Annotated in this window: 96 protein-coding genes and 1 tRNA gene (1 of these 97 only partly in view); 47 read left to right on the top strand and 50 right to left on the bottom strand. The window is 46.3% G+C overall.

Annotated features, from left to right (window positions below; all coding sequences use genetic code 11):
* Together GO493_RS02935 and GO493_RS02930 are read left to right on the top strand one after the other, a co-directional pair.
* Positions 1-74, top strand: the final stretch of a protein-coding gene (locus GO493_RS02935; RefSeq protein WP_157304611.1) for a hypothetical protein. 1,285 nt of this gene lie to the left of the window's left edge; 74 of the gene's 1,359 nt are visible here — the last part of the coding sequence; the start codon falls outside the window, past its left edge; the stop codon is at positions 72-74.
* Between the two features lie 124 nt (positions 75-198).
* Complete coding sequence (locus GO493_RS02930; protein WP_157304610.1) at positions 199-843, top strand: hypothetical protein; 645 nt, start codon at positions 199-201, stop codon at positions 841-843.
* 65 nt (positions 844-908) lie between these two features.
* Here GO493_RS02930 and GO493_RS02925 read toward each other — a convergent pair whose 3' ends face one another.
* The 3 genes from GO493_RS02925 to GO493_RS02915 all read right to left on the bottom strand — a co-directional run bounded on the left by GO493_RS02925 (position 909) and on the right by GO493_RS02915 (position 4,666).
* Positions 909-2,231 carry a D-alanyl-D-alanine carboxypeptidase/D-alanyl-D-alanine-endopeptidase gene (locus GO493_RS02925; RefSeq protein WP_157304609.1) on the bottom strand — a complete coding sequence of 441 codons (1,323 nt, stop codon included), beginning with the start codon at positions 2,229-2,231 and terminating at the stop codon, positions 909-911.
* A gap of 70 nt (positions 2,232-2,301) precedes the next feature.
* On the bottom strand, positions 2,302-3,639 hold the full coding sequence (locus GO493_RS02920; protein ID WP_157304608.1) for a Gfo/Idh/MocA family protein: 1,338 nt from the start codon (positions 3,637-3,639) through the stop codon (positions 2,302-2,304).
* A 55-nt stretch (positions 3,640-3,694) separates the two neighbouring features.
* Positions 3,695-4,666 (bottom strand): formylglycine-generating enzyme family protein, encoded by a 972-nt coding sequence (locus tag GO493_RS02915; RefSeq protein ID WP_157304607.1) that lies wholly within the window; start codon positions 4,664-4,666, stop codon positions 3,695-3,697.
* Positions 4,667-4,847: 181 nt separating this feature from the next.
* On the opposite strand from GO493_RS02915, the gene GO493_RS02910 reads away from it, so the two are divergent.
* The 5 genes from GO493_RS02910 to GO493_RS02890 all read left to right on the top strand — a co-directional run bounded on the left by GO493_RS02910 (position 4,848) and on the right by GO493_RS02890 (position 9,768).
* Positions 4,848-5,768, top strand: coding sequence for a hydroxypyruvate isomerase family protein (locus tag GO493_RS02910; protein WP_157304606.1), 921 nt, complete (start codon positions 4,848-4,850; stop codon positions 5,766-5,768).
* Between the two features lie 136 nt (positions 5,769-5,904).
* Complete coding sequence (locus GO493_RS02905) at positions 5,905-6,255, top strand: phage holin family protein (RefSeq protein WP_157304605.1); 351 nt, start codon at positions 5,905-5,907, stop codon at positions 6,253-6,255.
* 11 nt (positions 6,256-6,266) lie between these two features.
* Complete coding sequence (locus GO493_RS02900) at positions 6,267-8,240, top strand: alpha-ketoacid dehydrogenase subunit alpha/beta (protein ID WP_157304604.1); 1,974 nt, start codon at positions 6,267-6,269, stop codon at positions 8,238-8,240.
* Between the two features lie 85 nt (positions 8,241-8,325).
* Complete coding sequence (locus GO493_RS02895; protein WP_157304603.1) at positions 8,326-8,469, top strand: hypothetical protein; 144 nt, start codon at positions 8,326-8,328, stop codon at positions 8,467-8,469.
* Positions 8,470-8,541: 72 nt separating this feature from the next.
* Positions 8,542-9,768, top strand: a complete 1,227-nt coding sequence (locus tag GO493_RS02890; RefSeq protein ID WP_157304602.1) for an MFS transporter — start codon at positions 8,542-8,544, stop codon at positions 9,766-9,768.
* Between the two features lie 133 nt (positions 9,769-9,901).
* Here GO493_RS02890 and GO493_RS02885 read toward each other — a convergent pair whose 3' ends face one another.
* The 3 genes from GO493_RS02885 to GO493_RS02875 are packed head-to-tail and all read right to left on the bottom strand — an operon-like array spanning position 9,902 to position 12,978.
* The gene (locus tag GO493_RS02885; protein WP_157304601.1) at positions 9,902-10,978 is read right to left on the bottom strand and encodes an iron-containing alcohol dehydrogenase family protein; all 1,077 of its coding nucleotides are present in this window, start codon (positions 10,976-10,978) and stop codon (positions 9,902-9,904) included.
* Between the two features lie 59 nt (positions 10,979-11,037).
* The gene (gene kdsB / locus GO493_RS02880) at positions 11,038-11,778 is read right to left on the bottom strand and encodes a 3-deoxy-manno-octulosonate cytidylyltransferase (protein WP_157304600.1); all 741 of its coding nucleotides are present in this window, start codon (positions 11,776-11,778) and stop codon (positions 11,038-11,040) included.
* A gap of 9 nt (positions 11,779-11,787) precedes the next feature.
* Positions 11,788-12,978 carry a DegT/DnrJ/EryC1/StrS family aminotransferase gene (locus GO493_RS02875; protein ID WP_157304599.1) on the bottom strand — a complete coding sequence of 397 codons (1,191 nt, stop codon included), beginning with the start codon at positions 12,976-12,978 and terminating at the stop codon, positions 11,788-11,790.
* A gap of 80 nt (positions 12,979-13,058) precedes the next feature.
* Here GO493_RS02875 and GO493_RS02870 point away from each other — a divergent pair, with 80 nt between their 5' ends.
* On the top strand, positions 13,059-13,481 hold the full coding sequence (locus GO493_RS02870) for a YybH family protein (protein ID WP_157304598.1): 423 nt from the start codon (positions 13,059-13,061) through the stop codon (positions 13,479-13,481).
* 119 nt (positions 13,482-13,600) lie between these two features.
* On the opposite strand, the gene GO493_RS02865 is transcribed toward GO493_RS02870, so the two are convergent.
* A complete protein-coding gene (locus GO493_RS02865) occupies positions 13,601-13,783 on the bottom strand; it encodes a hypothetical protein (RefSeq protein WP_157304597.1) in 183 nt (60 codons plus the stop codon).
* 514 nt (positions 13,784-14,297) lie between these two features.
* On the opposite strand from GO493_RS02865, the gene GO493_RS02860 reads away from it, so the two are divergent.
* Positions 14,298-14,510, top strand: a complete 213-nt coding sequence (locus GO493_RS02860; RefSeq protein WP_157304596.1) for a general stress protein CsbD — start codon at positions 14,298-14,300, stop codon at positions 14,508-14,510.
* Positions 14,511-14,557: 47 nt separating this feature from the next.
* Here GO493_RS02860 and GO493_RS02855 read toward each other — a convergent pair whose 3' ends face one another.
* Together GO493_RS02855 and GO493_RS02850 are read right to left on the bottom strand one after the other, a co-directional pair.
* Positions 14,558-14,836: a hypothetical protein gene (locus GO493_RS02855; protein ID WP_157304595.1), complete on the bottom strand. Its 279-nt coding sequence runs from the start codon at positions 14,834-14,836 to the stop codon at positions 14,558-14,560.
* 9 nt (positions 14,837-14,845) lie between these two features.
* The gene (locus GO493_RS02850; protein ID WP_317165397.1) at positions 14,846-15,628 is read right to left on the bottom strand and encodes a glycoside hydrolase family 25 protein; all 783 of its coding nucleotides are present in this window, start codon (positions 15,626-15,628) and stop codon (positions 14,846-14,848) included.
* Positions 15,629-15,750: 122 nt separating this feature from the next.
* Between GO493_RS02850 and GO493_RS02845 the strand changes: the two genes are divergently transcribed.
* A complete protein-coding gene (locus GO493_RS02845) occupies positions 15,751-16,776 on the top strand; it encodes an SPASM domain-containing protein (protein WP_157304594.1) in 1,026 nt (341 codons plus the stop codon).
* Positions 16,777-16,783: 7 nt separating this feature from the next.
* On the opposite strand, the gene GO493_RS02840 is transcribed toward GO493_RS02845, so the two are convergent.
* Genes GO493_RS02840 through GO493_RS02830 form a run of 3 tightly spaced genes read right to left on the bottom strand, consistent with a single transcriptional unit; the run spans position 16,784 to position 17,843 of the window.
* The gene (locus GO493_RS02840; protein ID WP_157304593.1) at positions 16,784-17,152 is read right to left on the bottom strand and encodes a hypothetical protein; all 369 of its coding nucleotides are present in this window, start codon (positions 17,150-17,152) and stop codon (positions 16,784-16,786) included.
* Positions 17,153-17,181: 29 nt separating this feature from the next.
* Complete coding sequence (locus GO493_RS02835) at positions 17,182-17,619, bottom strand: hypothetical protein (RefSeq protein WP_157304592.1); 438 nt, start codon at positions 17,617-17,619, stop codon at positions 17,182-17,184.
* Positions 17,620-17,645: 26 nt separating this feature from the next.
* Entirely contained in the window at positions 17,646-17,843 is a 198-nt protein-coding gene (locus GO493_RS02830) for a YtxH domain-containing protein (RefSeq protein WP_157304591.1), read from the bottom strand.
* Between the two features lie 249 nt (positions 17,844-18,092).
* Between GO493_RS02830 and GO493_RS02825 the strand changes: the two genes are divergently transcribed.
* On the top strand, positions 18,093-19,127 hold the full coding sequence (locus GO493_RS02825; protein WP_157304590.1) for an AI-2E family transporter: 1,035 nt from the start codon (positions 18,093-18,095) through the stop codon (positions 19,125-19,127).
* Between the two features lie 3 nt (positions 19,128-19,130).
* Here GO493_RS02825 and nadD read toward each other — a convergent pair whose 3' ends face one another.
* From nadD to paaA, 5 genes are all read right to left on the bottom strand, one after another.
* Positions 19,131-19,700 (bottom strand): nicotinate (nicotinamide) nucleotide adenylyltransferase, encoded by a 570-nt coding sequence (gene nadD, locus GO493_RS02820; protein WP_157304589.1) that lies wholly within the window; start codon positions 19,698-19,700, stop codon positions 19,131-19,133.
* A 175-nt stretch (positions 19,701-19,875) separates the two neighbouring features.
* Entirely contained in the window at positions 19,876-20,367 is a 492-nt protein-coding gene (gene paaD / locus GO493_RS02815; RefSeq protein ID WP_157304588.1) for a 1,2-phenylacetyl-CoA epoxidase subunit PaaD, read from the bottom strand.
* Positions 20,368-20,379: 12 nt separating this feature from the next.
* Positions 20,380-21,135: a 1,2-phenylacetyl-CoA epoxidase subunit PaaC gene (gene paaC, locus GO493_RS02810; RefSeq protein ID WP_157304587.1), complete on the bottom strand. Its 756-nt coding sequence runs from the start codon at positions 21,133-21,135 to the stop codon at positions 20,380-20,382.
* Between the two features lie 43 nt (positions 21,136-21,178).
* Positions 21,179-21,550, bottom strand: coding sequence for a 1,2-phenylacetyl-CoA epoxidase subunit PaaB (gene paaB, locus GO493_RS02805; RefSeq protein WP_157304586.1), 372 nt, complete (start codon positions 21,548-21,550; stop codon positions 21,179-21,181).
* A 46-nt stretch (positions 21,551-21,596) separates the two neighbouring features.
* Positions 21,597-22,601, bottom strand: a complete 1,005-nt coding sequence (gene paaA, locus GO493_RS02800; RefSeq protein ID WP_198315456.1) for a 1,2-phenylacetyl-CoA epoxidase subunit PaaA — start codon at positions 22,599-22,601, stop codon at positions 21,597-21,599.
* 66 nt (positions 22,602-22,667) lie between these two features.
* On the opposite strand from paaA, the gene GO493_RS02795 reads away from it, so the two are divergent.
* A complete protein-coding gene (locus tag GO493_RS02795; RefSeq protein WP_157304585.1) occupies positions 22,668-23,336 on the top strand; it encodes a hypothetical protein in 669 nt (222 codons plus the stop codon).
* An 8-nt stretch (positions 23,337-23,344) separates the two neighbouring features.
* Here GO493_RS02795 and GO493_RS02790 read toward each other — a convergent pair whose 3' ends face one another.
* From GO493_RS02790 to GO493_RS02775, 4 genes are all read right to left on the bottom strand, one after another.
* Positions 23,345-24,253 carry a M28 family peptidase gene (locus GO493_RS02790; RefSeq protein WP_157304584.1) on the bottom strand — a complete coding sequence of 303 codons (909 nt, stop codon included), beginning with the start codon at positions 24,251-24,253 and terminating at the stop codon, positions 23,345-23,347.
* Positions 24,254-24,444: 191 nt separating this feature from the next.
* Positions 24,445-26,580 carry a ferrous iron transport protein B gene (gene feoB / locus GO493_RS02785; RefSeq protein WP_157304583.1) on the bottom strand — a complete coding sequence of 712 codons (2,136 nt, stop codon included), beginning with the start codon at positions 26,578-26,580 and terminating at the stop codon, positions 24,445-24,447.
* A gap of 181 nt (positions 26,581-26,761) precedes the next feature.
* Complete coding sequence (locus tag GO493_RS02780) at positions 26,762-28,552, bottom strand: PspC domain-containing protein (protein WP_157304582.1); 1,791 nt, start codon at positions 28,550-28,552, stop codon at positions 26,762-26,764.
* 45 nt (positions 28,553-28,597) lie between these two features.
* Complete coding sequence (locus tag GO493_RS02775; protein ID WP_157304581.1) at positions 28,598-28,924, bottom strand: PadR family transcriptional regulator; 327 nt, start codon at positions 28,922-28,924, stop codon at positions 28,598-28,600.
* A 379-nt stretch (positions 28,925-29,303) separates the two neighbouring features.
* On the opposite strand from GO493_RS02775, the gene GO493_RS02770 reads away from it, so the two are divergent.
* From GO493_RS02770 to GO493_RS02760, 3 genes are all read left to right on the top strand, one after another.
* Entirely contained in the window at positions 29,304-29,588 is a 285-nt protein-coding gene (locus tag GO493_RS02770) for a hypothetical protein (RefSeq protein ID WP_157304580.1), read from the top strand.
* 264 nt (positions 29,589-29,852) lie between these two features.
* Positions 29,853-31,502 (top strand): SulP family inorganic anion transporter, encoded by a 1,650-nt coding sequence (locus tag GO493_RS02765; protein WP_157304579.1) that lies wholly within the window; start codon positions 29,853-29,855, stop codon positions 31,500-31,502.
* 48 nt (positions 31,503-31,550) lie between these two features.
* The gene (locus GO493_RS02760; RefSeq protein ID WP_157304578.1) at positions 31,551-32,231 is read left to right on the top strand and encodes a carbonic anhydrase family protein; all 681 of its coding nucleotides are present in this window, start codon (positions 31,551-31,553) and stop codon (positions 32,229-32,231) included.
* Positions 32,232-32,322: 91 nt separating this feature from the next.
* Here the strand turns inward: GO493_RS02760 and GO493_RS02755 are convergent, their stop codons facing one another.
* The 3 genes from GO493_RS02755 to GO493_RS02745 all read right to left on the bottom strand — a co-directional run bounded on the left by GO493_RS02755 (position 32,323) and on the right by GO493_RS02745 (position 35,716).
* On the bottom strand, positions 32,323-33,456 hold the full coding sequence (locus tag GO493_RS02755) for a methionine aminotransferase (RefSeq protein WP_157304577.1): 1,134 nt from the start codon (positions 33,454-33,456) through the stop codon (positions 32,323-32,325).
* Positions 33,457-33,645: 189 nt separating this feature from the next.
* Complete coding sequence (locus GO493_RS02750; RefSeq protein WP_157304576.1) at positions 33,646-34,737, bottom strand: mannose-1-phosphate guanylyltransferase; 1,092 nt, start codon at positions 34,735-34,737, stop codon at positions 33,646-33,648.
* A 4-nt stretch (positions 34,738-34,741) separates the two neighbouring features.
* Positions 34,742-35,716 carry a KpsF/GutQ family sugar-phosphate isomerase gene (locus GO493_RS02745; protein ID WP_157304575.1) on the bottom strand — a complete coding sequence of 325 codons (975 nt, stop codon included), beginning with the start codon at positions 35,714-35,716 and terminating at the stop codon, positions 34,742-34,744.
* Positions 35,717-36,047: 331 nt separating this feature from the next.
* On the opposite strand from GO493_RS02745, the gene recQ reads away from it, so the two are divergent.
* The 3 genes from recQ to GO493_RS02730 all read left to right on the top strand — a co-directional run bounded on the left by recQ (position 36,048) and on the right by GO493_RS02730 (position 39,163).
* The gene (recQ, locus tag GO493_RS02740) at positions 36,048-38,249 is read left to right on the top strand and encodes a DNA helicase RecQ (RefSeq protein WP_157304574.1); all 2,202 of its coding nucleotides are present in this window, start codon (positions 36,048-36,050) and stop codon (positions 38,247-38,249) included.
* Positions 38,249-39,019 (top strand): DUF3050 domain-containing protein, encoded by a 771-nt coding sequence (locus GO493_RS02735; protein WP_157304573.1) that lies wholly within the window; start codon positions 38,249-38,251, stop codon positions 39,017-39,019. Before recQ ends, GO493_RS02735 begins: the two co-directional genes overlap by 1 nt.
* A gap of 71 nt (positions 39,020-39,090) precedes the next feature.
* Positions 39,091-39,163, top strand: a tRNA-Phe gene (locus GO493_RS02730).
* Positions 39,164-39,478: 315 nt separating this feature from the next.
* Here GO493_RS02730 and GO493_RS02725 read toward each other — a convergent pair.
* Both GO493_RS02725 and GO493_RS02720 read right to left on the bottom strand, forming a co-directional pair.
* Positions 39,479-41,338 carry a helix-turn-helix transcriptional regulator gene (locus tag GO493_RS02725; RefSeq protein ID WP_157304572.1) on the bottom strand — a complete coding sequence of 620 codons (1,860 nt, stop codon included), beginning with the start codon at positions 41,336-41,338 and terminating at the stop codon, positions 39,479-39,481.
* Positions 41,339-41,392: 54 nt separating this feature from the next.
* On the bottom strand, positions 41,393-41,557 hold the full coding sequence (locus GO493_RS02720; RefSeq protein ID WP_157304571.1) for a hypothetical protein: 165 nt from the start codon (positions 41,555-41,557) through the stop codon (positions 41,393-41,395).
* 266 nt (positions 41,558-41,823) lie between these two features.
* Between GO493_RS02720 and GO493_RS02715 the strand changes: the two genes are divergently transcribed.
* Entirely contained in the window at positions 41,824-43,101 is a 1,278-nt protein-coding gene (locus GO493_RS02715) for an IPT/TIG domain-containing protein (RefSeq protein WP_198315454.1), read from the top strand.
* Positions 43,102-43,204: 103 nt separating this feature from the next.
* Positions 43,205-43,615: a hypothetical protein gene (locus tag GO493_RS02710; protein WP_157304569.1), complete on the top strand. Its 411-nt coding sequence runs from the start codon at positions 43,205-43,207 to the stop codon at positions 43,613-43,615.
* Positions 43,616-44,139: 524 nt separating this feature from the next.
* Here GO493_RS02710 and GO493_RS30960 read toward each other — a convergent pair.
* From GO493_RS30960 to GO493_RS02690, 4 genes are all read right to left on the bottom strand, one after another.
* Positions 44,140-44,610, bottom strand: a complete 471-nt coding sequence (locus GO493_RS30960) for a hypothetical protein (RefSeq protein WP_157304568.1) — start codon at positions 44,608-44,610, stop codon at positions 44,140-44,142.
* An 887-nt stretch (positions 44,611-45,497) separates the two neighbouring features.
* A complete protein-coding gene (locus GO493_RS02700) occupies positions 45,498-46,547 on the bottom strand; it encodes a hypothetical protein (RefSeq protein ID WP_157304567.1) in 1,050 nt (349 codons plus the stop codon).
* A gap of 87 nt (positions 46,548-46,634) precedes the next feature.
* The gene (locus GO493_RS02695; protein ID WP_157304566.1) at positions 46,635-47,336 is read right to left on the bottom strand and encodes a class I SAM-dependent methyltransferase; all 702 of its coding nucleotides are present in this window, start codon (positions 47,334-47,336) and stop codon (positions 46,635-46,637) included.
* A 241-nt stretch (positions 47,337-47,577) separates the two neighbouring features.
* Entirely contained in the window at positions 47,578-48,714 is a 1,137-nt protein-coding gene (locus GO493_RS02690; RefSeq protein ID WP_157304565.1) for an acyltransferase family protein, read from the bottom strand.
* A 243-nt stretch (positions 48,715-48,957) separates the two neighbouring features.
* Here GO493_RS02690 and GO493_RS02685 point away from each other — a divergent pair, with 243 nt between their 5' ends.
* The 4 genes from GO493_RS02685 (at position 48,958) to GO493_RS02670 (ending at position 54,357) form a co-directional block, all read left to right on the top strand.
* Positions 48,958-49,758 (top strand): helix-turn-helix transcriptional regulator, encoded by an 801-nt coding sequence (locus tag GO493_RS02685; protein ID WP_157304564.1) that lies wholly within the window; start codon positions 48,958-48,960, stop codon positions 49,756-49,758.
* Positions 49,759-49,835: 77 nt separating this feature from the next.
* A complete protein-coding gene (locus GO493_RS02680; RefSeq protein ID WP_157304563.1) occupies positions 49,836-50,036 on the top strand; it encodes a hypothetical protein in 201 nt (66 codons plus the stop codon).
* Entirely contained in the window at positions 50,033-51,799 is a 1,767-nt protein-coding gene (locus tag GO493_RS02675) for a DUF885 domain-containing protein (RefSeq protein WP_157304562.1), read from the top strand. The genes GO493_RS02680 and GO493_RS02675 overlap by 4 nt, the downstream gene beginning before the upstream one ends.
* Positions 51,800-52,023: 224 nt before the next feature.
* On the top strand, positions 52,024-54,357 hold the full coding sequence (locus GO493_RS02670) for a PAS domain-containing hybrid sensor histidine kinase/response regulator (RefSeq protein ID WP_157304561.1): 2,334 nt from the start codon (positions 52,024-52,026) through the stop codon (positions 54,355-54,357).
* Between the two features lie 2 nt (positions 54,358-54,359).
* Here the strand turns inward: GO493_RS02670 and GO493_RS02665 are convergent, their stop codons facing one another.
* Positions 54,360-55,199: a sulfurtransferase gene (locus tag GO493_RS02665; RefSeq protein WP_157304560.1), complete on the bottom strand. Its 840-nt coding sequence runs from the start codon at positions 55,197-55,199 to the stop codon at positions 54,360-54,362.
* 22 nt (positions 55,200-55,221) lie between these two features.
* A complete protein-coding gene (gene rpiA, locus GO493_RS02660) occupies positions 55,222-55,896 on the bottom strand; it encodes a ribose-5-phosphate isomerase RpiA (RefSeq protein WP_157304559.1) in 675 nt (224 codons plus the stop codon).
* Between the two features lie 214 nt (positions 55,897-56,110).
* On the opposite strand from rpiA, the gene GO493_RS02655 reads away from it, so the two are divergent.
* The 7 genes from GO493_RS02655 to GO493_RS02625 all read left to right on the top strand — a co-directional run bounded on the left by GO493_RS02655 (position 56,111) and on the right by GO493_RS02625 (position 65,145).
* Complete coding sequence (locus GO493_RS02655; RefSeq protein WP_157304558.1) at positions 56,111-57,403, top strand: MFS transporter; 1,293 nt, start codon at positions 56,111-56,113, stop codon at positions 57,401-57,403.
* A 91-nt stretch (positions 57,404-57,494) separates the two neighbouring features.
* Positions 57,495-57,833, top strand: coding sequence for a hypothetical protein (locus tag GO493_RS02650; protein ID WP_157304557.1), 339 nt, complete (start codon positions 57,495-57,497; stop codon positions 57,831-57,833).
* Positions 57,834-57,891: 58 nt separating this feature from the next.
* Complete coding sequence (locus GO493_RS02645) at positions 57,892-59,175, top strand: SWIM zinc finger family protein (RefSeq protein ID WP_317165396.1); 1,284 nt, start codon at positions 57,892-57,894, stop codon at positions 59,173-59,175.
* A gap of 12 nt (positions 59,176-59,187) precedes the next feature.
* Entirely contained in the window at positions 59,188-60,630 is a 1,443-nt protein-coding gene (locus GO493_RS02640; RefSeq protein WP_157304555.1) for a DUF5691 domain-containing protein, read from the top strand.
* A 36-nt stretch (positions 60,631-60,666) separates the two neighbouring features.
* Positions 60,667-61,743, top strand: coding sequence for an ATP-binding protein (locus GO493_RS02635; protein ID WP_157304554.1), 1,077 nt, complete (start codon positions 60,667-60,669; stop codon positions 61,741-61,743).
* Between the two features lie 10 nt (positions 61,744-61,753).
* Entirely contained in the window at positions 61,754-64,012 is a 2,259-nt protein-coding gene (locus GO493_RS02630; protein WP_157304553.1) for a DUF5682 family protein, read from the top strand.
* A 2-nt stretch (positions 64,013-64,014) separates the two neighbouring features.
* The gene (locus GO493_RS02625; protein ID WP_157304552.1) at positions 64,015-65,145 is read left to right on the top strand and encodes a vWA domain-containing protein; all 1,131 of its coding nucleotides are present in this window, start codon (positions 64,015-64,017) and stop codon (positions 65,143-65,145) included.
* Here GO493_RS02625 and GO493_RS02620 read toward each other — a convergent pair whose 3' ends face one another.
* Positions 65,146-69,795 (bottom strand): DUF3320 domain-containing protein, encoded by a 4,650-nt coding sequence (locus GO493_RS02620; RefSeq protein ID WP_157304551.1) that lies wholly within the window; start codon positions 69,793-69,795, stop codon positions 65,146-65,148.
* A 126-nt stretch (positions 69,796-69,921) separates the two neighbouring features.
* Here GO493_RS02620 and cls point away from each other — a divergent pair, with 126 nt between their 5' ends.
* On the top strand, positions 69,922-71,400 hold the full coding sequence (gene cls / locus GO493_RS02615) for a cardiolipin synthase (protein ID WP_157304549.1): 1,479 nt from the start codon (positions 69,922-69,924) through the stop codon (positions 71,398-71,400).
* Positions 71,401-71,409: 9 nt separating this feature from the next.
* On the opposite strand, the gene GO493_RS02610 is transcribed toward cls, so the two are convergent.
* From GO493_RS02610 to ybeY, 4 genes are all read right to left on the bottom strand, one after another.
* On the bottom strand, positions 71,410-71,778 hold the full coding sequence (locus tag GO493_RS02610; protein WP_157304547.1) for a hypothetical protein: 369 nt from the start codon (positions 71,776-71,778) through the stop codon (positions 71,410-71,412).
* Between the two features lie 64 nt (positions 71,779-71,842).
* A complete protein-coding gene (locus GO493_RS02605) occupies positions 71,843-72,979 on the bottom strand; it encodes a lactonase family protein (protein WP_157304546.1) in 1,137 nt (378 codons plus the stop codon).
* A gap of 748 nt (positions 72,980-73,727) precedes the next feature.
* Positions 73,728-75,596, bottom strand: coding sequence for a tRNA uridine-5-carboxymethylaminomethyl(34) synthesis enzyme MnmG (mnmG, locus tag GO493_RS02600; protein WP_157304545.1), 1,869 nt, complete (start codon positions 75,594-75,596; stop codon positions 73,728-73,730).
* Between the two features lie 1,722 nt (positions 75,597-77,318).
* The gene (gene ybeY / locus GO493_RS02595; RefSeq protein WP_157304543.1) at positions 77,319-77,741 is read right to left on the bottom strand and encodes an rRNA maturation RNase YbeY; all 423 of its coding nucleotides are present in this window, start codon (positions 77,739-77,741) and stop codon (positions 77,319-77,321) included.
* Between the two features lie 165 nt (positions 77,742-77,906).
* Between ybeY and GO493_RS02590 the strand changes: the two genes are divergently transcribed.
* The 3 genes from GO493_RS02590 to GO493_RS02580 all read left to right on the top strand — a co-directional run bounded on the left by GO493_RS02590 (position 77,907) and on the right by GO493_RS02580 (position 79,965).
* Positions 77,907-78,146 carry a FeoA family protein gene (locus GO493_RS02590; RefSeq protein ID WP_157304541.1) on the top strand — a complete coding sequence of 80 codons (240 nt, stop codon included), beginning with the start codon at positions 77,907-77,909 and terminating at the stop codon, positions 78,144-78,146.
* Between the two features lie 74 nt (positions 78,147-78,220).
* Entirely contained in the window at positions 78,221-79,171 is a 951-nt protein-coding gene (locus GO493_RS02585; RefSeq protein ID WP_157304540.1) for a helix-turn-helix domain-containing protein, read from the top strand.
* A 77-nt stretch (positions 79,172-79,248) separates the two neighbouring features.
* Entirely contained in the window at positions 79,249-79,965 is a 717-nt protein-coding gene (locus GO493_RS02580) for an SDR family oxidoreductase (protein ID WP_157304538.1), read from the top strand.
* 473 nt (positions 79,966-80,438) lie between these two features.
* On the opposite strand, the gene nadA is transcribed toward GO493_RS02580, so the two are convergent.
* Entirely contained in the window at positions 80,439-81,446 is a 1,008-nt protein-coding gene (gene nadA / locus GO493_RS02575; protein ID WP_157304536.1) for a quinolinate synthase NadA, read from the bottom strand.
* A gap of 764 nt (positions 81,447-82,210) precedes the next feature.
* On the opposite strand from nadA, the gene GO493_RS02570 reads away from it, so the two are divergent.
* Positions 82,211-84,319, top strand: coding sequence for a peptidylprolyl isomerase (locus GO493_RS02570; protein WP_157304534.1), 2,109 nt, complete (start codon positions 82,211-82,213; stop codon positions 84,317-84,319).
* 94 nt (positions 84,320-84,413) lie between these two features.
* Positions 84,414-84,917, top strand: a complete 504-nt coding sequence (locus GO493_RS02565) for a DUF2480 family protein (protein ID WP_157304533.1) — start codon at positions 84,414-84,416, stop codon at positions 84,915-84,917.
* Between the two features lie 4 nt (positions 84,918-84,921).
* Here GO493_RS02565 and corA read toward each other — a convergent pair whose 3' ends face one another.
* Positions 84,922-86,028, bottom strand: a complete 1,107-nt coding sequence (gene corA / locus GO493_RS02560; protein ID WP_157304531.1) for a magnesium/cobalt transporter CorA — start codon at positions 86,026-86,028, stop codon at positions 84,922-84,924.
* 587 nt (positions 86,029-86,615) lie between these two features.
* On the opposite strand from corA, the gene GO493_RS02555 reads away from it, so the two are divergent.
* Positions 86,616-87,167: a type 1 glutamine amidotransferase domain-containing protein gene (locus tag GO493_RS02555; protein ID WP_157304530.1), complete on the top strand. Its 552-nt coding sequence runs from the start codon at positions 86,616-86,618 to the stop codon at positions 87,165-87,167.
* Between the two features lie 45 nt (positions 87,168-87,212).
* Here the strand turns inward: GO493_RS02555 and GO493_RS02550 are convergent, their stop codons facing one another.
* The 8 genes from GO493_RS02550 to GO493_RS02515 all read right to left on the bottom strand — a co-directional run bounded on the left by GO493_RS02550 (position 87,213) and on the right by GO493_RS02515 (position 104,122).
* A complete protein-coding gene (locus GO493_RS02550) occupies positions 87,213-87,587 on the bottom strand; it encodes a septal ring lytic transglycosylase RlpA family protein (RefSeq protein ID WP_157304528.1) in 375 nt (124 codons plus the stop codon).
* A 47-nt stretch (positions 87,588-87,634) separates the two neighbouring features.
* Complete coding sequence (gene tamL, locus GO493_RS02545) at positions 87,635-89,932, bottom strand: translocation and assembly module lipoprotein TamL (protein WP_157304527.1); 2,298 nt, start codon at positions 89,930-89,932, stop codon at positions 87,635-87,637.
* 1 nt (position 89,933) lies between these two features.
* Positions 89,934-94,991 carry a translocation/assembly module TamB domain-containing protein gene (locus GO493_RS31310; RefSeq protein ID WP_157304525.1) on the bottom strand — a complete coding sequence of 1,686 codons (5,058 nt, stop codon included), beginning with the start codon at positions 94,989-94,991 and terminating at the stop codon, positions 89,934-89,936.
* 183 nt (positions 94,992-95,174) lie between these two features.
* Positions 95,175-95,789 (bottom strand): hypothetical protein, encoded by a 615-nt coding sequence (locus tag GO493_RS02535; RefSeq protein ID WP_157304524.1) that lies wholly within the window; start codon positions 95,787-95,789, stop codon positions 95,175-95,177.
* Between the two features lie 37 nt (positions 95,790-95,826).
* Positions 95,827-96,432: a hypothetical protein gene (locus tag GO493_RS02530; RefSeq protein WP_157304522.1), complete on the bottom strand. Its 606-nt coding sequence runs from the start codon at positions 96,430-96,432 to the stop codon at positions 95,827-95,829.
* A gap of 224 nt (positions 96,433-96,656) precedes the next feature.
* On the bottom strand, positions 96,657-98,132 hold the full coding sequence (locus GO493_RS02525) for a glutamate synthase subunit beta (protein ID WP_157304520.1): 1,476 nt from the start codon (positions 98,130-98,132) through the stop codon (positions 96,657-96,659).
* A 29-nt stretch (positions 98,133-98,161) separates the two neighbouring features.
* Positions 98,162-102,691 carry a glutamate synthase large subunit gene (gene gltB / locus GO493_RS02520; RefSeq protein WP_157304519.1) on the bottom strand — a complete coding sequence of 1,510 codons (4,530 nt, stop codon included), beginning with the start codon at positions 102,689-102,691 and terminating at the stop codon, positions 98,162-98,164.
* Positions 102,692-103,351: 660 nt separating this feature from the next.
* Positions 103,352-104,122: a DeoR/GlpR family DNA-binding transcription regulator gene (locus GO493_RS02515; RefSeq protein ID WP_157304518.1), complete on the bottom strand. Its 771-nt coding sequence runs from the start codon at positions 104,120-104,122 to the stop codon at positions 103,352-103,354.
* Between the two features lie 437 nt (positions 104,123-104,559).
* Here GO493_RS02515 and glpK point away from each other — a divergent pair, with 437 nt between their 5' ends.
* The 3 genes from glpK to GO493_RS02500 all read left to right on the top strand — a co-directional run bounded on the left by glpK (position 104,560) and on the right by GO493_RS02500 (position 107,797).
* Positions 104,560-106,092, top strand: coding sequence for a glycerol kinase GlpK (glpK, locus tag GO493_RS02510; protein WP_157304516.1), 1,533 nt, complete (start codon positions 104,560-104,562; stop codon positions 106,090-106,092).
* Between the two features lie 4 nt (positions 106,093-106,096).
* Positions 106,097-106,825 (top strand): MIP/aquaporin family protein, encoded by a 729-nt coding sequence (locus tag GO493_RS02505; RefSeq protein ID WP_157304515.1) that lies wholly within the window; start codon positions 106,097-106,099, stop codon positions 106,823-106,825.
* Between the two features lie 75 nt (positions 106,826-106,900).
* A complete protein-coding gene (locus tag GO493_RS02500; RefSeq protein ID WP_198315438.1) occupies positions 106,901-107,797 on the top strand; it encodes a glycerophosphodiester phosphodiesterase family protein in 897 nt (298 codons plus the stop codon).
* A 106-nt stretch (positions 107,798-107,903) separates the two neighbouring features.
* On the opposite strand, the gene GO493_RS02495 is transcribed toward GO493_RS02500, so the two are convergent.
* Positions 107,904-109,457 (bottom strand): glycoside hydrolase family 10 protein, encoded by a 1,554-nt coding sequence (locus tag GO493_RS02495; RefSeq protein ID WP_157304514.1) that lies wholly within the window; start codon positions 109,455-109,457, stop codon positions 107,904-107,906.
* Between the two features lie 94 nt (positions 109,458-109,551).
* Between GO493_RS02495 and GO493_RS02490 the strand changes: the two genes are divergently transcribed.
* Complete coding sequence (locus tag GO493_RS02490; protein WP_157304512.1) at positions 109,552-109,761, top strand: hypothetical protein; 210 nt, start codon at positions 109,552-109,554, stop codon at positions 109,759-109,761.
* Here the strand turns inward: GO493_RS02490 and GO493_RS02485 are convergent.
* Entirely contained in the window at positions 109,731-110,183 is a 453-nt protein-coding gene (locus tag GO493_RS02485; protein WP_157304511.1) for a methylglyoxal synthase, read from the bottom strand. The two genes, GO493_RS02490 and GO493_RS02485, sit on opposite strands and share 31 nt — an antisense overlap.
* A gap of 174 nt (positions 110,184-110,357) precedes the next feature.
* Here GO493_RS02485 and GO493_RS02480 point away from each other — a divergent pair, with 174 nt between their 5' ends.
* From GO493_RS02480 to GO493_RS02465, 4 genes are all read left to right on the top strand, one after another.
* Positions 110,358-110,951 carry a NifU family protein gene (locus GO493_RS02480; RefSeq protein WP_157304509.1) on the top strand — a complete coding sequence of 198 codons (594 nt, stop codon included), beginning with the start codon at positions 110,358-110,360 and terminating at the stop codon, positions 110,949-110,951.
* A 105-nt stretch (positions 110,952-111,056) separates the two neighbouring features.
* A complete protein-coding gene (locus tag GO493_RS02475) occupies positions 111,057-112,721 on the top strand; it encodes a PNGase F N-terminal domain-containing protein (RefSeq protein ID WP_232538720.1) in 1,665 nt (554 codons plus the stop codon).
* A gap of 18 nt (positions 112,722-112,739) precedes the next feature.
* On the top strand, positions 112,740-113,369 hold the full coding sequence (gene pnuC / locus GO493_RS02470; RefSeq protein WP_157304507.1) for a nicotinamide riboside transporter PnuC: 630 nt from the start codon (positions 112,740-112,742) through the stop codon (positions 113,367-113,369).
* Positions 113,363-113,884, top strand: a complete 522-nt coding sequence (locus tag GO493_RS02465) for an AAA family ATPase (protein ID WP_157304505.1) — start codon at positions 113,363-113,365, stop codon at positions 113,882-113,884. Before pnuC ends, GO493_RS02465 begins: the two co-directional genes overlap by 7 nt.
* Positions 113,885-113,906: 22 nt before the next feature.
* Here GO493_RS02465 and mtgA read toward each other — a convergent pair whose 3' ends face one another.
* Positions 113,907-114,620, bottom strand: coding sequence for a monofunctional biosynthetic peptidoglycan transglycosylase (gene mtgA, locus GO493_RS02460; protein ID WP_157304503.1), 714 nt, complete (start codon positions 114,618-114,620; stop codon positions 113,907-113,909).
* A 98-nt stretch (positions 114,621-114,718) separates the two neighbouring features.
* Between mtgA and GO493_RS02455 the strand changes: the two genes are divergently transcribed.
* Positions 114,719-115,336, top strand: a complete 618-nt coding sequence (locus GO493_RS02455; RefSeq protein WP_157304501.1) for an L-threonylcarbamoyladenylate synthase — start codon at positions 114,719-114,721, stop codon at positions 115,334-115,336.
* The last annotated feature ends 7 nt before the right edge of the window (positions 115,337-115,343 follow it).

Here is a 115,343-nt window from a genome sequence, read left to right as displayed (position 1 = left end):
TGTCCCAATCGGTTACGACCATTAATGTGAGCAGCGGTACAATAACGCCTGCTATCATTATATGTCCGCAGTAACAGTAGTGTATCAGTTTGAGTTTCTGGGACCTGCGGCCGGCCAGGAATTTAAACTACTTTTTCCTTACATTTACTCCCGTTTTACAGTCCTATAGGCCCTATATCATAAATGAGCAAATCAACTATGTTATATAGGATCCTGTTTTCTGTCGGAGCAATTGTTACCTTCCTATCGGCCTGCCGGAAAGAAAAGAGCATTGAATCGACACCTGAGCCACCTACTACCTGCGACTATGCGCCCTATACCCTGGGGTCTGCCTTCGAATACCTTTACATTAACAGCAATCATGACAGCGGTGCATACGTACTGAATGTTACCGGCGATACTGTATTGAACGGAGATCACTATTCCATTCTCAATGATGGTTCCGGGGAACAATATGTTCACTGCAGTAACGGCAATTATTTCCTGTATGAACCTGGTATGTCTGTTCCGGATTACGAACTGGAGGCAGGGGCAAGACTATACCTCAGAGATAATCAGCCTGTTGGTTCCAAATGGACGGATACCGTCAACTTTGTATTGTCAGGAGTGGAACAAAGAGGCTTGTTACAGTATGAGATAGAAGCAAAAAATCCTTCTATGACCGTGCTGGGCAAAGAATACAAGGATATTGTCCGTGTAAGGCAGGATGCTGCGGTCCTGGTGGGGGAAGTACCTTTTCCTGTGGGAACTATAGGGACTTACTATTATGCGAGGGGTATCGGGTATATAGAAACAGACTCTCCTACAGATACGATAAGATTGAGAGATTATGATATTAAATAAGTAGTTTTTGAGAGCGCTTTTTTGGCCTGCGGCCGGCTAAAAAATTAAAAACTGGTGCAGGAGCTTTAATACTGGTCCCATATTTTAGTCAGGAAGCTTTCTACTGTGCGTCTCACATTGGTTGCACTATTATTATGATTATTTACCAGTACACTGAATACCAGTGTTTTCTTCTTTTTTGTGATCAGATACCCACTTAATGCTACGCAGCCTGACAATGTTCCTGTTTTGGCATGTACGAACTGCTGCCGGTAATAGTTCTTCAGTGTGCCTTTACCACCTGTGGGGAATATGGCAAACAGCCTTTCCTGAGGATAGCTTTTATACATATCTGAGAGTACGCTCACAAAGTCACGGGGCGTAAAAAGATTGTAGCGCGACAAGCCTGAGCCATCTACCCAGCGTGGTGTATCAGGTAGTTTTGCCAGGTAGCTGCTTTCCATGAATTCAATGGTCTTCTTTGTGCTGATAGTGTCCCACAGGCGGGCAGCAACCATCATCAGTGTCTGTTCTGCAAAGAAGTTATCGCTTCGGTGCATCATGGTAACAAAGAGAGAATCTGCCGGGATGCCGGGAAGGATCTTAAAGTCTGTGGCATTCAGGGGAACAAAGTTATGTTCCACACTTACGGCTTTATGCAGGGTATCCTGCAGCCTTGCTGCCAGATCGTTTGTATTGCCGGTAATGAAGGGCACTTCTGCTTCCTGCAGGCTGGCATCTTTGCCGTTATATGCCAGGGAGAAGCGGTTGCTGTACTCTTCTCTTTCCGGCAGCAGCTCTTCCAGCTTATCATCCCTGCGGTAAGAGAAGTGGGCAGTATCGTTAAAGCGCCGGGGCGTAATGATAGTAGTATCTCCATGGTGCCGGATACGGGCTACATTGCCATATATGGGCCATTCATTTAATTCCGGCTGATAGTAATCCTGGTAATCATTCCATGCCCATCCATAACCGAAGCGTTTATTTTCTGTTGCTGCCGGCACAATGCTTATCTGTTTGCCGGTTGACTGCAATAGCTGCCAGGCTGGCTGGAAGGTATAGTCAGGATGCAGGAAAGACGGATCGGCGGTTCCTTTTACATATAATACAGAATCTGTCTGCAGGTAGCGCAGGGCCGGCAGGGAGTCTCCCAGCAGCCGTAACCCGGTGTAGAGGGTAAAGATCTTGGTGTTGGAGGCGGGGGTAAAATACCTGTCATCCTGGTAGCGGTACCAGTATTTTCCTGTTGCAGGCTCATAGATGCAGATGCCTGTATGCGCCTGTCTGAGTGCAGTGCTGTTCAGCAGTTCACTTTCCGCCCACCTGGTGATCTGGCCATGCTGGGCAAATACAACCTGTTGCAGTGTCAGCAACAGTCCACACAACAAAGCTACGCGTATTGATCTCATATTACCTATAAGCAGGAGGCCCCTTCCGGAGCCTCCTTTTTAAATGAACGATATCTCAATATACAGCGCATCAGCTAAAATATCTAGTAATGCCTGGTTTTGCGTAAGCATAGTTACCATCTGCATCGGGCACAACAGGAGGCTGTGCATCGAATGCGTAGGTGGCCGGCTGCAGGTTAATACCGGAGAGCAGTGCTTTGTCAAACGGAATGACCTGGCCGGAATAAGTGGCCATGCGGCCAATGATAGCTGTCAGCGTTGTTTTGGCAGCCCTTTCGGCATCCCAGAATTTATATTCGCCTTTTGAAATAGCGGCAAACAGTTCATCATGTTCTGCCTGGTAAGGCTGATTTTCTTTGGTCTTGTCAAACTGGTATAACACTTTTCCTTTATGGTTCTGGATCAGTCCACGGTCGCAGATGATCCTGCCCTTCAGTCCCACTATCTCTTCATCTACGCGGCTGGCGCTGTCTTTCCAGTGGCGGCATTGGCTGTTCATCACCACGCCGTTACCGTAGCGGTATTCCACATAGTGGTGGTCGAAGATCTCGCCGGTATCTTTCCCGGTGCGTACTGCGCGGCCCCCCATACCTGTAGCGGTTACGGGATAGTCGTTCATGAACCAGTTACCTACATCTATATTATGAATATGCTGTTCTACGATATGATCTCCGCAGAGCCAGTTGAAGTAATACCAGTTGCGCATCTGGTATTCCATTTCAGTATACTCCGGTTTGCGGGGTTTTATCCACAGGGATCCCTGGTTCCACCATACCTGCATGGAAACAACATCACCAATGATACCGTCTTTAAATCGTTTATACAGTTCGCGGTAAGAGGCCTGGTACCTGCGTTGCAGTCCTACTACTACGTTCAGCTTTTTACTTTTGGCTATTTCTGCAGCGTCAAGTACTTTTTTGATTCCCGCAGGGTCTGTTGCTACGGGTTTTTCCATGAAGACGTGTTTGCCCTGTTTCACGGCTTCTTCAAAGTGTATAGGTCTGAATCCGGGCGGTGTGGCCAGGATCACGACATCTGCCAGGGCTATAGCTTTCTGGTAGGCGTCAAACCCAACAAATTTATGTTCTGGTTTTACGTTAACGCGGGAGGCTTTATCTGCCAGCTCTTCCTTAATACCGTTATAGCTGTTTTCCAGCCTGTCAGCAAAAGCATCCGCCATTGCCACCAGCTGTACGTTGGCTTTGGTGTTGAGCGCCTGTACGGCAGCTCCGGTACCGCGGCCGCCACAGCCCACCAGCGCTATTTTTATTACGTTGTCTGCTCCGGAAAAGAAGTTGGCCTGAGAGAGTACCGGCATTGCCAGCATGCCGCCAGCCAGCATAGAGGACTGTTTAACAAAGTCCCTGCGGCTTTGTCCGTGGAAATCTTTTGATTCTTCCTGTTGCATGATAGAAGTTTTTTAATGTTAATTGTGTAGGGGGAATATTGAAACCTGGTTTTAATTATCTCGCTCCTTTATATTTATCTATTACTTCTTCAAAGAAAAGCGTTGCTTCTTCCTTTGTTGGTTGTTTCAGCGGCCGTACCAGCCGGAAGCCAACAAACGGCGCATCGGCGTTCCACCAGAAGCTTTTAGGGATCTGAGGATCTCTTTTGTTCCAGTTGATGTCTGATTTCAGGCGGCTGGCGCTGCGTAATGCTTCTGCTGCGTCCTGGTAATTGCCGCCTTTAATGGTGCGGGGTGTTTTTGCGGTTGGTTTGTTCCACGGATCGGTATCTGCTGCATGCTGCAGGTACTGATCGTCGTACTGGTCCAGCGTCCATTCCGCTACGTTGCCCAGCATGTCATACAGGCCCCAGGCATTGGGTTTCAGCTCTCCCACTTTGTGATATTTGTTATCACTGTTCCCGGCAAACCAGGCATAGTCTTTCAGCTGGGAGGCGTCATTTCCAAAGGGGTAAGCGGTGGTTGTTCCTGCGCGGCAGGCATACTCCCATTCCGCTTCTGTTGGCAGGCGGTAAAATACGCCGGTTTTGGCGTATAGCCAGCGGCAATACATCAGCGCTCCATACTGGCTCATACTGTTGGCGGGATATCCGCCCATTTTTCCCATGCCAAGGGTAAGGTCAATGTAGGGAGGGCTGGGACGGGTCATGCCATCGGGAACAGGGGTCTTGTCTTTTTCAGGATCGGAATAGACATCGTACTGTTCGAAGGTGACTTCATTCGCTCCCATCCAGAAAGCGGCGATCTTCACTTTTTTCTGAGGCCCTTCATTTTCTTTCCTGCCTTTTTCCCCGGCAGGGCTACCCAGGGTCACTTCTCCTGCGGGTATGGGTACCATTCTGAAGGTAAGGTCCGTTCCCGGCAGTTTTTCGGCATACGCAGTAAAGGGCGGGGAGGCAGATCCCTGTCCGAACGCTGTATCAGCCAGCATAGTTCCAAGCAGCAACGCCAATAGTCTGTTTTTCATAACAATAATTAATAGATTTTCCGGAAAGAGATTTTGATAATGTGGTGAATTTATTAAATCCAGTTTGGGAATGCAATGTTTTTAACACTTTTCATGCGTGTAATGCCTGAATTGAGCTTGCAATCCAATCAAAAACCTGCTACTTTTAATTATTCATGCACTCAACCCTTTAATTAACGTTATGGAAAGAAGACAATTTCTTCAGCAGGGTACCCTGGCGGGTCTCTCTACCCTGGCATTTGGCAGCGCAGCCGCTGCACAGCAAAACCCTTCTCCGGAACAGACAGGTAAGACTTTCAATCTGAACTATGCCCCACATGACGGTATGTTCAAAAACAACGGAGGCAATGATATTCTTGACCAGATAAAGTTCATGCATGACCAGGGCTTCCGCGCCATAGAAGATAATGGCATGATGAAGCGGGAACCGGCCATGCAGGAAAAGATAGGCAACCTGCTGAGCAAGCTGGGTATGCAGATGGGCGTATTTGTGATAGACGCCGGAGATAACTGGAAGGTATCTCTCGCCACCGGCAAACAGGAATTTAAAGACAACTTCGTTAACATATGCACAAAGGCGCTGGAAACGGCTAAACGCGTTAACGCCAGATGGGCTACGGTTGTACCCGGTTATTTTGAGCGCAACCTGCCTATAGGTATACAAACCGCCAATGTGATAGAAGCCCTACGCATGGGTTCTGCTATCCTGGAGAAACAGGGCCTGATCATGGTGCTGGAACCGCTGAGTGACAACCCTGATCTTTTCCTCCGCACGGCAGAACAGAGCTATATGGTCTGCAAGGCGGTGAACAGTCCCAGCTGTAAGATACTATATGATATCTACCACATGCAGCGTAATACCGGTAACCTTATACCGGTAATGGACATGTGCTGGGATGAAATTGCCTACATCCAGATAGGAGATAATCCCGGCCGTAAGGAACCGACTACGGGCGAGATCAATTATAAGAACATCTTCAAACATCTGCATAAAAAAGGATTCAAGGGAGTATTGGGTATGGAGCATGGGAATGCTTTTCCGGGGAAAGAGGGGGAAATGGCTTTGATTAAGGCGTATAGGGAGAGTGATGATTTCCTGTGATGCAGGGATGAAAGAATTGCTCAAAAAATTGCTTTCGCCTTCGGCGAAAGCAATTTTTTGAGACGGGTTTTAACCGGCCTCCGGCCGGTGGGATTGATTTTTATTATATTTATTACCTTCCCTGAAAATTATCGCTATGAATTTTCTCCTCCGGCTGCTTGTTACAGCACTGGCTGCAATGCTCACCGCATATGTTCTTCCTGGTGTACGGATCAAGGATTTTATTACTGCGCTTGTGCTTGCACTGGTATTGGCTATCTTAAACATGCTGGTAAAACCTGTTTTGGTAATCCTGACCCTTCCGGCTACTATTCTGACGCTGGGGTTGTTCCTGCTGGTGATCAACGCCATTATTATCCTGCTGGCATCGAAGCTCGTTTCCGGCTTTAAAGTAGATGGTTTCTTCTGGGCATTGATATTCAGCCTGGTGCTGACTATTGTAAGTGGTATAATGCATAGCCTGGCAGGTACAGGCGCTGATGATTGATATTTTACACAATGTATTTTGATCGTGCACATATCAGTGACGAGGCCTTGCTGACTTTTTACAAAACCCTTCTTTACCCGCGGCTGGTCGAAGAAAAAATGTTGTTGTTACTGCGACAGGGCAAAATCACGAAATGGTTTTCCGGCATTGGCCAGGAAGCTATTGCCGTAGGCGCTACGCTGGCGCTGGAGGCAGATGAGTGGATATTGCCCCTGCACCGTAACCTGGGAGTGTTCACTGCCAGGCAAATGCCTTTACAGCGGCTGTTCCACCAATGGCAGGGCAGTTCGCTGGGATATAGCAAAGGCAGGGAACGCTCCTTTCATTTTGGCAGCAGGGCGCATCACATATGTGGTATGATCTCTCACCTGGGCCCTCAGCTTTCTGTTGCAGACGGTATTGCCCTGGCGCATAAACTGAATGCAGAACAGAAGGTCTCTCTTGTATTTACCGGCGAAGGGGGCACCAGTGAAGGAGAGTTTCACGAAGCTCTCAATGTGGCTTCAGTATGGGGGCTGCCGGTCATTTTCCTGATAGAAAATAACGGGTACGGGCTCAGTACCCCTGTTTCTGAACAGTACCATTGTGAACAGCTGGTGCAACGTGCAGCAGGATATGGTATGCGGGGAATGCGCATTAACGGCAATAACCTGCTGGAAGTTTATCATGCCGTCAAAGAAGCTAAAGGTTACGCCCTGCAGGAGCAGCAGCCTGTCCTGATAGAGGCGATGACCTTCCGTATGCGGGGGCATGAGGAAGCCAGCGGTACCAAATACATCCCTCCTGCCCTGCTGGAAGAATGGGCTAAGGAAGATCCGGTAAAGCATTTTGAATCTTTCCTGCAATACCTTCATCTGCTGGATGACGAGAGGATAAATACTATCCGGGAGGCAATACGGCAGGAAATAGACAGGGATATAACCACTGCCCTGGCAGAACCGGCCATGCCGGTCAGCATTGCTGAAGAGCTAAATGACATCTATGCTCCGGCTCCACCGCCGGTAGCAGCATCTGCTCCGGTTACGGAGAAACGTTTCATCAATGCTATTTCTGATGGCCTGCGCCAGGCTATGGAACAACATCCTAACCTGGTGCTTATGGGACAGGATATTGCGGAATATGGCGGGGCTTTTAAGATCACTGAAGGTTTTACAGCTCAGTTCGGGAAAGAGCGGGTAAGAAATACGCCGCTTTGTGAAAGCGCTATTGTGGGTGCGGGACTTGGGCTGTCTATTATGGGATATAAGAGTATGATAGAAATGCAGTTTGCAGATTTTGTGACCTGCGGTTTCAACCAGATAGTTAATAATCTTGCGAAGATATATTACCGCTGGGGGCAGCATGCCGATGTGGTGATACGTCTGCCCGCAGGGGCTGGTGTGGGTGCGGGGCCGTTCCATTCACAGAGTAATGAGGCATGGTTCACTCATGTACCTGGTCTTAAAGTAGTTTACCCTTCCACGCCTGAGGATGCGAAGGGCTTACTGCTGGCGGCTTTTGCAGATCCTAACCCGGTATTGTATTTTGAGCATAAAGCGCTTTACCGGAGTATTAGCGGGCCGGTGCCTGATAGTTATTATACGACGGAAATAGGGAAAGCAAGAGTGGTACAGGAGGGTGATGAGATATGTATCATTACCTATGGCAGCGGGGTGCATTGGGCGCTGGAATATGTGCAGCAGCATCCTGAGTTGTCTGTTTATATCCTGGACCTGCGTACGCTGCTTCCGTTGGATTATGATGCTATCAGGATTGCTGTGGCGGCTACGGGGAAAGTGCTGGTGTTGCATGAGGATAGTTTGACCGGTGGGTTGGGTGGAGAGATTGCGGCGTGGATAGCGCAGCATTGTTTTCAGATGCTGGATGCGCCGGTGATAAGGTGTGCGGGGTTAGATACGCCTGTGCCTTTTGCTGCGGGGCTGGAAAAGAATTTTCTGGCTAAGACGAGGTTGCATAGGGATGTACAGCAGTTGGTAGATTATTAAGTGGCCGGCAGAGACAGAGACAAACTGTTGGGATTTTTAAACATAATGCCCTAACTTGCGTCCCGGATCATTAAACATTCTTTTTATGTTGCTTGAAGTAATCAATAACGTAGAAACTACTGAATTCTACAGGGCTGGAGATAAATTTGCTCACTATCTGACTTATGGCGTTATTATCCTGTTTGCAGCGATGTTCCTGTACGCAGCCATCAGATACGCTAAACGCTAATAACTAACTATTTACGATATTCAAAAGCAGCGCTACGGTAGTGGTGCTGCTTTTTTATTGTACCTTTGCAGCATGGATCAGTTGCCCGGAAGAGTGTATACCTTCCACTTTATCATGCTATGTCTCAGCAATGCGTTGTTCTCTGCCAGCTTTAATATGTTGCTCCCTGAATTGCCTGCCTACCTTACCCAAATGGGCGGCGAAGATTATAAAGGCTACATACTGGCTCTCTTTACCCTGATGGCGGGTTTGTCAAGGCCCTTCAGCGGAAAACTTACAGATACTATAGGGCGTGTGCCTGTAATGGTTTTCGGGTCTGTAATATGTGTTGTGTGCAGCCTGTTGTATCCTTTGGTGAGTTCTGTAGGCGCTTTTCTTCTGCTCCGTTTCTTTCATGGATTTTCTACCGGCTTCAAGCCTACCGGCACTGCCGCTTATGTTTCTGATATTGTACCTGCCCACCGCCGTGCGGAGGCAATGGGGATGGTTGGATTGTTCAGTACTATAGGGCTGGCTATTGGTCCGGCTATTGGCGGACAGATCACGCATATATGGAATATCCATGTCATGTTCCAGGTATCTGCCGCGTTTGCCCTTCTTTCTGTTGTGATCCTGTTAGGAGGTATGAAAGAAACGCTGGCAGATAAACAGGGCTTCAGCTTTTCTGCACTTAAAATATCAAGGCATGAGATCTTTGAGCCGCTGGTGCTGGCCCCGGTCATCATCACCTTCCTGACCTATCTCAGCTATGGCGTACTGTTCACTATCATACCGGATTTCAGTACCTACCTGGGTATTCAGAATAAGGGATTGTTCTTTACTTTCTTTACAGCGGCATCTATAGGCATACGTTTACTGGCAGGAAAGGTATCTGATAAGCACGGCAGGGTGCCGGTGCTGAAGATATCTGCTATTACCATGGCGCTGGCGGTATTTATCCTGGCCATTGCCAGTACACCGGCTATGATGCTGACAGCTGCCGTTATTTACGGTATTTCCGTAGGATTGAATTCTCCTGCTATTACTGCCTGGACGGTTGACCTGGGGCATCCCCAGTTTAAAGGAAGGGCGCTGGCTACTATGTATATTTCTATGGAGGCTGGTATAGGCCTGGGCGCTTATCTTTCCGCCTTCATTTATCATAATGATGCGAGATACTTCCCGATCACATTCTATGCTACTGCTTTTGTAACCCTGCTGGCTGCTTTTTACCTGTTGTTTATTTATCATAACCGCAGGTTGCAGGTGATGTGGCGGTTTGTGCAGATGCGGGTACCTATAAGGAGGTTTTTTCATTAAAAAGAAATTGCACAAAAAAACGCTTTTGCCTTCGGCAAAAGCGTTTTTTTGTATAGTGTGTCCGCTGCGCGGGGCTGGGAATGTTTTGTGACAGACGCAGAGCTGGTTGTGACAAACGCGGCTAAAAATATAATTATAGCTGCTCGTATAAAGCGCGCAGTTTTTCGCGGGTCATGATCTCTTTCCAGTCTTTACCCAATGCGTTTTCCCAAAGTGGCGCCATTCCCAACGATACATCGATCATCTTATTGAACTGTTCGTCAGTCAGGTCTTTGGTGATATGCTGCGGAATTTCGATGTTGTGTTTTTTCACCATCTGCTTAAACTCCTTCACTCCTTCCGGGTAATATTCTTCCAGTTTGTCAAATACGATACAGTTACCGATGCCGTGTTTGGTGCCGAGCAGGTAAGACAGTCCGTAGCTCACTGCGTGGGCTACACCCACCTGGGAGTAGGCGATGCTCATACCACCGGCGTAGGAGGCCATCATCAGTTTCTCATCAGCATCGTCATCCCACTTGTCTTTGTGCAGGAAGATCTCCTGGCAGAGGCGCAGCGCTTCTTCGCCGTAAGAGCGGCTGAAGGCGTTGAGGTAAGTGCCCTGCAGGGATTCGATACAGTGAATGTAACAGTCCATCGCTGTATAGAACTGCTGATTTACAGGAGCGCCTTTGATCAGGTCAGGGTCCAGCACTATCTGGTCAAACGGGGTGAAGTCAGAGTTCATTCCCAGTTTGCGGGTAGGGCCGGTAAGTACGCAGGTGCGGCTTACTTCAGCGCCGGTACCGGAGAGAGTAGGAATACCTACTTTGTATACGCCGGCTACTTTTACGAGGTCCCATCCCTGGTAGTCGGCCGAGGAGCCGGGGTTTGTCATCATCAGGGCTACGGCTTTGGCCATATCCATTACGGAGCCGCCGCCAATGCCGATAATACCGCTTACTTCGCCAAATTCTGCTTTCAGTTCATCGCGAACTTTATCTACATATTTGGTCTTGGGTTCGTCGGTTACATCTATGTAAACGATCTTGTCTTTTCCACGCAGGGGGATACGTGCCGCAAAAGCAGGTTTATCCTGGAAAAAATGGTCTGTAAAGAAGATCATGGGAGCATCGCCTTTACGGCGGGGCGCCAGTATTTCGTCAAGCTGGTCAAACGCACCGCGGCCAAATACCACATAGTCGACCATTTTAAAGTTCCTGAATTTCATTGCTGTTTGTTAGAATTATTTGTGTTGCCCCGGTTTTCTCAAACCGGGGCAATACTGAATTATTTAATGTTTTGCAGGAATTGTTCTGCTTTCAGCAGGTCTTCCGGCGTATCTATCTCCACGCCCATATATTCTGTGACTACCATTTTGAGCGGGATACCATTTTCCAGGTAGCGCAGGCATTCTATCTTTTCTGCGGCTTCCAGCGGACTTACAGGCATTTGTGTAAAGTCCAGCAGGGTTTGCCTGCGAAATGCATAGATACCAATATGTTCATAGTAGACAGATCTTACCTGTTTGTCCCGCGGGTATGGAATAACAGAACGGGAGAAGAAGAGCGCATTGAAGTGTTTATCTACTGCTACTTTTACGTAGTTGGGATCTTCAATGGCTTTCCAGTCTTTGAGTTCCTGCATGAGGGAGGCTACCTGTACCTGTTTGCCGGCTTCGCCATCAAACACCTGCAGGAGTTTTTCCAGGGGTGCTTTCTGGGTGAAGGGTTCATCGCCCTGTACATTCACTACGATATCCACATCTGTTCTGCCGGCTACGGCTTCGGCAATACGGTCAGTGCCGCACTCATGTTCCTTTTGGCTCATGACGGCTTTACCACCGTTGTTTACTATTTCGTTGTAGATGATCTCGCTGTCACATACCACCATTACCTCGTCAAAGACGCCTGTTTTTACGGTGTTATCGTAAGTATGCCGTATTACAGTTTTTCCTCCCAGGTTAGCCATCAGTTTTGAAGGAAAACGGGTGGCGCCTAAACGGGCGGGGATCAGGGCTATTTTCTTCATGTTGTCTGATTATAACGCACTTTTTACGGCATTCGCCAGTTTTTCTGCACGCTGTTGTACTTCTTCATCGCTCCAGCCCAGGTTGATGGGGGTGCAGATACAACGGCTCATCAGCGCGTCTGAAACAGGGAATTGTTTCACTTTATACAGTTCCATGGCCTGTTGCAGTCCGGGAGCAAAGCGGGAAAGTACGGCGCTCTGTTTAAAGTGTTCCCAGTTGCGGATGTAGTGCCAGTTGTTATCAAAGTAGTAGAAGGTGGCCAGTCCGGCGGCTTTCATTGCGGCTGCGGCGGCGCGTGCCTGTGATTCTTCCGGCAGGAAGAAGCCGAGGAATGTGGCGCTGTCTCCGTCAGCGTCTGGCAGGCGGCGGAAAGTTACTCCGGGAATGGCTGCCAGTGCGTCTTTGAAGATCTTTTTGGTTTTGCGCTGTATTTCCAGGAAGGTATCCAGCTTGCGTACCTGTGCCAGGCCAACTGCGGCATGCAGTTCGGAGATGCGGTAGTTGTACCCGATGTAAGGGTGCAGGTCAGCTCCGCGGTCTACGCCGAGGTGGTCATGACCATGGTCTGCGTAGGCGTCACATTTAAGATATACGTCTTTGTCGTTTGTGACGATGGCGCCGCCTTCTGCGCAGGTGATCGTTTTTACGAAATCGAAGGAGAAGGTGCCGGCATGACCAATAGTGCCCAGCGCTTTACCTTTATAGGTAGCGCCGAATGACTGGCAGGCGTCTTCAAGTAATATCAGGTTGTGTTTATCGCAGATTGCTTTCAGTGCGTCCAGGTCTGCCATGGCGCCGCACATGTGTACGGGCATAATGGCTTTGGTGCGGGGGGTGATTGCTGCTTCCACGGCTTTAGGGTCCAGTGTGAGCGTATCATCCACGTCCACCAGTACGGGGGTAGCTCCTACAGAGAAGATACATTCGAAGCTAGCCACAAATGTAAAAGTAGGCATGATCACCTCATCTCCGGCGCCGATACCTAATGCGGCCATTGCTGTTGTAAGTGCAGCAGTACCGCTGGATACCAGGTGGGTATGGGCAACATTCAGTTTCTGAGATATGGCCTGTTCCAGCTCTTTTGCTTTCCAGATGCCTTTACGCGGGCCATCAAAGCCATAACGCATAAAAATGCCTGTTTCCAGCACATCATTTATTTCTTTGCGTTCTTCCGGGCCAAAAAATTCATATCCGGGCATAAGTTGTTGATTTTTGCAAAGGTAGTATAATCGCATTGCCCTGCATCAGAAAAACTATTTATCTTTTACTAAAAATTAACATGCGTTTTGTATTGTCTTTTATTCTCTTGATGGCCCCCCTGGCCATGCTACGGGCCCAACAGCCGCAGTCTGCCATCAGTGCGTTGCTGGCAAAGCAGACTGCTGCCTGGAATGCGGGTAACCTGGAAGAGTTCATGTCTACCTACTGGCAGTCAGATTCCCTGATCTTTATAGGCAAGAGAGGTCCTACATATGGCTGGCAGGCTACGCTGGATAATTATAAGCGTTCCTATCCGGATACAACTGCCATGGGCAAGTTAAATTTCAATATACTGGAAATGAAGCCCCTGGCTACCGGGTTGTACTTTATTGTAGGCAAATGGCATCTGCAGCGGTCTATTGGCGACCTGGAGGGACATTTTACGCTGCTGATCAAACAGATCGGGGGCAGCTGGAAGATCATTGCCGACCATAGTAGTTAAAAAAAAACCATCCCATGAATGGGACGGCCTGCTATACACCACAACATTAAAGAAGAAGTTCTCACTAATTAGGTTCCATAATAAAAAAGAGGGTTAATCAATAAATCTTATGGTCACTATTAGTCTTTAGTATCCTGATCCCTGGCTACTTTATTTTCCTTTTCAGGTTTCTCTGAAAGATCGCCATGAAGGGGGTTGGTAACATTGTCTGCTTTATCGGTTTTTAATATTTCAACGGGATGTTGTTCCTCCTGGTGATATTCTTCTGAAGGTTTCTTTTCCTTCTCTTTTTCACTTAGCATTATTTTCCGTTTTAATAATGTTAAACATACAGGGGCATCATGATTATTATGTTGCAAAGTCTGTTCCACCTCTGAAATACAGGCTAATTGTAGGTTTGGTCAGAGCTTATGAGTATCCTGCTCCACAAAATGCCCCATCTGCCGTTGTTACGTCTACGCATTCTCTTCCACAGCCAGGCATGGCCCCGGCCGGTGCAATCTATTGCAATCACAGTGGCAGTACGATTTAGCAAAATTTTAGCACAGCAGAAACAGGCCTGTCCAGGCCTTACTTGACTTCAAACGCGCCACAGGAGCTACTTACACGAGTAGTATACATATTTTTTTAACCCTTATGCCTGCTAAGCAATGGCATAGATGTTGAATTATATTACATCCAGCCGGATTAAATTGATAACCATGGCTATTATACCTCAACAATAGCAGGTTGCAGCGATCCTGAAATTACCCGGTCGGAACCGATAATTGGCAACCAGGGATACTAACAATATAAACTCAATTAAATCTGCTTTTTATGAACATCCAGAGCTACCAGTGGTCGGTACTGAAACCATTACTTAAGAAGCGTTTTGCTGAGCTTTCAGATGATGATCTGAAATTTGAAAATGGGAAAGAACAGGAGCTGTATGTAAAGCTTGTCCGTAAAACCGGCAAGTCAGAGGAAGACATAGCCCTCATTATCAAAGGTATGCAGAAGGCATATCTTCAGCATTCGACAATGCTATAAAATTACGGCTTAAGTGATCAGTTGCAGAAATGTGACTGATCACTTTTTTATTTGTAGTTATCCTGCACGTGATCGGCCTTTCTCCACATCTTTATCATCAAATAGATATAGCCTGCAAGACTTAGTACGAACCAGCTGTAGAAAAAGATCATCCTGCCCGGAGTAGAGTCTTCCGGTACTGCAAAGCCCAGGTATAACCCCAGGAATACGTTGATGATCATCAGGAAGAAGAACAGGAATACTGTACGCATGATCCTTACAAAGTAAAAGACAATACGCATATCGAACTGCTCTTTCCGGTCTTGTTGTGGTTCCTCAGATTCCATAGAAAATATTTAGTGTGAGGGGTTTGCCCGGATACATAATTTACGGAGCGCCAGGCTGTCTCCTCTGAAAACGTTAAAATCCACCGTTGTGCTGATTCCGTTTACCCGGCCCATATCGCTATGTTGCCAGAACAGCCAGGACTTTTTGGTAGATGGCCGTTCTTTCTGGTAATAATGCGCTACCCACAGAGGATAATCATCAAATTCTTCTCCAAGATACGTTTCATAGAAATGGATATTGGTATAGATAATAGGTTTTATGCCATATGCTTTTTCCATTTCTTCCAGCCAGATCCGCGCGGTAGATCTTATCTGTGCGGGAGGCTGGTTATTATGAACTTCTATATCCAGTACGGGTGGCAGATCTCCGGGTTCCAGCTGTACTACGTTCTGAAAGTTGATGACCTGTTTGAACGGGTCACGGGTGGAGTAAAAAAAGTGGTATGCTCCGCGGATAATGCCGGCTTTCTTTGCCCGTTGCCAGTTCTGTCTGAAATTGGCGTCCTGCCGGGTAATGCCTTCGGTCGCTTTTATGAAAGCAAAGGAGATGTGGATCTTGTCTACCTGCATCTGTTCTACGGCAGACCAGTTAATATTTTTCTGGAATTTTGACACGTCGATACCGTGGATGGAATAGTTGACCGGCATGTCAATCCCAAATTCTTCATACCGTACAAAGTTCAGGGCGTCTTCCCGTTGCAGCCACCAGAGCCAGCCGGCAAAAGTTATGATAGCAAGGAATAATACGGCGAGCAATGCCCGCCAGGCTTTTCGTATTCTTAATGTAGGCACTTTTAAGTTGTTCAGCTTTGGCTAAAGGTGGTGTAACATCCTCAATTTCACAGCAAGTATAATTATTATTATACATAACCCGCATAGTTATCTTATTTTTACAACAATAAGTAGATGTTGCCATGCCTGAATTTAACCTGAATGATACGCTGAATCTCTTTTCCAAGCTCACATTCCGCCGTACATGGAATGCTACCAAAGTGCTAAGCAGCTACTTTGTGAGCAAGTGGACGGGCAAGCCTGTACAATGGGGCTACCCGGTGTCTGTATCTTTCGAGCCTACCACTTCCTGCAACCTCCGTTGCCCGGAATGTCCCAGTGGGTTACGGGCATTTACCCGTCCTACGGGCATGTTACAGCAGGATTTTTTCCGTAAAACGATTGACGAGATCCATAAGGAACTGCTTTACCTGATCTTTTATTTCCAGGGAGAGCCTTATCTGAATACCGGCTTCCTGGACATGGTAAAGTATGCGCATGACAAGGGCATTTACACTGCCACTTCTACCAATGCGCATTACCTGACAGATGCTGCAGCCCGTAAAACGGTGGAGAGTGGCCTGGACAGGCTGATCATTTCTATAGACGGGACCACACAGGATGTATATACGCAGTACCGGGTAGGCGGCAACCTGGAGAAAGTGATACAGGGGGCTAAAAATATCGTGAAATGGAAGAAAGAGCTGAAATCGAAAACCCCGTTCGTTTTCTTCCAGTTCCTGGTGGTAAAGCCTAATGAGCACCAGATAGAAGACATTAAAAAGCTGGCAAAAGAAATAGGTGTTGATGAGGTGCGGTTTAAAACTGCCCAGGTATATGATTATGAAGAAGGTAACCGTCTGATCCCAACAATAGATAAATACAGCCGCTACCACCGTAATGAGGATGGCACTTATGCGATCAAGAATAAGATGGGGAATCATTGCTGGAGATTATGGCATTCTCCTGTTATTACGTGGGACGGGCTGGTGGTGCCCTGCTGCTTTGACAAGGATGCGCAGCATAAGCTGGGCGACCTGAAGAAACAATCTCTGAAGGAATTATGGCATAATGATCAGTATATCCAGTTCCGCACCAGCATACAGCGTGGACGAAGCAATATTGATATCTGCGCCAACTGCAGTGAGGGAACAAAGGTCTGGGGATAACAAACAATCAATGACCTTCTTTCTCTGCCGCAGCTCTGGCTTTCTTCTTTTTGCTGCGGCTTTTACGGAATTTGTCGAACAGGTTGATACCCAACCGTACGCCGGCAAATTCCAGTGCTGTCATTAAGGCATTGGTAGTAAAAGATTTGACCTTGCCGCTCTGCCAGACCACTTTTGCAAAATTGCCGACCATGCCCATCCATCCGCTATGTTTGGCGCTGCCTGGTATGACGGAGTTAAGCGCCATCTTCTTATAGTTATCTCTGAAGTGATCTACCCTGTTGCCCAGCTCATTTTCCAGTACGCGCGAGCGTTTCTTTAAACGGCTGATCTCCTTTTCCAACAGGTCATTACTGGTAATTTTTACCTTAGGCATGTGTAAAATTTTTCATTTTCCTGCAGGCATTATAACTGTTCATATAATTCTTCTTCTTCCGTTTTCCGGATAGCATCTTTTCCCTTCTCTTCCTCATTATCGCCTTCGGGGTCAATATCCATTTCACTCATTAACTCCCGGACCAGGATATTTGAGAGGGGGCGTTGGATAATGGCTTTCCGGAAGATCAGCAAAACAGCCAGCAGGAGAATAAACAGTCCTGCAGAGCAGGAAAATCCGAGGGTAACGCTGTTGGTCATTTCGCCTATCCAGAAGCCGAGCACCATGCCCAGGAATACTATCACAAAAAAGAACAGCAGGAAAGCCAGTATCAGTGAGAAAAAAAGCGCAAGCGCTTTTGATAGCTTTCCTGCTGCCTGAAGTTTAATCAGGTCAAGCCGGGTTTCCAGGTATTCTTTGGCAACCTTGCCCGTCTGATTGAAATAATTGCCGAAGTTGTCTTCCATGCAAACGTTTTTGATGCAATAAGAGATTAAACCAACTCATTTTCGAGCGAATCTTCATATTGCTCTTTTTTCTTTCTCAGTTTGTCTTTTAACCTACCTGCCTGGTATTTCAGTTTATCTACCAGTTCATCCTTCTTGTCAGAATTCAGGAAATAACCTACTGCTACGCCTACCGCAGCGCCAACAATAAATGATACAACGGCTTTTGAAGTGTTGCTCGCCATAAATTATAGTTTTAGATTTTAAAAGATATATTTCAACAGGCTGTGTAGTACAGGTTACAAACACTATTCCAATAATTCATAAAAGAAAAAAACCATTTGTTAAATCAGTCTCCCATATACACAATAACCTGCCTTGTGTAAACACTTTACAGGCTTGATTGGTTTAATTAGCAAGAGGCTGCGCCTATTGCTGCGAACGGTATCTTTTTTGTGTACTACAGGCATTCACTGACAGTTTAACATACCCTCATGAGCGTAATTGATAATGAACGTGTCAAGCAGGTCAGCTTTCTGCTGATCATTGTATTGCTGGCAACCCTGTTATTTTCTGAACTGTATACATTTTTCCCCGGCTTTCTCGGCGCCATTACCTTTTATATAATCTGCCGTAAGTACATGTTCCGGCTTACGGAGAACCGGCGCTGGAAAAAGAGCCTGGCCGCGGCGGTGCTGATGGTGCTGTCATTCATTATTATCCTGCTGCCATTCGGAATGCTGATCAATATGCTGACAAACAAGGTTGGTTATGCCATTGAACATTCTTCAGAGCTGATCAAGGGCATACAGACGGTGAATAACCGTATACGAGAAGCTACCAATCTTGATATTCTCTCCCAGGTAAGGCTGGAGAGACTACAGGGGTATATTGCGTCAGCTCTTCCGGCGTTGCTGGGCGCTACCTTCAATACCCTTACCGCTATTGCCATCCTTTATTTTATCCTGTATTTTATGCTGGTCAATGGCCGGGAAATGGAAGCATGGCTATATGAATATATTCCCCTGAAAGATGAAAATGTGCTACGCCTGGGTACTGAATTCCATAAACTGGTGATTGCCAATGCCGTTGGTATTCCGGCCATTGCCGTTGTTCAGGGTATAGTATCGCTGGTGGGATATTTCATTTTCCATGTTCCCCAGCCATTCTTCTGGTTTGCCGTTACCTGCTTTACTGCCATGCTGCCGGTAGTGGGGGCTGCAGCTGTGTATGTGCCAATGGGTATTTTCCTGATAGCCGATAACAATACATGGCAGGGCTTCGGCATACTGGCCTATGGCTTTATAATAGTGGGATCTTCTGATAATATCTTCAGGTTTATGCTGGCTAAAAAAATAGGAGATGTGCATCCGCTGATCACGGTATTCGGGGTGCTGATAGGGGTTAATCTTTTCGGGTTCATTGGCCTGATATTCGGTCCCCTGCTTATTTCCATGTTCATACTGCTGCTGGAAATATATTCCAATGAATACCTTACCAAGAAGAGGGAAGTAACGGTAAAACGGTAACGGCTACTTATAATAATTGTTCTCTGCAATATAGGCGGCCACGTTGTCAGGCACCAGGTAACGGATAGGCTTTCCTTCTTTGATATAATGCCTGATATTGGTGGATGATATGTCCAGCATGGGGGCTTTCAGTATTTCTACCTGGGCGCCATATGTCTCTGTCACTTCATGTCCGGGCCTCAGGTAAACATAGATGGGATAGTTTCTGACGATCTGCTGATAGTTCCTCCACCGGGGCAGGTTCTGGAAACTGTCACTTCCCATAATGACGGTGAATTGCTGGGTTGGGAACTTTTCAGAGAGATAGGTCAGTGTATCTATGGTAAAAGAGGGCCTGGGCAGGGAAAATTCGATATTGCTGGCGCGAAGCCTGGATTCTCCTTCTATGGCCAGTTCTACAAGGTGAAAACGGTTGTGTTCATTCAGGAGTGAGCCTGATGGTTTTAGCGGGTTTTGGGGAGAAACGACAAACCAGACTTTGTCCAGGTCGGTGTTGTATGCTACGTAGTTAGCAATGATGAGGTGCCCGGTATGTATTGGATTAAAGGACCCGAAATATAAGCCGATCTTCATGCCCCTTTTTTTTGAGCGTGAATGTAAGCAAAAATCGCGTTCGCCTTCGGCAAACGCGATTTTTGCAATGTTTTTTCTTTGCGCTGCGCGCGGCTGAGAAACAATTTCAGGCGCGAAGCAGCGGTTTAAGCGGCGATTTTATGTTATGTTTTGCGCTGCGCGCGGCTATAATTTATTATGACAATGGTTTAAATTGTTCAAACATCATCCCGCAGTTACGGCAATAGTGAATGGCCCGGCATAATGTAGATCCGAAAGGAGAACGCAGATAGGTGTTCTCACTTCCGCAATGCGGGCAAACGGTATGTTCCAGCATTTCCATTTCTACCTCTCCCTGTAATATTTGTGGCGGAGCTATCCTGAAGTTGCGGAGCTTTTCCTTTGCTTCGGGAGAAAGACGGTTGCTGTTCCATTGTACAGTCTTATCTACTATCACTGTTACGGGTACATGCAGATCTTCTTCCACAGCCGTTCTTATTTGTTGCTTAATGACCTCAATAGCAGGACAGGCGGCGAAAGTGGGGATCATTTTGATCTCTATGCTTTCCGCGCCGACAGTCACTTCTGTTATCATGCCCAGTTCCAGTATGTTCAACACTGGGATTTCCGGGTCCATTACTTTTGCAAGTGATTGATAAACGGCCTCTTGTGTGATTGTTCCTTTCATATTAGCATCTTTCTACCAGGTGGCTGCAGGGTCCTGTCTGAATACTTCTCCCATCTCTTCCAGCAGGGCTTCGAGGTGAGGGGTATGCTGCCCTTTACGCCCACCATATACGGGTGTTATTTTTTCCGGCAGTGTGAGTTCTGCCTTTCGTAATACGCGGTTAATATTTTCTATCCATTGTTCATACAAAGCGGCTTCGCCGGGATAGATATTTTCTTCTGCCAGCAGGGCATCTGCCTGGCCGGGCTCAAAAATGCCGCAGGCCAGCGGGAAGCAATCATTGAGGGCGGCCTGCATCCTGGAGTGCCCCTCCTCTCCTGCTTTACAGAGCTGCAGTATCCAGGCATCTGCATGCAGGGTATGGTATTTCAGTTCTCCTTTTACTTTACGGGCAAGCTGCTGCAATGGCATGAAGCTGCTCTGGTAAAGGCTGTTATAGCGTATGGTTTCAGCATGGTCAAACAGGAAATGTCTCATCAGGCTGAACTCGTAGGAACCTATAGGCAGTTCTACCAGGTGGCAGCACCTGAATGCTGCTGCGGGGCGCAGAAAGGCTATCCTGTCAGGATCATCTCCTTCCAGGTGTTCCTGTAAGATCCTGTACAATGCCCAGGCATGGCCTATCTTATCCTGTGCCATGGAGGAAAAGGCGATGTCTTCTTCCATAATGGGCCCCAGCCCGGTCCATTCGGAGTTCCGGTGCCCGATGATGAGCTCATCGTCCGCCATTTGCGTGATCAGCGCAACCAGTGCTTGATTTATGTTCATAAATATTTTCTGAGATTAAGCATTCCGCAGGGGTATCTGCAGTTTATTTTGCCTGTGATTTGAATTTGTTGATCTTTTCCATTACCCTGAAGCCGCTGGCATCGCGATAGGTCTTTTCAAGGTTGTTGGCAAACATATCTTCATCTTCCGCATCGAAAGCCAGTATATCTGCACTGCGTACTACCCAGATATTGACACATTTTTTACGCCGGCCAAATTGTTCTTTTGCAAAAATGAGCGCCATACCGGCGTCGGGGGCATGTACACAACCTACATGTTCGTGGTGGGCTCCGCGTTTTTCCTGGTGAAATACTTCATAAACGTTCCAGTTCTCACCTTCTTCTATTGTAACGGGACCATCAGTATGATCTAACCTGAGGCGATTCACACGTGGGTCCAGAGAGTTGTTCATCATCGTGGTACTTTATAATCCGGGGTACTTTTAAACTATTGATCTTCTGTTATGCAACGGGGAACACCTGTTCTTCCCGTGTATCTGTCTGCATTAACGCTTTTCTTATCCACCGGCCTCTTTCTTCGGCCCATCTTCTGACGTTGAGCCGTTCCTGGTTGCAGGGGCCGTTCCCTTTAATGACTTCAAAGAAGAGGTCCCAGTCAGGATCGGAGTATTCCCAGCGGCCTGTTTCTTCATTCTTTTTCAGCAGCGGGTCTGGCAGTGTCAGTCCCAGTTCCCATATTTTAGGCACATAGGCGTTGAGGAACTGGTCCCTCATATCGTCATTACTTGCCATTTTCACTTTCCATTGCATCAGCTTTTCACTGTGGCTGGAGGCTTTATCCGGCGGACCGAAGAAATGCATGATGGGTTGCCACCAGCGGTTCAGGGCGTTCTGCAGCATTGCTTTCTGAGCGGGGGTACCTGTAGCCAGTTCTATGAATGCGTCATGCCCCTGTTTAAGGTGGAAGCTTTCTTCATAGCAGATCCTTTCCAGCGCCCGGCAGTAAGGGCCGTAAGAGCCTTTACTGTTGGCTACCTGGTTAACGATAGCGGCAGCGTCTATAAGGAAGCCTATTACAGTTACATCTGCCCAGGTCTCTGCAGGGTAATTAAATACGTTGGAATACTTGGATTTCCCGCTGAGCAGGTCATTGATCATAGCTTCGCGGGATTTGCCCAGGGTTTCTGCTGCGTTATAGAGCAGTTGTCCGTGGCCTACTTCATCCTGTACTTTGGCTATGAGTGCCAGTTTGCGTTTAAATCCGGGAGCCCGGGTTATCCAGGTACCTTCAGGAAGAGCGCCGATAATTTCGGAGTGGGCGTGCTGTTCAATAAGGCGAATCAGCTGCCTGCGGTATTCGGCCGGCATCCAGTCGCCCGGCTCTATTTTCTCCCCGTTGGCGATGCGCATTTCAAATGCGGCCAGTTTTTCAGGGTCCTCCTGCAAAAAGGCGTCTTTTTGCGGGGGCCTGTTCGGTTCGTCATGTATATATCCGCCACCGTACATAGTGCGATTGTTTTGGTAAACCGTAAGTTACGAAAAAATGTACCTTTAAATCCATAACGGGCCACTATGTTTTTACTACCGCAACTGCTATTATACTGTTTGTTCCCGGTGTCGGCGCCACCGGCAGATACTGCCCGTACCACTATAATAAAAGTGGTTTTTGTTCCTGACCGGAGGCCTGAAGATCCGGCTTCGGATACCTTGTTCTACCATACCACCAGGAAGCTACGCTGGACAGATTTTACTGCCACTCCACCCCTTCGTGGAAAAAGCGGGGCGGTAGCTTATACCAGTTTTGCCTATGAAGGGAAAAGCCTGTTGAAAAAGGACACGCTGCAGATCAATCTTATCCTGCAGGTGTTTTTTGTCAAGAGCTCTTCCTGGGTTAAGCCTATTGTGCGGGATGCGGAGGGACTGGCGCATGAGCAGCTGCATTTTGATATTACCTGGCTGGTGGCTCTCCGTTACCAGCAGCGTATTAAGAACATGGAACTTACAGTGGAAGACTATGACAGTATCATTCAGTATCAATATATTGAGTCTTTCCGGGAAATGAATAAGCTGCAGGACGCCTATGATGCAGAGACGAATCATGGACAGGACCCTATTGCACAGCAGAAATGGAAGCGTACAGTAGCAGATGCGCTGGCTACGCTTACCCTGGAAGGGGCGCTTACACCCGGCCGCCAGCCATGGTCCGCCAGCTGGTTGTCCTTTAATATTTATAACCGGTAAGCAGGAAATTACAGGTTCCTGTCAGCCTGCAGGACCACTTTCTGTATCTGCAATACAGCCTGGTAGTAAAATGCGGGTTGTATATGTTCAAATTCATCAGAAAGTTTGTGATAATCTGCATGATCTTCCACGCCGAAATATAATGCGGGTATCTTCAGTTTATAAAACTCATAATGATCGCTCTGGTTCAGCCAGTTCTGTGCACCGTCTTCTTTGCGGTCATGCCCGGCCAGGAGCTTTATGGGGCCGGAAGGATTAATAGCGTTATCTACAAGGGGTTTCAGCTGGGGAAAGGGGGTCAGCCCACATACATACAATTCATTTTTATCGTTCCGGCTTATCATATCCATATTGATATTCAATACTATATCGGTAAGCGGTACGGGAGGGGTCTTTACAAAAGCCTTTGCACCCTGCAGTCCTTCTTCTTCGCCGTCCAGTGCGGCAAAGATCATGGTATGAGCGGGAGGATTGTTCTTAAAATAAGAGATGAGCGCCAGCAGACCACCTACGCCGGAGGCATTATCGTCAGCGCCGTTATAGATGGAGTCTTTTCCAGCCTGGTCTTTTGCTATTCCCAGGTGGTCATAATGGGCGGTGATCACGATGGTTTTATTGGAAGTACCTTTTATGTAACCAAAGAGGTTGGTACCCATGATTTGTTTTTCACCGTGTTTAAAGTAAAAGGGGTATTCGAAGGTGTTGTGGTAAGGTTGTAAGCCGGCTTTTTTGAACCTGTCGAGGATATAGAACTGGGCCATCCGGTTGCCTTTGCTGCCGGCCATGCGGCCTTCATATTTGTTGGCAGATAATGTACGGATGTCTCTCATCAGCTGGAGGGAGTCTATTGAAGACCGGGACTGGGCTATTGTTCCGGAGGTCAGGCAAAGAAGGAATCCACAGAAAAGTATCTTCATACCAGAAATGTTATAGCACAATATAAGGTATTTCACTGCGTCGTTATTTCCTGGGATTGGTAGTTTGTTGGTTTAGGTTTTCTTAATGAGAAGAAACTGCTCAAAAAAACGGTTTTGCCGAAGGCAAAACCGTTTTTTTGAGGGGTAATTTTTTTAACGGTAACAGGGGCAGCCCTATGATCTGCAGAATTTCAGCTAAGTAACTGATATGCTATCAGTGCGCTGATGTAAGCCAGAGCTGTCATATATACAAACTGGATACCGGGGAACTTCCAGGATTTAGTTTCCCTTTTCACTATTGCCAGGGTACTCATACATTGCATGGCAAAGGCATAGAACAGCATGAGGGACAATCCGCTGGCCAGAGTATATACCGGGCGGCCATCTTTCCAGGTGGCGGAGGTCATTTTCTCTCTCAGGGTGGCGTCATTGTCTTCCGGGGTTTCTCCTACGCTGTAAAGGGTGGCCATTGTGCCCACAAATACTTCTCTTGCGGCGAAGGAGGTGATCAGGGCAATACCGATCTTCCAGTCAAAGCCCAGGGGGCGGATAGCAGGTTCAATAGCGTGACCGAGTATGCCGGCGTAGGAGTTGGAGAGTTTTTCAGACTGCAGCTGCAGGTCCAGTTGTTCTGCTCTGTCAGGCTGTGCTGTTTTCATCTGTTCATATTTCGCTTCTACCTGCTGCATTCTTTTACCCGGGCCATAGGACGCCAGGAACCAGAGAATGATGGATATTACCATGATCACTTTACCGGCGTCGGTAATAAAGATCCTTGCTTTCTGCACCATGGTGGTAGCTACGTTGGTCCAGCGGGGGGCGCGGTAAACCGGCAGCTCCATAATGAAATAGCTTTTCTCTTTAATGGCAATGAACAGTTTAAGCAGGGCGGCTATGAGCAGGGCCATAAAGAATCCCAGCAGATAGAGGCCCATCATGACAAGTCCCTGGAGGTTCAGGAACCCCAACATTGGTTTATCCGGTATTACCAGGGCTATCATTACTGTATAAATAGGCAGGCGGGCGGAGCAGCTCATCAGTGGTGTGATGAGGATGGTGATCAGCCTTTCTTTCCTGTTTTCGATATTACGGGTGGCCATGATAGCTGGTACGGCGCAGGCTACTCCGCTGATAAGGGGCATTACGGACTTCCCGTTCAGGCCTACCTGGCGCATGAGCCGGTCTGTCAGGAAGCTGATCCTGGCCATGTAGCCGGTATCTTCCAGGATGGTGATGAACCCGAAGAGGATCATGATCTGGGGTACAAAAACGGCTATTCCGCCCAGGCCGGCCACAACACCGTTCACCAGTATATCTGTCAGCTGGTTGGCTGGCAGGACATTTGTCAGCCAGCCGCTCAGGGCGCCGAACCCGGCCTCTATCCAGTCCATCGGGAAGGATGCCAGCCAGAAAATGCTCTGGAACATGATGAACATGATACCCAGCAGGATAACATAGCCCCAGAAGCGGTGCAGGAGGATATCGTCCAGTTTTTCGGTTTGCAGTTGTTTTTCCAGGGGATCTGCCTCCACTACGGATACTTTCATGATATGCTTGATCCTGGCGTAGCGCTGCATGATCTCTTCTGCCTGTACTTTGGTTTTATTGAAGCGGTGCTGCTGTATGAGGTCGACGACGCTTTGTTTTTGTCTGGCGTCGAGGAAATTCAGTTCATGGGGATTAACGGCAATGTGTAATGCGGCATAGTCGCTTTTCAGCGGCACCAGTTCCCTGATACCGGATATTACTTCCGGGGCATAGGAGCGGTTGTCTATAAAATCTCTCGGGGCGGCAGATTGTTTTTCCCTGGCTACCAGCTCTATCATCTTCTTCAGGTCTGCCATGCCTTTGTTCCGGCGGGGGTTGATAGCTACAACGGGCACGCCGAGCTCTCTTTCCAGTCCGGCTTCGTCTATTTCCACTCCTTTTTTACGGGCAATGTCCATCATGGTGAGGCCGATAATAACGGGTATTTTCAGGTCCATGATCTGGGAGCAGAAGAGCAGGTTACGTTTCAGGTTGGAAGCGTCGGCAATGATGAGGATCATGTCCGGCTGATCTTCTCCGGTGGGATTTATCAGCACATCGTAGGTAACATATTCGTCTGCGCTTTTAGGATATAGGCTGTAGGTGCCGGGCAAGTCAATGATGTTGGCCTGGAGGTTGGGAGAAATAGTAGCGGCTCCGGTCTTTTTATCTACGGTTACACCGGGAAAGTTGCTTACTTTCTGGTTCAGCCCGGTGAGGGCGTTGAACAGTGAACTCTTCCCACTATTTGGATTTCCTACCAGCGCAATATTGATCCTCGCGTTTTTTGATGCCTGCATTCCTTATCCTTATCCTGAAACGGTTAAAAAGACAAAACTATGAATTAATATGGGAGGGGGCTGATCGGATCGGGAAAAAAGATGTTAAATGAAAAAACCACGGTGAAAACCGTGGTACTTCATTTCTTTAACTATTGAACTTATTGTGATGACGAAGTTTGATCTTTTTCACATATCCCCGTCACTTAACAAGGTTATACATACTGTAGCAGATCAGGTTCACTCCGTCCAGGACCATTGCCTGGGCCTCGCCGGCGGCCGGAGTTGTTTTTTTACCACTGTCTTCTACAGGTGTTTTATTTTCAGGTACTTTCTTTTCAGGTGTTTTGCCGTTATAGCGGTAGTTGTTGTTCAGGGAGTCCTTATCCTGTTCTTTACTACCGGGAGTGCTGATATTTTCCGGGCGGCCATCTTCTCCCATTCTGATCTCTTCTGATTCCCGGCGGCGATGGTAGTCCCAGTCATCCCAGCGGTCATCATCATAGCTGTTGTAGTCATAATTCAGCCATTTGTCCATTACAACGTTCTTTCCTTTAGGCACTTTGATGATCACTTTCACCTGCTGGCCGCGGAATTTTGAGTCGCGGGGAATAGAGATACCGGAGGGCAGATACAGAACGGAGTCTTTCTGAACGATCTGGTATTTGATCTCATTTGCCAGCTCACGTGCAATGGCTGTTCTTCTACCACGGGAATATCTCTCTACGTATACCTCGAAGCTGTCCGTTTCACTTTTTTCTACGTATACTCTTACGGACTTGACAATAACTGTGTCTTCTGTTACTCTTATTACGTCGTCAAAGAAGTCGATCTCATCAGCATCAGAAAAATCTTCTGCCTGTTTAATGACTAACTTTCCGCCGGAAGGTTGCATGACAGAAAATTTTTCTTTTATGGGCGGGTAGCTGCCTCTTCTGAAATCTTTGATGACAGAGCCGAGGACAATCAGGCCCAGTACCAGTCCTGCCACCCAGAGGAGGCTCAGGGAATATCCTACAAATTTGTTGGTTTCGCGGGAGCCGGTAGCTTTACGTACCAGGAATATGATGAGGGCAACAATAGGTATACCGAAGAGGAGGAACAATGCTGGCCAGAAAAGAAGGTTTTGTACAGACCCTGCCAGTAAGAGGTCTTTCAGTGGTGCAAGGGCCACGGAAGAAGTGGTAATGGCAACTGCTACACCGATCAGTGCAAGGAGTATACCTACCGCTATAGCGTAAAAGCATATTTTAATCAGTAACAGCAGCACTTTTCCCAGCACTTCAAACAGGTTTCTGAAGACCCTTTCTATGTCGTTACCAATTTGCCTTCCGCGGCCCTGGGAAAAATTTCGGATATCATCTCCTACGTTTTTCAGGTGTCCTTTTGCGGCATTGATCTCGTCCTGTACGGTGGCGCGGATATTATTAATATCTACCCGCTCCCCCCGCATCTGCAGTTTTTCTGCTGCAGTATTGGCTTCCGGGGTAACTATCCATAATATGAAGTATACCAGGATACCGGACCCGAAGCCACCTATGGCCAGCAGGGCAAAAATGATCCTGAATACTACGGGGTCTACGTTCAGGTAAGCGCCCAGGCCACCGCATACGCCACCCAGCACTTTACCGTCGGGGTCACGGTAGAGGCGTTTGCGCGGGCGGAGCCTGTCATAGATAGCATCTGTGGCAGACTGCTGTTGCTGCTGCTGTTGTGTACCTTCCTGAGCGGCCTCTTCAAACTGTTCGGGCGTACCCATGGCTGCTTTCACTGAATGCACGTCTTCATCAGTGATGCAATGGGCGCCTTTTTTCAGTTTTTCCTGGAAGATCTCGGCAATACGGCTCTCAATATCACTCACAATTTCATCACCACCCTCTTCGCGGGCAAAGTACCGCTTAAGGCTGTCCAGATACTGCCGCAATACCTCATAAGCGCTATCCTCTATGGGAATAAGGCGGCTGGCCAGGTTTATGTTAATAATCTTTTTCATTTGCTGATGACTATTTTAGGTTTGGTTAGTGGATGGTAAGGTTTGTTACTTGCTTGTTAGTGTATTGACCGCATTTGCCAGCTCATTCCAGGTTGTTTCCAGTTCCTGGTAAAACTGTTCTCCTTTTTCGGTCATGGAAAAATATTTCCTCGGGGGACCAGAGTTGCTTTCAACCCATCTGTATGTCAGTAATTCCGCATTCTTCAATCTTGTTAACAACGGGTAAAGGGTGCCCTCCAGGATGTCCAGCTTCGCTTCTTTCATTTTTTCAATAATGTCTGAAGGATAAGCCTCGCCTTGCTTGATGACAGAAAGAATGCAGAATTCCAGCACCCCCTTTCGCATCTGTGACTGTGTGTTATCTATGTTCATGGCAAGTGAGCTTTATAAATGATCTTATATTTCTCATCGTACTGAATGGTTTTTGATAATTACAATACAAAGATAGGCGTTTTATACTACTATGCAATACACAATACCATATAAAGCAAAATAACTTGTTTTGAATATTACCCGTAAAAGGGGGTGAGATGGGCCATGGTAAAGGGGACCGGGCATTTTCACTGCGAAATAGCGTACAGAAGATAAAATGATGAGCGGTTGAAATCAGGGATAAGGGAGTCTTTCCGTATATACCTGCCATTCATCAAAGATTTCCTTTTAACATATTTTTAAAGTCTATCTTTACAAAGTCCAGACTCTCTGCCCTATTTTTGTATCAGAAGCAGAATCAAAAGACAAGACTTAGACGATGAAAAAGGTTTTCAGCATATTCCTGTTGGTGCTTATGAGCACGCAACTTCTCCCGATAAAGGAGATGGGGAAATTGCTGTTCAATAACCAGATCGTTGAGGAGCATCCTGTAGACTGCGGAGACGTGGTTAAACTTGCCAAGGAAGTAAAGTTCTTTAAGCAATATACTGACGGTGCCCAGTTTGAGCCTTCTCTTATATTAAGTGCTACTCATTATAACTTCTTCGCGGAAATCCCTCAGGGACCTGCCCGTGAAATACACTGCCCCCCTCCCAACTGTTAAGACAGTCTCATCTATCTATTTATTTCCATTTATTATTTATTGTACCAGTAACGATTATCACTGTTATTAGCTGTGTGCCATTATGCATCTGCTGATCCCTGGTTTTGGTTGCTGCGATAGCGTGGCACTATACGTGTCTCTGCTGGTCATTCATTATTTATCACTGATTTTATTTATTCACTGCGGGTCAGAACTATGCCACGTTTGTGTACAGGCATTTTTGTCCCCGGATGAACGCCCTGGCGTTCATAAATCCTTCAGACTATGAGCAGGCAATCCATTTTTTCGAATATTAAAGGAGACCTTTCGTCCGGACTTGTTGTTTTTCTTATAGCAGTACCTCTTTGTTTAGGTATTGCCCTCGCGTCCGGCGCTCCCCTGTTTTCCGGCATGATTGCCGGTATTGTAGGCGGTCTGGTAGTAGGATCTTTAAGTGGCGCACAGCTGAGTGTGAGCGGTCCTGCCGCGGGTCTTACAGCTGTTGTGCTGGCAGCCATCACCAAGATGGGCGCATTTGACGTTTTCCTGCTGGCCGTTGTGATAGGCGGTGCTATGCAGCTTCTGCTGGGCCTGATCAAAGCCGGTACCGTTGCCAATTATTTCCCGTCAAACGTGATCAAGGGCATGCTGACCGCTATTGGTATCATTATCATACTCAAGCAGTTACCGCACGCATTTGGTTATGATGCTGATTCTGAGGGTGACTTTACCTTTATCCAGGTAGATGGGGATAACAGTTTCAGTGCATTACTTTCCGCGATCAATCATATAGATCTGGGAGCTACTCTTATTACAGTGGTGTCTGTTCTCATTATCCTTTACTGGGGAAAAATACCCAAGCTGAATGTGGTACCTGCTCCGCTGGTAGCAGTGCTGGTGGGTATTGGGCTGAATGGTCTTTTCACTGCAACAGGCAGTGTGCTGGCCGTTTCTGCCTCCCACCTGGTGAGCCTGCCGGTAGCTGACAGCTTTGGTTCCTTCATTGGCCAGTTCACATTGCCGGATTTCAGTGCTATTACCAACAAGGAAGTGTGGATAACCGGTGCAACCATTGCTATTGTTGCTTCTGTGGAAACATTGCTGAATGTGGAAGCTACTGATAAGCTGGACCCGCTGAAAAGATACACTCCGCCTAACAGGGAGCTGAAGGCACAAGGTGTGGCCAACATTGTGAGCGGTATGATAGGCGGTTTACCTGTTACCTCCGTGATAGTGCGTTCTTCCGCCAATATCAATGCCGGCGGCCGTACCAAACTTGCTACCATCGTACATGGTTCATTACTGCTGGTTTGCGCTGCGCTGATACCTGGTTTACTGAACAAGATACCGCTGGCTACACTGGCCGCCGTACTGCTGGTAACCGGTTACAAGCTGTGTAAGATCTCTATTTTCAAGGAAATGTTCAGCAATGGTAAATACCAGTGGGTACCTTTCATTGTAACAGTAGTAGCTATCGTATTTACCGATCTGCTGATTGGTATTGCCCTTGGTATGACTGTCAGCGTTTTCGCCATACTTCGCGGTAACATAAAGAGCTCTTACTTCTTCCGTAAAGAGAAGTACAAAACGGGCGACAGCATCAGGCTGGAACTGGCACAGGAAGTTTCTTTCCTGAACAAGGCAAGCATCCTGCTTACGCTTGACCACATGCCGGAAAACACCACTGTTGTTATTGATGCCAGCAAAACCACTTATATAGATTTCGATGTGCTTGAAACTATCCGTGAGTTTAAAGATGTAAAAGCACCTCAGAAGAACATCACAGTTATCCTTACCGGTTTTAAGGAGGTGTACAAACTGCCTAACACGGAGAATATCTCTCCTGAGCATCATGCAAACGTTGCAAGCGGGCATGTACACACCATCTCTACCGGTAATCATGAACAATTACTGAAAGAGCTGCAATTGAATTGATTGACAGCAGGGTATTTGTAATTATTAAAACCATCAAAGTTGAAGAAAATGAAAACATTAAATAAAGCATCACAGGCTCAGATCACCCCGGCATCCGCACTTGAAATTTTAAAGAACGGGAATGCCCGTTTTGTAGATAATCTCAGAATGCACCGTAACCTGCTGGAGCAGGTGAATGAAACCAGCGAAGGACAGTACCCTATGGCCGCTATTGTAAGCTGTATGGATTCCCGCACTTCTGCGGAACTGATCTTTGACCAGGGCCTGGGCGATATTTTCAGTATCCGCCTGGCGGGCGCTGTTATTTCTGATAATGTACTGGGCAGCCTGGAATATGCCTGTAAGGTAGCTGGTTCAAAATTCATTGTTGTACTGGGGCATACCAAATGCGGCGCAATCAAAGGTGCGTGCGATAAGGTAGAGATGGGCAACCTGACCGGATTGCTCAACAAGATCACTCCTGCGGTATATGCTGAAAAGACCATCAAAGAAGACCGTACTTCTCACAACCCGGCTTTTGTTGATGCCGTAACACATATTCATACTGAACGTTCTGTGCAGGCTATCATGGAACAAAGTCATATTCTCCGGGATATGATACTGAACGGGGAGGTTGGTATTATCGGGGCTGTTTATGATGTGGAAACAGGTGTAGTGACCTTCAAGGAACATACCCTGATAATAGGAAGCGAAATGTACAAAGGGCATTCTGAGACCGTACTGGTTTAAGAGGCCCCGCAACTTGCAGACAAGCCATGCTTGTAGTCATATACAAAGGAGAACCCGCTCTTTTTTAGGAGCGGGTTTTTTATGTATATTATCAGATCTTTCTTAACCGGTCCACTGCTTTTTCCAGTGTTTCCTTCTTCTTTGCAAAGCAGAACCGGACTACATGATCGTCTTTCCCATCCTCATAAAATGCAGACACCGGTATGGTGGCAACGCCGAATTCTTTTGTGATCCGTTCTGCAAATTCCTTATCTCCCTCTGCTGAGATCCGGTCATAGCGCATCAGCTGGAAGTAACTTCCGGACGAGGCCAGCGGGGTAAATTTTGTATCTGCCATGAGCTGCAGGAAATAATCCCGTTTTTCCTGGTAGAAGGCCGGCAGGGAAAGATAATGTTCCGGTGTACGCAGGTAATTGGAAAGGCCGTACTGCATGGGTGTGTTTACAGAAAAGCAGAGGTACTGGTGTACTTTACGGTATTCTTTCATCAGGTGAGCCGGTGCCACGCAATACCCCATTTTCCAGCCGGTGTTGTGAAAGACCTTGCCGAAAGAGAATGTTACAAAGCTTTTCTGCAGCAGGTCAGGGTAACGGAGTATACTAAGGTGTTGCGCCCCTTCATAAACAAGATGTTCGTAGACTTCGTCTGACAGGACCAGCAGGTTGTGTTCTGTTACCAGTTTGCGCAATTCTTCTATATCTGTTTCCCGCAGGATGCTGCCGGTAGGATTATGCGGAGTATTGAGCATGATCATTTTTGTACGCGGGGTGATCCTGCTGCGTACCAGTTGCCAGTCAATATGATAATCCGGGTATGAAAGCGGTATCAGTACGGGTGTGCCGCCGTTTACCAGGACGTTGGGAATATAGCTGTCATATGCAGGTTCGAAGATGATCACTTCATCGCCAGGGCTGATGCAGGTGGCTATTGCTGTGAAGATAGCGTATGTTCCGCCGGGAGTAACGGTGATCTCTGTGTCAGGGTTCACTGTTTGTCCGTAAAGATTGCTGATCTTCTGCGCTATCACTTCCCGCAGCGGCATGATGCCTGGCATGGGGGCGTATTGGTTATGGCCCTGTTCCATGGCTTCATTGACAAGTTTTTTTAACAAGGGGTCGCAATCAAAATCGGGAAATCCCTGGGAGAGGTTAATGGCTTTATGTTCTGCCGCCAATGTTGACATGACGGTGAAAATGGTGGTTCCTACTTTGGGTAGTTTTGACATAAATGATTAATTACGAATTCGTGTCTGAAATTAAAGCATGCAATCCGTAATTGGTATCTGTTTATTTTTCTTTTTGATGTATATGCTCAAAAACGGGGTTTCGCCTTCGGCAAAACCCCGTTTTTGAGAGAGATTTATTTGCGCTGCGTGCAGCTGAAAAGCTTTTGAATGAGTTTGATGTTCTATTATCTATAAAAACTTCTCGCCTTTATTTCTTTTTACTTCTGCCACATATTCCTTGATCTGCTGTTCATTCTCTTTTTTACAGATAAGCAGCACATCTGAGGTATCTACTACGATAAATTCATCGAGTCCCTGGATGACCAGCAGTTTTTCATGCGGGGCTTTGACCATGCAGTTGGTAGCATCTACCATCATAACGTTCTTTCCCTGTACTGCGTTGCCGGCGTCGTCACGTTCCAGGTTCTCATAGGCGGAGGCCCAGGTGCCCAGATCGCTCCATCCGAAATTGGAGGGGATGACATATACATTATCAGCCTTTTCCATGATGGCATAATCAATAGAGATATTTGTACACTGTGGATAAATATTCTCTATTACTTTCTTTTCTTCCGGCGTGTTCAGGGCGGCGCGGCTCTGTTCAAAGAGTTCGTCTATTTCCGGCAGATAGGCTTTGAGTGCTGCCAGGATGGTTTTCACGTTCCAGACAAAGATACCGGCGTTCCAGAGGAAGTCGCCGCTTTGCAGGAATGTTCTTGCCAGTTCCAGGTTAGGTTTTTCCGTGAAGGTCTTTACCTGGTATACATTATCTGCCACCTGTTGTGTTTCATACTGGATATACCCGTAGCCGGTATCGGGGCGGGTGGGTTTGATGCCCAGTGTGAGGAGTGCGCTGTGTTTCTGAACAAACATCAGTGCATTGAGGCAGGTGCTGGTGAATGCGATGGAATCAAGTATCAGGTGATCTGCCGGCGCACAGATGATGTTTGCCTTCGGGTCCTGTTTATTGATCTTGTGGGAGATGTACGCTATGCAGGGAGCGGTATTCTTCCTGGATGGTTCTGCCACTATATTAACCACTGGCAGTTCAGGCAGTTGTTCCTGAACTTTTGAAACATAATGCTGGTGGGTAACTATGTAAATGTTTTCCGGCGGAATGAATTGCGAGAACCGTTCGAAGGTCCACTGCAGCAAGGATTTCCCGGTATTCAGGATATCCAGGAACTGTTTGGGGTAATCTGTTCGGCTATAGGGCCAGAAGCGGCTGCCTATTCCCCCGGCCATGATGGCCACATAAAAATGCCTGTTCACATATGTCATCTCGTTATATAATTCCTTCCCTGATTAAATCGTGTAAGTGAATGATCCCAATATATCGTTTATCCTTCAATACCAGGAGCTGAGTAATATCGTGTTGTCTCATCTTTTCCAGTGCATTTATGGCCAGTTCATCTTCCTGGATGGTTTTGGGATGAGCTGACATAATGCCAGCGGCGGTAACACTATCTGCCGGGATGTTCTTTTCCAGCATACGGCGAAGGTCACCGTCGGTGATGATACCGGCCAGTTCTCCGTTGTCCTTTAATACGGCCGTGACACCCAGCATACCGGAGGAGATAGCTACAATGATCTCTTTCAGGGTGCTGTTCAGCAAGACCTTTGGCGCCTGGTGGAGGCGGCTCAGGTCTCCTACTTTGAGATACAGCTTTTTGCCCAGTGTACCTCCGGGATGAAACTTTGCAAAATCTGCTGCTGAAAAACCATGCCATTCTATGAGGCATACTGCCAGCGCGTCGCCCATTGCCAGTTGCGCTGTTGTGCTGGTAGTGGGCGCCAGGTTATTAGGGCAGGCCTCCTGTGATACGGATGTATTGAGAAGGATATCTGCTTCCTGTGCCAGGAAAGAGCCGGTGTTGCCAACCATGGCTATCAGTTTGTTACCAAAGTTCTTTACCAGTGGCACCAGTACTTTGATCTCAGGAGAGTTCCCGCTTTTGGAAATGCAAAGGATAACATCGTTCTCCTGGATCATTCCAAGGTCTCCATGAATAGCATCTGCAGCATGCATAAAGATTGATGGGGTGCCTGTGGAATTAAGCGTTGCAACGATCTTCTGCCCTATGATAGCGCTCTTGCCGATACCGGATACCACAACACGCCCTCCACATTGGGCAATCAGATCAACAGCCTGTTCAAAATCCTCGTTAATATACTGCTGCAGGTCGTCTATTGCTGCTGCTTCCAGCCGGAGCGTCCGTTTTGCTATTTCCGCTATGTTAATAACCGTTCTGTTTTTCATGAGCAGCTACAAAGTTAACTATGATTCAGGAGATTAAACCTAATACATCCACCCATTTTATAATATCCTGCCCGGGGACGGCGGTTTTCTGTTACCGGAGCATAAAAGTGTTGCTTAAAAGTGCTTTTAAAGCTTTTGGCCCCTCTACCCTTCAATGGGTCTTTTTTACCCGCAGAACGGCATTCTGAGTACTTATACTACCCTGTTCAGCCATATTTTAATTGTGGGTCAACACATTTTTAATTAACTTCGTGTCCCCTAAAAAACACATAAACAATATCCATAATTTGTTACTTTCTTTAGAGTTTATTTGTTTTAAATTTTGAATGCAATGGCTGTTGTAAAGGTAAGTTTGATAGATGCATTACGGGAACACTTTGGGTTTGACTCCTTTAAAGGCAACCAGGAGATCATCATCAAAAGTATTCTTTCAGGCAAAGATACTTTTGTTATTATGCCAACCGGCGGAGGAAAATCCCTGTGCTACCAGTTACCGGCTCTGATGAGTCCCGGTTGTGCCCTGATAGTATCTCCTCTTATAGCGCTGATGAAAAACCAGGTAGACCTGGTACGTTCCTATAGCAGTAAAGATAATGTAGCTCATTTTCTCAATTCTACCCTGTCTAAAGCACAGATAAAAAAGGTCAGGACAGATCTTCTTTCCGGCAAAACAAAGATGTTGTACGTAGCGCCGGAAACGCTTACAAAGCAGGAGAACCTGGACTTTTTCAGGGAACTGGAGATCTCTTTTATAGCGGTAGATGAAGCGCACTGTATTTCCGAATGGGGGCATGACTTCCGTCCGGAATACCGCCGTCTGAAGGAAATGATAGAGATGATCAATGGCGATCTTCCCATCATTGCACTGACGGCGACCGCAACGCCCAAGGTACAGAGCGATATTGTGAAGAACCTTGCCCTCCGTAACCCGGAGGTATTCCTCTCCTCTTTCAACAGGCCTAATCTCTATTATGAGATCAGACCAAAAAGGAAAAAGGACCAGACCATCCGTGAGATCGTTAAATTCATTCACCAGCATAAAGGTAAGAGCGGTATTATCTATACCCTTAACCGTAAAACCACTGAAGAACTGGCAGATATGCTGGTGGCCAACAATATCAAGGCCGTTGCCTATCATGCCGGACTGGATGCCACTACCCGTGCGCAACGCCAGGATATGTTCCTGCATGAGGAAGTGGAAGTGATAGTAGCTACCATTGCCTTCGGCATGGGAATAGATAAACCTGACGTACGTTTCGTTATACACTATAACATTCCGAAGAGCCTGGAGAACTACTACCAGGAAACCGGCCGCGCAGGCCGCGACGGGCTGGAAGGTATCTGCGTATGCTTCTACTCCTACAAAGATGTTCAGAAACTGGAGCACCTGATGCGGGACAAACCTCTCAGCGAAAGGGAGATGGGCGCACAGCTGATCAACGAAACAGTTGCCTATGCTGAAAGCTCTGCCTGCCGGCGGAAAGTGATACTCCACTATTTCGGCGAGAAATATGAGGATGGCCAGTGTAATGGCGCATGCGATAACTGCCGCAATCCGAAAGAGAAAATTGAAGTGAAGAACCGGGTAGTGATTGTGCTGAAAGCTATCAAAGCCCTGGAAGAACGCTTTGGCAGTGAATATGTGGTGAATATCATTACCGGTAAGGTAAATCCGCAGATCACCACCTACCAGCATAACCAGCTGGAAGTATTCGGTGAAGGAAAAGAATTTGATGCACACTTCTGGAATTCCCTCATCCGCCAGATGATGCTGGAAGACCTGATAGAAAAAGATATTGAAGAATATGGCCTGCTGAAGATCACAGATAAAGGAAGCAAATTCCTGAAAAAGCCGTACTCTATCATGGTATCCCTCAATCACCAGTTTGAAGAAGACGGCGGTGATGACGACGAAGTAGCAGCAGAAGCACAGGCATCTGCCGATACCGTTCTCTTCGACATGCTGAAAGAACTGCGTAAAAAGGTTGCCAAAGAAAAGAACCTCCCTCCATTCGTGATCTTCCTGGAAACATCCCTGGAAGATATGGCTACACAATATCCTACTACCGTCCAGGAGCTTGAAAAGATACAGGGCGTAAGTAAAGGGAAAGCTATCCGCTACGGAAAACAATTCGTTGACGTGATCGCTAAATACGTGGAGGAGAATGATATCGTGAAGCCGGACGACTTTGTCATGAAGAGCGTTGTGAATAAGAGCGGCCTCAAGGTATTCATTATCCAGAACATTGATAAAAAGATGCCGCTGGAAACCATTGCACGTAATAAAGAGCTTTCTATACCTCAGCTGCTGGATGAAATGGAGACCATTGTAGCCAGCGGTACGAAATTAAACCTGGATTACTGCATAGATGAAGAACTGGACGACTATGCCCAGGATGAGATCATGGAATACTTTAAAGGCTGTGAAACTTCCAGTCTTGCACTTGCACGTGAAGAGCTGATTGAAAGCGATTATACGCTTGAACAGCTGAAATTGATGCGCATTAAATTCCTGGTAGAATACGGCAACTAATGAACGGACCATCGCAGATCAAAGCTACTATCGCTCCCGTGCGGGAAGCGATCATACAACATTCTTTATATCGTGAAATGCAACGGATGGATGACCTTCGTCTGTTTATGCAATATCATGTATATGCTGTCTGGGATTTCATGTCCCTTCTCAAATCATTGCAACGACATCTTACCTGTACAGATATTCCCTGGGTACCTGCAGGCAATGCTGCCACCCGTTTTCTCATCAATGAGATAGTAACCGGTGAAGAAAGTGATGTTGACCCGGAAGGCAACAGGTTGAGTCATTTTGAGCTGTACCTTCAGGCAATGGAGCAGGCAGGTGCAGATACTTCCGGTATTAAAGAATGCCTGCAGCAAATACAGCAGGGTCAGCCACTGGATACGGTATTCTCTTCTCTTCCTCCTGCAGCAGCAGATTTTGTTAAGTATACCTTCCACCTGATAGCTACTGCCCCTGTTCACGTACAGGCAGCTGTATTCACTTTTGGCCGCGAAGATCTTATTCCGGATATGTTCCTGGCGCTGGTGAATGACCTGGATAAACAGTTTCCCGGTCAGGTCAGTCTTTTCAAATATTATCTTGAAAGGCATATTGAAGTGGATGGGGATCATCATAGTCATCTGGGTATGCAAATGGTGCAGGAACTTTGTGGTGATGATATGAAGAAATGGGAAGAGGCTGCGCTTGCTTCGAAAGTAGCGTTGGAGCGCCGGAAGGCGCTGTGGGATGGGATCCTGGAAGAAATAAAAACTTTTGTTGTTTAAAATTTGGAACTTCGAAAGATATTTTCTTATCTTTGCACTCCCTTCACAGGAAGGGGATAAAAAAAAGAGATGGTGCGGTAGCTCAGTCGGTAGAGCAAAGGACTGAAAATCCTTGTGTCGGCGGTTCGATCCCGCCCCACACCACAGAATAGGTAAAGCCCTGCATTGCAGGGCTTTACTTTTTTATATCTACCGGAGGATCGAACCACTCAGTTTATGATCTGCTATTTGTCTATGTCCTGGAATGCATTCATGGTGCCCTTAAGTTGAATCCGGTCGTAGATGTACAACCCCACAACGCAAGTGCGCGTTAGGTGCCATGGTGGTAACGCGCTCTCCGGGCGGCAGATCCTGCCGCAAAAGTCTGTTGCTGAGAGAATCGGTAATGAATTGCGCCCTGATAATGGAACAGGGTATGCAACATAAAAAGATAAAAAGGCAGCTTCTTTTCATTATATACTATTTCACCGTACCAATATACTCATCCAGGTCGTCTTCTTTACCTAACCCTAGTTTTAATTTGATGCGGTAACGCGCCATCAAAATACTTCTGGGAGCAACGCCTAGCCTTTGGGCGATTTCTTTATTGGTTAACCCAAGAGAGATATAGGAGCAGTGCTTGAGATCTAATCTGGACAATGAATTCCCGGATTTTTCTTTTAGTTTTTCAAAAAACTCAGGTCTTATATTATCAAACTCAGCTTTGTTAGCGGCTTGCGAATCATCTATACGTTTATGCTGGTCGATGATCTGGTTGATCTGTTTTAGTACATGGTCTCCATTTTTATGTTCATCAATTTTCTTTTGCAGCGTTTGTAGCAACTCATCTTTTTGTTCTACCTGTAAACTACCGGCCAACAATTCTTTTTGTAACCACTCCTGGCGCTCCTGCAATAACAGTTGTTCCGCCTTCAAACGCATAGCTTCTTCTTCTTTCAGGCGGGCATGCAGCGATGCTGCCGCGTTTTCATTCTCCAATAGTTTTTGTTGATGCAAAGTTGCTTTTAGGCGCAATTGAAAAAAGCGCACAATGAACAATAATGCAATGATAGCCGCTATCGCCAGTGATATATAAAGGTAGTTGAGTTTCTTGTTTAATGCGGCGGTGTGGCTAAGCGTTTTCAATGCAGCCTCTTTTTTTTCCGACTGATACTGGGCTTCCAGTCGATTGGTAATTGCCAGCTTGTCTGCATCGTACAATAGCTGGTGCTGAGCATAAAATTCCTTATAGTATTTTAGCGCAGCCGTGGGGTTGCCCATTTTTTCATACAAACTTGAAAGCGCTTCCATAAATTGAGCCATATTCCGGGGGGTGTCATTGCTGTAAGACTGAAACAACGAAAGCCCGGTTAACAACAACTTCTCTGCTTTCTTGTAATTACCCGCTGCTATTTCATAATTGCTCATCATGACATAACAGGCTGAAAGAACAGTTAACTGCCGGGTTTTCAGCGAAGCATCCAGGGCTATTTCTAAATAGTGCCATGCAGTATCCTTGTATTTAGCAGGAAAATATTGTGCATAGAGGTTTGCCGTGTTAAAGGCAATAACAGCCAGGGTGGTGTGAATTATCATACGGTCCCCATGTTCGGCGAAAAGTTGTACGCCCGTTTTATTATAAAAAAGCGCGGAATCCAGTAACGCTCTGTTTTCTGGTTGTTTATTGTACGAATAATGATACCAGGTTGCCAATGCCTGATAAGCAGAAGCCAACATATCCAAATCACCGCTTTGCCTGGCTGTTTGCAAACATAGCTGCGCATATTTTTTCTCATTTACTAAATCATCCCATTCCGCATAATTGCCGGCCATATTATAGTAAACCAGGGATTGATAATTATAGGCGTCTGTTCCTTCCAGGTATTTCAAGGCCTGCAGGTAGGTTGCCATTGCTTCATGGTCTAATACCTGAACATCCTGGAGCCATCCTTTTCTAAGCCAGGCAAAACCTTTAATGCTCCTGTCAGCAGTTTTATCTGCATACCATACAGCACTGTCCGATGCTTTTTGTGCCAGCGGCAATTCCTTATTTATAAAATGGAAGAACACCAGGTGGGTATACACAAGCGCCTGATACCGGGCGTCGGGTAGTTGCCGGCTTAACGATAGGGCCTTTTCAGCAATTCGTAGGGCACTTTTTATATCAGTAATTGATTTGGCCCTTGCCAATAAGGCCATAGTGGTAACACGTTCTTCAGGTGAAAGGTTCTTTTGTGTTAGCCTGTTGCTCAATGAATCTACAATGAACTGGGCCCGGGTATCTACAGAGGCTATACATATTATAATAATAAAACATACTAAACCGATTTTCTGCTTCATATAGTAACTTAATCTGTTGCAAATGTACACTTGTAGTGTATTGGTAGTAAGTATTTACGCCTCATGTAGACTATTTGTAGCACCAGGCTTCCTATATTCTTCGTTGCCCAGGTCTATTTTGACACGGTATTGTGCAGATATATTACATGCTTTAAATATAGTGATCAGCATCATGTGAGGGATTGTCGCGAGCAACACTACCAGGAAAATAACAATCATGGATATTGGGTATTAGAGACGTGGAAAGAAGCATAAGTATATTGATAGTTCACGTTTCACCGGTCTTGTAGGCCATTTGTAGCACCATGTTGTTTTACTTTTTTAATGGGTAAGTATATTTTTGACAATCCATCGGTGAAGCAGGGGACTACAGTGAGAGCGCATAACTGTCTGATGACTTCCAATGTTTTACTGACCTTATATTCCCTGATGTAACGATGCACTTATTTTATATTGTATATCCTGTTTAAAACTTATCTATGATCATGAAGAATATCGAGTTGTCCTTAAATTTCCTTTATCTGCCTCTTGCGTTTTGTATTTTGTCAATGTATTCCTGTAAGAAGGAATCGTCAGGCAATCCCAACAATGATCCTACAACCACTTCGCTAAAAATAACTTCGTTTGCACCCCTGGGCGGTGAAGTAGCTGATTCGGTTACTATTTTGGGCGTTGGTTTCAGCAAAACGGCCTCTTCAAATAAGGTTGCTTTTAATGGTACTCAGGCTACTGTAATAACAGCTACCGATACCAGTTTGCGTGTAACGGTCCCTGCGGGGGCTTCAACCGGAAAAATTACGGTAACCAGTAACAACAATACTGGCAGCAGCGACAGCAACTTTATAGTAGGACCGGTGGTGTTTACTTTAGCAGGCGGCCCTCCGTTAGGATACCAGGATGGAACCGGAACCACTGCCAGGTTTAGCGGTGTATGCGGACTGGCAATGGATGCTTCAGGTAATTTATATGTTACAGACGCCAATAATAATCGGATCAGAAAAGTTACCCCGGCAGGCGTTGTAACCACTTTTGCAGGAGATGGTTCAACGTCTGTGATGTCCGGCCCCTGGGGTGTGGCCATTGATGCTTCGGGGAATCTATATGTATCTGACATGTATAATAACAGAATACTGAAAATTACCCAGGTGGGCGTAATTACCACCCTGGCCGGTGGTACTGCTGGTAATAAAGACGGGCAGGGCACTGATGCCAGTTTTAGCTGGCCGAAAGGGCTTACTGTTGATGCCTCCGGCAATGTATTTGTGGCAGATTGTAATAATCACCGCATCAGAAAGATCACCCCTGCAGGATTGGTTACTACTGTGGCTGGTACAGATATCAGCGGCGGCTTTGTTGACGGTGATGTTTCAGTGGCCAGGTTTAATTTTCCTTCAGATGTAGCTATAGACGCTTCGGGAAACCTGTATGTAACCGATGAGTTTAATTATCGGGTACGCAAAATAACACCGGCGGGCGTGGTAAGCACCTTTGCAGGGGCCTGGACCTATACAATTTTAAATGACCCCCTGGGTATTACAATAGATGCCTCCGGGAATCTGTATGTTGCTGATATCTCACGCCAGATAAAAAAAATAAGTCCGACAGGAGTGGTAACCATTATTGCAGGCTCTGGCGAAAATGGATATGTTGATGGGCCTGCATCGCTGGCCAGGTTTAATAATCCATATGATCTGGCGGTTGACGCTTCAGGAAAAGTGTATGTTACAGACTGGAGCAATGGCGCCATCCGGGTGATCAGGTAGTTTACAGCCATAGTTCACTAACAAAATTGGTTGAAGTCAATTATATAAGGCAGTGAATCTGCCAGTAACCTGTTTATTATTTAATCCAAATACAATTTACACTATGGGCCTATTAGAAAAAAGAGCCTTAAAAACATTCCAGGAAGGCACTTACCAAAATTTAACAAACGAGATCAATACCCTGGCAGGTTTTTCCCTTGAACTTGATGTAAAATGGGAAACATTGGCATTGGACGAATACTCGCACCTGTATGAAGAAGCATTTACCAAGGTTTATTTTACTCCCCTTATCGATGCGTTAAAAGAAATAGCAGCCGACGACATGGGCAAAGAAGCTCTTAAAGAAACCCTGAAGAAAGTGGTTGTTAAAAATGAGGTGGGCAATTGTTATGGTTCTACATGCTATGCATTTAGCGAAGGAGTATTAACTGTGGATCATATGCCGTTTGGTAATATAGATAACGTTACCGAACGTTCTGAAGAATTGGCTAAACTTTTAATGCAAAATTTATAGGAATTGGTCAATTTAAATAAAGTCTTACAATCAGTTCCTGCTATAGATAAGCAGGAACTGTTATTTTATATCGCAGCACAATTTTACCATATTTCCCAGTATGTGAATATAAACCATTTCAATGGAATGAGACGATATGAGACGAAGAGAGACTTAAAATGAGACGATTGTTTAAATTAAATTTGAGACGAATAGAGACTATGAGACAACTCTATAACTGATTTTTTACCAAATTATTTAATGCTTCAAAATCCTCCAAAAAATTCGACATTTCCCCGCCCTTCTCCACAGACAGAGCCTCAACTTTCGTTGAGGCTTTGTTATTTTTAGTCAAACCCCTCACATGCGCGCCAGGATCAAATAGACAATTTTAAGCGCTAAATTACTTATCTTAATATTGAAAATCTACTCACTACACTTATCAATACAAAGATGGGAGAAGAAGATATGCTGCGTGATCAGCTGGCTAATGATCTTTCTGTTGTGCGATGGTTATGTTTCACACATTTGAAATGCTACTTCCACTATGTAAACAGGTCCTCCATCAATACTTCGGCCTGTATTCGCCCCAGATAATATTCATTTTTCCGGGTACTATAAGTAGTGATAATAGTAGGAAACAAAGTCTTTTTGGAGCCGGTTTCTGCACGAAAAACATTCACTTTTACATCCAGTTCCGAAGCATATTTTTTGTCGATCACAAACTCACCACCGGAAAACTTCATTTCACAAATATTCATACAACGATCCTGACGATCTAATAACAGGTCAATTTGTGCGCCCTGTACACCTTTTTCCGGTGCATGACGCCATGTACTGGTATGGGTTAGTACGCCTTCAATGCCCAGTTTACGCCTGATTTGCAACACATGCTTTTGACAAACAGACTCAAAAGAAAATCCGCTCCAGGTAGTATAGGCAGATGTGCCGTATTGACGAAGCCAGGTGCCCGTTTCGGTATCTTTAGCATGCTCAATAAATTTCAGGTAGAACAACGAATGGCTATAGCAAGCCTCGCTGTCAGTATTTTTTGCTCAGAAGTACGTCCGGTTAAATTCATCGCATTTTATTTCCAGCCAAAACCAGCACTTTTACCCCTATTTTGGACGCGGATAAAATTTTATCCCCAGCCAAAACAACACTTCCTCAGCTCATTTGGACGTAAAAACAGAAGTTCCTCATTTTCAAAAAGGCGATTTTGTCTTCCGACATTCTATCCTTTAAAATTTAACATATTACAAATCTCTTCAAATCCTCTAAAAAATTCGATATCTCCCGCTTTCCTCCACAGAAACCAGTCTGGCTTCAACTGAAATGTATGTACCCTATTTTCCATTGTGTGAGAATAAGCTATTCCAATGAAATGAGACGATATGAGACGAATAGGGGCTTAAAATGAGACGATCGTTTAAATACAATTTGAGACGATATGAGACGAGTAGAGACTACAAGTAATCCTATACCTGATTTTTCACCAAATTATTTAATGCTTCAAAATCCTCCAGAAACTTCGACATCTCCCCATTATGATGGCCTTTTTTTATACCCATAAGCCCGGCAGACATATATTCTAAGTCACACCGGACTATCTCAATTACTGTCAATTCTATCGACGAATATAGGGAACCCATGTTTTAAATTTGGCCCTTGCAATGAGCAGGCGGTTTTTGTTAAGCCGATACCCATAGATTTTTCCAATTGTACCTATTTTTTAAGGTTATTACCTTAAAATACGCCTTGATCTTTAAGGCTATACCCTTAAATTTGATTTATAACTTTAAGGGTATAGCCTTATGAAAATACAAAATAGCCTATTGGTCATCCGTCAATTGGATAGAAAATGGAAGGGCTGCAACCCTTCCAGGGCTTTCCATTGCCCTGTTCAAGGAACCTTACTAATAAATCTACCGGGGAACAGCCGGCGGTATAGTTCAAAAGTATCATCCATGATCTTCCTGAAGGGAATATAGGTTAGATCATCAAATAGCAGCTCTCTCAGCACATTCTCTCTTTCCGGCGTTTCCCGGGTATCCTGATCGTTTCCCCACCGTCCAAGAGATAGGAGAAGCTGTCTTCGGAAGTAATAGTTCTTCGGGCCATCTGCTGTTTCAATATCCGAATCATCCAGGGTTGTATAGAGAAAGCTTATGAGAAGAGGCTCATCTGTAAGCTGGTAATCCCATACCCTACCCTTAAGGTGCGTATGTATAAAATCCAGTACATTCTCTTTATCATTGATCAATCCCTGTGCATACAAATTTTCATCCAGGCGCAGGTACCGGTTATCAAACAACCACTTAACAAGCATGGCATAGATATGATGGAAATCCCGCACACCATCGCCCTCTCCAAACCAAACTCTCAGAATATCGCGGTATTCCTTAATGCGCAACTCGATGTCAGTGCATACCTTCTTTAAAGGATCGTAATATGCTATGATCTCAAAATCTTTGCTGTAGTCTTTAATAAATCTCCAGACCGGCGCTTTTTGGGGAATACCATAATATGAAGTCAGTTCTTCTTCGGTAGCTGTATAAGATGGTGTAACATTCCAGAACCCTTCATAGTATGAACCCAGTTCATCCCTGACCGGTGTATAGGATGATGGAACATTCCGGACCCGCCCGGCTCCTCCACGCCCTTGACAAGATGGTTCAATGCCGCTCCGAATTCCTACTGCACTTACATAGGGGAGAAACGAATTTTGTGGTTGTTCTTTCCCAACCAGGACCGGAGGATAAAACTTTTCATGAATGATCTCATAGCTAAAAACAACACATACCCTGTTTCTTTCATCGGTTATAATTTTTGTCAGCTCATTGGCTGCTATGTTTTGAGGTGGCTCTTCCAGTCCATATTTTGAAAAAAAACTGATTAATTCCGGATCAGTACTTTTCAGCCCTATCAATCCGAAAAGATCTTTCTGAGTCATGTGTGATGTTTTGTCTACCCAGGGTGGCATTGATACCACGGAGGAGGAAGGGCTGACGCCCGTCCTCCTCCGTTCTACATACAGCACTCAGGGCTTCTGGCATATCATAATATGATTGAGAAATGCGTCCTGCCGTTTTGGAAGGGCCCAGTTCACAAACATGCACCAGAGATTAAGTACAGAGAATGTGAAGGAAGTTACAAGCTTGCGAACGGGTTTGAAAAAATTCAACTTGGAGAGTACAGAGCTGTCTATATAAGACATGAATATCTGCATCTGCGCCTGTACCGAAGTTCCCAGTTTTTCATAATGCACTATTTCAAACCCGTTCTGCTTCATTAAATTTTTTATGCCGAAGGAGGTATAGCGGTTACAATCATTCGGCGCTTCATGCTCTGCAATAAGGAACGGGCAGGTAACGAGCATCACTGCTCCCGGCTTCATTACACGGTGCAGCTCGGAGAGCATGTCTTCGAGATTGAACACATGTTCGAACACTTCTGTAGATAACACACTGTCAAATGAATTGGATTCAAGTGGAATGGTCTTGCCATCATAAAATACATCTATCTGCTCGTTTACATGACTGTGGCCCTGGCCTTCAAAATCTACCCCGATGTATTCTTTTACATTTATCAGGCTTTTATAGGGTTTGCTACCACAGCCAAAATCCAGCATACGTCCGTGAAGCTTGTCAAAATGCTTCACGAGATTTTTGATCAGTAAACTTCTTGTGATGTAAAAAGATTGACTGATAGAGGGATTGAAATTTCTGCTTACAGTACTCATAGATATAGTTTGACGAATAGGTTAAACGACTAAATAAGACATAGGTTACATTAACCATACCGGCAATATTGCAAACAGTATGATCTTCGCTACAGTAATTCCAGAAGCTATCTGTGAATAGCAGAAAAACGGGTCTTAAAACAAAATCTCACAGCATGTGTTTCCAACCAAAATGCAGGCAGAGCTACCAGCTCCCCTGCATTACAAATAGTTCCGTTTATTTTTCAGATGACCACTGCTTTTACACAGCGATCTTTATTTCTTCTTCTCTTAAAGGTTTGATCTTCCCTTTACCAAATCTACTCTTCAGCCCTAAGATAGGCTTTTCTATAAATTGATAAGAAATATATCCTACCAGGAAAACAATTCCCAGGTTCTGAGGGAACTGATTGACCCAGGAATTAAAATTGCTGTGCAAAAATAATTGCTGCCAGATATATAAAGAATACGAGAGCACACCAATAAATACCACGCCTTTCATGTTTAAGATACCGGCAAATTTAGATGGTACATACACTGACCAGAATATTAAATACATGATCCCGATATTCAGCAGGCTTTTACCTATTATCATATCGTATGCGCCGGGAAACCTGAATAACAGCAGTTTGTTGATGACCAGTACAAAGGCTAAAACACCTGCCAGGATATAATTATTCCTGAGGTATGGTTCATACTTTTCTCTCAGGGAGATATTACTTTCCAATAACGCACCAAGACATCCTATCAGAATAGAATCTCCGCCTGTCTGTAACATCATGGCTATCTGTCCCCTGCTGCCCGGCATTAAAAAGTAAGTTGCCACCCTGATTGCAGGCATGAGCACAATGATTCCCGCTACTACCTTCACCAGTTTTTCTTTCGGTATTTTCAGGAACATAATTGGCCATAACAGGTAAAATTGTTCTTCCATTGACAAAGACCAGAAATGCCCGAAGAACCATCCTCCGTTAGGATCTGGTACAGAGGTAAACAGATGCTGATAATTCCAGAGATATACAGAGGCTAATCCAAGCTTTGTATAATCAACAAAAATGGCAGAGACAAAAAATAACTTTATGACAAGGACTGAAATAATATAGAGATAAAATATGGGGAATATCCTGAATGCCCTCCTGATATAAAAATGTTTGATATCAATACTTCCGGTCTGGGCCCTTTCCCTGATCAATAACCTGGTTATCAGATAACCACTGATCACAAAGAAGATCTTTACGCCAAGGTAGGAATCTGCCAGGAAAAGCATTGCCTTACTATCGCCCAACTGTGCAGGCATTGTTGATCTGGCATGCGCCAGTAAAACCATCAAAATGGAAATAGCACGAAGCCCATCCAGGCTCCGGATGCGGTCCATTGAAGCAGCTCTGATGTTTGACAAGGTATAGGGATATTTATATGTTCTTAAAAAACCGTCGGATCGGGGCGGTGTATCCGTTTTAGGCTATCATCTGACCTGCCGGGTCAAACTGACACACTCCTCCAATCCGATACAATGTATAAATTTTTTTCATGTTTATACAAAAATATTATTTTTTTATTCTATGTGTTAGGGGTGGCCGGTATTATTCTTATTATTATAACCCCTACCTTTGGTTATATTCCAACTTTAAAAGCCATTGTCATGAACAATCCTGTTGTGCTTTCCAAAGGCTGTTACGTGGGATCGAAAGTGAAGGAACATAACATTGGACATATCACGACCAGTGAAACCATCTTCCCTGAGAATCTTACATCTGACTGGCATTGCCATGAAAATCCTCATTTTTCGCACATCCTTTCCGGAGGCAGCCAGGAGATAAGAGAGAAGAAGGCAGAGCAGCAAATGGCAGGAACAGGGTTGTATTATTACCCGGGAGTTGTGCATCAGAATGTGCATTACCGCCCCGGGACCCGCATATTCAATCTTGAGATAGAAGAGAATTTCTTTAATACATACAACCTGGCTATTCCGCCGGAATCGCTGATGTATGAAGGCAATGCAGTTATCAATGCCGGCGGATTGGTACGGTTGCTGAGGGAACATTATTATAACGATGAATGCAGCAGCATCTCTTTAGAACAATTGTGTATCAACCTGATAGATTCCAACCCGAATATAGAAAGACATTATCCTGAATGGACCCGGCAGATCATCACTGTGCTGAATGATCTCTGGGATGAACCTCTTTCTCTCGCAGACCTCGCTGCTCATGTTGGTATTCACCCGGTTACCCTGTCAAAATATTTCAGCCGGTATTTTTCCTGTACATTGGGGGAATACCTGAGAAAGATCAAAATTGAAAGAGCGCTTGTACTGATCCGCTCCAACAAGTTCTCTTTAACAGAAATTGCTTATAAATGCGGATTTACAGATCAGGCGCATTTTACCCGGACATTTCAGCAGCTTACCGGTATACTTCCCAAACAGTATAAAAAGATCTGAGGCCCCCTCTTCTACGCTAATACCATACAATTTTGCCGGGAAACAGGCTTTTACCTTTGTAACAACAAGGGTAAGACATGCCATCAGCCGTTTTAAGAACAATACAGCAACGGGATAATGCTCCTCTTGCAGCTATTATCCGCCAGACGCTCATTTCCTTCCAGGCCAACGTTCCCGGAACAGCCTTTTCAGATCCTGAGCTGAATGCTCTTTTCGAGACCTTTCAGACTCCGGGAGCCTGGTACTGGATAGCAGGGGAACGCAATAACATTTTATGAGACACATTTCTTTGATATTCTGCAGCCTGTTATTCATATGCTGCACAGCTTACAGCCAGGGGCGCAATCAGCAACTGCATCAGCTTTTTGAAAAATATTACAGGGAAAGCCAGCAACTGGAGCCGCTCAATGCAACTTTTGCAGGCGATCACCGCTATGATGACCTGCTTCCGAATGATGGCACCATCGCTTATACCCAACAAAAATCTGCGTTTGATAAAAAATACCTGCACCTGTTGTCCGGGTATAACAGGAATGCCTTAAATACTGCAGACAGAATTTCATTCGATGTATTGAAAGAGATACTCGAAATGGACCTTGAAAGGATGAAATACCATGCGGAATATCTGCCCATTAACCAGTTCGCTTCTCTCCCACTGCTGATAGGCCAGCTTGGCTCGGGAAAATCAGCACAGCCATTCCAAAACCTGAGGGATTACGAAAACTGGATGAGGCGGATTTCCGCATTTTCAGAATGGGCAGATACCGCTATCGGCAACATGAAAAAGGGCGTATCGCTGGGCATTGTATTGCCGAAGGCGCTGGTGGTGAAAATGATCCCGCAAATGGAGGCCCTGGCGGAAAAAGATACGGTTAAAAATATCCTGTTCCAGCCGCTGAATAACCTCCCGCCTGCTATGCCTGCTGCAGAGCGGGAGAAGGTAAAACAGTCCTTCCTGCAATCTTTAAATCAACAACTATTGCCGGCGTACCAGCGTCTTGCAAATTACCTGAAGAACGATTATCTGCCACATGCTACCGATTCTGCAGGACTTTCCGGCGTGCCCGGAGGTGCGGAACTATACAGGTATTATGTACGGTATTTCACAACAACAGGCCTCAGTCCGCAGGAGATCTATGAGACCGGCCTCAGGGAGGTTGCCCGTATCAGCGCAGCTATGGAGGAACAGAAAAGGCGGAGCGGTTTTAACGGTACCCTGCAGGAGTTCCTTACTTTTCTCAGAACTGACCGGCAGTTCATGCCGTTTAAAACGCCGGAGCAGGTATTGCAGGCTTACCAGCAGATCTATGACAAGATAAAGCCCACTCTGCATACAATGTTCAGTGTTACCCCAAAAACAAAATTTGAGATCAGAAGAGTGGAGGCCTTCAGGGAAGCATCACAGAATGGTCCTTCCTATATAGTCGGATCTGTTGACGGCACCCGCCCCGGTATTTTCTATGTACCTATTCCCGACGCTACGAGGATCAATGAGACATTCCTGGGTATGGAGGCTACTTTCATACATGAAGCTATTCCCGGACATCACTACCAGATTTCCCTGCAGCAGGAAAATACATCGCTGCCATCTTTCAGGCGGCAGATCAGTTTCAGCGCTTTCACAGAAGGATGGGCGCTGTACTGTGAATCTCTCGGTAAGGAACTGGGATGTTACAATGATATGCCTCAGCAGATGGGCGCCCTGAACAATGAGATACACAGGGCCATCCGCCTGGTACTGGACGTAGGCATCCATACCGGCAAAATGACCCGGGAAGACGCTATTTCCTATATGCTGACCCATGAGTCTATCAGCGAGGAAGAAGCCATTAACTCTGTAGAACGATATATGGCATTGCCAGGACAGGCGCTCACCTATAAAACAGGTGAGCTGGAAATACTCAGGCTGCGCGAAAAATGCAGGAAGAAACTGGGGGCCAGGTTCAATATTATCAAATTCCATGACGCATTGCTGGGGCAGGGAGATATGCCATTGAGCGTACTGGAACAGTATATGGACGAATGGGTGGGTAGGCAGTAGTAGCGGATCTGTTGCTTAAAAAAAGGGTTTGCCGACGGCAAACCCTTTTTTTAAGAGGGCGCTGCGCGCAGCTTTAAAAGAGATTTTTGAGAGGACGGGACAGAAAAACATTATATAATATAATATGCGTTGAGGGCAGGGGAAAAAATGTTAAATTGTAAAAGACAATAACCGATTCCCTAAAAGAACTAACTAATCATTTAACCATAACCTAAACCTTTCCCATGAACAGGTCTTTACACAGTGGAGAGGATACGCATTTGCAACAAGCATTGTCATTTGCCCCAATAGGCGCCTTCCTGTCAGATATGGAGGGAAACTGCTTTTTTGTAAATAAAGAATGGGAAAAAATATCTGGTCTTTCTTTCGCGGCATCCCAGGGAAAAGGATGGCAGAAAATAGTACTGGAGGAAGATCTTCCTGAAATCATCACTACTATACAAAAATCAGAATATCCCTTTGTTTTAAACTACAGGATAGTACATCCACAGAAAGGACTGCGCTATTTCAGGGTGGATGCAATCCGTGTTACAGACGGCTCCGGTCATAATAGCTACATTACAGGTTATGTACAGGATACTACTGAAGAGAAGAATGCAGAAGGCCGGCAGACAGAGCTTACCAAGCACTTACAGGCCCTGATCACTTCCCTGGAAGATATTGTATTTGAAATAGATGGTAACCAGACCTTCAGGAATGTGTGGGTATACGATGATAGCCTGCTATACATGCCAAGGGAAACATTCCTGGGGAAAAAGATACAGGACGTGATAGGCCCACAGGCCACCGCATTCAGCAATGTTGTTGCAGAAGTGGTTAAGACCGGAGAAGTACGGGAAATTGTTTACAAACATTTTGAAGAAAGCAGGAACCAATGGTTTAGGGCCAGGATTAAACCGGTTATCAAAGCGCCTGATCCTGCAGACTATATCATGGTGCTGAGCATACAGGACATTACTGCTTCCCGCATGGCTGAATCGTCCTTACAGGATATCAAAAGCAGGCTGGAACTTGCCAACCAGCTGCTGGACGTAAGCCAGGAATTAAGTCAGACGGGGGGATGGGAGCTCAATTTACACACAGGGGAAGTTTTCTGGACACGGCATACCTACCTGATCTATGATGTAGCGCCTGATTTTGTTCCTTCTTTTGACAGCATGCTTTCTTTTTATGAAGAAGAATACCGGCCCATCATAAACAGCTTCCGTGAGGCAGCTATCAGTCAACGGAAAGCTTATGATATTGAACTGAGGATCATTACCGCAAAGCAGGTAAGAAAATGGATACGTGTGATAGGCGTTCCCGTTATCAAGGATGAAGAAGTGGTGATGATAAGAGGTGCGCTGATGGATATTACCAAAAGAAAGGAGGACGAGCTGGAACTGATAATGGCAAAGAATATTGCCGAAGATGCGGCAAGGGCTAAGTCAGACTTTTTATCTATTATGAGCCATGAGATCAGGACGCCTCTGAACGGCATTATCGGGATAGCCAACCTGCTGAAGTTAAATTATATGCCGGACCAGGAAGAGTATATCAGCAATCTTCTCTTTTCTGCAGATCATTTATTGCAGCTGATCAACGATATTCTTGATCTCAATAAGATGGAACAGGACAAGCTTGATCTTACACATGCAGAAGTAAGCCTGTCTGACCTGGTGAAGAATATTCAGAATCAATTCAAATCTCTTGCATCGGCCAAAGGACTTGAGCTGATAAGCCAGATAGATAAGGAGATACCCAGGAGGATCATTGCTGATCCTATAAGGCTGGGACAGATACTGAACAACCTGGTGAGCAATGCTATAAAATATACGGAGAAAGGAACGGTGACAATATCGCTGCAACAGGTATCCCGGCTGAAAGACAAGACCACTGTTCATTTTTCAATAAAAGATACGGGCATTGGCATTCCTAAAGAGCATCATGAAACGGTCTTTGAAAGTTTCAGGCAGGTACAGCAGTCTGCCGTCAGAAAGCAGGCTGGCACCGGTCTTGGGCTGACCATCACGCAGAAGCTGATAACACTGCACAACAGTCATATATATATTGACAGTACTCCTGGTGTAGGAACGGAGTTTCATTTTGACCTGGTGTTTGATCTGCCAACCAAAAAGAACAAACCGCCCAAGCGAGTTCAGATCACGGAACTATCTCCTTATATCAAAAAGTTCAAAGGGATACGGTTGTTATTTGTGGAGGATAATCCTATCAACATCATGGTGGCTGAGAAACAACTGGAGTATTTTGGTATACTTCCTGACTGCGCCCAATGCGGGGAAGATGCTCTTGAGCTCTTAAAGGAAAATACCTATGATGTTGCTTTCGTGGACCTGCATATGCCTGAAATGGATGGTTATACCTTATCACAGATCATACGGAATCAGTATTCCGAGATACACATCGTCATTTTCACGGCAGACATTATGCCTGAGGTGCGCAGAAAGTTTGCCCGGATGGGTATATTCGATATACTGAACAAACCGTTCTTTCCCCGTGAAATGCTTTCTACATTGCTGAAGATAGCGCAGATCAAGAAGATGGACATAGGAGTATAGCTCTACTCTCCTACTGCTACCGGTCTGTTTTTATCTGTGATCCATTCACTCCATGAGCCTGCATATAATTTTGGTAAAGGATAGCCGGCATATTCTGCCAGCAGGACGTTGAATGCTGCAGTTACTCCGGAGCCGCAATAGAATATTACATTTCCTTTTTCGAAATCTTTCGCAAAATATTGTTTAACTGCATCCGGAGCAGCTACTGTTCCATCTGCCGCAATATTTGCGTTGAATGGCCTGGATAATGCCTGTGGAATATGTCCTGCTACAGGATCTATTGTTTCGTTCTGCCCGGCGTAGCGGTCTGCCGTCCGGGAATCTATCACACAGCTATTCCCTTCTTTCATTGACGCCAGCACGTCTTCTGCATCTGCCAGCAATTCGTCCCTGAATTGTGCTGTAAAGGGTTTGGCGGCAGGGGTTACAATTTTATTATCCAGCGGATACCCGGCTGTTGTCCATGCTTTCTTCCCTCCTTCCAGTACGGCAACTTTATCATGGCCGGCCCATTTGAGCAGCCACCATAATCTTGCTGCTGCCATAAACCCGGCTGCTGCATCGTAAGCAACTACCTGTGTGGAAGCTGTAATTCCCCATGATGTGAATGTTGCCACCAGGTCCTGTTTCTGTGGTAAGGGATGACGGCCTGTTTCTCCTGCTATTATTTTACCGGAAAGGTCTTTATCAAGATCTGCGTACAGTGCGCCGGGAATGTGTGCCTGTGCGTACTCATTCTTTCCCCATTCTTTATCTGCCAGTGCAAAGCTGCAGTCAATGAAAAGTACATCTCCTGAAAGCGCGTGCGCTTCTGCAGGTTTAATAAAGGTTGTATAGCTCATAACTATGTTGTTCTTAGATTTGTTAAACCACTTTCACATCTCCGTTCTCATATGCAATGATGACGGTTGGTTTAAGATTGATGAACAGCCCTGTTTCGACGATACCCGGAATAGCTTTCAGCTGCTGATGCAGTTGTTCAGGGTTCTGTATGGTACCGAAGGCACAGTCTATTATGTAATTGCTGTTGTCTGTAATGTAGGGTTTGTCTTCCCTGGTGCGGAGTGTGGGAACACCTTTGAGGGATTGTAATGTTTTAAATACCAGTTCCCATCCAAAAGGAACTATTTCCAGCGGCAGGGGAAATTTACCCAGTGTTTTTACATACTTCCGTTCATCTGCCACTATGACCCGGCGCCTGCTGGCCAGCGCTACGATCTTTTCACGCAGCAATGATCCGCCGCCGCCTTTGATAAGCTGAAAGTCTTCGCTGATCTCGTCTGCACCATCGATGTCTATATCCAGTTGCTGAATTTCGCTGAAAGATGTGATGGGTATGCCCAGTTCCCGCGCCTGTTTTTCTGAGGCAACAGAGGTAGCTACTGCCTGTATATGCAATCCTTCCTTCACCATAGCACCAAGCCGTTCTATTGCCCAGTATGCGGTTGAGCCGGTGCCAAGCCCTACCAGCATTCCCGGCTGTACCAATGACGCCGCTTTTTCACCGGCTGCTTTTTTTGCTTGAGTGATCGTGTCCATGATTATCCTGTTAGTTATGTAACTATTGCAATATAATACTATTGCCCCGATTGTATTATTTTTGAAAATACGGGTAGTGCATCAGTTTCAATTCTATTTGATGTACAACCTGAGAAACTGTTCAAAAATGGGTTTCGCCTTTGGCAAACCTATTTTTTGAGAGCGATTTTTTGCGCTGTGCGCGGCTGGATTATTTTGAATAAAGGAGATTTGAATGATACATTACGAGACCACTACCACTACTGCACAACGTATTAAAGCAATCTTTACCGGATCTATAGGCAACCTGGTTGAATGGTATGACTGGTACGCCTATGCTGCTTTCGCTATTTATTTTGCCCCTGCGTTCTTTCCCAACAGCGACCCTACAGCGCAGTTGCTGGACACGGCAGCCATCTTTGCCGTGGGTTTCCTGATGCGGCCAGTAGGAGGATGGTTGTTTGGCCGTATTGCCGACCGTACCGGCCGCAGAACGGCTATGACGTTGTCTGTATTGCTGATGTCGCTGGGCAGTATGCTCATTGCCATTGCCCCCACATACAAAATGGCCGGGCTGCTTTCTCCCATAATCCTGCTTGTTGCCCGTTTACTGCAGGGGCTGAGCGTGGGCGGGGAATACGGGACTTCCGCTACTTATCTGAGCGAAATTGCGACCAGTGAGCGGCGAGGCTTTTATTCCAGTTTCCAGTATGTGACCCTGATTGGCGGACAGCTTATTGCCCTGGGTATACAAATGTTGCTGCAAAAGGTATTTCTCACTTCAGAACAATTGCATGAATGGGGATGGCGTATTCCCTTTTTTATAGGAGCAGCCCTTTCTGTTTTTGCGCTTATTATTCGCCGGCATATGCAGGAAACTGCGCCGGCAGAAAAAGATAACCGCAAACGCGGGTCTCTGCCTGTGCTGCTCAAAGAACATCCCCGGGCTGTGCTTACTGTAGTGGGCCTTACCATGGGTGGTACGCTTGCATTTTATACCTATACTACCTATATGCAGAAGTTCCTTGTTAACACCGTACATCTGAGCAAGGAACGATCTACTGAGCTGACCTTCTGGCTGATGCTGATCTATGCGTGTATACAGCCGTTATGGGGCATGCTGAGCGACAAAATAGGCCGTAAGCCGCTGTTGCTGGGCTTTGGTATACTGGGCACTCTGTTCACCGTTCCCATCCTTACTGCCATCAGCCATACCTCTTCCGAATGGACTGCCTTTTTCCTGATACTGGCCGCGCTTATCATAGTAAGCGGTTATACTTCTATCAATGCTGTTGTTAAAGCTGAGCTGTTCCCCTCAGAGATACGCGCGCTGGGCGTGGGGTTACCTTATGCCCTTACCGTTGCTCTCTTTGGCGGTACGGCAGAATATATAGCGTTCTATTTTAAGAAAAGCGGGCATGAATCCTTATATTACTGGTATATTACCGGTTGTATATTTATTTCCCTGATCGTCTATACTGTTGTGCGTGATACAAAGCGCACTTCCTGGATGGATAAAGAGCAATAGACTCTGTTATATATACCAAAATCCGGCTATGGCAAATAAAGTATTAATCCCGAACTTAGCACCCTGACGATTTTAAAACTCTACTTTGACTATGCAACAGGAAACCAGGAATCAAAAGATCAGTAAAATTGCGGCCAAGACAGCGATCAGGATATTTATTATCATACTCTTTTTTGGCCTGCTGCCGTTTATAGCAGGCAACCAGGAATGGGACCAGCGGATAGCCGGTGCGCATCTTATCATACCCAGCAAATGGACATTGATAGCCCCAGCCATCCTGTTTTTAGGCTTCCTTACCCTGACTATTATCTGCCTGAAAACAAAATACCGGATGCCAGACGTTAACTGGCTGCTTGTGTTTAATACGTTAATACTGCTTATTTACCTTGGAATGCTGTATTCGAGGATCTTTAAAGTGCTGCTTCCATAAAGAGCAGCATCCTTTATCTTATTAAAAACGTCTATCCTTGCGCCTAACAGAAGAACAAGTGCTAACATTGGCTCCGGACGAAGCGTCCCGTAAAGCCGGCAAAGCATTGTCCGGCGATACGAAGTGGGTGAGCAAAGGCGCCAGTGAGCTGGCCCTTTGGGGAGAGTGTCAGGGCAGCGGCAGTAAGCCATATCAAACCCAGGTTGACCTCACAAATATTGCTTTTAAATGCAGTTGCCCCAGCCGTAAATTTCCATGCAAACATGGTATAGGATTGATGCTGCTTTATTCCCGGCAACCGGAAAGCTTTACAGACAATACACTCCCGTTGTGGGTGAGCGACTGGATACAGAAGCGTTCTGAAAAAGAAATCCAAAAAACAGAGAAGGAGGAAAAGCCTGTGGATGAAGCTGCACAGGCCAAAAGGCAACAGGCGCGTATACAGAAAGTAGAAGATGGTATTGATGAGCTGCTGCTGTGGATGAAGGATATTGTGCGCAATGGCATTATCCAGCTGCCGGAAAAAGGATCTTCCTACTGGGAGAACATGGCCCGCCGTATGGTGGACGCACAGGCTTCCGGTCTTGCCGGCATGGTGCGCGGCCTGGGAGAGATCAACTTCTACAGCGAAGGCTGGCAGCATATTTTCATGGACCAGCTGTTACGTATCTACCTGGTCATTGAAGGCTACCGCAATCAACAGGAGCTCCCCTCTCTTATGCAGCAGGAGCTGCGTACCATGATCGGGTTTACGCAGAACCAGGAAGCGCTCAGGCAGCAGAAAGGCATCAATGATACCTGGCTCATACTCAGCAAACAAGCTACCGAAGAAGATAATCTTACTACTGAAAAATACTGGCTGTATGGTCTTCAATCCCACCGTACAGCGCTGGTATTGCAATTCCATGCAAGAGGCATGTCGAAGCCGCAGCAACTGCTTACTCCCGGTACTTCCATTGTGGCAGAGCTGGTATTCTTCCCTTCTGAAGTTCCTTTGCGGGCAATTATAAAGGAGCCTGTCATTACGGGAAAATTACATGCTACTTCCGGTTTTACGGGCTGGCAGGAAGTGGTGGAAACAGAATCTGTTCTTTCCGGGAAAATGCCGGTGCGCAGTGAGCGGCCGTATATTGTACAACAGCTCACTCCTGTTCAGCATAATATGCAATGGTGGCTGAAAGACCAGTACCAGCAAATGATGCCGGTAAAACAGGGGTTCAGGAATATATGGAAGTTATTGTCGCTCAGCGGCGGACAAGCCCTGGACATTTCCTTACTGGGAAAAGAGAAGGAATATGAGCCTCTTGGCGTATGGCACAGTAATGTTTACAAGTTATTATAGAAGGGACTGTTTATGTGGAATAATATTATTACAACCGCCTTATTAGGCACCGGCAAAAAGCCCCTCCTGCCGGGAGACCTTCCGGCAGACCTGTTGCCCGCTGCCAATATCATACTTGCTGACAAACAGCAGGACCAGGAAACACATTTCCTGCAGCTGGCATCTCTGGTGTTTAACTACAGGCAAAGCGGCGTGATGCCCCTTCATAAGGAAGGTGTGGCGCTACCCCCCTGTTTGCCGGAGGAACGGCCATATTGTAATACTTCAGCTGTATATGCGCTGCAGGATGCGCTGGACATGGACCTGTTACCCCTGGTGTCTTTCTGGCTGGAATGCTGCAATAAAGCGCAGCAGGTAGCGGTTCCTGAATGTATTCCCACCCTGCTGGATATTGCTGTAGCGCAGAAACGCATACGCAACCTTGCTGTAGCCGCCTGTGGCAACCGTGGTCAGTGGCTGGGCAGGATGAACAGCTACTGGCAGTTCCCTCTTGCCAACAGTAATGAAGAGCTTTGGCAAACAGGTACTCCTGAAGAACGCCGGCAGGTACTACAGGAGATACGACAGGAAGATGCGGGAGTAGCGAGGGAGTGGCTGCAACAAACGTGGCCGCAGGAAACTGCCAATGTAAAAGCAGACCTGCTGAAAGTACTGAAAATAAACATTAGTGCAGATGATGCGCCCTGGCTGGAATCTTTGCTGCAGGAAAAAAGCCAGAAGGTAAAGGATGAAGTGTGGGCATTGTTAAAGCTGATACCTTCCTCTTCTATAGTCCGGTCTTACCGGCGTATTCTGCAGGAGGTCATTCCTGCAGATGAATATTCACAGGAAAGGGGTTCTCTCTCTCTGCCGCTGGATAAAGCGATAACAGATTCCGGTATTGCCACGCTCAGCAATGAAAAGAATATGAGCGACGAGGCCTTTATACTGTATCAGCTTATCAGCTATACACCGGTGTCTTACTGGGAATCTCATTTTACTTCCCTTTCCCGGGAAGACATCATTGAGAAATTTACCGGCAAGTTTGCTACAGCGCTGGTACTGGCCGCTATCAGGTTCAGGGAAACGGCATGGCTGAAGTTATTGCTGGAAAAGGACAGTCACTTCTTTCCGGATGCAATAGAGCTGCTGAATGCAGAAGAACAGGAGGCCTACCTGCTTCGTTTCTTTGAAACAGTGCCGCAGGATGTGATACAGCGGATGACCACTATCACGTCTCAATGGGGAGCAGACATTACCGGGGCTATACTGAAATGGATAGCAAAAAACCCATACCAGTATACCCGCAATTTCTTTGACAAGCATATCCTGCAACTGCCGTTATCTATTGCAGGAGACCTGGAAAAATATGCCCCTGAAGAGCCGGCATACCAGGCTACATGGAGAAATACATCTGATCATATTCGTAAACTGTTATCCTGCAAGATGCAGATAACAAATGCATTCAATCTGTAAGTACCCAAATCCATCACCTTTTTAAGCCGATTAAAAATGTCCAACATTTTACGTCAACATGCAGAACAGCTGTTCGCCCAGGAACTGGAAGAACTGAAAAAGAATGATACTGATAAAAGACCGTATTCCTGGGAGCTATCGCCACAGGCTGTTGTTACTTACCTTGTTGGAGGAAAGCTGAAGAACGGCTTTGAAGTACAACCCAAATATATTGGTAACCGCAGGCTGATGGAGATTGCAGTGGCCACACTTACTACAGACAGGGCTTTGCTGCTGTACGGCCTTCCCGGTACGGCAAAGAGCTGGGTAAGTGAGCACCTGGCTGCCGCCATCAGCGGAGATTCTACCCTTATTGTGCAGGGCACTGCCGGTACCGGAGAAGAAGCCATACGCTATGGATGGAACTATGCCCGTCTGCTGGCAGAAGGGCCGTCAGAAAATGCGCTGGTGGAAACTCCTGTTATGCGCGCCATGAAAACAGGTAAACTTGCCAGGATAGAAGAACTAACGCGTATAGGCGCTGACGTTCAGGATACACTGATCACTATTCTCTCTGAGAAAACATTGCCTGTGCCAGAACTGAATACCGAAGTGATGGCGGAGAAAGGGTTTAATGTTATTGCTACCGCCAACAACAGGGACAAAGGAGTGAATGATCTTTCCAGCGCACTGAAGAGACGTTTTAATACCGTGATACTACCTGTACCTGACAGCATGGAAGAAGAGATAGACATTGTGAAACGCCGTGTGGAAAGCTATGAAAAAGTAATGGACCTGCCGGCAGAAAAACCTGCGCTGGAAGAGATACGCCGTATTGTTACCATTTTCCGTGAGCTGCGTAACGGAGTAACCACTGATGGCAAAACGAAGATAAAAACACCCAGCGGCACTCTTAGTACTGCAGAAGCCATTTCTGTTGTAAACAATGGTCTGGCTATGGCTGCTTACTTTGGCGACGGCCAACTGAAAGCGGATGATCTTGCCGCAGGTATAATCGGCGCTGTATTAAAAGATCCTGTACAGGATAAAATAGTATGGCAGGAATACCTGGAAACGGTTGTTAAGCCAAGAGAAGACTGGAAAGATATTTACCGCGCATGCCGGGACCTGTAAACTGATCTTTATGGCAATACATGTACTGGGTATACGTCATCATGGCCCCGGCTCTGCCAGGCATGTGAAAGAATACCTGGAAAAGATAAAACCGGACATTGTCCTGGTAGAAGGGCCGCCTGAAGCAGATAACATCCTGGAATGGGTTGGACATGAACATCTCAACCCTCCGGTTGCCATACTGGCTTATCAGCCTGATAGTCCGCACAAAGCGGTGTTCTACCCTTTCGCAGAATTTTCTCCGGAGTGGCAGGCTATCCTTTATGCCCGTCGCAATAAGATCCCTGTGAAATTCATGGACCTGCCTACGGTGCATAAGTTTGAGCTGAAAAATGAACCTCCCTCCCATTCTGCCACAGTAAAGGAAGAACCTCCTGTTATTAACAGCATGTCTCTTCCTTTTACACCGGAGGCCAGGGCCGTAAAACGCAATCCGCTGGCCTGCCTGGCTGCGGCGGCAGGCTTCCATGACGAAGAGGCCTGGTGGGAACATATGTTTGAATACCGGCAGGACCAGCAGCAGGTCTTTGAAGCTATTATTGAAGGTATACATGCGCTGCGTACGGAACTGGACCTGCCGTATGACCGTGAGGAGCAGCTTCGTGAAGCACATATGCGGAAGATAATCCGTCAGGCAGAGAAAGAAATGTATACTGAAATAGCTGTTGTATGTGGTGCATGGCATGCTCCGGCGTTGGCACACATGCCGAAAGCAAAAGATGATAATGATCTGCTGAAAGGCCTTTCCAAAGTTAAAATAGCTACTACCTGGGTACCGTGGACGTATAACCGTTTGAGTTTTGACAGCGGATATGGCGCCGGTATCAATTCTCCCGGATGGTATGAACATAACTGGCGTTACCCCACAGATGACGGTACCCGATGGATGTCCCGCGTAGCACGGCTTTTCAGGGAGCAGCAGAAAGATATTTCAGTAGCTCATGTACTGGAAGCCGTAAGGCTTTCAACAGCTCTTACCGCTTTGCGGGAACTGCCCCGTCCTGGTCTTGAAGAGCTGAATGAGGCCACTCTCAGTGTGCTCTGCAATGGTGAGGATATTATGATGCAGCTTATTAACAATGAGCTGATAGTAAGTGATAAGATAGGGGCTGTTCCTTCAGATATTCCCCGTCCGCCGCTGCAAACAGACATTGAGAAACAGCAGAAAAGACTGCGTCTTCCGCAAACGGCAGACTATAAAGACTATGTGCTGGACCTGCGCAAAGAAACAGACCTGGACCGTAGTATACTGCTGCACCGTATGGAGCTGCTGGACATTAAGTGGGGACAACGTTACGGCGTAACCGGCAAAGGTACTTTCAAAGAGCAATGGCGGCTGCAATGGGACCCTGAGCTATCTATAGATATCATAGAAAAGGGAAGCCTGGGCAATACTGTTGAAGAAGCGGCCAACCGTTATGTAAAACAGGAGGCACTAACCGCTACTTCTCTTAAAGCAGTATGTACCCTGCTGGAATCTGCTATTCCGGCTGAACTGGGAACGGCCATAGATGTACTGGTAAGGCAGATCAACAACCTTGCCGCCGCTACCGGCGATGTGATGCAGCTGATGACGGTTATTCCCGGCCTGGTGCAGACAAGCCGTTATGGCAACGTCAGACGAACAGATGCCGGAATGATAGAAGGTATTATAACGGGGATGATAACACGTATTTGTATCAGCCTGCCTTCTGCCTGTGTAGCTGTTGCTGAAGACGCTGCTACAGAATTACTGGAGCTTGTCTACAATATGAACGACGCCATACTGATATTGCAGGATACATCTCTTACAGAGGAGTGGCAGGATACATTGTTCCGGATAGCCGGGACAGACAGTACATCGCCTGTAATAGGCGGTTATGCTACGCGCCTGCTAACAGATCACCGGCGTATTTCGGGAGATGAGCTGGTACGTGCGTTCAGCTTTGCCATGTCATCTTCGAGCCCACCGGCTACTGCAGCTGCATGGCTGGAAGGTTTCCTGAAAGGCAGCGGAACATTGCTGCTGGTAGATAACGATCTATGGGCTGTTGTATATAACTGGATGCAGCAGCTTTCTGAAGATACTTTTAAGCAGCTGCTGCCATTGTTACGCCGTACATTTTCCAGCTTCAGCAAAGCTGAGCGCAGGAAGCTGGGAGAAAAAGCAAAGAACGGAACAACAGGAGCAAATGGCATCAACGCTATATCTGATACAGACTTTGATTCTATAAGAGCGCAGAAAGGCATTCCCGTAGTAATGCAAATGCTGGGCATTAAACAGATCTGATCATGGATAATCTTAATAAATGGAGACTGGTGCTGGGAGGTAATGATGCAGATGGCAAAGGATATTCACTGAGTGGTGTGGAATTACAGATGGACAAAACGCTGGAAGCTCTCTATGACAGTGAAAAGAAAGGAGGTCTTGGCTCCTCCTCTCCCAACGTGAGCCGCTGGCTGGGAGACATACGTACCTTCTTTCCTGCTTCAGTGGTGCAGGTGATGCAACGGGATGCTATACAGCGGCTGAACATCACACAGATGCTCTTTGAGAAAGAAATGCTGGAGAACGTGGAGCCGGATGTACATTTGGTTGCTACGTTATTAACATTGCGGCATGCTATACCGGATAAAACAAAAGATACGGCCAGGCAGGTGGTGAGAAGAGTGGTGGACGAGTTACTGAAGAAATTGTCTCAACCCACGCAACAGGCTATTACCGGCAGCTTACACCGCAGCGTGCGTAACCGAAGGCCCCGTCATAATGAGATAAACTGGCATGCTACTATCTTAAAGAACCTGCAGCATTATCAACCTGAATATAAGACCATCATTCCTGAAACACGTATTGGGTACGGACGTAAAACCAACTCTCTGAAAGATGTGGTGCTTTGTCTTGACCAGAGCGGATCAATGGGTACATCTGTTGTTTACTCCGGTATTTTTGGTTCTGTAATGGCTTCCATCCCTGCTATCAAAACAAAGATGATTGTTTTTGATACTGCTGTTGCAGACCTTACGGAGGAACTGGCAGACCCTGTGGACCTGTTGTTTGGTGTACAGTTAGGAGGTGGTACTGATATACAGGCAGCGTTATCTTATTGCCAGCAGATCATTACCCGTCCTGCAGATACTGTGCTTGTACTTATTACAGACCTCTTTGAAGGAGGTAATGAAGAACGTATGCGCAGGCGTGCTGCAGAGCTTACCGCTGCAGGAGTACAGGTTATTGTACTGCTGGCGCTTAACGATGATGGCGCACCTTCCTATGATCATGATAATGCCAGGTATCTTTCCAACCTGGGTATTCCTGTTTTTGCATGCACGCCTGACAAGTTTCCCGACCTGATGGCTGCTGCACTGAGTAAACAGGATATCAACAACTGGGCATCGAGAGAAGATCTTGTGTTGAAAAAATGATCATGTTACTTTCAGCCACTCACCATCTTCATAAATGATATCGCCAGAGATACTTTGTTGTATAGCTGTTGCGATATCATTTTTTATATCTTCCGTTACTCTTGCAAAGCCCAGTGTTTTAGCCACCATTGGTACTGCAGCAGCATGTGTGATTGCTACTGCATCTTCCACCACTTTCCTTATGACCATTGACATTTCTTCAGGCGCAACGTACACCAGTTTTCTTGATGTTGCAGGCAGGTTAGCGCGGCTGCGTAAAGAGGGCTCCTGCATATTCACGTTCCACAGGAATTCTTCTTTTACTATAATACTTCCGCTTTCTTCTGCATTTGTGATAGTTTGTTTCAACACTTCGCGTATCCTGTTGCCTGCTCTTGCCACACCTGCCGCCTCCAGTATCCTTCTTGTCACTTCTTCAATATGTACAGGGCTTTCCACCACCACTATCATTTCCAGCCAGGACTTCAGTTTATCAGCATGATGTGCATGCAGGTCTTTTGTTGCTATCTCTGATGGTAATACTGCCTGTTCGTACAAAGGAATATTGATATCCTCTTCTTCTTCTCTCACCATTTCATAGTTGCTGTCTTCTTCCTCTATATCATTTACATAATACTCATTTCCTCTTGCGTTTTCCAATGCCATTATCAACCTGTTCAGTTCGCGTACAGGATGGCGGAACCAGTCTGTACTCCACACATGATAGATATTCCATCCCATGTTTTCCAGTACCTGGTGGCGCAGGCGGTCTCTGTCTTTTGCAGAGCGTGCGGAATGATAAGATGCTCCATCGCACATAATACCCATGACGTATTTTCCGGGAGTATCAGGATCGACCACGGCAAGGTCAATATAAAACCCTTTGCTGCCGACCTGTTTCTTTACTATATATCCTTTAGCGGTGAGATGGCCTGCCACCATTTCCTCGAAAGGAATATTAGCCGGTAAGCCTTCTCCGCTCAGTGTTTTCAATGTACCATGCTGTGCGAAGTAAAGGAAGTTCTTCAATGCTCTTACGCCTTCGCTATCTGTTCTTGACAGATCAATATCGTCTGCTGTGAGATTGGTAAATACTTCACATCTCTGTTTGGCGCGGGTGATCAGTACGTTCAGCCTCTTCTCCCCTCCTTCATTATTCAGCGGACCGAAAGACAGGTTCACAACACCTTCAGGTGTACGGCCGTAACCAATACTGATGAAGATAACATCACGTTCATCTCCCTGTACATTCTCCAGGTTCTTTATAAAGAATGGTTCATGCGGATGCGCTTTAAAAAATGCTTCCACATCAGGAAGTTTTTTACGTGCACTTTCCACTGCCTGCTGAATGGCCTGCATCTGTGCGGTACTGAAAGCAACAACACCCAGGCTCATGTCAGGATGTTTGCGTGCATGTTCTATGATAGCTTCTGTAATTATTGCTGCTTCCTGCTGATTGGTGCGGGTCTTACCACGATCGTACGTGGCGTCTTTCAGGTGATGATATACAAGTCCCATCTGATGTGCTGCTCCGGGGCTCGGGAAGATAACCAGTTTGTTCTCATAGAACTCATGGTTGGACATGGTGATCAAAGATTCATGCCTGCTGCGGTAGTGCCAGCGCAACATGCGTTGTGGTGCACCCTGTGCATCACACATGCCTAATATGCTTGGCATATCTGCCGTTACATTTTCTTCATCGTCTACTTCTTTCAATAATGAATCAAAGAAACTGCTGGGTGGTAACTGTTTACTGTCTCCCACTACTACCAGTTGCTTTCCTCTCAGTATGGCGCCCAAAGCATCGACAGGTCTTACCTGGCTGGCTTCGTCAAAGATGACAAGATCAAACTGCAATGCACCCGGAGGTAAAAAACTGGCGATGGACAGGGGGCTCATCATAAACACAGGCTTGATGGCCTGTATTGCCAGACCCGCGGCCTGCATCAGTTTGCGGATAGGCATATGCCTTGCCTTCTTGTTGAATTCTGTGCGTAGTACATTTACCTGTCCGCCGGCTTCCAGCGGCGGCACCCCTTCCCAATGTTTCAATGCTGCGCGTGCGCGGTTATACTGAAGATTCAGCGTATCCAGTTTCACGAATTGTTTTACTGCCGATTCGTGGCTGGAGCGTTCAAACTTTCTTAAAGAGGAATGCCTGATCAATGCTTTCTCCCAAAGATATTCATACCATGTTCTCTGCAATGCTGCCTTCAATGCTTTTGCAGCCTGCGGCCACCTGGCGGATGCATCTGTCAGTACCTGCAGGCCTTCTGCTGCGGCAGTGGCTACCAGGTTATTCCAGGAAATGACCTGATGTATGTCAGGCAGTTTTTCAGACCATGACTTCATCAACAGGATCTGTTCTTCGTATGGGCGTTGCAGTAATGGCGTTATATCGTTGAAGCGTTGTTGTTCTTTCAGCGCCAATGCAGTGACTATAGCTTCTATAGCTGCGCCTTGTTGCTGTAATACGGTGAGCAGTGTATCGTAGTAACGTTTTGCAGTTTCTACGGGCTCATTCTTTTCGAGGTAATCCAGTATAACAGGAGAACATGATCCTATGCTGATCTGTGTGTGAACGTTTGTGATGTAGCTGGTAATGTTAGTCAGTACATCCCAGTTTATCTGTCCTTTCTGCCAGCGTTGCATGAACAGTTCTTTTGCCAGGGTTTCCTGTTCCTGCAATTGTTTTTCCAGGCGGCGTGCTTCCAGGATTGCATCTATGCATGCAAGCTTTCCGGCAGTATCGTCAGGAGCACCGGTTTTGTATAATGCTGTGAGCTGACGGTTACTTCTGTTAAATTCCCCTATTACGAAGCGATACCACTTATCTCCATATGCCAGCAGGTTCTGACGGATCTCGAGCACCTGCTGGTCCCACGCTTCGGGGATCAGTACAGCGTCGTAGGCCTGGCGGACCTGCCGCAGGCGTTTTCCTGTTTCCAGTAATTCTTTGATGGCTTCTTTCTGTTGCAGCCATGCAGAATGCCTGAGCTGAACTCCGCTTATATCAGGGCGGATGGATGCCAGCTGTACAAAGAAAGAGAGGTCCATGCTGCCCTTTCTGTTCAATGGCATTGGTAATCCAACCTGTCCGGCGATGATAGTGCTTTCATGCTGTAATGTAACAGTAGTGGCAGCAGCCTTTTGCAGGAGGGGCAATAAACGTTCTTCATCTGCAGGCAGCAGTACTGTTAATCCTACTCCCCAGAATAGCATGCCGGCCGGCATTCCTGTTTCCCCCAGTCTTGCTTCTATTCTTGCTGCCATTGCTTCGGCACGTTGCATTCTTGCAGCGTCCCAGTTATCAATATCCGGTAATGCTATTCTTGGTAATTCAGTATCTGCAAAGTTCTCTTTCAGCAGTAAAAGATATCCCATTATCTGCTGCGGAGTAAGATTACTTTTTGCAACCGGTGTGTTTACTGTTACAGCATAATCATTCAGTTCTTTACGATAGTCGTTCAGTAATGTGACTTCCTGCTGTAGCTGAAGTATGGCGGGTTTGCCCAGTTCCAATGTACGTCTCAGTTCCTGGTGCAGCTCTTTTTTATTTGCTTTGTGGCTATGCAGTTCCAGGCATGCGTCGCCCAGCTGTATACTGTCCAACCTGCGTTTCACGACTTCCAGCGCCGCCATTTTTTCTGCAACGAACAATACTTTTTTCCCTTCACCGATCGCGTTTGCAATGAGGTTGGTGATGGTCTGTGATTTACCTGTACCCGGAGGGCCTTGTATTACAAGGTTGCGTCCTTCCTGTACAGCAAGCATTGCCAGCAGTTGGGAACCATCTGCATCAACTACCTGGTGGAGTTCATGCGCTGTTGTTTCTGTATCAATAAATGCATCTTCAGCAACGGCGGGTGTGCCTTCTTTAAATCCTTCACCGAAGAGTGATTGTAATATGGGATGATTGATTGGTTGTTCATCTTCCGGCCAGAGATCGGTATCGAGGTCATGATACAACATGAATTTTCCGAAGGAGAAAAAACCAAGTTCTACTGCATCGGGTATTACTTCCCATCCTGTCATGCCGTGGACAGTATCTGCCACGTCCTGTATATATGCCGCTACAGGAATATCGTCAGACTCTGGCAGATCAGGCAATGTGATGCCATATTCTGTTTTTATTTTTGTTTGCAGGCTGAGGTTCATTTCCACCTCACTACCGGTATAGCGCAAACGAAATTTTTCTCTTGCGCTGGAGCGTTCAAGAGATACCGGTATTAATACCAGGGGAGCAAGTCTTGGTTCTTTGCTATTATCTTTTTCGTACCAGCGCAACATTCCGAGTGTTAAGAAAAGAATGTTCATACCTTGTTCTTCCAGGCTGGTGCGTGCGGCGTAATATGTATTCAGTAACCTGTTCTGTAAAGCTGCGGCTGCTTCAGTTGTCTGAAGCCGGGTATCAAATACGGGTTCTTCCGGTTCAGGCAGGGGTTGCTCTGTTGTTTCTGTTTCTGTTTTCTCTTTGGTTTCAGCTTTTGGCAGAAAGGTCATGGCCTTTGCCTGCTTTACCAATACTTCATATACATTTGTAACGCTCTCCTGCTCAATATGTACCCCGCGACTTACAGGTAAACGGTAGTTCAGCAAAGGGTTACGCAGCCCCAGGTCCAGTAGTTCCCTGCGTGAGGCTTCCAGTTTTGTAAGGATTGATTCCTGCATGTATAGCTTGTTGTAGCAACAAAAAAAGTGATAATTTATGTTAAGAACGGTGTATGGGGATAATTTATTCTTTACATCATGGCGCTATAACCATTACCTTTATCCACATAACTATTTCACATCCTCGTGTATCAGATACTTTACTTTCTCTGGGGCACCGACTGGCACATAGCTATCAAGATCACAGGTTATGTGCTGCTTTCTCTTTCCTTTATTGGTGTGGTGGGTACGATATTACTTGAGAACCGCAACCCTGTCAAGGCTTTGGCTTATATCATGCTGCTGGTATTTGTTCCTATTCTTGGTCTCATCGTTTATTACTACCTGGGAAGGGACCTGCGTAAGCGCCGGCGTTTTACGCTGAAAGGCAGTAAGGATGAGACACTTATGCTGCGTTACTTCGAATCGCAGCGTAAGGAAATAGAAAGTCTGCAACTGGAATTGCGCCACCAGGTGGCCAGTAAACAGGAGTTATCTGCTATGTTACTGAATACCAGGCACTCTGTTGTTTCAAAGAATAATAAAGTTGCGCTTTTACTGAATGGGGAGGAAAAGTTTCCCGCGGTATTTGAGGCCCTGCGTAAAGCTAAGCATCATATACATATAGAATACTACATCTTTGCCGCTGACGATGTGGGTAATGAAGTAGCTGCCATACTGGTAGAAAAATTACAGGAAGGTGTTGAAGTACGTTTTGTTTATGATGACCTGGGATGTGATGACATTGGAGAAATTCCTGAGTGGCTGGAAGAATATGGTGCGGAAGTATATTCCTTCTCTCCTGTTCTGATCAATTTTTATGTGAACGCCAATTACCGGAATCACCGGAAGATCATTGTCATAGATGGGGAAGTTGCATTTACCGGTGGTATCAATATAGATGACCGTTATCTGAATAACGGCAAACATCCCGTGTTCTGGAGGGATACTCATCTGAAGCTGGAGGGCGATGTGGTGAATTTGCTACAGTTGCAGTTCCTGATGAGTTACCGGTATTGCAGCAGAAAAACATTTCCTTTCAGTCCTCCTTATTTTCAGCGGTCAGACCTGGAGGAGAATTGCTTTACTGATATAGTGGCCAGTGGGCCGGACTCAGATTTCCCGATGGCCATGCAAAGTATACTCATGGCTATTAACCTGGCAAGACGTACTATCAGGATAAGTAATCCTTACTTCATACCGAATGAACAGGTACTTACTGCTTTGCAGATGGCGGCGCAGGCGGGAAAAAATGTGGAGCTCCTGCTTCCAAAACGGGGCGACTCATTTTTTGTGCAGCATGCGGCACAATCGTATATTAAACCTATGCTGGATGCAGGGGTGAAAGTATACCTGTATGAGAAAGGTTTTATACATGCCAAAACGATATCGGTAGATGACAACCTGGCAATTATCGGGTCTGTGAATTTCGATTACCGTAGTTTTTACCTGAACAGTGAAATTGCAGTAGTTTCTTATGACAAGAAACTGGTACAACAATTAAACACTGCTTTTGCACAGGACCTGCGGGACGCTGTTCAGATAGACAGGCGCACGTGGAAGCACCGCTCTGTCTGGGAGCGGTTCATAGATGCAGTATGCAGATTGTTGACACCTCTTCTGTAAGTATACAACTCAGATGATATCTTCTCTTTCTTCCAGGTCTTCATGCCTGTCTCCGCCGAGGCTGTAATAATTATTCTCTTCGTCTTCCATACCGGTCATTTCCTGTTCATCGTCCAGTTCTGATCCGGGTATGTCGAGACCATCATCAAATTCAGTGGGGTTCACACCTTCTCTGCGAACCAGTTCATTATTGATCCGGGAAGATCTTGTAATTTTTTCCATATCCAGGTTTTCCTGTTCACCCTGATAAGTGATGTCTTCCCTGGCAGGGTGAGAAGGATATCCCGGAAATGTTTTATTTCTTTTTTTCTCTGCTTCCTTTTGGGAAGGAGCTTTTCTTTTATCCTGTTCCTTTGTTTTTGACAACTTCTTTTTCATAACACTCTTTTTATACAGTTTGCTGAAAAAGTAATGCCAACAGGAATCGATCCACACTCAAAGTTTAATTACTTCCTATCATTTTTAAACATACCGGTTTAGGCAGTTTTACTTCCTGGTTAGTTTTTTTGAGCAGGCCTGTTATTTTGTTCCGCTTAAAAACTACCACATTATCTGAATCCTGATTGGCGGCCAGCAAAAATTCTCCGCTGGGGTCTATCATAAAGTTACGGGGAGTTTTACCTCCGGATGATTGTTCTCCTTTTTTGGTAAGGGTACCAGTTTTCTTATCTATACTATATATAACAATATTATTGAGTTTTCCCCTGTTGGAAGCGTATAAAAATTTTCCATCCGGAGAAATATGGATGTCGGCGCCGGAAGGTTGTCCTTTATAATTTTCAGGTAAAGTTGATATTGCCTGGAAAGGAACCAATTTTCCATTGTCATATCTGAAGGCGGTAACTTTTCCGTCCAGCTCATGGATCACGTATGCCCATTTATTGTTTTCATGAAAAACGATATGCCGCGGACCAGATCCGGGAGGAAAAGGAGAAAATCCGGGATCTGCCGGAACGAGTGGTTGTACATCGCCCTGTTTATATGCATAGATAGCTACCTGGTCTATGCCGAGATCGGGTACATATAAATATGTATGGTTGGGACCAAACACCACACAATGTACATGTGGTTTTTCCTGTCTTTCTTTATTGGCGCTTTTGCCGGTATGTTCTATAGTTTGTACGGGGGCATCTATTTTCCCGTCAGGCCTTACGGGTAAAACAGATAAACTTCCTCCGTTATAGTTTCCGACAATTACATATTTACCATCGAGGTCTGTAGAGATATAACAAGGGGCATCTCCTCCTGAGGGTTGTTTGTTCAGGAAGGTGAGTTGTCCGGAAGTAGTATCCCATTCAAATGCACTTACTCCAGCATTTTTATCTGCGCCTTCATTTACAGAATACACATGTTTATGATCCGGGGCGATGACCAGGTAAGAAGGGTTGTCTACATTTTTTGCGGTGCTCACATAACGGAGTGTGCCGGTAGATGTGTTGAAGGCATAAACATTAATGCCTTCTTCTTCATTTTTCGTGTAGGTCCCGACCAGCAGAAATTTCTCTTTCGTTGTATCAGTTTGCGCCATTGTAATACCTGGTGTTAATAAAATTGTGTAGGCAAGGAGTAATCGGATCATATAGAGCGGACTTTTAGTGTAAACAAATTACAAAATATGCCATAAATGAAGAAAACGCATTTTAAAGGGCAATTTCTCACTTCACCCCTATTTTGAGGCAATGATATGCCAATTTTGAGATCGTTGAAATTTAGGGAGATAATGAGCTCGATATAAAAATACATAATTAATTGAATGTCAATAAATTAGTAATTATTGGTTAGTACATTAGTTTAAAATTTCGTTTTGATGTAAAAACTGCTTTCAAAATGGGTTTCGCGTCTTCGGCAAAACTCTTTTTGAGAGAGGGATCTTTTTCGCTGTGCAAGACTGGATTTTTTAAATAAAGGAGATTTCGGTCTTCCGGAGTTTTGGGTATAAAAAAGCCCAGTCCGAAGAAACGGACCGGGTTACTTTATACTTCTAATTTAACCTTTACTTTAAAAAACAATTCTTACTAAAATATGATGATGATAGTTTCTTCGAAATGAAATAAAAAAGCGAAGCAAATAATTGGAGAGAATTTTATTGGAACTTTTCAAAACAAAAACCCTGACATAAAACTAGTAGGTCCCAATTCTGGTTTTCTCAACAAGTGGAATAAAAATTCTGGTTTGTGTGTATCTGAATTTATAGGTTGATACTCTTCGGTTGCTCTTTCAATAGTGTTTTCTCCGGTTCGGAACGAATATAAACAAAAAAAATACATGCTCATAAAAAAGCATGTATTTTTATTTTAGACAAAAAACTATCTGAATATTTCTAAGTTTTATCTGCCCATATATACCATGAGGATCTGAACATCACTAGGGTTGACTCCACTGATCCTGCTTGCCTGACCTAAAGTACGGGGGCGTATCCTGTTAAATTTCTGTCTTGCTTCGGCGCTGAGTGAAACGAGTTTTGAATAATCGAAGCTATCGGGAATGATGAGGTCTTCCATCTGGCTCATTTTTTTCACCAGTTCATTTTCCTTTTCGATATATACTTCATACTTGATCTGGATCTCTGCCTGTTCTAAAGTTTCATCGCTGAACCCAGCCAGTGCTTTTCCGATCTTCGTTACTTTTTCTTTCATTGAAAAAATATCCAGGGTTGGGCGAAGCAGTATCTGGTAAGCTCTCATTCTTTGAGGAAGAGGGGAAGTATTTTTTTCAGCCAGCAGGTGATTGATATCTTCAGGATCTACCGGTAATTCTTTCAGGATAGTTTTCACTTTCTCCACTCCTTCCCTTTTCACGATTACTTTTTCCATCCTGTTTTGTCCGGCAAGTCCCATCCGGAAACTTTGTTCTGTAAGACGGAGGTCTGCATTATCCTGTCTGAGCAAGGTACGGAATTCTGCTCTTGAGGTGAACATGCGGTAAGGTTCGTCAGTACCTTTATTGATCAGATCGTCTATCAGTACTCCGATGTATGCTTCACTTCTTTTCAGAACAAAAGGCGCCTGACCTGTTGCTTTCAGGTGAGCGTTGATACCTGCCATCAGACCCTGACATGCTGCTTCTTCATAACCGGTGGTACCATTTATCTGGCCGGCAAAGAAAAGGTTCTGCACTTGTTTTGTTTCAAGTGAGAACTGTAACTGGGTTGGTGGGAAGTAATCATATTCTATGGCATATCCTGGTCGGAACATTTTGCAGTTCTCAAATCCGGGTACTAGCTGCAGAGCTTTGTATTGAACATCTTCCGGCAGTGAGGTAGAAAAACCGTTCACATATATTTCGACAGTGTTCCAACCTTCGGGTTCTACAAAAAGCTGGTGTCTGTCTCTTTCGGCAAAGCGGTTGATCTTGTCTTCGATACTTGGGCAGTACCTGGGGCCTACTCCCTGTATCCTACCCTGGAACATGGGAGATCTGTCAAATCCTGTTTTCAGCATTTCGTGTACATCACCACTTGTGTAAGTGATGTAGCAGCTACGTTGTTGTTCAGGTTTTATTTTTTCAACGTCCAGGTAAGAGAAGCCGGTAATAACATCATCTCCTTTTTGTTCTTCCATTTTGGAATAGTCCAGGCTTCTTGCGTCTATTCTGGGAGGTGTTCCTGTTTTCAGGCGGTCACTTTCAAAGCCCAGGGAAACCAGTTGTTCGGTAATTCCGGTCGCGGCTTTTTCTGCTACGCGTCCGCCGCCAAACTGTTTATCTCCTATATGCATTACTCCGTTCAGGAAAGTTCCGTTGGTGAGTACAACTGCTTTAGCTTTTATTTCATGTCCTAATCCGGTTACTACTCCGCAGCATCTACCGTCTTTTACCAAAAGACCTTTTACCATGTCCTGGTAAAAGTCCACATTAGGTGTTTGCTCAAGGGCTTCTCTCCACTTTGCAGCAAACAGCATTCTATCATTTTGTGTTCTTGGGCTCCACATGGCAGGTCCTTTAGACCTATTCAGCATGCGGAACTGTATCATTGATTGGTCTGTTACTATACCGGAGTATCCTCCCAGTGCATCAATCTCTCTTACTATCTGCCCTTTGGCTATACCTCCCATTGCTGGGTTACAACTCATCTGGGCAATAGTCTGCATGTTCATGGTGACAAGTAATACTTTTGACCCCATGTTTGCAGCTGCCGCGGCTGCCTCGCAACCGGCATGTCCGGCGCCTACCACTATAACATCGTAAGATGGAAACATTCATTTAGTTTGAAGATGCAAAAGTACATAGAAGGTGGGATATATTATGTTCCACGTGGAACATTAAGAAATGGGTTTGGAGTGAAGAGTGTTTTAGAAAAAATAATAGGGGCAAGATAAAGTATTTGGGAGGCTTTGAATAAGAGGTTCTTTATTAACCGAGACTGGTAGGACGTTTTTAGAAAGAGACCGAGAGATAAAAAGAGAGCTGTTTGAAAGGTGAATTCAAGGAACCAGTAAGTAAAATAACCTTTCAAAGAGGTAGGTATGAGTACGAGCAAGGGCAGTTTTCAGGGAGAGGTTGAATGATGATTGAGAAAACAGGGGAGCAATTAGACAAAGGTTACTCCCTTTTGAACAGGTAGGATGAGTTTGATAGTAGAGATAATCAGGGAGGTTCTCTCCTTTCGCAGAGGTAAGATGAGGTTAGTTAGTTCAGGGGAATCTCTTTGAGAAGCTGGTATTAAACTGTAGACTAAACCGGGAAAAAATATTCCTTTCAAAGAGTAAAATGAAATCTTTGAAAGAATATCTCAGGGAGAAGTTGAATAGTTATTAATAAAACAGTGGAATATTTAGAGTCAGGTTTATCTTCCCGGAAGAATAAAGTGCGGTGTTTTAGGTAAAACATTCCTGGGCCGTTTGGAAGAAACTGACACTTAATAAAAAGACGATCCCTTCCAGAGAAGTAAGATGAGATATTTTAAAAGGGCAATTTTGAAGAAAGTTGAGGTGGCTTGTAATTGAGCCGGAAGACAATAATGAAAGGTTGGTGCCTTCAGGAAAAGGAAAACACTCTGTCTGGGAAAACATCTTCGAAAGGTTTGAATAAGAATTGGGGTTAAATAGGGAGAGGATACTTTTCAAAACAGGCAGAGGAGGTACCAGAAATATTGTTTTGGAAGTACCTTGGAAAGGTACCGATGGACTTGGATAAACCAGTGAGCAGCCAGTGCTTACCAGAGGGTAAAACCAGGTATCAGGGAAGACATCTCTTGGGAGGACCTGAAATGAAACCGAAGGTTTAGTAAGAAACCTCCGTCTTTTAAAAGGTAAGGCGAAAGATTGGAAGAACACTTAAAGGAAAGTTTTTGGATAGATACATTAGAACCGGAAACAAAAATGGTTGAGCTAGTTGGTTGAGCTTTCATAGAGAGAATAAAATGGGATATTAGAAAGACGGCTTTGAAAGGAGCCTGCAGGAAACCAGGAGTACCATAATAGTTAGAGAATATTCTTGGGGAGAAAGTACACTATGAGGTAATACGAGGTATACTTTGAAAAGCTTGGAATGGGATTGCATAAAACTGAAGAATTAACAGTGGCAAGTTGGTCTTTCCTCAAGCAAAGAGGTATTAGATAGAAAGATTTCGGGGTATGTTCCCTGGAAGAAAATAAGACTTAACGGGACTCTTTGGGAAGGTAAGTTGAAGTAATAAGTAAAAGGAAATGCTTAGAAGCTCAGAGGCAATGGGTGATTAAACGAAGGATCCCATTAAAATTTCTATAGAAAATAAGGAGGGTAAATGATAACACCGGAATATGAGAAGGAAAAATTCGTTCCTTTTGGTAGAATTAAAGTTAGCTATTAAGAGGAACTTTTAAGCTGAGTTTGGATTAACTATCAAAAAAGAAAAATCTTGAATGTACCGCCAAACCAAAAAAATGAAGAACTGAGGAACAGAAAAGAGGGATGTTCCACGTGGAACATCCCTCTTTAGCTTATCCAAAATATAGCTGGAGGTATTCATTCTCTTTCTCCCTCATCTTAGCTGCCTGGTCCTTACGCTTATCTTTATACCCACATAAGTGTAAAGCCCCATGAAAAATTACTCTATGCAGCTCCTGTTCCTCACTAACTTTGAACTTTTCTGCATTGTCTCTCACCCTGTCTACGCTTATATAAATCTCACCTTCTGTTACACCGGGATCAGTTCCAAGCTCGAAAGTAACAATATCAGTGAGGGTATCATGTTGCAGAAACTGTTGATTTATCTCCAAAAGATAGTCGTCACTACAGAAAACATACTGCAAACTTTTTAGCCCCTGCCCTTCCCTGGCAAATTGTTCTTTTAAAAAAGCCTTGAGCCTGGTCTTATTCTTTAAATTCACCTTTACCTCATGAGGGGTAAAATTTATAGCCATGTTTGTTATAATTAATTGAGAATGTAAAAGTATAGTGAAATTTCTGATTCACCCATACCTGTCTTTGTTTGATTGGGCTGCAGCCACTACCTTTGTTCCATCAAAATTCCAGACATACTAAACTAACCAGGGAAGTATCTGGCCAAAGCTAAAAATAACAAACGGATGAAAAAAGGAGTGATTAAATTGTCTTCCCTTGCTATTGGAAAAAGTGCAGTAATAACCTCCTTCGAAAAGGATGATCTGCATATCAAATTGATGGAAATGGGATGTGTTCCCGGAGAAACGGTGAAGATAGAAAAGGTTGCTCCACTTGGAGATCCGATCTCAATTATGGTGGCTGGCTACAATCTATCTCTCCGCAAAACAGAAGCGGACTTTATATGGGTGGAAGAAATTGCCTGACAAGATATAATTACGAATGATCCACTCATGTAAGAAACGTCTGAAGTGATAGGATCATTCGTAATTTTATCCGTATGAAGACACTCAAAAATCAAATTCCTGCCCACTCCTTAAGTCCAGAGCACTCAAAACTTCACCGGGAACCTGCCGTTAAAAATATTTTTGGATCTCATCAGCTATCCCAACATCTGCATATCCCAGGATTTGAAATATATTCTTCTGATGGAATGCTTCCTTCCTACTCACCTTCAAAATCATCGTTCTATAGATTCGGACTTCTGATTAACGGCTCCCTTCATATACAAATTGGCCTTGAGCATTTCAATGTTACTGCCGGCACTGTAATTTTTACTGCCCCGGGACAGGTACATGCCAAATCTGACGTAAGTGACGATCTGTTTGGATACTATGTACTATTTGAAGATACGTTCCTGGAAAATCTATTACCTTCCACTACCCTACAGCAGGAATTTCCCTTTTTTGACTATTCAGGCATACAGGTCTTTCAATGTGTTTCAGAAGAAATCAATGAGATGACTGAACTTCTTAACCGGATCAATATTGAGATACGTGAGGAAAACACCGGCCGGACCAAAGCCATAAAAATGTATCTCTACCTCCTGTTGCTGGTGGCGAAAAGAAGTTATGAAAAACAGGAACTTTCAATTAACCGGGAACTGAGTCCGGTTCACCATCTTGTTACCCGTTTTCACAAATTAGTAGCGCAACATTTTCTTGAGTTGCGGCATGTAGCAGATTATGCGAAACTTTTGCATGTTACTCCAAATTATCTGAACCGCACGGTAAAGGCTGTTACCAATCAAACTGCCTCAGATGCCATTAACGAGATGTTAGTCCAGGAGGCAAAGGTACTTCTAAGATACACTGAACTCAGTTCTGCCGAGATCGCGTATAAATTAAATTTCAGCGAACCATCTGCATTTAATCATTTTTTCAGAAAGCAAACAGGAAATACTCCCGGGGATTACAGAAACACCCGCCCGGCGGAGAGGTTTCCGGCATGAACCGATCAATGATCCGAACCATGTGAACAATTCTCCTGCCGGCATCCTTTGCAACTTTGCTTTGTAAACAAAACACTATGACAAAGCAAATAGAAAATCAAAGAATTCTTATAGCGGGAGGATCTTCAGGGATAGGCCTGGCTACAGCTCAACTTTTATCCGGCCTCGGCGCCATTGTTACAATTACAGGCCGGGATGAAAAAAAACTTCAAAAAGTAAAACAGGAAAACCCGAAGCTGAACATTACAAAACTTGACAGTAGTGATCCGGCAGATCTGCAAGTCTTCTTTTCTTCATCCGGCACTTTTCATCACCTGATTATTTCAGTAAGCGGATCGAAAGGTGCGGGTTCCTTCCCTACCCTTTCTCTCGATGAACTCCGTGCAGGATTTGATCAGAAATTCTGGTCACATCTCGAAACCATCCAGGCAGCTCTTCCATTTGTTGAGAAAACCGGAAGCGTTACTCTTGTCACAGCCGCATCCAGTTCCGCACGTTTACCAGGTACTTCAGGGCTTGCTGCCATTAACGGGGCGCTTGAAATTATGGTGCCTATACTTGCAAAAGATCTTCAGCCTTTGCGGATCAATGCAGTTTCTCCAGGAGTAATAGACACAGCCTGGTGGGACTTTTTAAATGAAGCAGATAAAGCCGATACTTTCGCGCATTTTTCAAAGCAGGTTTGTGTGGGCAGAGTTGGACAAGCTGAAGAAGTGGCAAATGCTATTTTAAGTGTAGTTATAAACAACTATGTTAACGGAATAGTGCTTTCATGTCATGGCGGGCTTGGTTAAAAACAAATTCAGCAGTTTTTTATCTGAAATGTGGATAACTGTGTAAAAACATCTTTCTTATGAAGGCGCTGAGAATTAATCAGCGTGTATAACCCTTCAGACAAATGATTTTCATTCAAGCTATAAGGCCTTCATTTTTGAAGGCTTTATAGTTTGAACAGAAGATGTTTTTCCGTGGTATCCACGGAAATCTGACTTCCATTGTAACCATAAGGCCTTCATATGAAAGCGCTGAGAATTAAATATCCCCTACAGATACAGGGATAACTGAGTTTTATGCGATCTATAAGCCATTCAAAAATGAAGGCCTTGTAGATAAAACGGCCTGTATAATACCCCGCGAAACAAAATTTTATTGCATCTATAAGCCCTTCAAAAACAGGAAAAGGGCTGTATAAACTATGTTATACAGCCCCTTTTCAGTTATATAAACAATAAAATAAATTATATTTAGTTGATAAACAACAACTTAACTACAAACCATATTGTGCACTAATCTCTAACATTCTCTCAATCGGCTTTTTGGCTGCAATACGGAGATCTTCGTTCATTGTAATTTCCGGTTGTTCATATTCCATACACAGATACAGCTTTTCGAGCGTATTCAGTTTCATGTGAGGACAATCATTACATGCGCAGGCGTTATTTGGAGGTGCGGGTATAAAAGTTTTGCCTGGATTTTCTTTCTGCATCTGATGCAGGATACCTGTTTCTGTAACAACAATATATTCTTTTGCGTCATCTTTCTGAGAGAACTTCAGCAGTCCGGTAGTTGAACCTATGTAATCTGCGATTTCGAGAACAGCTGCTTCACACTCCGGATGCGCTATCACTTTGGCTTTCGGGTGTCTGATCTTCAGTTTGGTGATCTTTTCCAGGGAGAAGATCTCATGTACCATGCATGCCCCGTTCCACAGCAACATGTCCCTTCCCGTTTTTTTGGCCAAATAAGCCCCTAAATTCCTGTCGGGGGCAAAAATGATCGGCTGGTCGTTGGGAACGCTTTCGATGATCTTTTCGGCATTAGAAGAGGTACAAATGATATCGCTCAGCGCTTTGATACCTGCGGAGCAGTTTATATAGGAAATAACCAGGTGGTCCGGATGTTTTTCTTTGAACTTCCTGAAGAGCTCGGGAGGTGCACTATCTGCCAGTGAGCAACCGGCTTTCAGGTCGGGCAACAGTACTTTTTTCTGTGGACTGAGAATTTTTGCGGTTTCAGCCATAAAGTGAACGCCGGCAAAAACAATAATATCTGCATCTGTTTTTGCGGCCTGCTGACTTAAGCCGAGGCTGTCCCCAATATAATCTGCCACATCCTGAATATCGGGTTCCTGGTAATAGTGTGCGAGAACAATTGCGTTTTTTTCTTTTTTCAATCTTTCGATCTCTGCAAACAAATCCAGCCTGACATCAACGGGCAAATCCAGGTACCCTTTTTTTTGAATTTCGTTTTTTGCAATTTCCAGCTCCCTTATCATAATTATATATATAGTTTATTTTTTTAAAAAGAAAAACCCACTACTATTAGGGGTGTGAATATGTGAAAACTAAATTTTGCCATCGTGTACAAATGTAGTTGTTATTCTTATGGTGTTGGCTATCCACACGAAATTAACAGTCGAAATGAGCCACAGTATTGAATTAAGCTAGTTTCATCCACACCCGTGGATATCGTTTTCCGTGAATAATTTTTTTGGTGTACCCCTGCTGAAAAAGTGTGGACAGTGCCCAATAACAATCACCAAAAATCCATTTTCCGGAACCGGACCTTTCCGGATGGAAATAACAAAATTATTTTTCCGGTACCTCATCTGTGGTTTTTACCACGATATTGGACAATTTTTAAAGGTTTCTTAACATGGGATGTGGATAAACTACAACTAAAAAGTTATTCCGTAAGAATTTTGCTTTTTTAGTTTTACATTCAGCTTTGTACACATTTTAATGTGGATGAAGAAATTATCGTCTCAGAAATGTGTATAACCGTACAACTGTTTTTGAAGTGACGGAAATCATAAAATGTCGGCCTGTAGCCGTATTAAAAATCCCCCGGCGTTATGTTAAAACCGGTACAAAAACCATGACAAATGTGGATAACCTGTGAATGAAGCATTAAATACCCTTCCTGCGGATTCGCTTCAAACCCTTTACTGTATTGGGTTTGAGCTTAAAAAAACTGTTTTGCAGTTACAGTAATTTTATTCTATTTTTGCTTTCCTTAAAAATTTAGACTATATAATATATGTCAGTTATTCAGAAGATCAGGGATAAATATGCTGTGGTGATCGTTGTGGTGATCTGCCTCGCTATTGTTAGTTTCCTGCTACAAGATGCCTTTTTTGGCAGAAACTCTATAATGCGCCGTTCTACCACTGTTGGTAAAGTAAATGGTGAAGAACTGGATTTGTCAGAATACCAGCAAAGGATCAAAGTTGTTGAAGACAGGTTGCGCCAGGGAAACCCTACCGGTTCTCTGAATGATCAGCTGAGTCAGCAGGCACGCGAAACAGCATGGAACCAGTTCCTGAGTGAAAAGATCCTGAATGCTCAGTATGAAAAACTGGGTATTGCGGTTTCTGAAGCTGAGATATCTGACCAGTTTAACGGTAAAAACCCTAACCCGGTTATAGTAAGACAATTTACAGATGAGAAGACCGGTCAGTTTGACCGCGCCAGGATGCAACAGATCCTGCAGAGTGTTGGCCAGGATAAAACCGGTCAGACCCGTGCAAGACTGCTGGAGCTGGAAGACTATATTGCTCAGTCCAGGATCTCTGCTAAATATCTTTCCCTGATCAGTAAAGCTGTTTACTATCCTAAATGGATGGCTGAGCAGCAGATCAAAGATAATTCCCAGTATGCGTCAGTATCTTATGTAGCTGTTCCATATTCTACTATTGCAGATTCTACTGTTAAAGTAACTGACAGTGAACTGAAGGCATATATTGATGATCATAAAGAGATGTTCAAAACTGAGGAATCACGTAAAGTTGAATACCTGGCTTTCAACGTAATTCCTTCTGCTGCTGACAGTGCTGCTGCTCTGAAAGTTCTGTTTGATGAAAAAGCAGAAATGGATACTACCAGCATAAATGATATTGCAGGTTTTATTAACCGCAACTCTGACCTTCCTTTTTATGATGGTTATGTAGCGAAAAGTGCACTGATGGTACCTCAGAAAGATACCATCGCTTCTCTCCCTGTAGGTGCAGTGTTTGGTCCTTATTATGACAACAACCTGATCGTGTTCGCTAAAATGATAGACAGGAAGATGCTGCCAGACAGTGTTAAAGTGCGTCATATATTAATAGCTTCCGGACAGCAGGGTGGTTTACCTGATTCTATTGCCAAAGTACGTATAGACAGTATTAAAAATGCTGTGAAAGGCGGCGCTGATTTCAAAGCGTTGGTTGATCAGTATACTGACGACGTAGCCAGCAAAGCTACCGGCGGTGAATATGATGTAACTCCTTCTACAGATTTCCTGAAAGAGTTCAAAGATTTTGCGCTTGAAAAGGAACAAGGTACTATTGATGTTGTGAAAACACTGGCTGGTTACCACCTGATCCAGGTAATGGAAAGGAAGAACATTGGCCAGGCGCTGAAAATAGCTTACCTCGCAAAACCAGTTTCTCCAAGCCGCGAAACAGACAGCAAAGCTTATGCTGACGCAAATGAATTTGCTTCTAAAAACCGCGACCAGAAAACTTTTGAAAAAACGATCCAGGAGAAAGGTCTTAATAAACGTATTGCTGACAACCTCCACCCTATGGACCACGTGATTTCCGGTGTTGGCCAGGCACGCGAGCTGGTACGTTGGGCGTATGAAGCCAAGAAAGGCGACGTAAGTAATGTGTTTACTTTCGATAACACCTATGTTGTAGCTGTGTTAAGCGCTATCCGCGAAGAAGGTACTGCTTCCCTGGATGAAGTAAGGCCTGCTGTTGAAGCTGAAGTGAAAAAACATAAAAAAGCAGAAAGCATCATTGCTGAACTGAAATCTCCTGCTTCTCTGGATGCTGTTGTGAAGGCTACCAAACAGCCGGAACAGAAAGCAGAAGGCATTAACTTTGGTTCTCCTTTCATTGCTTCAATGGGTTATGAGCCACGTGTAGTTGGCGCTATCTACAATCCAGCCTGGGGACCAGGTAAAATAAGCGCTCCTGTTGAAGGTAACGCAGGCGTATATGTACTGAGAGTAGATGCTTTCCAGCCTACTACCCAGGCACAGGATGCTAAGAGCGTGAGCAGGGCTTATGAGCAGAGCGTAGCTTCTGCACTTGACCAGCAGCTGTTCCTCGTGCTTAAGAAACTGAGCAAAGTTGAGGACAACCGCGGTAAGTTCTTTTAAGGGATCTTCAAATAACTGATAAAATAGCGAAAGGCCGTCCACCCGAGTGGACGGCCTTTCGCATTTTTCGTAATTTTGTATCAAAGCGGATATTATGGAAGAGATTGTAAATAAAGTAGCACAAAGTGGATTACTGACCATTGACCTGGAAGATTATTACCCAAAAGAGGAAACTGTGGAGTTTGATATGAAGCAGCATCTCTTTATGGAAATGATATTGAAAGAGAAAGACTTCCGTGCTGCCCTGCAGACATGGGACTGGGAACAATACCGTAATAAAAATGTAGCCATTTTCTGTTCTGCAGATGCGGTGATCCCCTTTTGGGCATATATGCTGGTAATGACCTACCTGGAGCCGGTGGCAAATTTTGCTGCCTTTGGCAGTAAGGAAGATGTGTTTAAGGTGCAGTTCATGAAAAACCTGGCTGCAATAGATGTGAATGAATATGCGGATAAACGCATAGTTATCAAGGGCTGCGGAGATAAAGGCGCCGGCGAGGCTGCTTATGTTGAGATCACCCGCCTGTTAAGACCTGTGGTAAAAAGCCTGATGTACGGAGAGCCCTGTTCTACTGTGCCTATCTATAAGAAGAAGTAGTTTATCAGAACCAGTTCCTTCTTTTGAAGAGGTATATCATGCCAACCAGCATGACGAACATAACAGCCAGGGTAATGAAATAGCCGTTCTGCGTATGTATTTCCGGCATGTTATCGAAGTTCATACCGTAAATGCCGGCTACAAAAGTAAGCGGGGCCATTAAAGTGGTTACCACTGCCAGTACTTTCATTATCTCATTCATTTTCAGGTTGATCTGAGTGTTGTACTGGTCCTGAAGGTTATTCACAACATCCCGGTAGTTCTCAGAAAGGTCTGTTGCCTGGATAATGTGATCGTATATATCCTTGAAATATTTGGTGGTACGTTCTTCCAGCAGATCGCTCTCACTTTTCAGAAATCCGTTGATCAGTTCTCTTACCGGAACGATAGCCCGTTTGAACAGTAGCAATTCCCTTCTGAGGAAGTTGATGCGGGCCTGTGTACGCGGGCCAGGCTGGTGCTGCACGAGATCTTCCATCAGTTCTATCTTCTCTCCCAGCTTTTCCATGATATTGAAATAGCTGTCTACAATGGTGTCCAGCAAGGAATAACAGAGATAGTCGGCCCCGGCGTTCCTGATCCTGGAGCGTTCTATGCGCAGTCTTTCTCTTACAGGATCAAAGACATCTCTTATAGGATCTTCCTGGAAAGAGATCACGAAATGTTTTCCCAGTACTATGCTGATCTGCTCCTGTTCTATGGTAGAGCTTTCTTTATTGAAATAGATCATGGGCAGGAGACAGAACAGGTGGTCTCCTATCTCGTCCATCTTGGCCCGCTGGCCAACGCTCATAATATCATCTTCCAGGAGATAATGTACCCCCAGCCGCATGCATATTTCGTGAACAGCTGTTGGGTTGATCCCATCTATATTGACCCAGACAGTTCTCTTGTTGTTGATATGTTTGAATATAACTTCCACATTATCAGTAGTTACTTCCTGGCACTGTGGTGCATCATAGTCAAAAATGGAGATCCTGATATGCTCTGCCGGCTTACGGGTAGATGGCCCTGTTGCAGGGTTGTAGTTCATGATACGCTGTTTCTTTACCTTGAAAGGGTTCAGGGTATCCAGTACCTGTAAGGGCAATATGCGGGAAGGCTTCGACATGTCAGAAATGTTTAATCCGGGCTTGTGGATTAAAATTAATGCAAAATTTGTGTACAGATCATAGATAAACCATAGTATAATACGTGTACTTGTCTATGTTATGCTGGTATTGCCCGGATCATAAAAAAGAAACTGCCGGCGAAGACACCACCGGCAGCCAGATTGGTTATTTAAGATAGGATATGGAGACACAGTAATAAATGGTGCATTATTCACCGCCGTAAATTTTTACGGAGGTACAAACGCAGTACAAAAAAGGGAATTAATAGAGACTGGATAAGTAACAATGCTATCTTATTCTCATCAGGGAACATCACGGGTTGTATTACAACATAGCTAATTGCTTCTCATGAGAATATGGTAAGAGCGATAGTGCGTGCAAATAACAATACTGCATCAATAATTCCAAAAAAAATACTCAAAAACTCAAGAAATGTGAGATTTATGAGTAATTACAACGTAATTCTGAGCAAAAAAGTTCACAGAGAACTTCCCCGGATAGTCCCTTTTTCCTGCAATTTCTAAAAGGAATTGTTTTTGTTGTGAATATCCCTGATGTATTTGGCTAATCATATAAAACAAATTTTATGGAAAACAAGCTCAGTAATAAGAAGGTAGCTATCCTTGTGGCCGACGGATTTGAAGAAGTTGAATTTACACAGCCACTGGAAGCTTTACAGAATGCCGGTGCGCAGGTGGAAGTTGTTTCTTTGAAAGAGGGGCAAGTGAAGGCCTGGGCAAAAAAAGACTGGGGAGGGGAATATCCGGTTGATAAGACTGTGGAAAATGCAAATGCGAAAGATTATGATGCGCTGGTGTTGCCAGGAGGAGTTATGAATCCTGACCATCTGCGTGAAAGCCAGGATGCAGTAAACTTTGTAGCTGGCTTTTTTGATGACAGCAAGCCAATTGCTGCCATCTGCCATGGTCCGTGGACATTAATAGAAACAGGGGAACTGAAAGGCAGGAGGGTTACTTCTTATCCGTCCCTTAAAACAGACCTGACAAATGCAGGCGCCAACTGGGTAGATGAAGAAGTAGTGGTGGATAATGGCCTGGTTACCAGTCGCAATCCTAACGACCTACCTGCTTTCTGTAAAAAAATGGTAGAAGAAATAAGTGAAGGCGTTCATGTGTGAATGGTCAGAGAATGCGTGCAAAAAAAATGGCTCCCATTAAGGGAGCTATTTTTTCTTCCTGTATTTTATTTCCACATTTGCCACTCCTGTATTTACCATCCCTATACGTTTTGCTGCTTTTTTGGACAGATCGATGATTCTTCCTTCTGCAAATGGGCCTCTATCATTAATGCGAACTTTCACTGATTTCCCGTTAGCAATATTGGTGACTTTCACTTTAGTGCCGAAGGGCAATGAACGATGTGCTGCCGTAAGCCTGCCCTGGCGGAATGTTTCGCCACTGGCGGTCTTTCTTCCCTGGAACTTATCAGCATAATAAGACGCCTTACCGGTTTGCGTAACTTTCCTGCTGCAGGAAGCAAAGCAGAGTATTGCACATAGCAGTACAATAATGTTGCGAGAATAATTTATTGTTATCATAGGCTTCTAATCAGAAAGGGCTAATTGAACCGCCCAAGTTAAAAAAATCAGAAAGGATATCCAATTGCAATATTTAATATGAGGTTCTCTTTGCGCCAGTCGGGATCACCAAATTTAATATCCTGTATTACCCATCTTTCGTTTGCCGGGAGCCAGGGCTTACGTAAAGGGAAGGCAAGGTCGAGGCGTACAACGAGAATGGATGCGTCTACACGCAGGCCCACACCGGCATCGACAGCAATCTGGCTCAGGAATGAGGATGTCTTAAACTCACTGCCTGGTTTTTCCGGTACTTCATTGGCCAGCCAGATATTACCTGCATCAATGAATACAGCACCATTGAAGATGCCTGTCAGTTTGGCCCGCAGTTCGGAGTTATATTCCAGTTTCACGTCTCCGGCCTCATTAGCCAGGAAACGGCTTACTGTATCTCTGAAGGAGCCGGGCCCCAGTGTTCTGGCCCTGAAGCCGCGCAAGCTGCTGCTACCCCCTATAAAGTATTGTTTTACAAATGGTAGTGTTGAGGAGTTGCCATAAGGAATACCATAGCCTGCGTAGAGGCGGTTTATCCACGTCATTTTCCGGGTGAGTTTCCAGTAGTGGCGGGCATCGGCACTTAAACGGATAAACTGTGCAAAAGTGCTGCCCAGGATATCTTTGGAACCGGAACTATTCTTAGGAACGAACAATCCTGCCAGGTTGCCGGAATAATCAAGATCTCCGTTCAGGTAAACGCTGTGTACACGGTTGTCTGCCTGAGTGTTGTAAGTCACGTTGTAATTGCCGCCCAATATGAATTGCTTTTCAATAGCCGCCCGCTGGCTGGGATCGTTAAGCAGGATACTGTCATACCCCGGTGTTGTTTTGGTAGGCAGGACATAGGTGATTGCTATGGGAGACCATTTATGTTCCAGGTGCTGCGTTTTACGCCAGATGTACTGGAACTGGAAAGTATAAGCGTTCAGATTATATAACTGACTGCGGCTGAACAACTCATAACTCAGGCTGATGCGGGTACGCGGTACGTAAGGTGTGCGTACGTTCAGGTTGAATAAGGGTTGCCAGAAGCGGGGAATAGTGACAGCTACTTCGGTTTTGAAGTTATAGGAATTGCCTCCTGTCTGTACGGTGGGGCTATTACCTCCTACCTGCCATTCCATACCGCCGGAAACACTCAGTTCCAACAGGTTGGCTGCGTGTAGCCAGTTACGGTTGCGGGCCGTAAGCCGTATCTCTGAACCTACGAAGTTGTTGGATTTGGAAGTGCCTCTTAACTCTACAGACAGGCTGCGGCGTGGGTAAGGAGTGAGGAAGAAGCTGGCATTGAGCCGGGTGCTGTCTCCCCTGACGGGACGGAATTGTCCTTTTACAAACTTAAAGGTGCCAAGATCTGTTAAGCGGCGAAGAGTCACCTCATGTTCACTGAGCCTGTATAAACTATCCGGTTTCAGGAAAATGGAGCGGTCAAACACACTGGGCCTGAATTTTTTAGTAGAATCTATTATGCGGATACCGTTGTACATAAACGGAGTACCTCGTCTTATGGCAGAGTCATTCTCCAGGGAATAGTCCGGGTACAGCGTGATGTTTTTCATCCTGTAGGGCCTGCGTGCAGGGGCAGGCGTACTTTCTTTGATGGTAACGAAGAGGTCTACCATGCCGTTGTTGGTACTATCTACTTCTACCAGCAGGTGATCTGGCGTAAAATAGTAATACCCCTGTTCTTTAAGCCTGGCATGAATGCGCGCACGTTCTGCCTTGACGCTGTCCAGCCGGAAGGGGCGGTTCAGTTTCAGGGTGCTATTGCTGTATGCACGTGCAACAGCTTTTCCGAGGTCGCTGCTGTCTGTTACGTAAGTAACGCTTTTGATGCGGTAGCGGCGATTGGGAACAGCGGTATAGGTGATAGATGCTTTTTTCTTTCCCTTGTTTTTGATCTCTGAGGTTACTTCTGCCTGGAAGAAACCGTTATCCACCAGGTATTGTTCCAGTACGTTGGCGGTGTAGTCTGGTTTTGCACTGCTTAACAGTACGGGCGGTTCTCCCCATTTTTCGCGGAGGAGGTAATTCAATCCTTTTCCTTTAGGCTTTTTACCGAGGTTATAGAACCATAATCTGAAAGGCAACCCGGCAAATTTCCTGTTGGGATTGGGGCGTATCTGGCTGTTCATGGCAGCGGTAAGTGTTCCATAATCGCGGGGTTTCCTTCCATCCCATTTAATATTGGCGCCAGTGTAAAGCCTGTCATTTTCGGGGACAGATTTAGTGGTACTGCATGCGCTGAAGCCAATGGCAAAAAGCGTTGCAAGAATTAGAATTATTATATGCCTGTTTCCTATAGTCATTTTATTTCTTACTGGCTTTTTTGGGAGAACGGAGTTTTTCCTGTTTCTTTTCTCTCTTAGAGCGCTGGAAGATCTCTTTAAAATCATCGTAGTCCATGATCAATGCAAAAGCTACCCCTGTTTCAACTACCTGGCCTTCAATGACTGTGTAGTTATCGTTACGCTGGTATACTCTTACGCGGTAGCGGCCGTCGCGCGTCAGCTTATATTCAACAGAAATATCGCCTACAAGAGAGCTGGGGTTGGCCTGGTTCTCTCCCTGCAGCATTACGTTTGAGCCGACAGAGACAGAGAGCCGGTCGTTGAAGAGGCTCTTGGAGGCGCCTACTTTAAGATTGGTGGTTTCCTGGGCGGAGCCGGTGGAATAATCTTCGCCGGATTCAACGTCGAAGTTGAGGTCTATTCCCTTTATGAGATTACCGGCCAGGTTATTCAGTTGCTGGGACAGGATTTTGCTTACGCTCTGGCGGGCCATGTTGCTTACGCCGAGATCTCCGCTACCCTCTCCTGCCAGCGGGTCGTCAGGAATGAAACTGTTCAGAACCAGTAATCCCATCACCTGTTTATTCAGTTCAGAAGGTATCTGGTTGATCTGTTTAATACGGTTATATACAGTGCCGCTGAAAACGTTCTGTTCTGCTTCCGGCATATCCAGCTGGAAGGAGATCTCCGGTTTCATGAGCTCTCCCTTGATCTTAAGGTATACGTAGAAGGGTAATCTCTGCTTGTATTTATTACGATCTGCACCTTCCAGTTTGCTTACCTGATCCTGCACCAGGTCTGCCGCGGGGGCATTGACAGTATAGCGTGCGGTAATGTCAAGATCAGCATTGGTGGCGTCTCCGCTGAAAGTGATAGTACTTCCTTTCTCGATAGAGAAGGAGCGTTTGATCAGCTGGTTGAGAGACATTTCATATTTACCTTCCTGGATCTCGTAACGGCCGGTGAGCGTCATTTTACTGCTGGCGTCCAGTGTGGCGTTAATATTGGCAGTGCCTTTTGCCTGAACATAGTCGCCATTCACCGGATCGATAATAATCTTAATGGTAGATTCCGGGGTTATTTCTGCTACGCCTGAAAAGTTGATGCCCTGCAGACGGGGATTTTCAAACCGGGTGCTGTCTGTCAGTTTCACGAGGGATGAATCTACAGGATTGGATTTATCAACAAAAACGATCACTCCTTCACGGTTAGCAACGCCAGGTTCTTCAGAAGGAAGGGTAACGGTGACGCTGGATTTATCTTTCAGCTTTACGGTGGCGTCTACACGGGGCAGGTCAAGATTGCCGCGGATCCTGATACGGGTATCTATAAACGCAGGGCCATAGTACAGCTGGTCACGGTTCTGCTGTTTACCCAGTATCATGAAGTTGCTGGAGTTGATGTCCATGTTGAAGGTGTAGTCAGTAAAATCCGGTGTGTTGATACGGCCGTTCACTATCAGTTCATTACTAAGACTATCGGTTATAACAAGTTTGTTGAACTGTATGCCTTTTTCATCGAGGATGATATTCTCGTCCGGAAGGGAAAGAGGAACGCCAACATAGGTGACGGTGCCGCCAGCATCGCTGAAATGCAGGTTGCCTATCACTTTGGGTTTCTCTGTAGAGCCGGTGATCCAGAACTGTCCGTCGGCATAGCCATGCATCCTTGTCATGTTGCCGAAGGTGAATGGTTCGAGGGCCGCAACTTTCAGGTTGTTGATCTCTATTTTACCATTGATGGTGCTGTCATACGTGCCGGTCACCTGCATATCGTTCTCATTACCGGCAAGTGTAGCCGCCAGTTTGTACTGGTTGGGCTGTGGTGTTTCCAGTGAGGCGTTCAGGGTGCCTATTGCGGTGCCTCTGAAAGCAAGGGAATCTATTTTTAATGTACTGGTTATCAGCGGAGATTTATCGAGGTTATTCACTTTAGCCTGTGCATTCAGTACACCGTTTGCCAGCAGGGTATCCGCCGCCAGCAGTGCGGTGATAGTAGACAGTTTAAAGTCTTTGATGGTAGCCTGTAGGGGCGGCAGGGAGCCGCTACTGCTGTCCCGCAGGGTTTGTACCTGTATGGATTGTTCCTGGAAGGACAGTGTCAGGTTAGCTGTATCGGGCATGCCGTTCCTGAGGCGGATGTGATTGTCCTCTCCTGCTTTCCAGTTCTGGCGGTTCAGCAGCAGGTCTGGTTTAAGAGAGAGGTCTATCATGCTGTCAGGAAGGAAGGTAACATAGCCGCCCAGTTTGTATTTGGGCTTACGTTTGACATCGTCCAGCAGGAGGTCCCAGTCCACTTTACCGCTATTGGCTGTAGCTGTAAGCAGGGTATGCTGCAGCGGTAATACCTGGTGATACAGGCTGGCCAGGGATGCGGATGCTTTCAGTGTAGTGTCGTGGAGTAGAGCGGTTATATTCAGGCTGTCCAGGCGGAGAGAATCGTACAGGAGTTTTGGCAGCTGAGCGTTGACAACCATCAGGGAGCTGTCTGAATTGAGCCGGCCATTTATGGTGAGCGGCTGTTCCATCCTTAATCCCGGCGCCATTGCCCTCAGGCTGCGGGGCCAGGAAAGGGAGGCGTTCCATTGCAGTACCTGACCGGCAGGGACCTGTACCAGGCGGGCGCTATCGTATGGTTGCAAGGGTTTGTTAATGATCTTGCTAAAGGCATCGCCCACCTTTGTATAGTCTATCATGCCATTTGCCCTGATAAAGCCAAATGGCCCTTCCAGTGAAATGTATTGCTGGTCTTCGTACCGGGTTATGAGGGCAATGGTGTCTAAAGTGAATACCTGTTTGTCTGTAGCTATCTGCCATCCATGCAGGAAAGCGGTGCCTTCCAGGCGGGTGGGGTCCATGCTGGTGAAATTGGCGGAGAGATCTCCTTTCAGCAGCAGCGGGTCTGTGTACCATCTGGTAGCATGGAGGTCTGCCTTGTCTACCTGGAGGCTGGCCTGTAATGTTTGCAGGCTGGTATCGCTGAGAGTACCGTTTATATCGAAGGCCAGTGTGAGGCTGGTGTCTGCGCTTCTGCCGTCAGCATGCAGGTCCTGTTTATCCAGTTTAGCGTTGACATCTATATCATGATAAGTGTACCCGTTGTAGGTAGCGGCATCCAGTCTTGCTGTTGTGGTGAGCAGCATGCCGGGGAATGTGTAGCCCTGTCCGTTAGCCACTATCCTTCCGCTCATCCAGCCCATGGTGGTATCGTATAATAGGAAGCCCGGGTTTACGTTGAAGGAGGAAATATTCACATCGTAACGGGCGCGGATACTGTCTGTTATATTCTGCAGACGGGCCGCCAGGCTGGCATTAGCCATATTGCTCTTTAGTTCCAGCTGTGTTTTCATGTCCTGCATACCTCCCAGGAACCGGCCGGTGATGAGCATTTGTTCCGGCAGGCGTGGTGTGTCAGGCATGGTGCCCGGGGGGAGCCAGGAGCGCAGAGCTTTGTTGCCGGAGAGGATGTAGATAGATGGCAGGTTGGCATAAAGGCGATCAGGATCGGTAGCATGTTCTACTTCTCCGTTGGCATGAATGCGGTTGCCCTGATTGTCTGCCGCCCGGAATGTTTCTATGATCAGTTTACCCAGGCTTCCTTTCAGTATTGTGGTGAGAGATAATTCTTTGTCCCACAGCGGCTGCATGTATTTGTTGCTGCGAACATCGGGAACGAAAGGCAGCCATTCTCCCAGGGCAATATGTGAAGAGTCGATATTGGCCTGCATCTGGAGCTGGTCCAGGTTGTCAGCCACGGTAGACCATGAAGGCACTCTCAGTGTAATATGTTTGCGCAGCAGGCTGCGGTTGGTTTCCAGGAGGAGATTGTTGAGCGCTACTGACTGTGGTGTGAACAGGAAGTCAAAGTGGGCCTGTCTGATGGCAAAGCCGGATTTGTCACGCATGTTCAGTTTATGCAGGATAGCGCGGGTAGTGTCTTCCTGGTAGAGGATATTGGAGACGAGGGTATTGAAGTTGGTGATAAGCAGGTGGTTATAGTCGGGATCATTTTTTAGTGCTCCTCTTGGTGCAGGGGCGGTATTGTCATCGTACTTCATGGTCAGCCGTTCTATCTCTGCTTTAGTAGCCAATACTTTCCAGGTATTGGGTGTACTGTTTGCCGGAGCCGGGGTGGTATCCCGTGCTGCTGAGAGGGAAAGCGCGCCTGTGGTACCGGCAACGGTGACGTTGCCTATCTGTACCAGTGTAGAGTCCAGGTCTATGCTGGAGTTGGTCAGCTGCAGATCGGAGATCTTCCATACGGTAGAGAGCCCGCTGGCTTCGTCTGTGTAGAGGAAGGCGCTGTTGCTGATCTGTAACTTTTTGAGCAGCAGGTGAAAGGGGGTGCCGGAGGTATCTGTTTCTGCCGGAGGAGGGGCACCGCTGGCCAGTTGTTTGGGGCGGTAGTCCTGGCGGTAGAGGCCTTTCAGCCCATCCAGCCGGATGCCGCGGAAGGTGTAGAGCCCTTCATCGAGCAGCAGATCGTCAGGGTCTATATGCAGTTCTTTCAGTGTTACGACGGCGGTCATGCCTTCCGGTGCGTCTGCAAAACGGAGGCGTACTGCGCGGAGGGAGATGTCTTTTATTCTGAACTGGATGGTAGTGCCGGTTTCGGAGGAAAGGGTGTCTGGCGGAGCGTCTGTGTTGCCGAAGGCGTCAGTGATGAACTGAAAGTTATACACACTGTCTCCCATGTTTTTGTAAACGTTGATCAGTACAGAATCCCACTCAAGGCTGTTGATGCGCAGTTCGTTGTTGAGAAATGCCAACAGGTTGTACCGGAGCTTCAGGCTTCCGGAGAAGAGGAGTGTCTGGGAGGAAGTGTCTGCCACAAATACGTTACGTAGTTCCAGGTATCTCCATCCCCTCATGCGGAGGTAGCCTATGCGTACCTGCGTATGAAGTTTTTTCTGAAGATACTGTTCTCCCTGCCGGCGGATGTAATCCTGAACAGGGGCTAACTGCAAAAGCAGTACGGCCATAACCGGTATTATGAGCAGGACAACAAGCGTCCATAATAACCACCTCCACCAGGGCCGGCCATGATGTGGTTTTTCGTCAATTGCTGGTTCTGTCACTATGAAAAAGTTACTTACAGTAAATAACTGAATTTAAATGTTTTAGGGCACTGTTTATTTAAACTGATATCTACAAACAAAATTTGTACCTGCCATTCTTTCTCCGGCAGGAAAAGCGACAGAATGTTCGGGGCCTTTTCCACATACCAGGCGTTTGCCCGGTATGGCGGGGCTTTCCGGGGATTAGAACGCAGGGGTGTTCCGCTGGTTAAATTTCCGGATATAATAAACCAGCTTTTCTTTGTTCTGTCTGTCCTGGTAGAATTCCCGCAGTAAGGCTGTGTCCTGGGGAAGTATATATTTGCGAAGATTGTAGAAGGTGAGATCATAGATATCGCCCGTTACAATGTTCAGTACTTTCCTGTTGGTGGTGGGAGGAGGAGTGTTGCTGAAGATGATGCCTTCTGTGCCCCGGTTGGGGGTGACGGAAGTGATGGCACGGATCTGATACAGGCAGTAGTAGCCTATTTCCTCCAGTTTATTCAGACCATTGTCTTTGATATAGATATTGCTGCCGTCGGAATATCCCCAGTACTTTTTCACTTTATGTTCCTGGCCGGCAGAATCTACTATGTGCAGTTCGCTCGGGGCTGCGAGCAGGTATACCTGGGCGGCAGGCGTCTTTTCTTTTACGACCAGGGTACCGGTCTGTGAGGGCGCATTGGCGCGGAACTCTTTGAAGTCCTTATAGATACCTTTCTTTAACTGGTGTGTGTCGTAAATGGAAGTCCCTTTTTGTGCGGATGCAGTTCCTGTGATTGCAACGCAGAATAGAAAAGAAAATGCCAGCTGCCTCATAGGCAGCAAATTTAGTGCTTTTCAGAAAGGGAGGAGGCTATTTTTGGAGGACGTTCTGTTTTTCCATGTCAGAAAGGATCATTTTGCGGATCCTTTTGTAGACAGTGTTCCGTCCGAATTCAATAGCGCTGTACAGTTTTGCTGACCAGATGGTTTCTTTATTCTCATTCAGTACAATGTCGAAGTCATTTACGAGGTACTGTTGTGAAGAGAGGGAATATCCGGCCCTGGCGGGAGGAGTGGTACTGGCGCCCCGGCTGTTGTAAACGGGGGGCCCGTAAGGAGTTTGTGTCTGTACTACGTTCACGCTTTCGAAGGTGGCTAAGGGATAGAAGCGGAGAATGGCATCATGTTCCCAGGAGACAGCTTTTTTGAGGCTTTCTTCTGTATTTGTTTTGTGGGGATCGCCGAGGTATTCGTATTTGCAGACGATGTCCTGGTCTTTGAGGTCTTTTATCAGTTCTTCAGAAAGGAAGTCGAGGAACATGCGGGATTGCATGCCGCCCTCTCCTACTATGAGGATCCTTTGATAATGCCTGGCGCTGTCAAGCTTTTTGTTGACCGCATTGAGTATTAATTTCCGTTGGGAAAATGAGGGAAATGCGAAGATCACCCCAAAGAGGCACAGTAAGAAACGTTGCATAGGTGTAGGATTATAATTTAGTTACTCTCAAGTTGTGTAAAGATATACGAAAAAAAGCGGCGGCGGGTTGGAGGATGTGTCAATAAAGTCGCATTCTGACTTGCAGGGAGGAAATGTGATGCAAGCAAAAGGCCGGGTAAAAACCCGGCCCGGCTGAAGGTTACAACAAAATCTAAACCTGCTTATGAGAATCTTTATAAGCTCGTTCTTTGATATGGCAGTTATTATACTGCCAGTGCCTGCAGGGAGTGGTCTTTGCTTTCCAGCTGGGATGCACCCATGAGGAATTCATCGACTTTCCGGGCGCACTCACGGCCTTCACTGATGGCCCAAACCACCAGGGACTGGCCACGACGCATATCGCCGGCTGCAAACACTTTAGGGATGGAGGTCTGGAAGGCCTTTTCTCCTGCTTTCACGTTACCACGGTCATCTTTTTCTACGCCCAGCTCGTCCAGCATGCCGGTGTGCTGAGGGTGTAAGAAGCCCATGGCGAGGAAAGCGGCTTCGCAAGGCAGTTCCTGTTCAGAGCCTGGTACTTCTTTGAAGCTGCCGGGTCTGCCGTCCTGTCCCAGTGCCCATTCCAGGGCCACGATCTTCAATCCTTTCAGGTTACCGTTTCCGTCACCTACAAATTCTTTGGTCCCGATGGCCCACTGGCGGTTAGCACCTTCTTCGTGAGAAGAGGATGTTTTGAGTATCATCGGGAAGGTAGGCCATGGCATATATTCGGTACGTTCTCCCGGAGGTTTTGGTAACAATTCCAGCTGGGTAACGCTTTTAGCGCCATGACGGTTTGAGGTGCCGACACAGTCAGAGCCGGTATCGCCACCGCCGATCACTACTACGTTTTTGCCGGTAGCCATTATATCGCTGCCCGATACGGGGCGGTTGCTTACGCGTTTGTTTTGTTGTTTGAGGAAGTCCATCGCAAAGTGAACGCCTTTCAGCTCACGGCCGGGGATATTCAGATCGCGGGGGATGGTGGAGCCGCCGGCCAGTACGATTGCGTTGTACTCGCGCAGCAGGTCATTCACACTAATGTTCACGCCTACGTTTGCATTGCATTGGAAAACAACGCCTTCTTCTTCCATCAGTTTTACACGGCGGTCTATCACCCATTTTTCCAGCTTGAAGTCGGGGATACCGTAGCGGAGCAGTCCGCCGGGGGCATCATCTCTTTCAAACACGGTAACGTTGTGGCCGGCATAGTTCAACTGTGCTGCAGCTGCCAGTCCTGCGGGACCGGAGCCGATCACGGCTACTTTTTTGCCGGTACGAACGCGGGGGCTTTTTGCCTGTACCAGACCTTTATCGAATGCGACTTCGATGATGTGGCGTTCAATTTCTTCGATAGCAACAGGAGGCTGATTGATGCCCAATACGCAGGCGCTTTCGCACGGAGCCGGGCAGATGCGGCCTGTAAACTCCGGGAAGTTGTTGGTACTGGTTAAGATCTCATATGCTTCCTGCCAGTCTTTATGATATACTGCGTCATTGAACTCGGGGATCACGTTACCCAGCGGGCATCCGCTGTGGCAGAATGGAACGCCGCAGTTCATACAGCGTGCAGACTGTTCATTCAGTTTATTCTCTGAATATTTTTCGACGAATTCGTTATAGTGTTGGACTCTTTCCTTAGCTGGAGCTTTGCCCGGCATTTCCCGGGTAAATTCCAGAAATCCTGTTGGTTTGCCCATTTCTCTTTTCGTTAGATGTTAGAATGATACTACTTCTCCACTTTCTGTGCCTGTGTTTTTTTGGCACTGAGCACAGCCTTGTATTCTTTCGGGAATACTTTCACGAAGTGACGCAGCTGATTTTCCCAGTCTTTCAGTATGAATTTAGCTACGGTACTGTTGGTATATGCATGATGTTTTGTGATGAGGTCATGCAGCTGGGCAGCATCTTCCTGGTCCAGCGGGTCCAGGTCGATCATGTCCTTGTTGCAGCGGCCTGCGAAGTTATTTTTCACATCATATATATAAGCAATACCGCCACTCATACCTGCGCCGAAGTTGCGGCCTGTTTCTCCGAGGATCACGGCATTGCCACCGGTCATGTATTCGCAACCATGGTCGCCCACGCCTTCTGCTACGATGGTAGCTCCGGAGTTACGTACGCAGAAGCGTTCACCTGCTTTACCGCGGATGTATGCTTCGCCGGAGGTAGCTCCGTAGAAGGCAACGTTACCGGCGATGATGTTCTCTTCTGCTTTGAAAGCGGCTTCAGCATGTGGATAAAGGATCAGCTTAGCGCCGGAAAGGCCTTTACCGAAGTAGTCATTGGCTTCACCTTCCAGTTCCAGGGTTACGCCTTTGGTGTTGAATGCACCGAAGCTTTGTCCTGCGGAACCTACAAATTTGTAGTGGATGGTATCTTCCGGTAATCCTGGTCCTGCGTAACGTTTGGATATTTCGTTGCTCAGGATGGTACCGATAGCACGGTCAGTATTCTTTACAGAGAACTGCTGGAATACGCGGGATTTTTTCTCCAGTGCCGGCTGTGCTGCTTTAAGCAGTTGCCAGTCAAGCACTTCACTGATACCATGGTCCTGTTCTTCCTGTTTGAAGAGGCCTGTTTCTTCGGAAGCAGGTTCTTTGTAGAGGATGGGAGAAAGATCAAGGTGTTTGAATTTCCAGTGGGTAACGTTTTCACGTACCTGGAGGTTATCTACCTGGCCTACCATTTCAGTAACGGTACGGTAGCCGAGGTCCGCCATGATTTCGCGGAACTCTTCGACCAGGAATTTAAAGAGATTCACAACATTTTCTGCGTCGCCATTGAAGCGTTTGCGTAATTCAGGGTCCTGAGTGGCTACTCCTACGGGGCAGGTGTTCAGGTGACATTTACGCATCATGATACAACCTTCGGCAACGAGGGCGGCGGTAGCAACACCCCATTCTTCGGCTCCCAGGAGGGTAGCGATGGCGATGTCACGGCCGGTTTTGAGCTGTCCGTCGGTCTGTACCACTACGCGGCTGCGCAGTTTGTTCTTTACCAGTGTCTGGTGAGTTTCAGCCAGGCCCAGTTCCCATGGCAGGCCGGCATGTTTGATGGAGCTGATGGGAGAAGCACCGGTACCGCCGTCATGGCCGGCAATCAGTACAACATCCGCTTTAGCTTTGGCAACGCCGGCAGCGATGGTGCCTACACCTGCTTTGGATACCAGCTTTACGCTGATACGGGCGGCGCGGTTGGCATTTTTCAGGTCGAATATAAGCTGAGCAAGGTCCTCGATAGAATAGATATCGTGGTGTGGCGGCGGAGAGATCAGACCTACGCCCGGAGTGGAGTGGCGCACTTTAGCGATCCAGTCGTCCACTTTATGTCCCGGCAGCTGACCACCTTCACCGGGTTTAGCGCCCTGTGCCATCTTGATCTGCAGCTCGTCTGCATTAGTCAGATAATTGCTGGTTACACCGAAACGGGCGCTGGCTACCTGTTTGATAGAGGAGCGCATGCTGTCTCCGTTAGGGAGTTTCTCGTAGCGGATCTCGTCTTCCCCACCCTCGCCGGTATTGCTTCTTGCGCCGATACGGTTCATAGCAACTGCCAGTGTGGAGTGTGCTTCGTGAGAAATGGAGCCAAAGCTCATGGCACCTGTAGCAAAGCGTTTCAGGATGCTTTCTGCTGCTTCCACTTCTTCCAGCGGAACGGAAGGACGGGTACGTTTGAAGGCGAAGAGGCTGCGCAGGGTGGCTGCTTTTTCGCTCTGGTCGTTCACCGCTTTAGAGTATTTTTTGAAGGTGCCGTAGTCGCCCATGCGGGTAGCATACTGCAGCAGGTGGATGGTGGTAGGGTTGAAGAGGTGGAATTCACCTTTCCGTTTCCACTGGTAGATACCGCCTGTTGTAAGGCGTTGTACCGGTGTTTCTTTACGTCCGTAACCCATCCAGTGTTTTGCGAGGGCTTCGCGGGCCAGTTCATCGAGGCCCATACCCTGCAGGCGGGATACTGCGCCGGTGAAGTATTTATCTACCACCTGGCGGTTGATACCCAGTATTTCGAATATCTGTGCACCCTGGTAAGATTGCAGGGTGGAGATACCCATTTTAGAGAATACTTTCAGCAGACCTTCGCATATAGCCTTGATGTAGTTCTTTTTCAGTTTGTCTACGTCCAGGTCTGTTTCCAGTTTACCTGTCAGCTTCATATCGCGGATGGTGCTGAGTGCCAGGTATGGATTGATTGCTGTAGCGCCGAAGCCCAGCAGGCATGCGAAGTGGTGTACTTCCCATACGTCTCCTGCTTCTACGATCAGGCCTACCTGGCCGCGGTAACCTTTGCGGATCAGGTGGTGGTGTACGGCAGATGCTGCCAGCAGGGACGGGATAGCTGCGTGTTCTGAGTCGAGCGCCCTGTCTGACAGGATGATCACTTCAAAACCGTCTTCTACGGCATCTACTGCGTAGCGGCAGAGACGAGCCAGACCTTTTTCAAGAGAGCCGGGTTTGCCGTCAGCCCTGAAGTAGGTGTGGAGAGTTTTAGCCTGGAACAGGCCGGTGTCTATACTGCGGATCTTTTCCAGTTCGTAGTTGTTCAGGATGGGATGACGCAGTGCCAGGCCGTGGCAGTGCAGCGGATCTTCATCCAGGAGGTTGCCGTTGTTACCTACGAAGGTAGCGAGGGACATTACCAGTCTTTCGCGGATAGGATCGATGGGCGGGTTGGTTACCTGGGCGAACAGCTGTTTGAAGTAGCTGCTCAGGTGCTGTGGCTGATCGCTCAGTACGGCCAGGGGAACGTCTGTACCCATGGAGCCTATTGGCTCTTTACCATCCAGCGCCATTGGGGCGATGATGGTGTTGAGGTCTTCGGTGGTATAACCGAAGGCGCGTTGATATTTAAAGATCTGGTCATGTTCCAGGTGACTGAAAGTAACACGAGGTTCAGGCAGTTCTTCGAGGCGAATTTTGTATTTGTTCAGCCATTCACCGTAGGGTTGCTGGGAGCAGATGGTTTGTTTCAGCTCTTCGTCTCCGATGATGCGGCCCTGTTCCATGTCGATGATGAACATTTTACCGGGCTGCAGGCGGCCTTTTTCTTTTATGTTCTTTGGATCTACGGGCAGGACACCTGCTTCGGAGGCCATGATCACGCGGTCGTCTTTAGTAACAACGAAGCGGGCGGGGCGCAGACCGTTACGGTCGAGCGTACCACCGATGATCTTACCGTCTGTGAAGGAGATACATGCCGGGCCGTCCCATGGTTCCATGAGGGAAGCATGGTATTCGTAGAAGGCTTTCTTCACGGGGTCCATATCTTCGTTGCCATCCCAGGCTTCGGGGATGAGCATCATCATTACATGGGGAAGAGAGCGGCCGGTGAGTGCGAGCAGTTCTACCACGTTGTCCAGGCTGGCGGAGTCAGACTGACCTTCTTCCACAATTGGAAGGATCATTTCCATTTCTTCTTCGGTGAAGTATTTGGAAACGAAGTCATTTTCTCCGGCGCGGAGCCAGTTCAGGTTACCTTTCAGGGTGTTGATCTCACCGTTGTGCGCAATGTAGCGGTAAGGGTGAGCCAGGCGCCAGCTGGGGAAGGTATTGGTAGCGAAGCGGGAGTGGATCAGCGCGAAAGCGGATACCATTTTCTCATCGCTGAGATCTGCATAATAATGACGTACCTGGTAAGTAGTTAACTGACCTTTATATACGATGGTTTTGCTGGAAAGAGAGGCAAAATAGAAATGTGCTTTCTCTTTCGGTACGGTGTTGCGTACTGTTTTAGAAACATAATTGCGCAGTACAAAGAGCTTACGTTCGAAAGCGTCGTTGTCTGTAATATGGTATGGACAGGCAAAGAATACCTGTTCAATTTCCGGTTCTACTGAAAGTGCGCTTTCTCCGATACCGTCCGGACGTACAGGTACTTTACGGTAACCCAGAATGTCCAGTCCCAGCTTTTCGGCCGCCCGGCTTAAAATCTCGCGGCACTCTTCGCGCCAGCGAGGTTCTTTCGGAAAAAACACCATGCCTACCCCGTATTTTCCAAATTCAGGGAGGCTAACGCCTATCTTCAGGCATTCGTCATAAAGAAACTCGTGTGGCAACTGAATCAGGATACCCGCTCCATCACCAGTGTTTTGTTCACAGCCACATGCACCACGGTGTTCCATGTTTTCCAACATGGTGAGTGCATCCCGGATGATCTGATGGGATTTACGCCCCTTGATGTGGACAGTAAAACCTGTTCCGCATGCATCATGCTCAAAATCCGGGTGATACAGTCCTTGCAATTGCTTCACTTCTTGCATTCAGTTTTAGATTTATTGACCTTGGCACACCTTTCCCCGCTTACATTGGCGGTGGAGGTACCGTAATTGTTTCGGGAACGGTATAAAGATACTAAAGGAAGCCGGTATTTTTTAGGAAAACATTCGTATAACACAAAAAAATTAGAAAAGATTAAAAAAGTATAGGGATTCGTTAGAATTAAATAATAAGGGAGTATAAAAAAGGGGTAATAAGGCGCTGAAAGGCGGAAGTTAGGTGGAATAAAAAAGTAATATGTTGGGTTTCTGTGGGATGTAAAAATAAAGCAAGAAGGGAGTATATGGGGAGTATTCAGGGAGCCGGAAATATGCTATAAAGGAGGAAGCGGTATGTTAGAGGGTTGTGTGATACAGCGGTGATGTGGAGACGATATGATAAAAAGGGGGGAGATGATATGGGAACAGTACAGGGAAGACGAGCCCAGCATGCCTGTGACGTGTTTAAGACATGGATTAAAGGTGGACTTCTATCTGTTTCGAGGGAGGCTATGTGGTGCAGTTTAGCTACCGCAGTTCATACACTATCCATACTTTATAGTAGGCTTTGAGTGGGAGTATCTATACAGTATCTATATCTGAAAGAGGAAGCCCCGGTAAAAATTACCAGGGCTTTATCTCAGTGTATAATATAGAAACAAACTCTCAGACGATGGTCACATTGATGCCCAGTTCTTCCAGGGCTTTTACAATGTGTGCGGAAATTCCGCTATCAGTAATGATCTCATCCACATCTTCCAGGTCACAGATCTTCCCGAAACCGCGGCGGCCAAACTTGGAAGAGTCTGCCAGCACAATGGTTTTCTGCGCAGCCGCCACCATTTGCTGGTTTAACTGGGCTTCCAGGATGTTGGTGGTGGTGAGCCCGAACTCAATATCTATTCCGTCCAGACCGAGGAAAAGCTTGCTGCAGGAGAAGTCTTCCAGGATCCTTTGTGCATAAGTGCCTGTAACTGAAGAGGAACTGTTGCGTACGATACCTCCCAGCTGCAATACCTCAATTTCCGGATGGCGGAGCAGTTCCTGCGCCACGTTCAGGGCCGGGGTGATGACAGTGAGGTGCCCTTTGGGATGGATATTCCTTGACAGGGCCAGAGCGGTAGTGCCGGAAGAGATAATAATGGCGTCGTTAGGCGCTATCAATCCTGCGGCGGCAATGGCGATATTGTTCTTTTCTTCCCGGCGGAGTTTTTCTTTCTCATTTACCGGTTTATCATTAATGTAAGGATTGTTGACAGTGGCCCCTCCGTGAGAACGGAACAGGAGGGACTTATCTTCAAGCAGTTTGAGGTCTTTCCTAATGGTAACACCGGAAACATCCAGCTCTTTACAGAGGTCAACTACATTTACATACCCTTTCTCAGCCAGGCGGTCCAAAATGTATTTGTGCCGCTCGGCAATATTTATCATTGACATACTTACGTAATATTAAATGCTTTTTCCATCTTCCAATTGGTTACAAAAGTACTTTCATGTTGTTGAATTTGACACATTGCGACAAAAAAAATATTTATTTAAGGAAGGAAAAAATCACGTATAAATGCTCAATTAACTGTTAACTTACTGAAAAATAACTAACAAAATATCTATTTTAGGATAGCTGGAGGCCATGTAGCAGAAAGATAAAGTAACCCGTCAAGATGAAATAAACTGAAACCATTTAAAAGAAAAATAAATTCTGAACTATAAATTTGGTATACACCAGGGTTAATTTTTTGTGATGTATAGTGTAAAAATTGTTCAGAAAATGACTTTCGAAGGCGAAAGTCATTTTCTGAGGGGTTTTGATGGCCTGCCGCCGGCTAAAGGGTAAAAATCAAGTTGGTGTATTACTATAAAATTCACGTTATACTATGAAAGAAACACCCCGTTATGTGCTGGCGCTGGACCAGGGAACAACCAGTTCAAGAGCTATCCTGTTCAACAAGGCGGGAGGCATTGTATCAGTTGCGCAGAAAGAATTCAAACAGCTCTTCCCCTCCCCTGGCCAGGTGGAGCATGATGCTTCGGAGATATGGTCCAGTCAACTGGGAGTAGCTGCAGAGGCAGTGGCTAAAGCCGGTGCAAAGGGCACTGATATTGCCGCAATAGGCATCACGAATCAGCGGGAGACAACAATTGTCTGGGACCGTCATACGGGGAAGCCGGTTTATAATGCTATTGTGTGGCAGGACCGCCGTACGGCGTCCTTTTGTGATGAGCTGAAAGCGGCGGGCCATGAGCCGCTGATCAGGGGAAAGACAGGGCTGGTGATAGACGCCTACTTCTCTGCCACCAAAGTGAAATGGATACTGGACAATGTGGCCGGAGCTAGAGAAAAGGCGGCCAAAGGGTTGCTGGCCTTCGGTACTGTGGACGCCTGGCTGGTCTGGAACCTGACAGAAGGGAAAGTGCATGCCACAGACGTTACCAATGCTTCCCGTACCATGTTATTTAATATACATACGCTGGAATGGGATAAGGAACTGCTGGACCTGTTTGGCATCCCCGAAAGTATGTTGCCGGAGGTGCGGCAGTCCAGCGAAATAATATCTGAAACAGCCCCCAGTATCTTTTCTGTCACGATCCCTATTGCCGGCATTGCCGGAGACCAGCATGCCGCCCTGTTCGGGCAGATGTGTACATCTGCCGGTATGGTGAAGAACACCTATGGCACGGGGTGTTTTATGCTGATGAATATAGGGGAGCAACCGATACTGTCTGAAAATAACCTGGTCACCACCATTGCATGGAAGATAAACGGGAAAGTGGAATACGCCCTGGAGGGAAGCATCTTCATTGCCGGCGCTGTTGTACAGTGGCTGCGGGATGGGCTGGGTATTATACGGTCATCTTCTGAAGTGGAGGCCCTGGCCACCAAAGTAGCCCATAATGACGGCGTGTATCTTGTTCCTGCTTTTGCAGGACTGGGAGCGCCCCACTGGGAGCAGCATGCCAGGGGCACACTGGTTGGAATGACGAGAGGCACCACGGCAGCACATATTGCCAGGGCTGCCCTGGAGAGTATTGCTTACCAGACGATGGAAGTGCTGAAAGCTATGGAAGCAGATGCCGGCATCAGTATCAAAGAATTACGTGTGGATGGAGGCGCGACCAACAATAACCTGCTGATGCAGTTCCAGGCAGATATCCTGCATACAAAAGTGATACGGCCTAAAGTGACGGAAACAACAGCCATGGGGGCCGCATACCTTGCGGGGCTGGCTACTGGTTTCTGGAAAAGCAAGGAAGAGATAGCTACTCAATGGGAAGTGGACCATTCGTTCACACCAGGAGGCAACCGGGAAGAGATTGCCCGCTGGATAAAAGGCTGGGGAAATGCGGTGAAAGCAGTAAAAGCCTGGGCAAAGCTGACAGCACAGGAAACAGTAACAATCAACGAATAAGAATATGTCGCCTTTTATAGCAGAACTGGCAGGCACCACGCTGCTTATTCTTTTAGGGAACAGCGTAGTGGCCAATGTTATACTGAATAAAACCAAAGGGAAAGGAGGCGGATGGATAGTGATTACCACAGGCTGGGCGCTGGCCGTATTTGTAGGAGTAATAGTGACGGGCCCATATAGCGGGGCGCATCTGAACCCGGCGGTAACACTGTCTCTTGCTATTGCCGGTAAGTTTGACTGGACGCAGGCCCCTTTATATGTACTTGCCCAGATGCTGGGCGCTATGCTGGGGTCTTTCCTGGTCTGGTACCAGTATAAAGATCATTTTGATGCGGATAATGAGCCTGGCGTTATCCAGGCCGCTTTCTGCACAGCACCGGCTATCAGGAATAATGGCCGGAACTTTGTCTGTGAAGTGGTGGGTACTTTTGTGCTGCTGTTCACTATTTTTCATTTTACTGACGCGGCGTTTGGAGTGGATAAGACTCCTGTGGGACTGGGCTCTCTCGGAGCCATTCCTGTTGCCTTCCTGGTCTGGGCTATTGGGTTGAGCCTTGGAGGTACTACCGGCTATGCCATTAATCCTGCGAGGGACCTGGGGCCAAGGATCATGCACGCACTGTTGCCGGTAAAAGGAAAGGGAGGAAGCGGATGGGATTATGCCTGGATACCTGTAGCGGGGCCGCTGGCAGGGGCAGCTATTGCAGCATGGTTATCGATCGTAATAAAATAAGTCATATCGAAACATAAACTTAATGGAGTAGAAAAAATGAGATCATTATTTTAACAGCAGGAAAATGTTAAACGGATGAAAACAATGCAACGCGCAATGCTGGCAGCAACTGCTTTTACAATTTCAACTACCGCTATGGCACAGGACAGGCCGTCTTTCTACAAAGTAGGGCACAGAGGCACCCGTGGTCTGATGCCGGAAAATACTATTCCGGCAATGATAAAAGGAATAGAGACCGGCTCTAATACAATAGAGTTTGATGTGCATATCACAAAAGACGGGAAGGTGGTAGTATATCATGATGCCTCTTTCAACCCGGATTATACTACTAAGCCAGATGGCAGTGAGATCCCGAAAGAGACCAGGAAGGATTATACCTTTTATAAAATGGATTACAGCAGTATCAGGCCGTTTGTGATAGGAGAAAAGGCGTATCCTGAATACCCGGAGCAGCAAAGGATAAAAAGCTATGCTCCTCTCCTTTCGGAACTGATAGATTCTGTGGAGGCATATACGAAGCTGCATGGTCTGCCGCCGGTGTATTATCTGCTGGAAATAAAATCGTCTGAAAAGACAGATGGGATGGAGCAGCCGGTACCGGAAGAATATATAGATAAGCTGATGGCGGTAAAGCAATTGAAGCCGTTGGGGAAAAGGCTTATTATACAATCGTTCGATGCCCGTCCGCTGCAGGTATTGCACCGCAGGTATCCGAAAATGACGCTGGGATTTTTAACAGGGGATAAAGCACCGGCTGCGCAGCAGCTGGAGGGGCTGGGATTTAAACCGCAGTTCTATAATCCGCATTATTCACTGGTAACGAAGGAGGTAGTGGAGCTCTGTCATTCGAAGAAGATACAGATAGTACCGTGGACGGTGCAGGAGGCGGCGGAGATGAAGAAGCTGAAAGGATTGGGTGTGGATGGGATTATTACTGATTATCCGAATCGGTTCCCGGAAGCGGGGTTGTAGAATAAGAGAGAGAATTCCTCAAAAAAAATGTGGTCCGCCTTGGCGGACCACATTTTTTTTGAGGAGGAGGCCTGCGGCCGGCCAAGGAAGTAAGCCCTCCCTGAGGTTATTCCGGGTCAAAGATGAACACCGGTTTATTTTGTAATACTCTCATATAAAGAGGATCGCTGGCCCGGCTTTCTACCTGTAAGCGGTTCAGGGCAGTGACGACATATGTATAAAGAACACCTTTTATATAGGTCCTGTCAATAAACTGCGGGTCGGGCATTTGTGGCAGGGTGGTCAGTATCCTGGTAGGGTCTGTCAGGTTGATGGCCTCTCCTGCTTTAAACCGGTACAGTACATAGCGGGTGGTGCGGTGAGAGGTATCATCGTCAGCCCAGTAAAGATGCAGGCCATCAGCACGTTCAAAGGCATCTATAAAATACGGAGGGAACGGAGCGTCGGACCTGATCCAGGGCATCAGCGGGATGAGCGCAGGATACCGGTAGAAGTGATTACGCAGGCTGTCTTCTATACCCAGGGGATTGCCGTTAAAGGATTTGGCGCTGTAATAAACATCGCCCTGTATGGTATTGAGCGTGCGGGCTTCCGTGATCTGGATGGGCAGCTCTGCCGGATTGCTCCAGGCGGCATTGCTGCGGATACGGTATACTCCGTGCCCGATATAGACATGACGGCCGTAGCCGTGCTGGGCCCACCAGTTGAGCAGCAGTTCATAGTCGGCCGCGCGGTGGCCTCTCTCCCAGTAGAGCTGTGGAGCAACATAATCTATCCAGCCTTTTTTCAACCATTTCAATACATCTGCATAGAGATCGTCGTAGTTGGTGAGTGCTCCGCCGCGGGTATAGGAGCCTTCCGGATCTTTTTCTTTGTGTCGCCAGATGCCGAAAGGACTGACCCCGAATTTTACCCAGGGTTTTTCTTCCTTGATAGCTTTGCCTACCATCTGGATGATGGTGTCTACATTCCAGCGGCGCCAGTCATCGCGCGACATGCCGTTGCCATAGCGGCGGTAGGAGTTGCCGTCGGGGAACTCTTTGCCGGGTACGGGGTAAGGATAGAAGTAGTCGTCAAAGTGAACGGCATCTATATCGTAACGACGAACAACATCGCGGATGACGCGGGTTACGTATTCGCGGACTTCCGGCAATCCGGGGTCAAAGTATTTTTTATTATCGAATGTGAGGAACCATTGAGGATACAACCGGGAGATGTGAGTAGGCGCGACATTATTACGGCTGGCGTTGAAAACGGCGCGATAGGGGTTGAACCAGGCATGCAGTTCCATGCCGCGTTTATGCGCTTCTTCTATCATGAACGTCAGTGGGTCATAATATGGTTGAGGCACTTGTCCCTGAGTACCGGTCAGGTATTCTGACCAGGGCTCGTAAGGAGAATTATAGAAAGCATCTGCGGCGGGCCTGACCTGTACGATCACGGCGTTGAGCCCGTTGCGTTGCTGATTGTCGAGAATATTGATAAACTCCTGTTGCTGCTGTTGAACGGGCAAGCCTCTGCGTGAGGGCCAGTCGATGTTTTCCACAGTGGCTATCCAGACCGCACGGAATTCCCTTTTTGGGGGAAGCTGTGCTTTTACCTGCTGGCTGAAGATGATGCCCGTTAGTAACAGCGCAACTCCTGAAATGAATCTGATCATACGTTAAGACCTGAAAAGTTGCGAAAATAACAAAACCATCGCTGATAATTTCATAGCAGGTATGTAGCAGAAACGGTGCCGGTTCATTTTTTTTATGAAATGGGGAGAGGGGATTGCTCAAAAAATTGCCTTCGCCTTTGGCGAAGGCAATTTTTTGAACGGAGGATTTTTGGGCCTGTGGCCGGCAGAAAAATTAATAGCGTATTGTCAGATCTTTGAGCCGGGCAGGGAAGCAGTTTTTGAAGATTGCCTGCGACCGGCTAAAAAAGATGGTTATACTTTCCTGCTTAAATATTGGGAATAATCTGGTAAACTGGCGGCGTAATCCTGGTGCATCAGTGGCGAAGTGAGCAGGAAATCTGCAGAGGTGCGGTTGCTGGCTACGGGAATATTCCAGACCACGCAGAGACGCAGCAGCGCTTTAATATCCGGATCGTGCGGGAGGGCTTCCATGGGGTCCCAGAAGAAGATCACCACATCTATCTTTCCTTCAGCGATCAGTGATCCTATCTGCTGATCACCTCCCAGCGGACCGCTGAGCAGTTTTCTTACCGGAACATCCAGGCATTCTTCGATGAGCTTGCCGGTGGTACCGGTTGCGTACAGCTCATGCCTTGAAAGCACGGCCTTGTTATAACTGGCCCATTCAATGAGCTCAGACTTTTTGTGGTCATGCGCAACGAGCGCAATTCTTTTCCTGGCAGGGAGTGTTCTGGAAGAAGGCATAACTGGAAATTCTATTACATTAACGGCGTAAAGGTAATATATAGGATTATGTCTAATACATATTTTTGGTTTCTCTATATGGCTATTGTAAAATTCAATAGGCAAAAGGGTTTGTTTCCTCTTTCAATATGCCTGAAAGTTGCTACCTTTGTTCCATCAAAAGTTTAGAATACCATGATTAAAACAGGAAATCCCATTATCAGCATATATACGGAAATGACGCCTAACCCGGAGACAATGAAGTTTGTAGCTAACAAGCTGTTGTATCCTGGCAAGCATATTGATTTTCCGGATGAAGCGAGCGCAAAGCCGTCTCCTCTGGCTGTGGAGCTGTTCAGCTTTCCGTTTATCAGGGGTGTTTTTGTGATGGCTAATTTCATTACGCTGACAAAAACTCCGGACACAGACTGGAACGATATTATTCCTACTATAAAAGCTTTCCTGAAAGAATACCTTGAAGATAACCGTCCTGTTATCAACGAAGAAGAAATTGTGGTAAGCGCGGTGGGCGGAAACGAGGTGAGTGCAGATGACACTGACGTGGTAAAGCGTATTAAAGAATTACTTGAAAATTACGTGAAGCCTGCAGTAGAGATGGATGGTGGCGCCATTCAATTTAAAGATTACAACGAAGGTACTGTGACACTGATGCTGCAGGGGTCCTGTTCAGGTTGCCCTTCTTCCATGATCACGCTGAAAGCTGGTATTGAAGGCATGATGAAGCGTATGATCCCTGAGGTGAAGGAAGTAGTGGCAGAAACAGAATAAGCCATAGTTGAGAGAATGATAGTGTTAAAAAAGAGCGCAGTCTTCAGACTGTGCTTTTTTATTGTCCATAGTATATCTTTAGCCCCTTAAACCGATGCTATACTTATGAGAAAAGCGATGATGATCATGGCCCTGCTGGCAACGGCAGCAGTACAGGCACAAACAAAAAAGGGGGCGGTTATAACCTATGGGGTCCGCTATAACGGGAAGGAAATACCGGGAGCCGGTGTGAAGATGATCGTACAGGGCAACAAAGCAAGGCTGCAGCCGCTGGGGAACACTCAGCAGAAAGAGCGGCAGTTCCTGGACATGAAAGAAAAAGCCACCTACCAGGTGATGACCACTGAAGCTGGTAATACATTTACGCTTAAGAAAGCGTTCTCGTCTTACGAGAAACCGGAGCTGTTACCAGGCACAGATACTATTCTGGGCTATCCGTGTAAAAAAGCGAAGGTTATTATCCGCTCCAATACCATTGAAGTATGGTATACTGATGCCCTGGCACTGAAGGGTACACCTACGCTGAGTGTTGTACCGGGGCTGGGACTGGTGCTGAAGATCATGCGCAACGGCAATTCAGAAACTTTCGCTACCAATATCTCCATGCAGGATGTGACTGATGCAGACCTGCAATGGCCGGCTAATAAAGGACAGCTGGTAGATGATGCCGCTTACATGCAGCAGATCATTGAAAGCAGGTATACTACCCTGCCGGTATTTAACGGAGAGCAGCTGAGTTTTGGCAATGCAATTTCCAATCCGCCGGCAGACCAGGAGAATGTTACCTATCATTATGCGGCAGGGACCGTTATCCTGAAGAAGGTAAAGCTGCCTGCAGTGAAGCCCGGCACTACACTGTTTGCAGAGCTGACGCAATATTCCAATGGAGATGCTTATGATCGTACCGGATCGGTGTTTATGGTGCCGCAGGATAAGAAAATATCTTTCCTGAACGGGTTGAGGGACGGTGTGAAGGCGTTGCCGGTATATAAAGAGAAATACCAGGGGGTGATATCAACAGATGATTATCTGCCAACGTTGGAGCTGATGCGGTTCTTTACACCGTTTGGTGTGCATAAGTATAATGAGCAGGTGAAGATCAAGGGGTATAACTGGGCTGATTCTGCTGTTTTCCGCCAGGATATTACAGAACTGCTGCCCCGGCTGGAGGGAGAAGTATGGCTGGGCGTATTTATAGGTAACTATGATGGTGGCGGTCATAAGGTAAGCCTGCGGTTAAAATATTATCCCGGCGACAGCAGGGAGGAGCAGAAGAAAGCCGCCAACTGGCTGATGCCGGTTTTCAACACCACCAACCTGATGGAAATGGCGCAGCAGGAATATGGGACGATGTTCGATAATGATTCTCTCACTGTTACGGTCAATATACCTGAGGGGGTGAAGAACCTGCAATTGAGATATATTTCAACCGGTCATGGCGGCTGGGGCGGCGGAGATGAGTTCAATCCTAAGCTGAACGAGATCTTTGTTGATGGTAAGAGGGTATATCATTTTATTCCGTGGCGTACGGACTGTGGGAACTTCCGTTTGCTGAACCCGGCTTCCGGCAATTTTGGCAATGGTCTTTCATCGTCAGACCTGAGCAGGTCTAACTGGTGCCCGGGCTCTGTAACCGGGCCAGTCAGCATTCCTCTGCCGGACCTTACCCCTGGCGTACATACCTTTAAAGTAGCGATACCGCTGGGTAAAAGGGAAGGGACAAGTTTCAGTGCCTGGAATGTTTCCGGTTGCCTGATAGGAGAAAAGTAATGAATATATCTTTGTCACATGAATTTTGAAGTTTTCTACCGGGGCCTGTTGGAAGGTATTCATGCCATGAGCTGGCCGGAAATAATAGCAGCATTGTTCGGGGCTATCAGCGTGATATGCAGTAAGCAGAACAGCATCTGGCTGTACCCGACGGGGTTGATAAGTACGGGGATATATACATACCTGTTGTCCAGGGAGCAGTTTAAACTATATGCGGAGGCTACGCTGAATGCTTACTATTTTATCATGAGTGTATATGGATGGTACCATTGGGCTAAGAAGGATGCGGCGCATCCGGTTCCTCCGGTGGAATGGGCTACGCGTAAAGAGTGGGGAACTGCTGTATTGATAGCGTTGGTGGGATGGGGTGCGTTTTATTACCTGCTGAGCAATTTTTCCAATTCTGATGTTCCTGTGATAGATGGGTTTGTTTCTGCTACTGCCTGCAGTGGAATGTGGTTGCTGGCAAAACGTAAGATAGAGAACTGGATTGTGCTGAATATTTCTAACCTTGTAGCTATTCCGCTGTTATTCCATAAACGCCTGCTGCCAACGGCGGTGCTGACCATCTTCCTGTTTGTTGTTGCTGTGATGGGGTATTTCAGCTGGAAGAAGATCTGGGAAGAAAATAAAAAAGTAGCATGTTAAAAGTTGTAGTTATAGGGCCGGAATCGACCGGGAAGAGTACGTTGAGTGAGCGGCTGGCGGGACATTATCAGACCATGTGGGTACCGGAGTATGCCAGGCAATACCTGGATGAGCTGTCCCGGCCTTATGAGCAGCAGGACCTGCTGGTAATGGCGGAGGGGCAGCTGGGGCTGGAGGAAGAGCGGGCTGCTTTAGCGAATGGGGTGCTGGTATGTGATACGGACCTTCATGTGATCAAGGTGTGGAGTGAGCATAAGTATGGGGATTGTGATCCGCGTATCCTGGAGATGATAGCCATGCGCAGATATGATCTTTACCTGTTAACGTATATTGATATTCCGTGGGAGGAAGATCCGCAGAGAGAACATCCTGATCCTACCATGAGGGAGTATTTTTACCAGGTGTATAAGGATATTGTGGTTAATTCGGGAGTACCGTGGGTGGATATAAGAGGGAGTTATGAAGAGCGGTTGCAACGGGCAACGGAAGCTGTGGATAAACTACTTAAATTATAAAGGGTGGCCATTGGCCACCCTTTTATTTGCTGGTTACTAATTCTGCTATATCAGGATCCGGTGCAATGAAGCGCATTTGTGTGAGGATCTTCCGTTGCCGGTAAGAGGTGATGCGTGCCGGAGGGTTTACGGTATATTTTACCGGGTTAGGAAGGCATGCAGCGATCATAGCGGCCTGTTCCCGGTTCAGGCTGGCGGCGCTTTTATGATAATACTGCCGGGAGGCGGCTTCGATCCCGAATATGCCATCCCCCATTTCTGCGACGTTCAGGTATACTTCGAGGATACGCTGTTTGCCCCATATTTTCTCTATCATGAAAGTGAAATAGACTTCCAGGCCTTTACGGAACCAGCTTCTACCCTGCCAGAGAAACACGTTCTTTGCTACCTGCTGGCTGATGGTGCTTGCTCCGTGTATTTTTTTGCTCTTCTGATTATGCTTCATGGCTTTCTCTATAGACTTGAAGTCGAAGCCATTGTGATCCGGGAACAGCTGGTCTTCGCTGGCAAGTACAGCGAGTTTGGCGTGTTGTGAGATCTCGTCATAACTTACCCATGTTTTATGGAATTGCTTATCCGTACCCCATAAGCCAAACCATTTTGAGACCATTGTCATAGTTATGGGAGGATTGACCCAGCGTAAAATTATGATGTATACAAATTGAGCGATAAACAGAATAAGAGTGATTTTCTTCAGCCTTCTCCACGTTCTCGGAACAATTCCTTTAGTGTTCATCTGGTAGGTTTTGTAAATCGGGCGGAAAGATAATAAGATTATTTAATGCCACGATGGTAAGGAGGGTTACTGTTTTCCTATTTCGTAAATTTGTGTATATGCTTTTAACCTTACATCCGGATAATCCTAATCCAAGGCACTTAAAGACGATAGTGGAGTGTTTGAAAGATGGCGGAGTGATCATCTACCCTACTGATACGGTATATGGTATGGGGTGTGACATCTTTCAGCATAAGGCTGTAGAACGGATCTGCCGGATCAAGCAGATCAATCCTGCCAAAGCTCAGTTCTCGTTTATCTGTTACGACCTCAGTCATTTGTCAGATTATGCCAAGAGTGTGGACACGCCTACTTTCAGAATGCTGAAGAAGGCATTGCCGGGGCCGTATACGTTTATTCTGCCTGCCAGCCGGCAGGTGCCTAAGATGCTGAAGGCGAAGAAAGATACGGTGGGGATACGTGTGCCGGATAATAATATATGCCGGGCTATAGTGAAAGAGCTGGGTAACCCTGTGATGAGTACTTCGCTACCTATAGAGCAGTATGTGGAAGAGTATACTGACCCGGAGATCATCCATGAAAAATTTGGGAAGATCGTAGATATTGTAGTGGATGGTGGGATTGGGGGAATGGCGTTTTCTACGGTGGTGGATTGTACGGGAGATGTGCCTGAGCTGATCAGGGAAGGGATAGGGAGCTGGGAAGAACTGGTATAAAATTAAC

The sequence above is a fragment of the Chitinophaga tropicalis genome (assembly GCF_009758205.1).
GTDB lineage: Bacteria > Bacteroidota > Bacteroidia > Chitinophagales > Chitinophagaceae > Chitinophaga > Chitinophaga tropicalis.
Note: the sequence above shows the minus strand (reverse complement) of the source record. Positions and strands in the feature narration are given on the sequence as shown.

Excerpts from the sequence above, each read along its gene's own strand:
- GO493_RS02930 (WP_157304610.1), top strand. The coding sequence starts at position 199 with ATGTTATATAGGATCCTGTTTTCTGTCGGAGCAATTGTTACCTTCCTA.
- GO493_RS02925 (WP_157304609.1), bottom strand. The coding sequence starts at position 2,231 with ATGAGATCAATACGCGTAGCTTTGTTGTGTGGACTGTTGCTGACACTG.
- GO493_RS02920 (WP_157304608.1), bottom strand. The coding sequence starts at position 3,639 with ATGCAACAGGAAGAATCAAAAGATTTCCACGGACAAAGCCGCAGGGAC.
- GO493_RS02915 (WP_157304607.1), bottom strand. The coding sequence starts at position 4,666 with ATGAAAAACAGACTATTGGCGTTGCTGCTTGGAACTATGCTGGCTGAT.
- GO493_RS02910 (WP_157304606.1), top strand. The coding sequence starts at position 4,848 with ATGGAAAGAAGACAATTTCTTCAGCAGGGTACCCTGGCGGGTCTCTCT.
- GO493_RS02905 (WP_157304605.1), top strand. The coding sequence starts at position 5,905 with ATGAATTTTCTCCTCCGGCTGCTTGTTACAGCACTGGCTGCAATGCTC.
- GO493_RS02900 (WP_157304604.1), top strand. The coding sequence starts at position 6,267 with ATGTATTTTGATCGTGCACATATCAGTGACGAGGCCTTGCTGACTTTT.
- GO493_RS02895 (WP_157304603.1), top strand. The coding sequence starts at position 8,326 with ATGTTGCTTGAAGTAATCAATAACGTAGAAACTACTGAATTCTACAGG.
- GO493_RS02890 (WP_157304602.1), top strand. The coding sequence starts at position 8,542 with ATGGATCAGTTGCCCGGAAGAGTGTATACCTTCCACTTTATCATGCTA.
- GO493_RS02885 (WP_157304601.1), bottom strand. The coding sequence starts at position 10,978 with ATGAAATTCAGGAACTTTAAAATGGTCGACTATGTGGTATTTGGCCGC.
- kdsB (WP_157304600.1), bottom strand. The coding sequence starts at position 11,778 with ATGAAGAAAATAGCCCTGATCCCCGCCCGTTTAGGCGCCACCCGTTTT.
- GO493_RS02875 (WP_157304599.1), bottom strand. The coding sequence starts at position 12,978 with ATGCCCGGATATGAATTTTTTGGCCCGGAAGAACGCAAAGAAATAAAT.
- GO493_RS02870 (WP_157304598.1), top strand. The coding sequence starts at position 13,059 with ATGCGTTTTGTATTGTCTTTTATTCTCTTGATGGCCCCCCTGGCCATG.
- GO493_RS02865 (WP_157304597.1), bottom strand. The coding sequence starts at position 13,783 with ATGCTAAGTGAAAAAGAGAAGGAAAAGAAACCTTCAGAAGAATATCAC.
- GO493_RS02860 (WP_157304596.1), top strand. The coding sequence starts at position 14,298 with ATGAACATCCAGAGCTACCAGTGGTCGGTACTGAAACCATTACTTAAG.
- GO493_RS02855 (WP_157304595.1), bottom strand. The coding sequence starts at position 14,836 with ATGGAATCTGAGGAACCACAACAAGACCGGAAAGAGCAGTTCGATATG.
- GO493_RS02845 (WP_157304594.1), top strand. The coding sequence starts at position 15,751 with ATGCCTGAATTTAACCTGAATGATACGCTGAATCTCTTTTCCAAGCTC.
- GO493_RS02840 (WP_157304593.1), bottom strand. The coding sequence starts at position 17,152 with ATGCCTAAGGTAAAAATTACCAGTAATGACCTGTTGGAAAAGGAGATC.
- GO493_RS02835 (WP_157304592.1), bottom strand. The coding sequence starts at position 17,619 with ATGGAAGACAACTTCGGCAATTATTTCAATCAGACGGGCAAGGTTGCC.
- GO493_RS02830 (WP_157304591.1), bottom strand. The coding sequence starts at position 17,843 with ATGGCGAGCAACACTTCAAAAGCCGTTGTATCATTTATTGTTGGCGCT.
- GO493_RS02825 (WP_157304590.1), top strand. The coding sequence starts at position 18,093 with ATGAGCGTAATTGATAATGAACGTGTCAAGCAGGTCAGCTTTCTGCTG.
- nadD (WP_157304589.1), bottom strand. The coding sequence starts at position 19,700 with ATGAAGATCGGCTTATATTTCGGGTCCTTTAATCCAATACATACCGGG.
- paaD (WP_157304588.1), bottom strand. The coding sequence starts at position 20,367 with ATGAAAGGAACAATCACACAAGAGGCCGTTTATCAATCACTTGCAAAA.
- paaC (WP_157304587.1), bottom strand. The coding sequence starts at position 21,135 with ATGAACATAAATCAAGCACTGGTTGCGCTGATCACGCAAATGGCGGAC.
- paaB (WP_157304586.1), bottom strand. The coding sequence starts at position 21,550 with ATGATGAACAACTCTCTGGACCCACGTGTGAATCGCCTCAGGTTAGAT.
- paaA (WP_198315456.1), bottom strand. The coding sequence starts at position 22,601 with ATGTACGGTGGCGGATATATACATGACGAACCGAACAGGCCCCCGCAA.
- GO493_RS02795 (WP_157304585.1), top strand. The coding sequence starts at position 22,668 with ATGTTTTTACTACCGCAACTGCTATTATACTGTTTGTTCCCGGTGTCG.
- GO493_RS02790 (WP_157304584.1), bottom strand. The coding sequence starts at position 24,253 with ATGAAGATACTTTTCTGTGGATTCCTTCTTTGCCTGACCTCCGGAACA.
- feoB (WP_157304583.1), bottom strand. The coding sequence starts at position 26,580 with ATGCAGGCATCAAAAAACGCGAGGATCAATATTGCGCTGGTAGGAAAT.
- GO493_RS02780 (WP_157304582.1), bottom strand. The coding sequence starts at position 28,552 with ATGAAAAAGATTATTAACATAAACCTGGCCAGCCGCCTTATTCCCATA.
- GO493_RS02775 (WP_157304581.1), bottom strand. The coding sequence starts at position 28,924 with ATGAACATAGATAACACACAGTCACAGATGCGAAAGGGGGTGCTGGAA.
- GO493_RS02770 (WP_157304580.1), top strand. The coding sequence starts at position 29,304 with ATGAAAAAGGTTTTCAGCATATTCCTGTTGGTGCTTATGAGCACGCAA.
- GO493_RS02765 (WP_157304579.1), top strand. The coding sequence starts at position 29,853 with ATGAGCAGGCAATCCATTTTTTCGAATATTAAAGGAGACCTTTCGTCC.
- GO493_RS02760 (WP_157304578.1), top strand. The coding sequence starts at position 31,551 with ATGAAAACATTAAATAAAGCATCACAGGCTCAGATCACCCCGGCATCC.
- GO493_RS02755 (WP_157304577.1), bottom strand. The coding sequence starts at position 33,456 with ATGTCAAAACTACCCAAAGTAGGAACCACCATTTTCACCGTCATGTCA.
- GO493_RS02750 (WP_157304576.1), bottom strand. The coding sequence starts at position 34,737 with ATGACATATGTGAACAGGCATTTTTATGTGGCCATCATGGCCGGGGGA.
- GO493_RS02745 (WP_157304575.1), bottom strand. The coding sequence starts at position 35,716 with ATGAAAAACAGAACGGTTATTAACATAGCGGAAATAGCAAAACGGACG.
- recQ (WP_157304574.1), top strand. The coding sequence starts at position 36,048 with ATGGCTGTTGTAAAGGTAAGTTTGATAGATGCATTACGGGAACACTTT.
- GO493_RS02735 (WP_157304573.1), top strand. The coding sequence starts at position 38,249 with ATGAACGGACCATCGCAGATCAAAGCTACTATCGCTCCCGTGCGGGAA.
- GO493_RS02725 (WP_157304572.1), bottom strand. The coding sequence starts at position 41,338 with ATGAAGCAGAAAATCGGTTTAGTATGTTTTATTATTATAATATGTATA.
- GO493_RS02720 (WP_157304571.1), bottom strand. The coding sequence starts at position 41,557 with ATGATTGTTATTTTCCTGGTAGTGTTGCTCGCGACAATCCCTCACATG.
- GO493_RS02715 (WP_198315454.1), top strand. The coding sequence starts at position 41,824 with ATGAAGAATATCGAGTTGTCCTTAAATTTCCTTTATCTGCCTCTTGCG.
- GO493_RS02710 (WP_157304569.1), top strand. The coding sequence starts at position 43,205 with ATGGGCCTATTAGAAAAAAGAGCCTTAAAAACATTCCAGGAAGGCACT.
- GO493_RS02700 (WP_157304567.1), bottom strand. The coding sequence starts at position 46,547 with ATGACTCAGAAAGATCTTTTCGGATTGATAGGGCTGAAAAGTACTGAT.
- GO493_RS02695 (WP_157304566.1), bottom strand. The coding sequence starts at position 47,336 with ATGAGTACTGTAAGCAGAAATTTCAATCCCTCTATCAGTCAATCTTTT.
- GO493_RS02685 (WP_157304564.1), top strand. The coding sequence starts at position 48,958 with ATGAACAATCCTGTTGTGCTTTCCAAAGGCTGTTACGTGGGATCGAAA.
- GO493_RS02680 (WP_157304563.1), top strand. The coding sequence starts at position 49,836 with ATGCCATCAGCCGTTTTAAGAACAATACAGCAACGGGATAATGCTCCT.
- GO493_RS02675 (WP_157304562.1), top strand. The coding sequence starts at position 50,033 with ATGAGACACATTTCTTTGATATTCTGCAGCCTGTTATTCATATGCTGC.
- GO493_RS02670 (WP_157304561.1), top strand. The coding sequence starts at position 52,024 with ATGAACAGGTCTTTACACAGTGGAGAGGATACGCATTTGCAACAAGCA.
- GO493_RS02665 (WP_157304560.1), bottom strand. The coding sequence starts at position 55,199 with ATGAGCTATACAACCTTTATTAAACCTGCAGAAGCGCACGCGCTTTCA.
- rpiA (WP_157304559.1), bottom strand. The coding sequence starts at position 55,896 with ATGGACACGATCACTCAAGCAAAAAAAGCAGCCGGTGAAAAAGCGGCG.
- GO493_RS02655 (WP_157304558.1), top strand. The coding sequence starts at position 56,111 with ATGATACATTACGAGACCACTACCACTACTGCACAACGTATTAAAGCA.
- GO493_RS02650 (WP_157304557.1), top strand. The coding sequence starts at position 57,495 with ATGCAACAGGAAACCAGGAATCAAAAGATCAGTAAAATTGCGGCCAAG.
- GO493_RS02640 (WP_157304555.1), top strand. The coding sequence starts at position 59,188 with ATGTGGAATAATATTATTACAACCGCCTTATTAGGCACCGGCAAAAAG.
- GO493_RS02635 (WP_157304554.1), top strand. The coding sequence starts at position 60,667 with ATGTCCAACATTTTACGTCAACATGCAGAACAGCTGTTCGCCCAGGAA.
- GO493_RS02630 (WP_157304553.1), top strand. The coding sequence starts at position 61,754 with ATGGCAATACATGTACTGGGTATACGTCATCATGGCCCCGGCTCTGCC.
- GO493_RS02625 (WP_157304552.1), top strand. The coding sequence starts at position 64,015 with ATGGATAATCTTAATAAATGGAGACTGGTGCTGGGAGGTAATGATGCA.
- GO493_RS02620 (WP_157304551.1), bottom strand. The coding sequence starts at position 69,795 with ATGCAGGAATCAATCCTTACAAAACTGGAAGCCTCACGCAGGGAACTA.
- GO493_RS02610 (WP_157304547.1), bottom strand. The coding sequence starts at position 71,778 with ATGAAAAAGAAGTTGTCAAAAACAAAGGAACAGGATAAAAGAAAAGCT.
- GO493_RS02605 (WP_157304546.1), bottom strand. The coding sequence starts at position 72,979 with ATGATCCGATTACTCCTTGCCTACACAATTTTATTAACACCAGGTATT.
- mnmG (WP_157304545.1), bottom strand. The coding sequence starts at position 75,596 with ATGTTTCCATCTTACGATGTTATAGTGGTAGGCGCCGGACATGCCGGT.
- ybeY (WP_157304543.1), bottom strand. The coding sequence starts at position 77,741 with ATGGCTATAAATTTTACCCCTCATGAGGTAAAGGTGAATTTAAAGAAT.
- GO493_RS02590 (WP_157304541.1), top strand. The coding sequence starts at position 77,907 with ATGAAAAAAGGAGTGATTAAATTGTCTTCCCTTGCTATTGGAAAAAGT.
- GO493_RS02585 (WP_157304540.1), top strand. The coding sequence starts at position 78,221 with ATGAAGACACTCAAAAATCAAATTCCTGCCCACTCCTTAAGTCCAGAG.
- GO493_RS02580 (WP_157304538.1), top strand. The coding sequence starts at position 79,249 with ATGACAAAGCAAATAGAAAATCAAAGAATTCTTATAGCGGGAGGATCT.
- nadA (WP_157304536.1), bottom strand. The coding sequence starts at position 81,446 with ATGATAAGGGAGCTGGAAATTGCAAAAAACGAAATTCAAAAAAAAGGG.
- GO493_RS02570 (WP_157304534.1), top strand. The coding sequence starts at position 82,211 with ATGTCAGTTATTCAGAAGATCAGGGATAAATATGCTGTGGTGATCGTT.
- GO493_RS02565 (WP_157304533.1), top strand. The coding sequence starts at position 84,414 with ATGGAAGAGATTGTAAATAAAGTAGCACAAAGTGGATTACTGACCATT.
- corA (WP_157304531.1), bottom strand. The coding sequence starts at position 86,028 with ATGTCGAAGCCTTCCCGCATATTGCCCTTACAGGTACTGGATACCCTG.
- GO493_RS02555 (WP_157304530.1), top strand. The coding sequence starts at position 86,616 with ATGGAAAACAAGCTCAGTAATAAGAAGGTAGCTATCCTTGTGGCCGAC.
- GO493_RS02550 (WP_157304528.1), bottom strand. The coding sequence starts at position 87,587 with ATGATAACAATAAATTATTCTCGCAACATTATTGTACTGCTATGTGCA.
- tamL (WP_157304527.1), bottom strand. The coding sequence starts at position 89,932 with ATGACTATAGGAAACAGGCATATAATAATTCTAATTCTTGCAACGCTT.
- GO493_RS02535 (WP_157304524.1), bottom strand. The coding sequence starts at position 95,789 with ATGAGGCAGCTGGCATTTTCTTTTCTATTCTGCGTTGCAATCACAGGA.
- GO493_RS02530 (WP_157304522.1), bottom strand. The coding sequence starts at position 96,432 with ATGCAACGTTTCTTACTGTGCCTCTTTGGGGTGATCTTCGCATTTCCC.
- GO493_RS02525 (WP_157304520.1), bottom strand. The coding sequence starts at position 98,132 with ATGGGCAAACCAACAGGATTTCTGGAATTTACCCGGGAAATGCCGGGC.
- gltB (WP_157304519.1), bottom strand. The coding sequence starts at position 102,691 with ATGCAAGAAGTGAAGCAATTGCAAGGACTGTATCACCCGGATTTTGAG.
- GO493_RS02515 (WP_157304518.1), bottom strand. The coding sequence starts at position 104,122 with ATGTCAATGATAAATATTGCCGAGCGGCACAAATACATTTTGGACCGC.
- glpK (WP_157304516.1), top strand. The coding sequence starts at position 104,560 with ATGAAAGAAACACCCCGTTATGTGCTGGCGCTGGACCAGGGAACAACC.
- GO493_RS02505 (WP_157304515.1), top strand. The coding sequence starts at position 106,097 with ATGTCGCCTTTTATAGCAGAACTGGCAGGCACCACGCTGCTTATTCTT.
- GO493_RS02500 (WP_198315438.1), top strand. The coding sequence starts at position 106,901 with ATGAAAACAATGCAACGCGCAATGCTGGCAGCAACTGCTTTTACAATT.
- GO493_RS02495 (WP_157304514.1), bottom strand. The coding sequence starts at position 109,457 with ATGATCAGATTCATTTCAGGAGTTGCGCTGTTACTAACGGGCATCATC.
- GO493_RS02490 (WP_157304512.1), top strand. The coding sequence starts at position 109,552 with ATGAAATGGGGAGAGGGGATTGCTCAAAAAATTGCCTTCGCCTTTGGC.
- GO493_RS02485 (WP_157304511.1), bottom strand. The coding sequence starts at position 110,183 with ATGCCTTCTTCCAGAACACTCCCTGCCAGGAAAAGAATTGCGCTCGTT.
- GO493_RS02480 (WP_157304509.1), top strand. The coding sequence starts at position 110,358 with ATGATTAAAACAGGAAATCCCATTATCAGCATATATACGGAAATGACG.
- GO493_RS02475 (WP_232538720.1), top strand. The coding sequence starts at position 111,057 with ATGAGAAAAGCGATGATGATCATGGCCCTGCTGGCAACGGCAGCAGTA.
- pnuC (WP_157304507.1), top strand. The coding sequence starts at position 112,740 with ATGAATTTTGAAGTTTTCTACCGGGGCCTGTTGGAAGGTATTCATGCC.
- GO493_RS02465 (WP_157304505.1), top strand. The coding sequence starts at position 113,363 with ATGTTAAAAGTTGTAGTTATAGGGCCGGAATCGACCGGGAAGAGTACG.
- mtgA (WP_157304503.1), bottom strand. The coding sequence starts at position 114,620 with ATGAACACTAAAGGAATTGTTCCGAGAACGTGGAGAAGGCTGAAGAAA.
- GO493_RS02455 (WP_157304501.1), top strand. The coding sequence starts at position 114,719 with ATGCTTTTAACCTTACATCCGGATAATCCTAATCCAAGGCACTTAAAG.